Below are 115,343 nucleotides of genomic sequence, written 5' to 3' on the forward strand. Positions count from 1 at the left end.
AAGCTCCTCACGAATGATGTCACTCATAAAACTAAAGGTTTTTGCTTCAATCCCTTTGGTTAATGAAACAACGGCTTGCGCACTGATAAAAGGTTTAATTTGACGTAAAACATCACGAAAAGAATGACTTGGAATTGCGACCAGAATAATATCGCGATCACGCACTGCATCTTCTAGATTTGACTCAGCACGTAAGCCCGTCTCCAATTGAAAATCAGGTAAATAGCGTTTATTTACATGGGTTGCATTAATTTCGGCAGCTATACTTTCATCACGAATCCAAATCATGGTGTCGCAACCATTACGTACTGCTGTATTTGCCATTGCAGTACCAAAACTACCGCCACCCAGTACAGTCACTCGTAATGCTGTTTTCTGACCCAAAACAATAGGTTCAACTAAATCTTTAAATTGTAAATCCGACATTTATTGTTATCCTAAAATGCTTATCCTAATAACCCAATGATTTTTTCAATCTGAAAATATCAATATTTTTTTGACTCAAGCTTGCCAAAAATGAACATATTGTGTTGTTTCAACCTCTGCACGCGAGGCAATCGCTTTTGCCGCTGTGCCAACATAAATAATGCCTGAAATTAAATCTCGCTCAGCTAAACCCAATGCTGATTTTAATAATTTAGATTCAACAACAGCCCCACTCCGCCACATTGTTGCGAAACCTTGTGCCTGCATCGACAATAAAAAGTTTTCAATTGCTGCCCCTGAACTCAGCGTTTGTTCAAAAAAAGGCACTTTAGGGTGGTCTTGGAATTTAGTCACAGCAAGTACTAAAATAGGTGCTCTAAAAGGATGAAGTTTTACTCGTTCAACTTGGGCTGGATCTAATTCACCTAAGTCAGCAATAGATTGTGCCAGTAATGCGCCAAATGCTTCACGTTGTTCAACATCCACTACAATAAATTGTGTTGGCTTTAAACGATGATGATCGGGTGCTGTTAAAGCGGCTTTAAATGCAATATTCAGTTGTTCGTGTGAAGGTGCTGGTTCAACCAAATGACCGACTGATTGACGTTGATGAATATTGTCATGTACTGCTTTGAAATTTAAATCTGACATTGACCTATCTATTATCTAGTTAATTTCACTTGTTTCAAGATTAGCATAATCTAAAATCATTAAGCTATCTCCAACAAAATTTACTTAGCATCTGTCAATAATGCATACAACTTATTGTTAGGTTATCAATGATCATGATTGCTCACAAAAAAAAATGCCTTCAATACCCTGTGGCTTTAAAAATAAAGCCAAATCATCAATAAACTCAAAAAAAACTGCAAAATTTATACATGTTTCTCAATATTTAGCCCACATTCTATGCTCAAATTATAACTAATTTAAAAGCACTATCTTTTTAATTTTTAGTACAGGAATTTGAGAATCAATATGAATAAATTAACAACGATCACTTTACTTGCTAGTTCAGCATTACTCTTCACAGCATGTGCATCAAATCCAACACAAACTTTAGCGATTCAAAAAGCAGATAACCAGTATGAAGTTACTGGCTTAGGTAAAGATCAAATTACGGCAAAAAACAATGCCATTACTGCAGCAAACAAGGCTTGCGGTAAAAAAGGTGCGCCCGTCTTGGTTGATGAAAAAACTGAATACCATGGCAGCTTAAAAGGTGTAGTCGATGAACAAACTGGAAAAATGATCACTGCAGCAGCAGGCGTATTAGGTTCAGTGATGGGCAAAAATTACGGTATTGAAAAAGATACTGACTATCAAACAACTCTGACCTTTAGCTGTAAAGCAAGTTAATCCGTTTAGTCTTCTAAATTAAAAATAGCCATTAAAAAACCCACTTTAAATAAGTGGGTTTTTTACGCACAATCCGATAAAGAAACAAAAAACCTAGCAATAACCTTCTAGTCGAGTTAAAGGCAATTTTTGTCCAATCGCTTTCTCAATAGTCGGTAAATTAAATGCATCATCTTCAGATAAGAAACTAATACTCACACCCTGCGTACCTGCACGACCTGTACGCCCAATACGATGTACATAATCATCTGACTGTTCAGGTAAAGTGAAATTCACCACATGAGATACGCCATCAACATGGATACCACGACCCGCAACATCTGTTGCGATCATAATATTATGTTGACCATTTTTAAATTGATCCAACATTTTCAAACGTTTATCTTGCGCTATTTCACCAGATAGCATCACCACCTTATAACCATCAGCTTTTAAATGGTCATAAAGTTTACGAACTTGATCACGCCGATTGGCAAAGATCATCACTTTTTCAATGGGTTCATCTGCCAAAATTTCACGTAATAATCGATATTTATCTTTCTTTTCGACCACATATACACGTTGTTCCACATCAGCATTGGTTTTCTTTTCAGGCTCAATTTCTACTGTAACTGGCTCACATAACCATTGTTGTGCAAGATTGAGAACATCATAGCTAAATGTTGCCGAGAACATTAACGTTTGACGCTGTTCTTTACGTGGAGAAAAACGCACAATCCGTTTAACTGATGGAATAAAGCCCATATCTAATAAACGGTCAGCTTCATCAATCACTAAAAATTCAATTTGATCTAACCAAACTTCTTTTTGTTCGGTGAAATCGATTAAACGACCCGGGGTTGCTACTAAAATATCGACAAAACCTTGATCCAATTGCTTTCTTTGTTTATCAAAATCTACACCACCAACCAAAGTCACGACATTTAGATTGGTATATTTGACCAAATCTTTTGCGTCATTTTCAATTTGAATTGCCAGTTCACGTGTTGGCGCAAGAATCAATGCACGTGGCTCGCCCCGGAAACGTTGTTCTTGAATTGGGTTTGTGAGCAAATCATTAATAATACTGACTAAAAATGCTGCTGTTTTACCTGTGCCGGTTTGAGCACGACCAATTGCATCATGACCTGCTAAAGTATATTTCAATACTTTTTGCTGAATTGGGGTCATTTCTTTAAACCCTAAAGCATCAATCGCTTGTTTAAGTTGCGGATGTAAATTAAGGGTTTCGAAACCTGATGACATAAATACGAGCTCTAACTGTAGACACTTTTAATTGCGCCCATTATAAACAAAAAACGCCCCAATTTATAAGAAATTGGAGCGCCACTTAAATTTTAAAAATTTAAGATTAGTCTAAAGGCTGAACTTCTTCAGCTTGAAAACCTTTTTGACCTTGCACAACACTGAATTCAACGCGTTGACCGTCACGAAGTGAACGATGACCGTCACCTTGGATAGCACGGAAATGAACGAATACGTCATCACCGCCTGCGCGTTGGATAAAGCCGAAGCCTTTAGTGTCGTTGAACCATTTAACTACGCCTTGTTCACGAGCTGTCATAAGTTAATCCTCAGTTATTAAGAAAAAGAGACCACCCGGTGTTGCAAACAGCAGAGCAAACAAAGTTTTAAAATATTTTCTAATTTCAAAGCTTGTAATCATTCTGTAAAACTATTAACAAAATCCCGGTTACATCCATCTTGTAATAGGGTTTCAAAACAAGAATTGTTTCTGATAAATCCTAAATACGCAACGAGCTTAACATGGGTTTATGACAATTAATAGAATTTTTTTTGATAATTATTTTCGATATCAAGCGTGTTTTTTAAACAGCTTCACGATTATTTTTTATTTGTTGAAGAATTTTCCAATTTTTGTTGGGGTGTTTCAATAAACTTGGTAAAATATGCGTTCCATCACCCTATTGTTACCTTGCCAAAAAATGAATGAAACTTTAGGTCAGACAACTATTGAAATAAATTGTATGGGCAAACCCTGCCCAATGCCTCTATTAATGTTAAAACGTGAACTAAAAAGAGCATTGCCTAATCAAATATTTCTCTTAATGTCCTCTGATCCGCACAGCGAAATTGACATTACTCGTTATTGCGAGATCAATAAGATAACTTGCCAATTGACTAAACGATCAGAGCATGAATTTCATTACTTAATTGAATCTTAATTATTTTCGATTCAAATTATTTTTTGCAAATTTGCATATATTTTTACATTTCGATACCCAAATTTCCTTACTTATGTACAATATTCGAATTAAGATGAATACATTAGCTATACAACGAAATTCCTATAAGGAGAACCCATGAGTGACAGCAGCAATCAGTTGATGCCCCTGTCCTTATCTGCACCAGGTGTTAACTTAGGTGCTTATATCAGCACCGTAAATCAGATTCCAATCTTGACAGCTGAACAAGAAAAAGAGTTAGCTGATCGCTATTTTTACGATCAAGATTTAGATGCTGCGAAAATGTTAGTGATGTCTCACTTACGTTTTGTGGTGCATATTGCGCGCAGTTATGCGGGCTATGGTTTGCCACAAGGTGATTTAATTCAAGAAGGTAATCTCGGTTTAATGAAAGCAGTCAAACGCTTTGACCCGAATATGGGTGTACGTTTGGTGTCTTTTGCTGTGCACTGGATTAAGGCTGAAATTCATGAATATGTGATTCGCAATTGGCGTATTGTCAAAATTGCGACCACCAAAGCGCAACGTAAATTGTTTTTTAATTTACGTAGCCTAAAAAAATCGAGTAAAAAACTCACACTTGAAGAAGCAAAATCGATTGCCAACGACTTAAATGTAACACCTGAACAAGTCTTGGAAATGGAAGGTCGTTTAACTGCTTATGATGCTGCATTTGAAGCTCAAGGCGATGACGATGACGAAGGCTCAACCCATGTTGCACCAGCACTTTATCTTGAAGATAACCGCTATGATCCTGCCCGTTTAGTCGAAGAAGAAGATTACGAAGAACAAAGTACATCAGCTTTGCATAATGCCATGGAACAGTTAGATGATCGCTCACGCAACATCTTACAGCGCCGTTGGTTAGATGATGATAAATCGACCTTGCATGAACTGGCTGCAGAGTACAATGTATCTGCTGAACGTATTCGTCAGTTAGAAAAAAATGCTATGGACAAAATTAAAGTTGCCATGTCATCCAACTAAATCTTCAAAACTGTCTACATACAAGATAAAATTTAAATTTTCAATAAAAGGGCGACATGCCCTTTTATTTTGCCAGATATTTTTGTCAAATCTTTATTCTTAATAGATTTTGCCTTTAATCCCGCTTTGAAATTGTGTTAATGTTATGCGCAAATTAATGCAGATGACTGGCTTATGTGGATTGCAATTTCAGCACTGAATTTAGCGCTTGCAGTAATCTTAGGTGCATTTGGCGCACATGGTTTAAAAGCTCATGCAACTGAAGCTCAGTTGGTATGGTGGCAAACAGCAACCGATTATTTTTTCTACCATGCACTAGGTCTATTGGCATTGGCGATTCTCGGTAAAGTCATTCCACAACTTCCAATCAAAGCTAGCTTCTTACTCATCCAAATCGGTATTTTATTTTTCTGCGGTTCGCTTTATGTCATGGCACTAGGTTTACCACGAGGTTTAGGTGCAATTACACCCATTGGTGGAGCACTCATGATTGCAGGTTGGCTAGTTCTTGCATGGAACGCATTGAAATACGCTAAATAAATTTATTTTGATTTTAGACCTCACAATTTGCGCAATCGAATGGAATGTATATGCAAATTTTCTTAAATGGTGAGCCTCAAGAAACCGCTTGCCAAAATCTTTTACAACTGGTTCAGGAACTTTCACTCGAAGGTAAACGCTTTGCCGTAGAAATGAATGAAATGATCATTTCAAAAAGTAAACTTGAACTTACCCCTATTACTGAAAAAGACCGTATTGAAATCATTCACGCTGTCGGTGGCGGCTAATTTGGAGCTCTCCCATGCTAGATTTTCCTACTGAAAACTCCCCTCTTATTATCGGTTCTCGTACTTTTCAATCACGCCTTCTTGTTGGTACGGGTAAATACAAAGACATGCAAGAAACTGATTTAGCAATTCAAGCCAGTGGCGCTGAAATTGTGACTGTTGCGATTCGCCGAGTAAATATTGGGCAGAATCCAGATCAACCCAACTTACTGTCGATACTTCCTCCTGAAAAATATACCATTTTACCAAACACAGCCGGTTGTTTTGATGCCAATAGCGCAGTACGTACTTGTATGCTTGCACGTGAACTTTTAGATGGTCATAACTTGGTCAAATTGGAAGTATTAGGTGATGAGAAAACCCTTTATCCCAATATAACAGCAACACTTGATGCTGCTCGCACATTGATTGAAGATGGCTTCGAAGTGATGGTGTATACATCAGATGACCCTATTGTCGCCCAAGAACTCGAAAGCATGGGTTGTGTTGCGATTATGCCTTTAGGTAGCTTGATTGGTTCTGGTCTAGGCATTTTAAATCCACATACTATTTCAATTATTAAAGAAAATGCCAAAGTGCCAGTTTTGGTTGATGCTGGTGTAGGTACTGCGAGCGATGCCGCAATTGCAATGGAACTAGGTTGTGATGGTGTACTCATGAATACCGCGATTGCCGCTGCACAGCATCCAGTTTTAATGGCATCAGCAATGAAGAAAGCGGTTGAAGCTGGACGTGAAGCGTATTTGGCGGGTCGTATGCCACGTAAACGTATGGCAAATGCAAGCTCACCTGAAACAGGTTATTTCTTTAAATAATAGTTTGAATTGCCTAAAAGGATTTTCCGAAGTACTTTTAGGCTCAAAATATCTTGATACATTCATTGAGAGAGATCATGACTAAAATAATAAATACCACCCTTCTCCTGATCGCTTATTCATCGCTAAGTTTTGCAAATCAACCTTCCAACTCATTACAAAAATTTATTCCAAATAATTGGGAAATTCTTGCTCAAGCAGAGGGTGATTTGAATCAGGATGGTAGACAGGATATTGCTATCATCATTCAACCCAAAAATAAAAACCAGCACAATCGAAAGCTATTAGTGCTGTTTCGAAAAGATCAACAATTACAACTCAAGCTAAGTCGGCAAATTTCTAACTGGACCTATCGTTCAGAAGAACTCTGTATCGAAGATGCTTTAGATGATTCTACGTTGACGATAGAAAATCAACGCTTAGATGTGTTATTCAATACCATGTCATCTTGTAGCAATACATATGGCTTGATGTATACCTATGGGTTTAAACTGAAGAACAATCAATTCCACCTCATTGGATTTGATGTTTATGATTTAGATAAAATTAGTGGCAAACTAAAAGAAACCAGCCTTAACTTTCTAAGCAACAAAGCCAAAGTAACCACAACTCCAAATATCTTTGCACAAGTTGAAACGCCAGCCAAAATTGTTTGGAAAACACTGAGAACTTCGACAGGCTATACTTTGGAAAATATCCCTTGGGATAGTGAAGAATTTATTCATAACTTTAGCGTTAAATTTATTGGAGAAAAATAATGAAAAACAAAACTGGGTTACTTTTATTTTGTACATTAACAATATGCTCAGCTTTGGTTTGGGCAGACACCAATACCAAAGCTGACTATCAATCATTTGTCCCCAAAAACTGGAAAGTACTGAGTAAAGCACAAGGTGATTTAAATGGTGATCAACAAGCGGATCTTGCTTTAATTATTGAAGATACAGATCCAAAAAATATTGTGACAAATGAGGGATTAGGTAATCCTCAGCTGAATTTAAACAATCGAAAGTTATTAATTTTATTTAAAGGCCCTCAAGGCTATCGTCTTATTGCAAGTAATTCCTTGCTTCCTACTGAGGGAGATCAAGAATCACCCTGTCTTACTGACCCTTTAGGTGAAAGCGATCCACTCAACATCAAAAATGGATTAGTTAAAATTAATTTACATTATTGGCTCAGTTGCGGTTCATGGTCTGTCTATAACAACGCTTTTACTTTTCGTTATCAAAACCAGTCTTTTAAACTAATTGGTTACGATACAGATTACTTCCATCGCGCTTCTGGTGAAACCAGTGCGAAAAGTATCAATTTTCTAACAGGTAAAATTAAAAATACTACGGGAGGTAGTGCGTTTGAAAATCAGGATCAAGCTAAGCAAGTTTCTTGGTCTAAATTAAAGAACAGTTATTCACTTAAACTTGAGCAGATTAATTTTAAAGACTACGGTGAATTTGAATAGAACACTTTTCACATCTACCAACGATTCATAAAGCTGGGGAAGAATGTATGGAAGATACTCTGTATCTTCCATACAAAAGTAATAAGGCCAACACTCCCCCACAAAAGTAAACTAAACTACTTCGCTCCAACTCGGCTGGGTTGACTTTAAGTATTAGATTCAATAATCAAGCTCGACATTTTGATTTATATATTTTTAATCTATCCAGCAATGTATAAATTTTAAAATCCATTGTTTAAAATACGGATTTTAACATCAGCAACATGCTCTTTTACTTCAAGTTGATAAGCTTGCATATGCTCAGTTTGCAAGTGTGCATTGAGAAGCTCAATACTTTCCCACTTTTCAAGCATCACAATCAAATCACAATCCTTGATTTGATAACTTACATCAACATCAGCGTCAACCAATAACTGATAGCCATGACAACCTTGCTCTTGTAATACTGTTGGGGTGATTTTCTTAAATGCTTGGATAATTTTATCTTTGTGTAATCCATTTGGATATGCGCGGATTTCAGCCACAATGGTCAACATTTTAAACTCCTTAAATTTTTAAATGAGATATTCAAAATACCAATTAATTTAAGCAAAAAGCTGCTGCAAATGCTGGCGATATGCTTGTTCATATTGCGCAATTTGCGGTGCTTTAATCACATCATTGACAATAAATGTTTCTAAGCTTTCCATCCCTAAAAATTGATTGGCTTTATGAAAAGGTAAATAAACACCATCTACACCAGCACCATGGAAAAATTGCTCAGGATCATCAAACGCTTGTAAGGGTGCATTCCAAGTTAATGACAACATATATTTTTTCCCCTGAATTAAACCACCTGAACCATATTTCTTGGCAGTATTAGAACGGCTACGACCATCATTGGCATATAAACGGCCATGACCAGTGGTAAAAACATCATCAATATATTTTTTCATGGTCCAAGGTGCACCCATCCACCAACCTGGCATTTGATAGATCACTACATCAGCCCAGAGATATTTCTCCACTTCTTCTTGAGCATCGTAATTTGCATCAGTACGTGTCACCTTTACACTATGCCCCAAATCGGTAAGTACTGCTTTACCCAAGTCAGTCAGAGTATCGTTTAATTCACCCTTTGAATGTGCAAACTGTTTTGCACCATTTACGATTAAGATATTACTCATTGTTTACCTATGTTTTGCCAATACGTTTGATTTATGGCGCAACTATAGAGCTTATTTTTATTGCAAAAAACGTAAAAATAAACAAAACATTATTGACTAAAAATCAACAATAAATATCTAATTCTTTCTACTTCTGCCCATTTCACTTTAATCAATTCAATAAAAAAGCACCCGTAGGTGCTTTGTAGCTCTATTCCACTATACTTAAGGAATTAAACCTTCATCACGCATTGCAATCTGTACAGATTGACGTTCAGCAACTTTATTACGTAATGCCACAATATTGGTAAATGGAGTTAGATCATGATGAATTGAATTCGACCAATTTGTCAGTACAAACAAGTACGCATCAGCAGGACCAAAGCGGTCATTAACCAAATAATCGTATTCAGACTCGGCAAGATAGTCATCTATATATTTCAACATCTTATCTATGGTTGCATAGCCACGTACTTTTTCATCTTCAGTGATTGCTGGATCAAAGAAGACAGCATATTCATCATGCAACTCTGAGTTTAAATAACCCAACCATTCTAAAACTTTAGCACGTCCCAAACCTGATGGTGGGATCAAATCTTGTTTAGGATCGTGTTGTGCAATAAAAGGCAGTACTGCAACATTTTCAGTTAAAAGTAACCCTGGATTGATTTCTAATGCGGGTACATAGCCTTTTGGATTGATTTCGTAATAATCTGCGCCCTTTTCTGTTTTATGCGTTTTTAAATCAACACGTTCTAGATCAAAATCAACATTAATTTCGTTGAGTAAAATATGGGCCGCTAAAGAACATGCACCTGGTGAATAATATAATTTCATATCTAATCCTTGTTATATGACTGTTTAAGTTGTAAATGGCTCAGATCACAATTTCAAGTCGTAAAACATAAAATTGCAAAAAGCATAAATTTATAAAATCAGCTATAACTTGAATATTCAACAAAATGAAGACTTTTTCAAGTCAAAGTTAACTGCTTTTTCACTAAGAGATGTTTTAACATACGCATCTTTAAAGAATGATGAAAGGTTTGTAGTGATTAGTCTAAAAAAAGCGGAATGGTTTTCCAATATTCGTACAGATGTACTTGCTGGAATGGTCGTGGGCTTAGCACTTATTCCTGAATCAATTGCTTTTTCTGCAATAGCAGGTGTAGATCCACAAGTTGGTCTGTATGCATCATTTTGTATTGCAGTGAGCATTGCTTTCTTCGGTGGACGTACTGCAATGATTTCCGCAGCCACAGGCGCGATGGCATTGCTCATGGTTACCCTCGTCAAAGATCACGGTTTACAGTATTTATTTGCCACCACAATTTTGACTGGAATTATTCAGATTCTTGCTGGCTATTTCAAAGTTGCAAAGCTGATGCGTTTTGTTTCACAGTCTGTCGTCTATGGTTTTGTTAATGCATTGGCCATTCTCATCTTTGTGGCACAGATTCCTGAATTACAACGTATGGATCTGACGGCTTATCTATTTGTCGCCTTTGGCTTAGGGTTGGTTTATCTTTTTCCCTATATTCCCAAAATCGGTCAACTCATTCCCTCACCCTTAGTGTGCATTATTGTACTAAGTTTAGTTGCCTTATTTTTGGGTGCGGATATGCGTACAGTTAGTGATTTAGGAAAATTTCCAGACACTTTACCACTATTTCTGATTCCAGACATTCCACTTAACGTGGATACCTTAAAAATTATTTTTCCTTATGCCATCACTTTAGCCACCGTGGGTTTACTCGAAACCATGATGACAACTACAATTGTTAATGAAGTGACGCAAACTGAAGGTGATCGTCATAAAGAATGTCGTGGTCAAGGCATCGCCAATATGGTCAGTGGATTTATGGGAGGGATGGCAGGTTGTGCCATGATTGGGCAATCAATTATCAATGTATCTTCTGGCGCACGAACTCGCCTATCGACCTTGATTGCTGGTGTTTTTTTACTGTGTTTAGTGGTCTTTTTGAAAGAATGGCTGTCTTATATTCCAATGGCTGCACTTGTGGCAATTATGATTATGGTGGCTTTTACTACATTCAACTGGGATTCAGTCAAAAACTTTTCAAAACATCCCAAACAAAGCAATAGCGTGATGCTTGCGGTGGTGGTCATTGTACTAATGACGCATAATTTAGCTTTAGGTGTATTGGTTGGTGTACTTTTATCTGCACTTTTCTTAGTCAATAAATTAGAAAATGCAGTGCGTGTCCAGTCTCATCTATTGAACAGCACGACCCGTAAATATCAAATTTTTGGGCAAATTTTCTTTAGCAGTTCAGACAAATTCTTTCAGTTTTTCGATTTTAATGAATCTATTGATCATGTCATTATCGATTTAACTCATGCCCATATATGGGATATTACCTCTGTCAGTATGCTCAATCAGGCACAGAACAAGTTTCTGCAAAATAACATTCAGGTTGAAATTATAGGGATGAATGAAGCAAGTCGAAGCTTAGTTGATCAATTTAGCGCGGTAAAATAAACATCTTTATTTTTCTTAAGGCAGTGATGCTAAGTGTTTAATACAAGTAAAGAACAATAGCCAAAATGGTAATCGCAATACATTGTATCACTGCCAAATTTCTAAGGAATTTAATCATCGTAAACGACATCCATTATAAAAATAATCCATTATTTATCGAATATAACCGATATTTTGCTTTTAAATTGTGATTTTTATCTACTAAAATTTGAATATTTACTTAACCAGTCTCAATAACCTTATCTCAAAAAGTTAACTTGATCTCAATAAATTGACTTTAGACATCATTTGATACTCATTTAGCGCGTTAAAACTCGATTGTAATAAACTGAATATTCATTTCTAATCACTTTGGGTCTGTTGACAATTCGTCTATGTTTGCGACTACGAATATTTTTAGATGATACTAGGCGCGAAATACGAAATTTAGTCATTCTAAATGATGAGAAACATCGTTTCGCAAGGTAACGACGTAGAGGCAAAAAACACGCTAGTCCCCGCTGCGCCTTGCGCTGCAAACAAAGCAGTGCTTTGTTCTTGCTCAGGGTTGTGGTTAAAATTATCTCAGCCTTCATTATGAAACTTGAAAATAGTCTCGCTATTCTCTTCATGCTTTACGACGTATACGTCTCATGCTCAATTTTAACCTACAACGCAAGCCATTTATGAAATATCAACAGACCCTTATTAAATACTAAAAATACCTATTATCAGGTATAGATAAAGTCATCAATATCTGAAAAACTAAGTCCAATAGACATGGGCGAGTTTTTTACATCATGAACAATGAGTTAAGTTTACCTGTTCCAGTTATCATCGTAGAAGACGAGCCTCTTATACAAAAAAGACTGACTGACATATTAATTAATCTTGGATACTCAATTTCAGATTTACGTTTTGCCCAAAGTTTAGCTCAAGCCAAAGAACAACTCAGTATACATTCAGCTTCATTTGCATTGGTTGATTTAGGCTTGCCTGATGGAAATGGAATTGAGTTTATTGAAATTTTAAAAAACTATGATCCAACCATCATGATTTTAGTGATCTCAGCTTGGAGCACTGAAGATGCCATTCTCAATGCATTAAGTGCAGGTGCAACAGGCTATGTTTTGAAAGAAAGAGATGACTTGGAAGTTTCTCTTTCGATTAAAAGTGTTTTACGTGGTGGGGCCCCTATTGATCCATTTATTGCCCAAAAAATTTTAAAACAACTACATTTTAATGAGAAAAATAATTCAAATAAAACATCGCCCATTCAGAAGGTAATGGATCAGGACAGTGTATTATCCAAAAGAGAATTGGGAATTTTAGAACTAGTTTCTCAAGGCTTAAGCAATAAGGAAATTGCAGATCAACTCAATTTATCCCGTTATACCGTTGAATCTCATATTAAACATATTTATCGGAAACTTGCGGTATGCAACAGAGCCAAAGCCATCGATACAGCACGCAACTTAGGATTACTCGACTAATTCTAAAGTTAATCGGGCTTTTCGGTCTTATCCTAAGTTTGACACAACATTTTGCTTTTGCTGGTGCTCTCTTAACAGCTCAGCCCAATGCAACAGATGCAGTCTGCTATTTTCAAATCCAAAGTATACAAGTTGTCAAAGCGCTTCCAAATCTGGAACAAGTTCCCCAGCGGGGATGGGAAGTAGTCAAACTACCCGATGACTGGGAAACGCGCTGGAAAAACTACACAGGCTCTGCTTGGTATAAAATCAAATGGCAATATCAGTGTGATCAGGAAAATCAACCTGTCGCTTTATTGATTGAACGAATCAATATTGCAGGAGCTGTCTATAGCAATAATGAACTGTTATGGAAAGACAAATCCTTAGTAGAGCCATTGTCTAGAAGTTGGAATATGCCAAGGTATTGGGTACTCCCTGCGACATCTATTCAAAACCATCAAAATGAAATTTTAGTCCGTGTTGTGGGGGTTGCATCACAACATTCAGGTCTAGGAAAAATTAAATTTGGTCAAGCCGAAGATATCGCCAATCAACAGGATCAGTTGGTTTTTGAACGGCGAACTTTATTTTTTATCAATATTATTATTACGTTTGTGGTGGGAACTACAGGTTTTACCATTTGGCTATTTCGACGCCAAGAAAAAGCCTTTGGCTGGTTTGGTTTAACTTCATTTTTATGGGTATTGTTTGCCTATAATATTATTTCGACCATTCCTATTCCTTTTACCGACAGTATCTTAACAGCACGTTTAAATCTGGTATTTTTAGTTGGATATACCTATTGCCTCTGTTTATTTGCTTGGCGTTTTGCCAATCGCCATTATCCGTATTTAGAACGTTTACTTTTATTGACCTCTACAATCGCGATTGTGGCATTGCTGTTGACACCAATCAATTATTTAGAACGTAGCTTGTCCTCTGTCTTTTTCTATTCTGGCATGGTATTTATTTTTAATTGCTTGTTTTTTCAGTGGATTGCTTTTAAACGTAGAAAGATGGACATTCTCCTGCTTGCATTTATTTTCCTCATCTATTTACTTATTATTGTTCATGATTTTTATAGCATGATCCATCATCTGGATCAGACGGTCTATTGGACGCCATTGGCCGCACCAATTACCAGCTTAGCAATCTCGTTTATCTTGGCTTATCGTATTTCACAGAATGTTGGACGTATTGAAAAATTTAATCAGACGCTTGAAGAAACTATTGAAAAAGTCACGTTTGATTTAGAACAATCTTTAGATAAAAAGTACCAACTCGAAATTGATAATATGCGGTTGCAAGAGCGTCTAAACTTGTCCCATGAATTACATGATGGACTGGGTGGTTCAATTGTTCGCTCGATGATTATATTGGATCACAGTGAACATATTGAAAAACAGCAAGTGATCTCTATGTTTAAATTGTTAAGAAATGACTTACGCCAAGTGATTGACTCAGGAAGCAGTGCTGGAGCAAAAATACCAGAAAGCCCAGTGATGTGGGTTGCGCCATTGCGTCATCGTTTTATACAAATTTTCGAAGAAATGGAAATTGAATCAACTTGGATTTTTGCAGAAAAATGGAAACATAAACCTCTTGCATTGGTTTGTTTAACCTTTTCTCGTGTCGCAGAAGAAGCCTTAACCAATATTGTAAAACATAGCCATGCAACTGATGTCGAAGTTTCGTTGGTTGAAGACGAGCGACAACAGCTCGTTTTAACGATTCAAGACAATGGTATTGGCTTTGAAGTAGATCAAGTTCAAGCTGGCTTGCATGTGGGTTTACAGAGTATGCAAGTGCGGGTAAAAAGAATTGGAGGTAGTTTTGAAATCCATTCTCAGCATGGTTTTACCGTGATCCGAGCCATGGTACCGTTGAAAGATAAAACTGAATGATTTAGATGAATGAAATAGTATTTCTACCAATATCATTCACTTCATCTATGAAGAGATTCCATCTTAAATCAGTTGATGAAAATTACTATATTATACAAACTGTTATGTTATACATTTTGAGTTTTATAAAAGCATAAAAAAAGAGAAACTAGACCACTAGTTTCTCTTAAAAGGATATCTGCGTATTAGGATTTCTTTCTAGAACGCGCAAATACTGATGTCGCAGTAAGTAACATCAGTCCAAACAAAGACCACAGTCCCGTACTACCCCCACTACTCTTATGCCCGCCTGTAGCACCACTTGATTCATTTAAATCTAAATCAACAATAACCGGATCGTGATCAGAAGAACGGAAAGCATCTGGCGCATAGAAAGCGGAAATTTGTTCTTCAGTCTTATATTCTTCATTGTAGTCTAATGCTGTTGGTTCATCAGCATTGATATGCCATGCAAAAGTACGTTTAACCATTGGGTATAAGTTTGCATCTGCAATGGCGTGATCTAAATTACCCGCACCACCATTCCCAGTTGCATCACTGGCCACACCAAAGACATAGCTATATGCAGATTTACCTTGCCCTACTTTTTCATCATTTAGCAATATTTTATAGTTGGCTTTTTCAAATGCCAAGATTGGATCTTCTTTGGCATAACTGTTCATATCACCAATCAATAAATAATTTGGCTTTTCAGCTTTGGTTGGGTTGGTTGCAATCCACTGAATCAACTTTTGTACTGCAGTGACACGCGTCGGATTCCAACAGCCTTGACCATCACCTTGGTTTGCTTCTGGTGAGTTTTTATCATCAGGACAACTCCCTTTAGACTTTAAGTGATTTGGTACAACAGTAAATGTTTTCCCACCTAATACCGCTTGGAAGCTTTGTGCCATTGTGACACGGTTTTTTTGTGTAAAATCATCATATACCACAGGATTACCAACAGGTTTTACACGTTTGCTATTATAAATAATCGCAACTGCAATCACATCAGTACCCAACTTATCCATATTTGGTGGGATGACATATTTCCAATCAGCACCCAGAGCTCTAGTTAAGTAATTTACAGCACTTTTTTCTCCATAGCCATTGTTGGCAATTTCCATTAAGCCATAAACATCTGCATCAATGGTTTTAATCGCACTGACTATTTTGGCATGTTGACGATTAAATTCTGTCTCGGTGTTTGCACCACGATCTGGTTTAACACCAATCAGCGGAGAATTGTCATAATTTAAGACGTTAAATGCGGCAACACGAACCTGTTTAGTCTCTTTTGCCAAGACGGTTGAATTCCGCAGATTACTGTCTTTGACAACCTCAGGCAAAGCTTTGTTTTGAATCGGTTGAATACGCCAAGCATTGAAACGGTATTCCAAAATCCCTTCAACATTTTTAAGCTGATAGCCTGTACGTAAAGTGTTTGCCGCATTAAATGTTTGTGGCAACCATGGTGTTCTGTTTTGATTATTATAACCATCATCCAAGATAATCTTAGACAGTAAATTTTGTTTTGCTAAAGCAACCGCTTCATTGGATTTCGCAGGATATAAATTGGTTGGGATATATAAGCGTCCCAAACTTAAAGACAATTGACCATATCGACCATAATCATAATTCTCGCTAACCGTTAGGGTTTGAGGAATTTTCACCAACATGCCTTGATAGCGCTTAGGTGCATTGCCTGTAGCATCGGTTAAACTTGAAAATGGCAGTTGAATCGGAGTAGAACTCACCAAACTTGCGGCTTGATTATTACAAGTTTGAATATTGCTGCTCAGTTGATCAATTTGCAATTGATTTTCATAATTGGTTAAACGCCCTTTCAGAATCACTTCTTCACCCACTTTACCGCCAGTGATTGTGCTTGCAGCAGGGAGATAGACAAAAATCGCATTGCTTAAATTTGCTTTAGCTTTACTGTCAGGAGTTTGAATATAAAAACCTGAAAAACCATTTTGATAGCGATAATCCGCAGTAATTACACCTCGAACCACATATTGTTGGTTTTGTGCCGCAGATTGTAAATCTGCAATTGCAGTATCAGCAGTACTACAACTGATTGCAGTGATTGGCGGTGTCGTTGTACCAGTACCTAAATAGCTACTGAATGCATTACGATCTGACCATTTGCTCCACTCACTGTCCAAATCAAAGGCACTATTTGGATCTACAGCGCTGACATCATTTTTATTTTTTATTCTACTTAGGCTATTTTGATAGCTGGTGATTGTTGTTCCCCAGCCGCCACTTGCTGGTTTCTCCCCAATCCGTCCAAAGCGGTCTACAGGTGTACCTTTATAAACAAGGACCAAGGCATCATCACCATTAAATGACAAACCAGCAACCTGATTCACTTTAGTGCCAAGTTCAGCCTGTAATTCGGTACGACCTATAATAAATTTTGCTTTACTGGCTAAATTTCCCTCTAAGGTGTAAGTTGCTGTTTTACTCGTTGCCCCATTGGTATATTGTTCAATTTGATAATCTGCAAGATTTACAGTGCTGCCATCTGGATTATAAATTTCTAAGCCTTTTCTATTTACTGTACCATCAATGTATTGGCTAAACATCAATTGTGCATAGCTTGGAAATGAACAGCCCAATAGTGCAAGGCTTAAACAAAGTGTATGTAGTTTTAAATTTTGCATAATTTTTAACGTTTGTTGAAATTTAAAGCAGATTAATTTTTATTAATGACAATATCGTGAATTTAAATCATTCTATTTGATCCATTTATAGTTTAGACAAAATATACTACTGGCAAAGTGGACTAAAATTGTTATAAGAACCTTAGAAATACGAGATCTCATGCTGATCATAAAAAAAAGCACCCTTTCGGGTGCAAAGCATGGAACTTTAAAATATATTAAGCCAGCAATTGTATTTGCTGTAATTTAGCTACTTCTTGCTGCTTCAATAAATTACGTTGAATTTTGCCACTAGATGTTTTAGGTAAGCTTTCAACGAACTCAATTTCTCGTGGATAAGAATGCTTAGATAATCGTGAACGTACATATTCTTGTAATTTAGCATTCAATTGCTGACAACCCTTGAATTGAGGCTTGAGCACAATAAAAGCTTTTACGATCTCTGTTCTTTCTGGATCAGGTTTGCCAATGACTGCAGATTCTAAAACTTCGACACATTCCAAAAGTGTACTTTCAACATCAAATGGCCCAACACGATAACCTGAAGTTGTAATGACATCGTCTGCACGACCAATAAAATCCACCCCACCTAATTCATTCAAACGGACCGTATCTCCAGTTAAGTAATAATGACCAACAAAGGATTTACGATTATTCCCACCATAACCTTTAAACCATGTGAGTGGCGATTGAGAGAAGTCAATTGCTAGCGTTCCAATCTCACCTCGTTCAACTTCTTGGTTGTCTTGATTTAACACTGCAAAACGATGACCAGGATTAGCAAAACCTGCTGAGCCGACTTTTATTGCATGTGTTAAAGCATGATGGTTACCTATTACCATACCTAATTCTGTTTGCCCATATTGGTCATAAATATTGACATTTAAGTCATGATTAAACCAATGAATTACTTCAGGAGTTAAAGGTTCACCAGCACTACTAACGGCACGTAAATGATCTTTGATCGAAGTATTAAATTTTTCTTTAAAACCAAAGAACATACGAAATGCTGTAGGTGAACCTGTAAGATTACTGACTTGGTATTTTTGAATAATTTCCAAAGCATGGTCGACACTAAATGCTCGTTCATCCATGATGATACTGTGTCCCAATCCCAATGGGCCCGCTATACCATAGTATAGACCATATGCCCAACCTGGATCCGCGAGGTTCCAAAATGAATCATCTTCACGTAAATCAACAGCGTGACGCATATATTCTTTAAAGGCCAAAATTGCTTTTAATGGCACTGGAACAGATTTTGCCAAACCTGTTGTTCCAGAGGTAAACATCATTAAAAAATTATCTGCAAAACTCATCATGACGGGTGCACATTCAGCTGATTGACTTTCTAGTTCTTGCCAAAAATCTGCATGCTTTGTTGTGGCAAAATCTTGTGGATGAACGGTCAGAATATGCGGAAGTTCAATCCCGTTTAGTTTGGGACGTTGTTCAATGTTGGTGATGATCAGTTGGGTATTGGCCGTTGCTACACGATGCTCAATCGCTTTTGATTCAAAAGCGGTAAATAAGGGCTGATAAATTGCTCCAATACGCCATGTTGCCAATATGGTGATCAATAATTCTGGAGTACGTGGTAACAAACCAGCAATACAATCGCCTGTTTTTAAACCGAGCGATTGTAAATAATTGGCTAATTTTCCTGCTGCTTGTGCCAGTTGTTCAAAGGTCCATTGTGAAGACTCACCGTTTTTGCCTTCCCAGATCAAAGCCACTTTATTTAAACCAACAAAACGCTCGCAGCACTCGATATAGGCATTGATTGACTGTGGGTTGCCAACCAGTTGCTCATTGATTAGTTTTTCATAATCGAATTCTTGATAGGCTTGTTCCAATGTTTTCATGGCAATATCCTTGTATTTTCAGCACAAATCATCTCGATGTGCGGTTCCATATTTTGCTTTCTAGCTTTTCTTTAAAATGTTGAATCATTCAACATGTGTTTCTATGCTTATAGATAATCATGATTAGAATTCACACACAATTTCCAAATACCTCAATTGTATTGCGGTTTTTGAACATCTGTTTTTCCTGTCATGGTGGAAGGCTTTAAAAAAAGACCAGTGCGAAGCTGGTCTTGAGATAGAATTTTGATGCGCTAATCTACAATTGAACTTAATGAATCACCGCTCTTGCGATAACTAAACGTTGAATATCGGAAGCGCCTTCATAAATCTGGCTGACTCGAACATCTCGATAGATTCGCTCAACCGGAAAATCAGCGACATAACCATAACCACCATGAATTTGTATCGCATCTGAACAGACTTTTTCAGCAATTTCAGATGCAAATAACTTCGCCATTGATGCTTCTTTTAGACAAGGTAAACCTGTATCTTTTAAAGTTGCGGCATGGTAAATCAACTGCCGTGCTGCTTCGATTTGAGTGGCCATATCGGCTAAGCGAAATGCTACAGCCTGATGTTGTACCAACTCTACTCCAAAAGCTTTACGCTGATTGGCATATTCAACCGCAGCTTCCAATGCTGCTCGTGCCATTCCCACACATTGAGCGGCAATACCAATGCGACCTGACTCTAAATTCGACAAGGCGATTTTATATCCTTCCCCCTCATTTCCTAATATGTTCTCAGCAGGAATCCGACAATTCTCAAAAACAATTGTTGCAGTATCTGAGCAATGTTGCCCCATTTTGTCTTCAATCCGAGAAAGGATATAACCTTCTGTATTGGTTGGAACGATAAAACAAGAAATCCCTTTCTTCGCTGCGGATTTATCCGTAACTGCAAATACAATCGCCACTTGTGCGTGCTTTCCAGACGTAATGAATTGTTTGGTTCCATTAATTACCCATGAATCGCCATCACGTTCTGCTTTACATAGCAAAGCACCTGCGTCTGAACCCGCCTGTGGTTCGGTTAAACAGAAACAGCCAAGCCATTGACCTGTTGCCAATGGTATTAAGTAGTCTTGTTTTTGTTGGTCTGTCCCATATTTTTGGATTATTCCACAAGGCAAAGAATTTTGTACGCTGACAATGGTTGAAATTGCACCATCTCCTGCGGCAATTTCTTCAATTGCCGTCACCAAGGAAATATAGTCCAAACCTGCGCCACCCCATTGATCAGATACGGTCATGCCTAATGCACCCAGTTCACCTAATTCTTTGAGTTCTTGATGAGGAAATTTTGCAGTTTTATCACGTTCAGCAGCAGTGGATTTAAGTTTATTCTGCGAATAATTCCGCATCATTTCCTGAACCATTTTTTGTTCATCATTGAGAATCATATGAGCATCCCTCTCAGCACTTTTAAATTTTAAATCACTGCAATCATGATCAGCGACCAGTCAAATCTCGTTGTTTGTATAAATTTAGGCTGAAGTCCACCTAACACGATGGTTGAGATCATGTCAGGCAGTATTGATTTTTTAAAAAGTTTGCTATTGCTTGCGTTAAAGCAAATTTAGACATAAGCAGATAGATTAGACCGGATTACTTTGGCTGCATACGGATTGCGCCGTCTAATCGAATTGTTTCACCATTTAAATAGCTATTTTCACAAATATGACCAACAAGCTGTGCAAACTCTTCAGGCTTCGCAAGGCGTTTAGGAAAAGGCACCATATCACCCAGCGCATCTTGAACATTTTGTGGTAATGATTTCAACATTGGGGTTTCCATAATCCCTGGTGCAATGGTCATCACACGGATGGCATGTTGCGCAAGTTCTCTAGCCAAAGGTAATGTCATTGCAACAACAGCACCTTTAGACGCAGCATAAGCGGATTGACCAATTTGGCCATCAAACGCAGCCACTGAAGCAGTGTTAATAATCACACCACGATCTTCTTCACCTACTTGTAACTCATAACGAGAAATGACATCTGCGGCAAAACGCAGCATGTTAAATGTTCCTGCGACATTAATATTCAATACTTTTTGAAATGCATCTAAAGCATGGATGCCATTTTTACCCAGAACTTTGGCGGATGGACCAATCCCTGCACAATTAATTAAGCCATTTAATTGCGCATAATCCTGTTCCACATTTTTAAAGAATTGTTCAACAGCAATTTCATCTGTCACATCAAGTTGAACAAATTTTGATTTTTCACCTAAGCGCTTCTGCATTTCTTCGCCAAGCTGGTGATTCATATCCACCATGATCACTTTCGCACCTTGACTAATCAAATGTGTGGCTGTAGCAGCACCTAATCCAGATGCACCACCAGTCACTACAAAAACTTTTCCTTCAATTTTCATTTTATTTTCCTAGTTCATTGTTTGAATAGAGCAGTTTAAATGATGAATTAAACCCACTTTCGACTTAAGATGCAGAGTAAACATAGTCAAGCTTGAGTACAATTTCCAAAAGTTGCATCTTGTATGATGTATTTGGACAATAGCAATATTTCATAAGATCAACAGCGTCAAATCACAACATAAAAGAATAGGAGAGAATGGATCAATACTCTTATAATCTTAAAATACTTATTTTTCTCTATAACACACATTAATTTTTCCATCGATTTGTTTATAGCACGTCCAATATTTACCAACTAACCGTGTTGTTTGCTTTTTATTTTTCTCACTTAAATAATAGACTTCAGCAACTTTGAGATGATTAAATTGATCACCAAGTCTTACATCACACTCGGTGTTATAACATATTATTGGCTTTTCAATAAAAAACACTTTTTTACTAAAATTAAGTTCTACATATTCAGCATCAGTACCAGTCCCATGGACTATTAGACAAGACTTAACTGTAATACTTTCGTTTACATTCAGGCACTGTCGCTCTTTATTTGTATTTTCAAGTGCAAATACTGTGATTGGCAATACCAGTAATGGCAATAAAAGTGAATATTTCATTTTTATACATTATTTTTGATCATAGATGCATTAAAATAACAAATTATCATTTATTTTCAATGCTAATCAATTGCAACAGCTAGCCCTTTCATTCTTGTAATAAAAGATTGAGCTAAAGCCAAGAAAAAGCATATTATTCATTGACGAATCTAGAATAAAATTTGAGTATATGTTTCTGTATTCATTTTATTTCCACAATAAAATAAATGCATAATTACTTTAATTTTGTTTAAAATTTCATAAATTATCTGGTTTTATTAAAGTATACCTTGTGAATATTCAACAATTCAGTGAAAGCAAAGGCACAATTTCTATTGCATTGGTACATGAAGCCCTGAACAGTGCCCAAGATAAGGGCTATGATATAAAGCAGATTTTGCATGATGCAGAAATACCAATGGAAATATTTCAGGCAGCCAAATCACGTATTGCTGTTTCTGCTTATGCAAAACTTTGGACTAAAATAGCTGACCATATGAATGATGAGTTCTTTGGCATGGACTCGCATCAGATGCGACGTGGTTGTTATAATTTATTGTCTAAAATGGTCATGCAAGCGGATACCCTACAAACTGCGATTGAACAAATTTTGCAATATTTTAATTTTGTCTTGGATGATTTCTCCAGCAAAATGATTGTAGATGAAAATTATGCATACATTGTCATTACAGACAAATTACAAACCAAGCGCATGTTCTGCTATGCCACTTATATCATGTTGGTTCACAGTTTAATCTGTTGGTTAGCAGATCAAAGAATTTTACTCAATCAATTACAATTAAAATGCATGCCTCCTGAAGATGACAACGATTATCGCGTTCGATTCTGTGAAAATATTACTTACCAAGCAGTTGAAAATTATCTGCAATTCGATGCAAACTACTTAAATATTCAAATCAAACGCGACCAAAAATCTTGGTATAGTTTTATTAAAAACACCCCCGAAAATCTACTATTAAGATTTAAGAATCCTTTGGCTTTAAGTTCAATAATTCGCAAGCAATTACTTTCTATTGCTCCTGCTGAATGGTTAGAACTTGGTGAACTATCTGCGCAGCTCAATATTTCAGAAGCCACTATACAACGCCGTTTAAAAAATGAAGGTAGCAGTTACCAACAACTCAAAAATGATATACGGCGGGACATGGCGATTGAACTACTTTGTAAAACCACATATACCTTACAAGACATCAGTGAGCTGTTGAATTTTCAGGATGCCAGCGCATTTCATCGGGCATTTAAAAAATGGACTGGTCTAAGTCCAGGTGCTTATAGAGAACCCAAATAACATCGTTCAATAAAAAAATAGTATTTTAGGAAATTTCTTTTAAATCAAAAACTATAATAAAAAAATATATCAATATAAAGTCAGGCTCTCTGTTTACAGCTCATCTGAATCAGGTTGCAATTTGATCAAAAATGGTATATTTATTACCCAATTTAAAGCAGATTTTCTGCTTATTCCCTGTTGTACCCTCCTCCCCTTTAATCACTTTTAGGTCACTAACATGATTAAGATGATTGATGTACTAGAACAAAATCTAGTTCAAAACTTTATCCATTCCCTTTCTGCTCAAACTGAACATTTAGATGAGCTTATCGAAGGTATTTTAAAAGCTTCAGATCATGACTTTGAACATGCCATGAATGATTTTTTCAAAACCAATGATGCATCAGAAGTCGCACAAGCGCTTGATATTCACCAAGAACGATTAGATGCAATTCAATCAGGCTTAGCAATGAAAAAAGAAAATATTGCTGATACTGCAAAAATTGTTGCGCTCTGTCTGGCACTTGAAACCAATGCATTAGACCAAGTTGAAATTGCAGATAGTCTGGAAGATTATCCAGTTTAATTTACCCCAATCCAAAAATGCCTCGATACCGAGGCATTTTTTTTGTCTAATGACTAAAATTTAATTAGAATATTTTTTTATAACTCATTTCAATAATCATCTATTCAACAAACAAATATGCATATTCCAGAAACATAAATTAATTCAAATGGTTAAACCAATATTTTTTACATTTCATATTTTAAGAAGTCAATATCTGTTTTTCTTTTTTGTGCTTTCACCCTAAAAAATATACATATCTAGCTCTGTGTTTCTCTTTGAGTTTTATGGGGTATATATGAAAGTTTTTAGCAAAAAAATGACACGCTTAGTTTCCACCTTAGCCTTAAGTTTAACCGCAACGTATTCTTTTGCAGCCATCCCAACAACATTGAAATTAGACTATGCCTATTACGCCCCAACAAGTTTAGTGGTTAAAGAACAAAAGCTGTTAGAAAAAGCCTTACCCAAAACCGAGGTCAAATGGGTATTTAGCCAAGGCAGTAACCGTTCACTTGAATATTTAAACAGTGGCAGTATCGATTTCGCCTCGACTGCGGGTTTAGCAGCAGTATTGAGTCGTGCCAATGGCAGTCCGATTAAAACGGTTTATATCCAAAGCCAGCCAGAATGGACTGCATTAGTCGTAGCTAAAAACTCAGCAATCAAATCCTTAAAAGACCTCAAAGGGAAAAAAATTGCTGCAACAAAAGGTACAGATCCATTCTTATTCACTCTTCAAGCACTTGAAACGGTTGGCTTAAATAAACGCGATGTGCAATTGGTACATCTACAACATCCAGATGGAAAAACAGCTTTAGAACGTGGTCAGGTAGATGCTTGGGCTGGTCTTGATCCACTGATGGCGTCTGCACAATTGCAAACAGGTGCAAAACTGCTCTATCGCAATATCGCTTTCAATAGTTACAGTGTGTTAAGTGTAAAAGATCAATTTAGAACCCAAAGCCCAGAAGCAGTTGAGGCTGTAATTAAAGCTTATGAACAAGCACGTAAATGGGCAAAAGCCAATCCAGATAAGCTTGCAGAATTATTAGCACGTGAAGCAAAATTGCCACTTGAAGTGGCGAAGTTGCAATTGAGTCGAACTAATCTAGATCAAAATATTCCAACCGCGAAACATCTTAATGCGCTAAAGAAAGCAGGCACTATTTTGACTGAAGAGGAACTGGTTCGAAAAGGAACTAATGTAAATCAAGTTGTGGATCAACTATTTGACAGCAAATATGCGCAAAAGGTCATTGGCAAGGTTGCTGAGAAGTAATGACAAGGTCTACACATACTCAATCGATGCACAGACAATCAAATGTACATATAGCGCAGGCGGGTTTATACAAACCTGCCTTTAAGGCCAATGTTTTAAAATGGGTCAAAGGAATTACGATTCCGTTGTTGTTCATTTTATTATGTGAGTATTTAGTTCGTTTTGGATGGATTGAGTCTTATCTTCTCCCTGCCCCAAGTAGCTTAGTTAGCTCATTCAAGGAGCTTGCCGCAGGTGATTTATTTACCCATATTTATACCAGCACTTGGCGCGTATTTTTAGGATTTTTTATTGGTAGCTTATTGGGGCTAATTTTTGCACTTGCAGTGGGTTTAAACAAACACATTGAGGAATTTTTAGAACCTACATTTTCAGCAATCAAATCTATTCCAAGCCTTGCTTGGATTCCGTTATTGCTTTTGTGGTTAGGCATTGATGAAGCCTCCAAAATTACTTTAATCGCGATTGGTGCATTCTTTCCCACCTATACCAATAGCGTATCTGCCATACATGGTGTTGATACAAAGTTGTTAGAAGTGGCAAAAGTATACCGTCTGACCTATCTACAAACTATCTTCCAAATTGTTCTGCCTGCTGCATCTCCTGGAATTCTCGTTGGACTAAGAAATAGTTTAAGCCTAGCGTGGATGTTTATGATTGCAGCAGAACTGATTGCAGCTACACAAGGTATCGGTTATCTGCTCAGTGATGGTCGAGAAACCTCTCGGCCCGATATTGTGATTATTGCGATTATCTTGCTGGCTGTCCTCGGTAAAATCACAGACAGTCTAATGAAATTGATTGAAAACTGGTTTTTACGTTGGAGAACTTAAACCATTCAGATACGGCTTTTGATCAGCCGTATTTTTTTAAATTGCTTATTTGCAACTTGCATTTCTGCTTTTCTCTATGAAACACTGTCGCAGTAATATTTAGGTAGACAGTATGATCATTCGAGATAAAAGTAACAGCTTCGCACTTCTCTTTGCTTGGCACGGCACCATTCTTCCCAAAGTCTTACCCGCATTAACCTTTGTTGTGCTGATCTCGACAGTTCTGGTTTACCTATCATCACATCACTATTTTACAATTCCTGCTGTACCAGCAATTGGATTTACCGTGTTCGGCATTATCCTCTCTATTTTCTTAAGTTTCAGGAATACTGCTTGCTATGATCGTTGGTGGGAAGGTCGTAAACTCTGGGGTTCATTGATTGCAACATCACGACACCTTTCTCGTGATACTCATGTTTTAAAAGAAAGCCAGCGTAAAGTTTTAATGTATCGTGTGATGCTTTTTACCTGTTTATTAAGAAATCGCTTACGCAATCAAAACCAATCCATTAATTTTTATAATAATAAAGTCGATTTAGATGAATTGACCTTTAACCAGCTGAAAAATCACCTCAATGCCTCACAATTTGTTTTAGAAGAAATTCAAAAATCTTTAGTTCAATCACTTAAAGCAGGTGAAATTTCTGACATTATCTATCAGGGTTTAAACCAACATATTGTTGCACTTGGTAATATTCAGGCCGGATGTGATCGTATTTTAAGTACCCCCCTGCCTTATTCCTATTCAGTCTTATTACATCGTACAGTATATTGTTTTTGCTTGATTCTACCATTTAGCTTAGAAGCTAGCTTAGGTATTTGGACACCTGTTATCGTCAGTTTAATTGCTTATTTATTTTTAGGTCTAGATGCTTTGAGTGCCCAGCTTGAAGAACCATTTGGCCTACAAGAAAATGATTTACCTTTAGATTCGATTACCCGTATAATTGAAAGAGAAATGCTCAGCTCTTTAGGTGAAGAACTGTTAGAGCCAATTCAATTGGTTAAAAGTAATTTGACTTAAGCTATTTTTCTAAAGCTCAACTTCAAAATATAAAAATACATCGAATTCTTTTAAAGTTTATTGTGCGTTAAAAAAGACTTTGTTGATTGAGCAATCACTGCAACCCAACAAAGTCTTTTTAAAACAACAATCCAATTCTAATTTATCCATTGACCTAAAGTCACACGATCATTTCCACCATAATCTTTAACAGTTCTGACCTGTTTAAAACCAGCACCTTTAAAAATGTTTTGAACTGCTTCAGCTTGATCATAACCATGCTCAAGTACAATCCAGCCTTGTGTTGCCAACCATTTTTTACCTTGCTGAATAATATGCTCAATATCCGCCAAACCATGCTGTTGGGCAACCAAAGCACGTTCAGGCTCAGAAGCGAGATGCTGCATATGTTCATCATCAACATCGATATAGGGTGGATTCGAAACAATCACATCAAAAAATTGACGATTCAAAGCTTTAAACCAACTTCCTAAGAAAAATTTGACCTGCCCTAAGTCATGCTTTTCAGCATTATGTAGAGCAACTTCTAGAGTTGGTTCATAGATATCTGTGGCAATAATAGACCAATTAGGACGCTCACTCGCCAGTGATAATGCAATTGCACCTGTACCTGTACCTAAATCAACCATACGAGTATCTTCAGGCAAATCAAGATTTAAAACTGTTTCAACCAAGACCTCAGTATCTGGACGAGGAACTAAAGTATCTTTGCTAACCGTTAAATCCAAAGTCCAAAATGGTTGTGAGCCAGTCACATAAGCCAATGGTTCACCAGCAGCAATCCGCGCTAAACCGTTAACATATTGCTGTTCTTGCTCAACCGTTAATTCTTGCGTAGATTTAAGTGACAAATCAAATGCATCAATTTTTAAAATATGCTCAAGTAACCAAGCATTTTCTTGACGCTCGTAACTTTCAGCTTCTCCACGTAAGGCCAAAGCCTTTGCAATATTCATTAACCACCATTTTGTTGTGCAAGCATCGCCAACTGATCTGCTTGATATTCGCGATGTAAACTGTCAAGTAGCTCAGTCAAATCACCTTCCATTACTGCATCTAACTTGTATAAAGTTAAATTAATACGGTGATCTGTCATACGACCTTGTGGATAGTTATATGTGCGGATACGTTCCGAACGATCCCCGGAACCCACCAAGTCACGGCGCATTTCAGAAGTTGCTGCATCGGCAGCAGCGCGTTTCGCATTTTCTAAACGTGAAGCCAATAATGCCATCGCTTTTGCTTTGTTTTTATGCTGTGAACGTTCATCCTGACATTCCACAACAGTACCTGTTGGAAGATGGGTAATACGTACAGCAGAATCCGTTTTGTTAATGTGCTGACCACCCGCACCAGAAGCACGGTAAGTATCAATACGTAAATCCGCAGCATTAATCTCTACAGTAGTGTCTACATCAACTTCTGGAAGAATTGCCACAGTACAAGCTGAAGTATGGACGCGGCCTTGTGACTCAGTAGCTGGAACACGTTGAACACGATGCGCTCCACTTTCAAACTTCAAACGACCGTAAACACCTTCACCATTCACTAGACAGATAATTTCTTTATATCCGCCATGTTCGCCTTCATTTTCAGATAAGATTTCAATACGCCAGTTTTGAGTTTCAGCATATTTACTATACATACGGAATAAATCACCCGAGAAAATCGCAGCTTCATCACCACCTGTACCCGCACGGATTTCCAAATATGCTGAGTTGGCATCATTGGGATCTTTAGGAATCATGAGAATATTCAACTCACTTTCGAGTCGTTCAATTAAAGCTTTGTTCTCTTTGATTTCCTCAACAGCCATATCCTTAAAATCTGGATCAGTTAACATAGCTTCTGCGGTTTCAATATCTTCTTCAGCTTGCTTGTACTTTTTCCAGACATCAGTAATTTCGGATAAATCATTATGCTCACGGGACAAATTACGAAAACGCTTATTGTCTGAAATGACTTCAACATCTGCTAATAATGCTTCTAACTCTTCATGTCGATCACAAAGTTGGTCTAATCGTAAACGTAACGATTCTTTCATTTTAAATACATTCTCAATCTAAGCCTCACCAAAAACATCGAGCTTTATAACAGCCCATTTAAAATTGGTAAGAAAATTCTAAAATTGTGCCTAGTTTACCGATTCTGCCATTTAAATGACACATTTATATAAGAACCATCAAAATAAGCAGTAGAATTTATAGCAAGATGATCAACATGATTTTTGATTAGATGTTTGTTTTCTCCATTATTCATGCTATTTGTTGACTAATATGGGTGTTTTAAATTCACTTTTAATAGAAAATATACATTCAGATACCAAACGCTATCAATTTTCAGATTCCTCTCCACATTTTTTGGAAAAATTTTTGTTACATTTGCCACATCGAATATAGATAGAACTGTCCAAATAAGGACATGGAGCAACACATGAAATTTAATACGATCATATTAAGCACTATATTAGCAGTAACTTCAGTATTGACAGTAAGTGCCCATGCTGACAACTCAACACGTATTGCAGCAACTTCTGCTCTAGGTAGTGTCGTTGGTACTGCAGTAGGTAAACAAATTGGTGGTAACACTGGCGCAATGATTGGTTCAGCAGTAGGTGGTGCAGGTGGTGCTGCAGCATCAACCAATAGAAAAGACCGTACTGCGGCTGCAATCGGTGGTGGTTTAGGTGGCGTTGGTGGCTATACCGTCGGTAAAAATATGGGTGGTACCACAGGTGGTTATATTGGTGCTGCTGCTGGTGCGGCGGGTGGTTCGGTTCTCGGAAAAAAAGTTTCTCAAGACCGCCATGCAGATCAACGTAAGTACAATAAAAAGTACTACAAAAAACACCGTCGTCATCACTAATTGATCCGTGAATGATATCAAGCACCTTCGGGTGCTTTTTTATTTTTCATATTACTCTGCTCCGTTTTCTTCAACTTCTTTTTCAAAAAAAATGACCTGCATATTTAAAAATGAGAAGTAAGTCTTTGTATAAAAAAAACTTTAAGTAAAAGTTTATGCGCAAAAACATTATTTTATTCAGAAAATGCAATTATATTTTTAAAGCCTCTAGCTTGAATATCTTCATATAATTTGATTGCAGCTTCTTTTATCTAGCCCTTTCGCCTTTCTTGTTTTAGTAAACGAAATCCTAATTCAACGGTTTGATTACCATTCAATACGCATTTTTCAAAACCATAATATCCAATAATTTGCTAAGTTGCTTTTAAGAAAATCGCCATTTTTGCATAGCCATATTCTTTATAATGTTTCTCAATCTCCCAAAATCGCCCTATGGCAGACTCAGTCGTTAAAACCCCATTTGGAGAAAAAGCCATAAAATCTTCATCCTGAAATAAAGCAGAGATTTCCAATAAATCTTTTTCCATAAATGGTTTTAAAATTAAACGTTCAGTTTCGATCATTTGTCTTTAGCCCGAGCGATTCTTCATATTTATTCACATATCACTATCACGTTTCGTTATAGTCAAACCACCTAATTATTCATACAAATGACTTCTATCAAGTCATTGATCATAAATGAAGCTTATGTTTTTTGTATGAAATCGAGAAGTTTTGGCTATGAATAAGTTTTTGTGTTTTTGAATCATAGATGGTGATCCTACCGTGGGGCGACATGGATGTCGCTGTTGGGCGGGGGTACATGAGCAAAAATAAAGCACTGCTTTGTTTGCAGCGCAAGAGCCCTGTTAAACGGAAGATTTTTGTCATCTTGTATCTTGTTCTTTGTAGTGATTAGCTAGCACTACACGTAAATTGTAGAGTTTGGTTTGTCATCAAAACTTCGAGTTTCCTGAAAAGATTAAATCTACAATTTACACCTAACCACTGACATAAATCTGGACGGTAACTAAGCACTTTGATGCTGCATTCACAAGAAAAGACTGTGGTTTTTTAATATTAATTCAATCAATAATTAGGTGAAGCTATGTTTTATCTTGGCATTGATGTTTCTAAAGCTAAATTCGATTGTTGTTTATTTCTTGATGACTCTAGTGGAAAAATAAAAACTAAATGCTTTTCCAATAGCAATAAAGGATTTCATCAATTGTTATCATGGTTAAATCGTTTTGGTCTTGTTGCTGAAGAAACTAGAGCCTTAATGGAAGCAACATCCGTCTATCATGAAATGTTAGCTCAATTTTTATTTGATTTAAAATTTCAAGTTTGTGTGGCTAACCCAGCCCGTACTCGATATTTTGCTCAAAGTATCTCTAAGCTTAATAAAACTGACAAAATCGATAGTGAAGTATTGGCGCGATTTGCAATGACTGTAGATTTACATTTATGGCAACCCACTCCTGATAATATCCGATTGCTCAATGCTTTATTAGATAGAAGGTCAAGTCTTGCGAACGACTTAAAACGTGAACAAAATCGTTTGGAAAAAGCAAACTCCACTCTAATAGTTGTACCAATTTTAAAGTCTATTAAGACTAATATTAAATCATTAACTCGGCAAATTCAGAATCTAGATACACAAATTCAAAACCATATTGATCAAGATCAAGACCATGAGCTTAAACGTGATCAAAAGCTTCTTGAAAGCATTCCAGCAATTGCTGAGCGTACCAGTTTATTAATGCTTGTTTTTTTACGTGCTCATTCTTTTGAAAAAGCTAGCCAAGCTGCTGCATTTGTGGGTTTAGTTCCCATTCATAGACAATCTGGTAGTTCTGTGCTTGGAAAAAGTCGCTTATCTAAAGCCGGTTCACCTAAAATTCGATCGGGTTTATATATGGCTGCCATTGTTGCAACTCGGTACAATCCTCACATTAAAGAGTTGAGCGAACGGCTCTTAGCGAAAGGGAAAACTAAAATGGTAGCGATTGCTGCTGCTATGCGAAAGTTAATTCATCTTTGCTATGGTGTTCTTAAAAACCAACAACCTTATCAGGCAAATTATAAGGCATGAATCCTTAAATAATTTGCTTGACAGTTAAGACGGTATCTTTTCATATCTGAAAAGTGAGGCAACGCCTACGTAAAGGTATTTAAACTTTGAATGTAAGGTGTGGCATTGCAAGCTTTTTATCATCAAACAATTTATTTTCCATACAATTGATTTAATTAAAAATGCTAATTAAGAGAAATTATATTCTTGTATATAAGTTTTTTAATAGGTTGACTGTATGTTATGGCTATACATTGGTAGAGCTGCATCTCAAAAGATATTTTAATATTAAAATATCATCATGATTATTACGACAACAATATTCCCCTCATAAGATCAACATAAACTAATCATGAATAAATTAATCAGCCAAATATACAATCCACACACAAAACAGAGAAATTGCTTACATTCAAATCCATAATTATTGCTAAATGTTTCGTTATTCTAGCCTCAAGTTAAAGAATTCGAAGAAGCTTCGATCAGGAGTTTAAAATGAAATTACAAGCAATCCTTGGTGCAACTGTAATTGCAGCAACAATGATGACGACTGCACATGCAGGCAACTCAACCAATACAGCATTAACATCTGCACTTGGTGGTGTGGTGGGTGCTGCAATTGGGCAACAAATGGGTGGTTCAACAGGTGCGATGATTGGTTCTGCAATCGGTGGTGGTGTTGGCGCAGGCGCTTCATCAAATAAACGTGACCGTAATGGTGCGATCATCGGTGGCGCTTTAGGTAGTGCTGGTGGTTATACCGTAGGTCGTAATGTGACGGGAACTTCAACTGGTGGCTATATTGGCGCAGGTCTTGGTGCTGCAGGTGGTTCGGCATTAGGTCAAAAAGTCAGTGACGACCGTCGTTATGATGACCGCTATGACAGCCGTTATGGACGTTACAATGATCGTTATGATCGTAGCGGTTATCGTAATGTTGATTATCGCTATAATGACCGTGGATATCGCAAAGACAATGGCAATCATTATGGTCACTACAAAAACAAAAACCGTTGGAATAACTGGAAAAATTAATTTCATTGCAAAATTAATATCCAATTATTTAAATCAAGCACCTTCGGGTGCTTAATTTTTTTGGATAATAAAATCAACATCAAAAGCACTAAATATCGACAATTTTCGATATACATTTGCACACTTATATCGTATTATTTCGATATATATTATTTTCGAGTTTAAAAATGTCGTCTTTAACAGATACCGCATTAAAGAATACGAAGTTCTCTATCCTAGAACTCGCACCTGTTCGAGAAGATCAAACAGTTGAGTTTTCACTTAAGCATGCATTGCAACTTGCCCAGCATGCAGAACAGTTGGGCTTTGATCGCCTTTGGTTAGCTGAACATCATAATATGGACGGTATCGCCAGCTCCGCAACTGCTGTATTGCTGGGTTACATCTTAGCCAATACAAAAAATATTAAAGTGGGCTCGGGAGGGATTATGTTACCCAACCATGCACCTTTAGTGGTTGCTGAACAGTTTGGTACCTTGGCAACACTCTATCCAAATCGTATTGAACTCGGCTTAGGTCGTGCGCCCGGAACAGATCCAACCACCATGCGTGCATTAAGACGTGGTCGTCAAGAAACAGAAGAGCAATTTCCACAAGATGTTTTAGAAATTTTAAGCTATTTCGCCGACGCAGTGCCTCAGCAAAGAATTAAAGCAACACCAGGGCAAGGTACGCATGTGCCTGTGTGGCTTTTAGGATCGAGTCTTTTTAGCGCACAACTGGCGGCTAAATTAGGACTTCCTTATTCATTTGCCTCACATTTTGCACCGAGAATGTTAGGCCAAGCCATTCAGCTCTATCGTGAAAATTTTGAACCATCCGCCTATTTAAATAAACCGTTTGTATCTATGGGGGTTCCTACTGTCGTTGCCCAAACCGATGAGGAAGCAGAGTATCTAGCCACAAGTGTGTATCAACGTATTCTTGCATTACTGACAGGGCAAAGTTTAAAACTGAAACCGCCTGTAGCAACAATGGAAGGCCGGTGGTCTGCATCAGAGAAAATTTCCGTACAAAACTTCTTAGGTATGGCGCAAATTGGCTCACCAGATACAGTGAAAAATGGTCTAAAGCAACTTTTAGAAAAATATCAGGTAGATGAATTTATTTTCACTTGCGATATTTATGATACACAGAAGCGCCTAGACAACTTTAGTTTATTGATGGATTTAAAAAAATAATACAAATCAATCATGTTTTCCTCTTTACCAAAATGAAATGACAAATTTCATTTTGGTTTTTTTTGATTAAACTGTCCTATAGCTTAAATATCCAATTGATTTAAAATACTATTTACTATTTTCCACACTTAAACTTTATTTGAATTAGCTCTCATAAATTGAAAAGATTTGCCATCTCATTTCAAATCAGCATAATAGAACATATAAAAATCAGTAAAATAGTAATAAGGAACAACAATGAACCAATATATCAATAAACCCACCCCTGCTTTTATTGCAGTCAGTTGGGTGGCTTTGCTTGCTGGTGCGGCGGCCTACTGTGTCGGTTTATTCAATGCACAAATTCTATTAAATGAAAAAGGCTATTATTTAATCCTGATCCTTTATGGTCTATTTTCTGCTGTTTCACTGCAAAAAGTTGTTCGGGATAAACTTGAAGGTCAGCAAGTGACAGCAATTTATTATGGACTGTGCTGGGCTTCCGTGGTGATCTGTATTGTTCTGCTCGCATTGGGTTTATGGAATGCGACGATGACACTCAGTGAGAAAGGCTTTTATATCATGGCTTTTTTACTTAGCCTCTTCGGTGCTGTTGCTGTACAAAAGAATATTCGAGACTTGGAATATCTCAGAACTCATTCACAGCCTGAACTGCCTCAGCCCCACCCTGTTCAGCAAGTTGAGGTTAAAGAACTAGAAACACCTGAAGATAAATTTTAATTGTTAAACAATCTATTGCTCCAAATGATAAGGCTTGTCCTTTTATGACAAGTCTTTCTTTTTATCTCAATCACTTAGCTAAATTTTCACTTTCAAAATCAAATCATTACTGCGTTGATATTTTTCATCATTCCACAATGAATATCTTTGCCAATTGATTCACAGAGATATTAAATAAAATGCAATGAAATCCTTATTTTTGATAGATTTGCTATGGCTTCAATTGACTTAGAAAAAATGTTAGATAAAGTCAAAAATACACAATGGACTTTATCCGATATTGATTGGGATGCACCAGGTCGAGAGCTGGTTACAGGCGAACAATGGCCAAAACTTAAAGACTTTATGGCAGATCTGATGTGGATTGAACATGTCGGTGCTCGTGCATTTTCAGCAATGTCAAAAAAAGCTCCAACGGCAACTTTACGTGAAATGTACGCCATCTTCCATGCTGAAGAACAACGCCACGCCAATGCAGAAATGGCGCTTATGAAACGCTGGGGAATGTTAGATGGCGATATCCCTAAACCAAATAAAAATTTACGTTTAATTATTGAATGGCTGGATACCTATGCCGATGAAATGCCTTTTTATATTTTAGGCGCAGTAATTCCCATGCTTGAAGTTGCTTTGGATGGCGCGTTATGCACCTTTTTATTGGATACTGTAGATGATCCAGTTTGCCACCAAGCCTTTGAACTGATTAACGGTGATGAAGCACGGCATTTAGGGGTAGGTTTCAGTGTGATGGAAGCACAAGGGATCAATAAAAGCGTTATTGAGCTTGCCCAAATGGCTGCAAGGGTAATCGACCCACGTTTGATGCTCGGTATTTTGGCTTACTTACCACTGATCAATAAAATGCGTGACAATGTTATTAAGCTCGGGCTTCCCGAAGAAAAATTATATGCAGCAATGAATAAATTTTCGAAAATTGGCGGAAGAACAGTAGAGGGACGCCGTAACCCGTGGTTTCAAATCATTCAATTTCATGGCAAAAATGTAGTAGACCGCAATAAGAAATGGTTCCATATTCCGATTGATGCCATGGTTAGCGTGACTGACAAGATTCCTGAAAAGTCTTTACCTAAAGTTCCAAGTTGGATATATCAATTAACATCTGAACCCACTGCGACCAATTAATATAAAAAGGAAATAATATGCTCGACAGGAAAAAGAGTCAAAATGAAGGTTTTTTTCAAAATCAGCCGGAATTTTTTAAGCATTATAAAGGTAAAATTATTGCATCTACCGAGATTAAACTCATCGATTTTACAGGTTTAAACGTGGCAATTATCGGTGCAAACCAACTTACAGTCACACATCTTAGCCATGTTTTAAACAGTGCTGAATTTGTAAAAGTTTTTCAAATCATACCCTCTTTTATCTTACCGCAAACTGAAAAAGGTGTCCAAAAGCTAATCTCACACCCTTTGATCATCAAAAACCGTCGATTATTTAATCATCGTGTTAAATCAATGTTGGCGATTCGTTATCTAGAATCGCAAGTCCAGGAACAATGGTTAAAACGTCAATTGATGCCGAACTCTGCGTTAAAGAATAAAGTATTTTTAAAATCGGATAGCTACTATACAGCGGTGCAACGTAAAAACTGTAAATTAATCACTTGGCCAGTCGTTAAAATTACTGAGCATGCCGTACAAAGTATGGAAGGAATTGAACATTTAGTGGATGTGATTATTACTACTTACGACTAATAGGTTTAGAAGATTCGAGTTTAAGAGGCTTTTTAGCCTCTTTTATTTTTTAGATTAACTATTATTTGACAACACCACTATAACGATAACCCTGTGGAGTCTTTTGGTAACGTAAATAGTTATTGGTCAATTTTCCTGAAGCATTCACCACTAATATATCTATATTTTTTAAATCTTTTGAGATACGGATAAAATCATCAGCAGAATGTTCCCATCCCTGACAATCATTTTCAATACCAATTGAATCAAGTTTTTGAGTTTTGGTTTCAAAAATGGGTTGCGCGACAAATTTGCCGTTATTCAACACAAAGGAGTGAATCCGATAGCCCCTTGAACAGGTACTATTAATAAATAGACTGGTGACCAAATAAACATCTTGATTTTTAATTTTGACTTGCACAATTTTATCGATAAATCCAACTTGAGATAACTCTTGGGAAGCAAAAGCATTGCTTTGTTTCACTTGAATTAAACTATATGGTTCTCTCATCGTTCCCCCAGCAGAAACGTCCATCGTATAAAATTTGATTTTTCGATCAGGACTGTAATGGATATCCAGCATATTTTTCTCAGTGAGTTTTGCAAACGAATATGCAAAACTAGATGAATCATTTTTTATTTTATTTTCAATTTCACTAGAAATTTTTTCATTGTACTGATCACATTCACCACGCCCTGAACAAGTTTTTTGATAGTATTTTTCAACCAAACCATTTTCAAAGTTGCTCAATGATTCAACATTGGTTTGTTGTGCAAATATACTTTGTACACTTACAAGCATGAAAAATGAACTTATTTTTAATATCTTATTCATATAACAAATCACACTATAAAAAATAATAAACATAAAAGAAAAAGAGCCAAATTTGATTCAGCTCACTACTGTCCTTACATTACAATACACATCAAAAAACATAATAATGGATTATCCAATACGACGTTTAAGCCCAGTCATCTGTAAAACACGTGTTGAAATCTCTTCAATCGACATCTCTGAAACATTTAAATATTTAATCCCTTCAGAAATATAGATTCCCTCGACTGCGCGTAGCTCCATCTGACACTGTGAAAAGCTCGCATAGCGACTATTAGCTTTACGTTCAGAACGAATTGCGACTAAACGTTCAGCATCAATCATCAGGCCAAATAGTTTATTTTTATGCTCCTTCAATACTGCAGGTAAGCGGTTATCGTCCAAATCTTCTTCGGTCAATGGGTAGTTTGCAACCCGAATACCAAACTGTAAAGATAAATAAATTGAAGTGGGTGTTTTACCAGAACGCGATACACCGATCAAAATTAAATCAGCTTTATCATAATGGCGTGTACGTGCGCCATCATCATTATCTAAAGCAAAATGAACAGCATCAATACGTGCTTTATACGACTCAGAATCAGTCACTGCATGTGTTTGTCCGACTAAAGTTGTAGGCGGAGTACCTAAAACGTCGGACAACTTACTGATAAGCCCTTCAAAAACATCAAGATTCACAGCATTTGCAGTATTAATAATATCTCGAACATAAGGATCAACCAAAGTATCGAATACCAAGGGTTGTTGACCATCTTTATCCGCCCTTTTATTGATTTCTTCGACCACATTCATTGCAGCTTCTTCAGAGGTAATATAGGGAATAATATGGATATCAAACTTTACATGAGGAAATTGCGCTAATAATGAATGCCCAAGGGTTTCAGCCGTAATCGCTGTACCATCAGAAATAAAAAATACGCTCCGCTTTATTTGGTTACTTTCTGACATTAAAAATCTCCTCAAACATTTGTCTTAGCGATGTATAATCTTTATAGTAAGCCCATCTTACATGACTATCACTTAGTTGAATCAAAATGCTAAGTTTTTTGTTATAATTTCATGCCAAGATAGTGATTAATACTGCATAAGTGGAGTAACAACTTTGGAAGCACGCGTAATCGGTCTGGAAAAACTAGGTAAACACGACGTTGAGATCGTGGGTGGTAAAAACTCTTCACTTGGGGAAATGATCAGTCATTTAGCAAATGCTGGCGTATCTGTTCCAGGTGGATTTGCAACGACTGCTGATGCATATCGCGAATTCCTAGAGCAAAGTGGCCTAAATGCTAAAATCAATGCAGAACTTGCAGCATTAAATGTAGATGATGTAATCGCACTTGCAGAAACTGGTGCAAAAATCCGTCAATGGATTGTAGAAACTCCACTTACTACAGGTCTAGAGACTGAAGTTCGCGAAGCATTTGCTGCCCTTTCTAATGGTAATCCTGACATTGCTGTTGCGGTACGTTCTTCTGCAACTGCTGAAGACTTACCAGATGCTTCATTTGCGGGTCAACAAGAAACGTTCTTAAACATTCGTGGAATCGACAACGTTCTCATCGCAATTAAAGAAGTTTTTGCTTCACTTTATAATGACCGTGCCATTGCTTACCGTGTACACCAAAATTTTGCACATGATATTGTTGCGCTTTCTGCTGGTATTCAGCGTATGGTTCGCTCTGAAACAGGCGCTGCAGGTGTAATGTTTACACTTGATACAGAATCTGGTTTCCGTGAAGCAGTATTTATTACTGCTTCTTACGGTTTAGGAGAAATGGTTGTACAAGGTGCAGTAAACCCTGACGAATTCTATGTTTCTAAGCCACTTCTAAGAAATGGCAAACATGCCGTCATTCGCCGTAATCTTGGTTCAAAACACCAAAAAATGATTTATGGTGAAGAAGGTGCTGCAGGTAAATCTGTTGTCGTTGTAGATGTTGAAAAAGCAGATCGTCAACAATTTGCTTTAAATGATTTAGAGCTTCAAGAACTTGCTAAACAAGCATTGATCATTGAAGAACATTATCAAGCACCTATGGATATCGAATGGGCAAAAGACGGTGATGATGATCAAATCTATATCGTTCAAGCACGCCCTGAAACGGTAAAAAGCCGTGAGAATGTCGGCACAATGGAACGTTACCTCCTTAAACAGAAAGGTACGGTTCTTTGTGAGGGTCGTTCAATTGGTCAACGTATTGGTTCTGGTAAAGTTCGTATCGTTACTTCGATTAAAGAAATGGATAAAGTACAAGAAGGTGATGTTCTTGTATCAGACATGACTGACCCAGATTGGGAACCAGTGATGAAACGTGCTGCTGCAATTGTAACTAACCGTGGTGGTCGTACTTGTCATGCTGCAATTATTGCACGTGAACTTGGTGTTCCTGCTATCGTAGGTTGTGGTAATGCAACAGAAGTGCTTGTAGATGGTCAGGAAGTCACTGTTTCTTGTGCCGAAGGTGACACAGGCTTTATTTATGAAGGTGCATTGGATTTCGAAATTCAACGTAATTCTATCGAATCTATGCCTAAACTACCGTTCAAAATTATGATGAACGTCGGTAACCCTGACCGTGCATTTGACTTTGCTCAAATTCCAAACGAAGGGATTGGTCTTGCACGTTTAGAATTCATCATCAACCGTATGATTGGTGTACATCCAAAAGCTTTGTTAAACATTGACAGCCTACCACGCGAAACACGTGCAGCAGTTCTAGCACGTACAGCAGGTTATGCATCACCGATTGAATTCTACGTTGAAAAATTGGTTGAAGGTATTTCTACACTTGCAGCCGCATTTGCTGACAAACCTGTAATTGTTCGTATGTCTGACTTTAAGTCAAATGAATACGCAAACTTGATTGGCGGTAAGCTTTACGAGCCTGAAGAAGAAAACCCAATGCTTGGTTTCCGTGGTGCAAGTCGTTATGTATCTGATAACTTCCGTGACTGCTTCGAACTCGAATGTCGTGCATTGAAAAAAGCACGTGATGAAATGGGTTTAACCAACATTCAAATCATGATTCCTTTTGTACGTACAGTATCTGAAGCGAAACGTGTTATTGAATTATTGGCTCAGAATGGTCTTAGACGTGGTGAGAATGGTCTTAAAGTAATCATGATGTGTGAATTACCAACAAACGCATTACTTGCTGAACAGTTCCTTGAACACTTCGATGGATTCTCTATTGGTTCAAATGACTTAACCCAGTTAACACTTGGTTTAGACCGTGACTCTGGTATTGTTTCTCACTTATTTGATGAACGTGATCCAGCAGTTAAAGCATTACTTTCTATGGCAATTCATGCTTGCCGTAAAGCCGGTAAATATGTAGGTATCTGTGGTCAAGGTCCTTCTGATCACCCTGATCTTGCAAAATGGTTAATGGAACAAGGAATTGAATCTGTTTCATTAAACCCAGACTCAGTTTTAGATACTTGGTTCTTCCTTGCTGAAGAAAAGATTAAACAGTCTTAATCTAATCAGTTAAAAAAGACCCTCAAGCAGGGTCTTTTTTATGTACATTTTTTAAAATTTTGAATTAAGCTATATCAAAGATCTAGTTCAAATTTTCTTACTTTCAGCACAGATATCAATCACTCGATACATGATCGTAAGTTAAAGTTTTCTTCACTTAGGTTAAATGTTAGACCCAGTTTTACAATCAACCCTCTTCTACTAGATAAGTTAAATTTTCTTGATATTTTAAGATTTCGTGTAAATTTAATGTTAATACATTCAAAAATCTAGTATACATAGTGGTTTAAAAAAGTAGGTGAATAAAGTTGCGATTGTGTTCATTTTCATCTACCAATTATGTACTTTTAGATTTATTTTGAGAATTGAGTTTTATGCAAATTTACTTGGCGAGAAATAACCAACAAGCAGGTCCGTATTCAATTGAACAACTGAATCAAATGCTTGCAAGCCAGCAAGTGCTTCTAACGGATTTAGCTTGGCATCAAGGATTAACAGAATGGAAAGCGCTTGGTGAACTTACACAAGGTAAACTCGTTTATGAACCTATTGGTTATGTCTCTCCGACATTATCTACTAGTGAACAAATTGATCCTCAACAAAACCCTGCAATCAAAAATATTAAAATTGAAAAAAGTACAAAAAGAATCACTAAAGCAGCCCCAGTAGGCAAACGAATTTCAGCTAAACTTGTAGATTTTGCCCTATTATTTTTACCGCAAATTATGGCTATCGCTTACTTCATGCCAGAAGATGCGGTCAAAGTTGCTTCAGACGGTTTCTCAGTAGAAAACCAAGTTAAAATTGCAGAAATGATTAGCCAAAGTATGCCAGCTTATCTCAATATTGGTTTGATGGTATTTGTACTCATTCTCTTGATCACTCAATGTTTTATGATTACTAAATTTGGGCAATCTATTGGCAAAAAAATATTCAAACTACAGATTGTTGATGTAAATACCAATCAATTACCAGGTTCTTTAAGAGGCTTTTTTGTTCGTTCATTCTTATTTCTCATTCTGTCACAAATTATGAGTATATTGCCGCTTATCGCCATCATTTTCATTGTTGATTTGTTTATGTTTTTCTCTAAAGAGAATTATGCATTGCATGATCGTATTTCTAAAACCAAAGTTATTGATCTTTCAGAATAATTCAAATGGCGGTTATACCGCCATTTTTTAAAGCTAAACATTCAGAAATTAATAATTTATGTTTTTGTTTTCTTTATAATTCCGACTAAAAGTCTCAGGTATTTTTACATCAATATATTCATTCTCTATGTATAGCTAAGTTTGCCGATATGAGGCATAATGCCCTACAACGTAGCGGTGTCAGATCATTGAGAATGTTTTCTATTTAGAAATAATAGTCATTTTCAATCATGCGGCACTTTAATCGCTATCCCATATTTATATAGGGAATGGGACTCTTCACCGAGGTTGTAAAATGAGACAAACGACTTTAGCTGTATTGTCTTTATCTGCGATCACCGCACTCTTAACTGGGTGTGGTGGTGATATAGTACTTCTAAACTCTAAAGGTCCAGTCGCTGAAGGTCAAAGTAGCCTGATGATGACTGCGATTTACTTAATGTTATTGGTCGTAATTCCTTCGATCTTAATGGCATTGTGGTTTGGTTGGAAATATCGCGCGTCAAATAAAGATGCAGACTATAAACCTACATGGGCACACTCTACTGCGATTGAAATTGTAGTATGGGGTATCCCATGTATTATTATTGCTATTCTTGCGTATTTAACATGGTGGGGTTCACACAAATATGACCCTTATAGACCGTTAACAAATACTCAAGGTCAGATGGAAGAACATTTAAAAATTCAAGCAGTCGCTGAACAGTTTAAATGGGTGTTTATCTATCCTGAACAACAAATAGCTACAATTAACGAAGTTCGTTTCCCAGTCAATAAACCAATTGAATTTCAAATCACTTCTAACTTTACAATGAACTCTTTCTTCATTCCTAAGTTAGCAGGTCAGGTTTATGCTATGGCGGGTATGCAAACTAAGTTACATATGCTTGCAGAACACCCAAGTCCAGCAGACGGCTACCGTGGATTCTCAGCGAACTATAGCGGTTACGGCTTTACGCAAATGCGTTTTAGAGCTCATGCTGTTTCAGATGCTGACTTCAACACTTGGGTAGACGCTATTAAAGCAGGTAAAGGTACTTCAATTAATCCTGAAGCGATCCAAAAAACCACGCTTGATGCGACAGAATTTGCTACGCTCAAAGATGGTGATCGTTCTAAACACCAAATTGAAGCAATGCTGAACAATGCGCATACTCCTGAAGAAATTAAAGCTGCACACGAAGCTGAACGTAAAGGTCCATTCCCTACTAAGCCTCATCCTGTGACTTATTATTCTTCAGTTACGCCTGACTTGTTCAAAAGCATCATCAACACTTACATGAGCAACTACCATGGTGCAGACCATGCAGGCGCTGAACATGCAGGTGCTGAACATGCAACTGCTTCTGTAGGGGAATAAGACATGTCTTTGTTATTAGGTAAACTCAATTGGGATGCAATCCCTAAAGAGCCGATTGTACTTGTAACAATGGTCATTATGGCTCTTGGTGCAATTGCAGTTTTCGGTGGTATCACCTATTTCAAAAAATGGGGTTACCTCTGGAATGTATGGTTTAAATCTGTAGACCATAAAAAAATTGGTATTATGTATATTCTTGTGTCTGTTGTGATGCTACTTCGTGGCTTCGCTGATGCAATCATGATGCGTCTTCAACTGTTCCTTGCAAAAGGTGGTGGTGAAGGTTACTTACATCCCGACCATTACGATCAGATCTTCACCGCACATGGTGTAATCATGATCTTCTTCGTAGCAATGGGTCTTGTTGTTGGTATGATGAACATTACTGTACCACTTCAAATTGGTGCACGTGATGTTGCATTCCCATTATTAAACTCTGTGAGCTTCTGGTTATTTGCTGGTGCTGCTGGTTTGATGATGGTTTCTCTAGTATTAGGTGAGTTTGCTGCAACAGGTTGGATGGCATATCCACCTCTTTCTGGCATTCAATATTCTCCTGGTGTTGGTGTTGACTACTATATCTGGGCACTCCAGGTTTCTGGTCTAGGTACGCTTTTAACCGGTGTTAACTTCTTTGTTACCATCATCAAAATGCGTGCACCTGGTATGAAACTTATGGACATGCCGATCTTTACTTGGACTGCACTTTGTACAGCAGTATTGATCATTGCATCGTTCCCAGTATTGACTGCAACAATTGCAATGTTAACACTTGACCGTTACTTCGGTTTCCACTTCTTCACCAATGAGCTTGGCGGTAGCCCAATGCTCTATGTGAACTTGATTTGGACATGGGGTCACCCAGAAGTATATATCTTAGTATTACCTGCTTTTGGTCTTTACTCTGAAATCGTTTCAACGTTCTCTCGTAAAACGTTGTTCGGTTATAAATCTATGGTGTATGCAACGATTGCGATTACAGTACTTGCTTTCGTGGTATGGTTACACCACTTCTTTACCATGGGTGCTGGTGCCAACGTCAACGCGTTCTTCGGTATCATGACCATGATTATTGCGATTCCTACTGGTGTGAAAATCTTCTCATGGTTATTCACTATGTATAAGGGTCGCATTACCTTTACATCACCAATGTACTGGACACTTGGCTTCCTTGTGACTTTCGGTATCGGTGGTTTAACGGGTGTATTGATGGCTGTTCCACCAGCTGACTTCTTAGTACACAACTCGTTATTCTTGATCGCTCACTTCCATAACGTAATTATTGGTGGTGTTGTATTTGGTATGTTCGCGGGTATCACTTTCTACTGGCCAAAAATGTTTGGTTGGAAGTTAAATGAAACTTGGGGTAAAGCATCGTTTTGGTTCTGGTTCTTTGGTTTCTATTTTGCATTCATGCCACTTTATATCCTTGGTTTCATGGGTATGACACGTCGTTTGAATACATATGACAACCCTGAATGGGATCCATACTTAGCAATTGCTTTGTTTGGTGCTGTGCTTGTAGCAATCGGTATTGCTTGTTTCTTAATGCAAGTTATTGTTGGTTTCTTACAACGTCACGACAACATGGACAACACTGGCGATCCATGGGATGGCCGTGTACTTGAATGGTCTACTTCATCCCCTGCTCCGTTCTATAACTTTGCTGAAATTCCAAAAATCAATGGTATTGATACTTTCTGGAATGATAAAGAGAACGGTGTAGCGTATGCACGTCCTGAGAAATATGAAGATATTCATATGCCAACTGATCGTGCTGCTGGTTTTGTTATTGCCTTGTTCATTACAGCAATGGGCTTCGCTTTAATCTGGCATATCTGGTGGTTAGTCGTTGCAACTTTCCTTGGTGCTGTTATCAGCTTCATCGTAAGTTCATTCACTAAAAAAGTGGACTACTACGTACCTGCTGCTGAAGTAGAACGTATCGAAAACGAGCGTTATGCTTTACTTGAAAAACACTTGAAGAAGGACTAAGGATATGGCTGAAGTACTTCATCACGACAACCACGGACACGATGAACATCATCATCACGATGATACAGACATCACCGTCTTTGGTTTCTGGACATACTTGATGAGTGACTTGATTTTATTCGGTACACTCTTCATCGCGTTCGCTGTATTAAGCAGTCATATTCCGCCTGGTACTCCAAGTCCAAAAGAGTTATTTGGCGAGTCTTTAGGTTTCGTACTTGTTGAAACCTTTGCTCTCTTAATTTCTTCTGTGACTTTCGGTTTTGCGGTACTTGCTTCTTACAAGAAAAATGTAAACCAAGTGCTTATGTGGTTAATTATCACTTGGCTCTTTGGTGCAACATTCATCGGTATGGAACTTTATGAATTTAATCATTTAGTTCACGCTGGTCATGGTCCTAGCCACAGTGCGTTTTTGTCTGCGTTCTTTACCCTTGTAGGTACGCACGGTATCCACGTAACATCTGGTTTGGTATGGATGATTGTGTTAATGGTTCAAATCAAGAAAAATGGTTTGACTGTACCAAATACACGTCGTCTTGCTTGCCTAAGTTTGTTCTGGCACTTCCTTGACATCGTTTGGATCTGTGTATTCAGCGTAGTTTATTTACTGGGAGCTTTATAATGAGTCATGATCATAATGCTGCTGGTGCTTCGCACGGAAACATCAAACAATACTCTATCGGCTTCATCCTTTCTGTCGTTTTGACCATCATCCCATTCGGGATGGTGATGAAAGGAATGACTGGTGGTGCAGTTGTTGCAACGATTGCGATCACTGCGATTGCTCAGGTTCTTGTACAATTAGTTTTCTTCTTGCACATGAATTCATCTTCTGAACAACGCTGGAATGTGATTGCATTCATCTATACGATTCTGACGATTGCAGTTCTATTAATTGGTTCTGTATGGATCATGAACTACTTACATTCAAACATGATGCTCTAGGGTGTCATGTTGAAAAAATATCTATTCCTGACTAAGCCAGGAATTCTCTTTGGTAACTTCGTTACCACTTTGGGCGGCTTTTTCTTAGCCGCTCAAGGTTCTGTAGATTTCCTTTTACTTCTCATCACATTACTAGGCACTACGCTTGTCGTTGCCTCTGGCTGTGTGGTGAATAATGTCATTGACCAAGACATTGACCAAAAAATGCAACGTACAATGAATCGTGCGCTTGTCAAAAAAACCATCAGTCCAACAGTTGCTTTAATTTTTTCAGCTGTGCTCGGTTTAATTGGCTTTGCTTTGTTGTGGTTTTTTGTCAACGCCTACGCATTTGGCTTTGCTGTACTCGGCTTTGTTGTGTATGTGATTTTTTATAGTCTTTGGAGTAAACGTACCACCATTCACCAAACTGTGATTGGAAGTATTTCAGGCGCAAGCCCTCCTGTAATTGGATATACTGCTGTTTCCAACGGATTTGATGTTGCTGCTTTGCTGATTTTTTTAGCTTACGCACTTTGGCAAATGCCACATTCTTGGGGAATTGCAATCTACCGATTTGATGATTATAAAAATGCAAATATTCCAATTTTACCTGTAGCTCGTTCAATTTTTCGCACAAAAGTTGAAAGTTTAATATACGTTATTCTGTTTGCTGCAGTTTTAAATGGATTGTATTGTTTTGGCTATACCAACATCTTTTTCCTTATTACCTTTAATGCTTTATGTGCCTATTGGGTATATTTATCGATTATTGGATTTAAAGCTGAAAATGATCAGGTCTGGGCAAAAAAATATTTTTTGTATTCCGTCATTCTAATTACAGCACTCAGTGTGAGCTTTAGTTTTAGTTATGTCTCCCCTGCACCACATTTGCCACTGTTTTAAAAAAAGATAGAGTTCTCTCTATCTTTTTTTTATCTGCGTAAATAAAATTAAAATATTAAAATTTTTATTATAACGATAGGCACTTTATGCTTTTTAAAAATAAAACACTGCAATATGCCTTTCTTGTTGGTTTACCTTTGGTTGTTTATCCAACTTCTAGTTTTGCGGGCGCTGCAGAAGAAGTCGCATCACCAACTTTTGACCTAAACAACAATCAATATCGTATATTAAACCTCCCCATACTCTATCCAGCCAATGACAATAGAACCAACATGATGCTACTGCTAAGTGACAAAGGTTTAGCAAGTATCAAAGCATTTGAAGTTGATAAAATGAGTTTATGGGATACTTCTAGTGGCATAGTTCCTTTTTACCCTACTGACTTAACTCAAGCATCTGAAAATAAGATTCCAAATAAACGTGCTTTTTACGATGCAAATGATCACGTCTATGATGAACGCTGTATAACACTAAAATCTGGTGCTGAAGTTTTTCTTCAACAGGTTTCAAATCACAAGAAACTATCTCAAGACGAAAAAAGCAGCTTGTTAGAACAACGAAATCAGATCAAAAATTGTCAACAAAGTATTCCACTGATTCAAGTCAATTCACAATGGACACAGCCCGCTCAACAGTATGCTTCTTATTTAAATGGGATTATTTTATTTTACAAAGCTAACTATTCCTCAGCAACTAAAATATTTACAGCCTTAAGCCAAGTTGATGACCCTTGGTTAAAAGAAACAGCTCAATACATGCTCATCCGCACATCATTAAATGAGCTGTATAGCCAGTCATTAGGAAGTTACGGTGATTTAGATACTCTGAAAGTTGATCAAGCACTTCTTAAAACTTTTTTCAATCGCATTACTGATTATTTTAAACTTTACCCTAAAGGCCAATACGTAGCCAGTGCCAGAGGATTTTTACGCCGAGGCTACTGGATTGCTAATCAACAAGATGCTCTAGTCAAAGAGATGATTTGGCAGATGGATCACCCAAAATCAGATTATTACAATCTCGATATGTCCACATTGGCAGCCGAAATAGATCGCAAGGTATTTGGTTTAGAAAACTTCAACGCAAAAACACTCAACGATCCTTTCTTTTTAGCTATCTATGATCTGATGCATATGCGTCAAAGTGATTCTAAGCAGTACCAGCCAATTAGTTGGTCCGAGTTAAATGCACAAAAAACTGTATTTAAGGAACAACCTGAGCTGTTCCGTTATTTACAAGCTGTTCATTTATATTTTATTCAGAAAAAACCACAAGATGCGTTAAATTATTTACCGAAACAAAAAACCAATTCTATTCAAAATTATTTAGAACTCAGCCAATATACGCTTAAAGGGGTCATTCTTGAAAAAATTAGTGATAAAAATCTGGTTGAACAATATTGGAACCATTTACTCGCAATTTCTGCTAATCCTTATCAAAAAACTTTGGCAGAAGTCGCCCTAGCGATTCACTATAAAAACACCAATAACCAAAATGCCTTTTTAGGAAATCATTCAAAAATCAAACAAGCAACCTTACAGAAAGCATTCATTACTCAAATTGCCGATGTCAAAGCTTTGCAAAGTATCATTATTGCCAAAGACAGTTCAGTTGATAAAAAGAATCTGGCTTTATATACATTACTAGATAAAAGCTTAATGACTCAAAACTATGCGGTATTCAATAAAGCCTTTACCACATGGTTACCTCAAGATGCCTCAGAATACAAAGCATATAACAGCAAAATTAACGCTTATAAGTCAGAACCCCACTTCGAAGTTTTTGTTTGGAATGGTCATGAAATTACACCAACGCTCAAATGCCCTAAATTAAGCACCTTAACAGCTGGTTTAGAAAAAAATCCAAAAAATTTAACTTATCGTTTATGCCTAGGCGAATATATGCGTAATCAAGGCACTGCTTTAGAAATTTTTTATGGTGACTATTACTATGGTCCAAGTTTTAACCAGCCGAAAAATGCCTTTACAGGTGAAACTTTTAGTCGTGGTGAAGTCTATAAAGAAATTATTAAATCAAATTCTAAAAGTGAATTACAAGCTTATGCACTTTATCGCGCTGTTATGTGTTATTCGCCGAGTAGTATAAATGTCTGTGGTGGAAAAGACGCCACAAAATCCACACGTAAACAATGGTACACACAAATTAAACGTGACTATCCAAATACCACATGGGCAAAATCTTTAAAATATTATTGGTAGCTTATTCATGCTTAAACAGTTTTTCTCGGGTCTACTGACAATCCAATGTTGTTTAGGATTAATGGCATGTCAACCGAGTCAATCAGCGGTAACCTCCGATCAGGTCAATGCAAATGACTATGATGCCTTTTGGATTTGGGGAAATATCAAGTCTACGCCTTATTTAAGTAATGCAAAGGAAATCTATATTTTACAAGGTGAAGTTAGGCTAGAGAAAGGTTCCAACCATTCTATCTTGATCCAACAAGGCATTTCTGTGGTTAAAATTCCACATCAGAAAGTATGGTTGGTTTTTCGAAATCATCATTTAAATTGGCAAAGCACTGAAATAGAAAATATTTTACAACGCGTCCTACAATGGGAAAGCGCAGGCAATCACATTCAAGGTATTCAAATTGACTTTGATGTACCAACTAAAAATTTAAAAGCGTATGGCTTATTTCTACAACAGCTTAGAAAGCAGTTACCACAACATTATCAACTTAGCATCACCAGTTTGATGGATTGGGGCAATCTTCGCGATCCAGATACACTTAGGCTATTTAGAGAAAATATTGATGAAATGGTGATTCAAACCTATCAAGGCTCTACCACTATTCCAAATTATCAGGCTTATTTGACTAAGGCTTCAACATTGAAACTGCCTTATAAAATTGGTTTGGTACAACATGGTAAATGGGATCACCAACTTAGATTTGATACTGACCCAAATTTTAATGGCTTTGTGGTATTTTTATTACGACAAAATAATCGTGAATTAATCCAATAAATATGTGATGGCATCTACATCAATCAAAATCGAATATTTGCACAATAAATAAATTCATGCTTTTATTTTAGTAATTTAACTTCTAATTGACTAACCAAATTAACTTCCAAAAAAAACTGAATCATGCTCAAACCGAGCAAATAACTCATCCATTTTTCCCGCATATTTCATATCAAGTTGATGCCATAATTTTTTCGGAAGTGGAATAAATTCTAATGTGTCGGAACCATCAGAAGCTTTGCAGAAACGGATTTCATACTCAGGTTGTAAAATTTCATTGAGTGCCCGTAGTGTGGTATCACGATCAGCACCTTTTCCTTGATAAGGAATCAACAATGATTTTTCACCATAATGAATTGTGATACTAAAACCTTGTTGATTATCAGTATCTTCAAGTTCAGCAGACAATTGTCCAGTTTCTAAAATGTTTTCACAATAGCCAATAATTGCATCATCCTCTTCTCTCCAATCCACCACCATGACAATATCATAACGACCATCAAAAACATCAAAGTAGAAATTTTGCGTAGGGTTTTCAATATAAGATTCAATGGTTTCAAGTTTTTCAGCGCTGTAGTTTGTCATTTTAGCTATCCATACTTTTATTCATTTTCAATCTAAATAGGTACAAGATGAAATTCAATCTCGCATCTGTAAAATTTTAGTGGTTATTCCAATAAATATTTGAATATTAAATTGTGTTTGTGCGCAAACTTTCCTATAATAAGCCCTCGCAATTTTTGCGGCACAATCTATTGGCTTTTAAACTGTTGTTTAAAGCTTATGCTGATTGTGACTCCTTGCTTCAATCTTTTTAAGGTTGGGGCTGTATAAACCGTAAGGAGCTGACAATGCGTCACTACGAAATCGTAATTCTGGTACACCCAGACCAAAGCGATCAAGTTGTGGGAATGGTAGAACGCTACATTTCTCACATCAAAGATGCTGAAGGTCAAATTCACCGTCTTGAAGATTGGGGCCGCCGCCAATTGGCTTACCCAATTAACAAAATCCATAAAGCGCACTACATTTTAATGAATCTTGAATGTAATCAAACTACGCTTAATGAATTAGAAGAATTGTTCCGTTATAACGATGCAATCCTTCGTAACGTGATTATCCGTCGTGAAAACGCAATCACTGAAGAATCTTTACTCGCTAAGAGTGCTGAAGAAAAACGTGCGCGTAAAGCTCAACGTGAAGAAGCACAACAAGCTCAAGATTCTGTTGAAGCATAAGGAGAACATCAATGGCACGTTTTTACCGTCGTCGCAAGTTCTGCCGCTTTACAGCTGAGAACGTTACGTACATCGACTACAAAGATATCGACACTTTAAAACAGTACATCACTGAAAACGGCAAGATTGTTCCTAGCCGTATTACAGGTACTAAAGCTCGTTACCAACGTCAATTAGCGCTTGCTATTAAACAAGCTCGCTACTTAGCGTTGATTCCTTACACTGACAATCATAAGTGAGGTTGAGCCGTGGATATTATTTTATTACAACGCATTAAAAACCTTGGTAAATTAGGCGATAAAGTTTCAGTTAAAGCTGGTTACGGCCGTAACTACCTTATCCCTCAAGGTAAAGCAGTTGCAGCGACTGAAGCGAATACTGCTGCTTTTGAAGCTCGTCGTGCAGAACTTGAGAAAGGTGAAGCTGAAGTTTTAGCTGCTGCTCAAGCACGTGCTGACCAATTGAACGAAGTAAACATCGTTATCACCGCGAAAGCTGGTGATGAAGGTAAATTATTCGGTTCAATCGGTACTCGTGATATCGCTGACGCGTTAACAAATGCTGGTCTTGTTGTTGACCGTGCTGAAGTTCGTTTACCGAACGGTGCACTTCGTCACACTGGCGAATTTAACATCGCAATCCAATTGCATCATGATGTTACTGCTGAAGTTCTCGTTACAATCGTATCTGAGTAATTTCTTGCAGAAAAAAAGAGCATACTTTTGTATGCTCTTTTTTTATCTTTAAATTTTACCTCGGATCAGCTGAAATTGTTTCTAGTTGATTCATGCCCCTACTTATCGGTATTACTGTTAGATACTTTTAGTATTTTGCATTAAGATAAGTGAGTACTTCAGTACACACGTACATTACGTAAATAATGTTTTTGCACGATTTAAAAATCAAGGTTTTATATGTCTCAGGCAACTGCCACAGCTCAACAGAATCCCTTCAGCACTGATGCAAAAAATAAAGATAATGCACAGTTAAAAGAGTTTCGTACGCCTCCTCATAACTTGGCAATTGAACAAGCTGTACTGGCTGCATTGATGACGGTTGCTGAGTCTTTTGAACAAGTTAGTGACGCTTTGAATGAAACTGATTTTTATGCAACACGTCACAAATATATCTTCCGTGCAATTGAAAAACTGGCACAAGAAAATTCTCCGTATGATGCAGTTTTAGTTAACGATTGGCTGATTAAGCAAAACTTGCTTGATGCAATTGGCGGTGAAGAGTATTTAATGCAGTTAATGTCAGATTCGCCTTCGAGTTTCTATAACTTAGAAACCTATGCCGGGAAAATCAAAGAATTTTCAACCTTAAGAAGCATGATTAAAGTAGGCAATGAAATCCTGCAAAATGCTTATGACACCAAAGGTCGTGAAGTGAGTGAAATTCTTGATCTTGCTGAAACCAATATTTTCTCTATTGCAGAACAACATAATAACAATGCCAAAGCACAAGGGCCAAAAGCCATTACCTCAGTTGTAGCAGACGTTTTTGATAAGTTAAATGAACTTTCTCAAATGGAAGGTAATATCACTGGTTTAACCACAGGTTTTATGGAGTTAGACAATAAAACCTCTGGTATGCAAGCTGGTGATATGATCATTGTTGCTGCACGTCCGTCGATGGGTAAAACAACCTTTGCCATGAACCTTGTAGAAAGTGTGTTATTTAACTGTGATCTGCCAGCACTGGTTTTCTCTATGGAGATGCCAGCAGACTCTATCGCCATGCGTCTCATTTCAGCATACGGTAAAGTCCATCAAGGGCATTTACGTTCAGGTAAACTTGATGGCGATGAATGGTCTAAAGTCACAGGAACCATTTTACAGCTACAAGAAAAACACCTTTATATTGATGATTCATCTGCACTGCCACCAACGGAACTTCGAGCACGTGCACGACGTATTGCCAAACAACATGGTGGCAAGCTGGGTTGTATCATGATCGATTATCTACAATTGATGAAAGTGCCAGGCATGGGTGATAACCGTGTCGGTGAGATTGGTGAAATTTCACGAAGCTTAAAAGCCCTTGCCAAGGAAATGATGTGCCCTGTTATTGCACTATCACAGCTTAACCGTTCTCTGGAAAACCGTCCAAATAAACGTCCGGTAATGTCCGACTTACGTGAATCAGGTGCAATCGAGCAGGATGCCGATTTAATTATGTTTATTTACCGTGATGAAGTTTATAACAAAGAGTCGAAAGAAGCAGGCACTGCTGAAATTATCATTGGTAAACAACGTAATGGCCCGATCGGGACTGTGCGTTTAGCCTTTGAAGGTCAATACACGCGCTTTAGTAATCTATCGCCTGAGTATTATGCGCAATATCAAGATGAAGAATAATATTAATCAATAGAATTAGCATCATTTAACACTGCTGTAGAGATGAGATTTTAATCTTCAAATCTTCGAACTTAAAGTCTCTCTCAACGTTTCAATATTCTTAGTCCATTCATCATAATCATCTGAATCTTGCCAAAGCTCATCCAATTCAGAGTTTTCACTGGTCAATAATAATAATGCAGTCAATGCTTTTGGAATAAGTGCATAATTGACATTGTTTTTATTCTGTTCAAGCCATTTTTCTACAGGTTCAGGATAATATTCATTTTCTTCAATTCCTTCACCAAATGATTTAGCTAAAACATCTGCCGCAGCATGTGCAATACAACCAATATCGGCATCGATAAACTCTTCGGTTGCCATATCAATCATTTCATCGAAGGCTTGTTCAATGACAACATGTCCATCATACTCTTTAAACTCATAGGCCCAATCACTTGCAGTATCATTTCCAAATGGTTCATGTGACCATGTTCCCATACACCCTCCGAAATAAATCCTTAAATTTAAATATAAAATGTACGATTTTATTTAAAAAAGAAAGAGCTATATCTTTACAAATTATGTGCAAAGCACTTAGCAAAAATTTTATCGATACAAAATCAATAAACCATTCAAAACACAAATGTTTATGTTTATTTAAAACTGATAGGACTACAATATTTAGCGTTTTAAAGCTGCACTTTTTTTAAAATTAGGCTTTTATCTCTATTTATGCGATTTAGCATTATTCAATCTTTGCCATTCCTCAGGAGTAACTAGGGTGCGTCAAGCAACAGTTTATATTGACAGTGAAGCACTGCAATATAATTTAAACCGAGTCAAACAACTTGCACCAAGCGCTAAAATTGTCAGTATGGTTAAAGCCAATGCATATGGACATGGCGTCAAGGACTGTTTAGCCGCCTTAAATGCGACTGATGCCTTTGGTGTCGCCAGCCTTGCTGAAGCCTTAGAGATTCGAGCATTAGGCTATCAACAACCGATTACTCTCATCGAAGGTATTTTCAGTGCAGATGAAATGATCACTGCCGTTGAAAACAATGTTGAAGTCGTTGTACATCATCAGCCACAATTGGCTTGGTTGCGTGCACATAAAAAACAATATATCGACAAAGGTTTAAAAGTTTGGGTAAAACTCAATAGCGGTATGAACCGATTGGGTTTTAAGTTTGCTGAAATTATTGAAGTGATTCAATCACTCAAAGCAGAAGGTTTTACCTGTGTGCTGACTATGCATTTTGCCAATGCAGATGCGGATCATCACCCGTTAAATGAACAACAGAAAGATCAATTATTACAGGTAAAAGCTGCTTGTGAACCGATCTTAGCTTCATGCTGCAATTCTGCTGCTATTTTTAAATGGCCTGAACTGAATTTTGATTTTGTACGTCCAGGTATCATGCTTTACGGCGCGTCTCCCTTTGCAGATCGAAGCATTGCTGAATTAGACATCAAACCTGTCATGAGCTTTACCGCTGAAATCATTGCACTCAATCATATTAAAGCAGATGAATCTGTAGGCTATGGCTCTACATTTGTTGCCAAAAGTGATATGGATATTGCCATTGTTTCGATAGGCTATGGAGATGGTTATCCGCGTGCTTTTCCTCGACAAAATTATGTCAGCATCAATGGGCAAATGACAGCAATCATTGGCCGTGTAGCAATGGATATGATCGCAATTGATGTCACTGGCTTAGACGCACCGCTAGGAACAGTCGTTGAACTGTGGGGCAAAGATCGTTTGGTTGATGATGTGGCTGCTGCCAATGGTACGATTGGTTATGAGTTACTCTGTCGTATGAGTGCTCGCCCTATCCGTAAAAAACTTTAAGCACTGATTTTCTATTCAAAATAAAAATCCAAGCCATCGCTTGGATTTTTTTGAATCGATTTTATGACTTTATACAAACTCTTCTGGCTGCTCAATCTCATAGAGTAATTTGAGCAATGTCGGAATATCCTGCTCATCTAAATTCAATGGGCGAAAGTATTTATAACCCTTACTCTCAAAGTATTGTTGAATTTTGCCATTTCGTCTAACGTATTTCATAGACCATTGTGAAAAATGCCCCTGCTTAACGTGACCCGCTCTAAATAACTTAATTTGATGATGTCTTGGATCTTTATACAATTTTTCAAGCACGTGTAAGATAATCATTTCATCGCCTTCTAGGCATTGAAAAAAGTGTTCATCCGCAAAATATAAGACGCCTTGAATTTGATGAAGTATATTAAAATCTCTCGCTTCACCTAAAATATCTCTTAAATCATTGAGTATTTGATGAGGTGGTGATGTCGTTTTACTTGCATAGCATAATTGAAAAGTCATGTAATTCTTCTATTTTTTAACTTTCATTATTTATAAACAATTATTTACGAATATACAAGTCTTAACTTTTATAATTAAAGTGCTTATCGACTTTTCTATATTTATATTTGCAATATCTCTATACAGTAATTCATCTATTATTTTAAAAATTTATTCAATATGCATCCATCATTAAAAACACACAAAATATTTTCAGCTTATTCTATTTATCCAGTGAAAATATTAAAACAGAAACTTATGAAATTAATTTTTTATGATCTACTTATTATTTCTACAGTTAAAAAAGCGAGATTACACCCGCTTTGAATCACATCATAAAATTATTCAAAATAATCATGGGTCGGTTTGGGTAAATCTTGCAAACCTTTCTTTAACATTTCAGACCATTGTTTACTGATGTGCTGAAAATAAGGATCACTGTCTGTAATACGCTTACCTTTTGGCACCTCTAGACTGTCTTTAAGATAAATCATCGCATCTAATGGCATACCAACCGATACATTTGAACGTAAAGTCGAATCAAATGAGATTAAACTACAACGTAGAGCTTCATCTAAGGGCATATCATAGCTCAACGCACGATCTAAAATTGGTTTACCATATTTACTTTCCCCAATTTGGAAATAAGGCGTATCACTGGTTGCAGAAATAAAATTACCTTGCGGATAAATATTATAAAGCTGTATTTCCTCGCCACGGATCTGACCACCAACCAATAAACTACAATAATAGTTACTTTGCTCTTGAGTATCCTCAGTAACATCAGCAATAACTTTACGCAGAGTTTGTCCGACTAAACCTGCAACCTCAAACATTGTGTTCACACTATACAAGTTGGGTTCTTGCTTGAGTGCCAAATGATTTTCTAAATGTCCAATTACTGCTTGTGTTGTTGCAAGATTGCCTGAAGTTTGAATACATATAAACCGTTCACCTTTTACCCCAAACGTATAAAGTTTTCGATATACAGAAATGTGATCAACTCCAGCATTGGTTCGCGTATCACTAATAAATACTAAACCTTGTTTGAGTCTTAAAGCACAGCAATACGTCATGGAACTACCTATACAACTAAAATTTGAGAGTAATCAGATTCTGCAATTATTCACACTATTTACCACTGCCACCATTAACATGCAAGTACTTGAACAATAGAGTACATGGTTTCAGTTCCACCTTGCTCTCTCACCCCTCGGACTGGTGCAACATCCCAATAGTCCCTTCCAATTGCCACATAGACGTGTGATTCTGGTCGAAACAATTGATTACTGACATCAATAACATGCCATTTGCCCTCTAAAAACACTTCAGTCCATGCATGACTCGCCAAATGCGATTGATTATTTACATATAAATAACCAGAGACATAGCGAGCTGGTACCCCCAAGGCTTTCGCCATCGCAATTAAGACGTGACTATGATCTTGACATACTCCTTGTTGTGCTGAAAAAGACTCCATTGCAGTGTGGGTTACTGTCGTACTTGCACTGATATAAGGCATATGTTGCAACAAAGCTTCTGCTAATTTTTGGAAATCTATCCATCGCTTATGCGTTATATAGTGTTCTGCAAAAGCTATCATTTCAGTATTGCACAATGTTGCAGAGGTTGGTTGTAAAAAAACCACAGGTGATACTTTATCTTCTATGCCAAATTGATTATCTACATTAATGTCAACAATCCCTTGGGCCATAATGGACATTTGTTGATAAGGTTCAATTTGTGAACTGGTCAACCAAACATTATCAAAGGCGTCTTTTTTGATTTGTTTTTCACCGGGGACGCTGACATGCCAACCTGTCACTTGTTGATGAAAATTAGACTGTGGCGTCATCTTGATATACTGAATACTATTTTTTGCCCATTCAGAATACTGATAATGGGTTTGGTGATTAATCATTAACTTCATAAGCGATCCAATTCAAATAACGAGTCAATATGATCACTAAAATGATAATAATTCATTCGGTCAGGTTGATTTTTTAGCTCTTGCCAAACCTCAGGCAAACTACACATACCATGCTGGTCTAAACGATCAATTAAATGGTTTAATTGTGTCAAGGTGACTGATTTATCTTGATTAAAGCGTAATTGACGATCAAATTGTTCCATCTTTTGCCCTAAACTAAAAAATAGAAATAACAATTCATCATCTTCTGCCTCTAAAACATCATTACATTCTTCACAAACATCACAAATGAAACCTGCATTTTGCTCTGCTTGTTGTAATAACTGATTTAATTCAGCAAAAGACTGTGCTGATATCACTCCACGTAAATCATGAATATTATTTTTGGCACATAAAAAATACTGATGAAATGATGCAGGTTGCTCATTGTCTAAAATCAATTCATTTAAAGAACTTGCATCAAATGCAGGTAAACAAAAAGCATGCGCATAGTCTAAAGCCAATTCATTGGTTTTAAATGGGAATTGACTACATAAATATTGAATACGGGTTAAATAGCGTCCTAACCAAAATATATTCTGTGCATTAGTACTGAGTAAAATCATGTTTGCTCTCCTTTGGCTGGGATTGGTATGAAGGTGGGGTTATATTGAATATTCATCAATTACCCATGTATCCTTGATTCCACCACCTTGTGATGAGTTGACGACCAGTGAGCCTTGTTGCATCGCAACACGAGTCAAGCCACCTGGAACAATTTCTATGCGTTCTGGTGAGCTGAGAATAAATGGTCGTAAATCAATATGACGTTCTGCAATTCCTTGGGAAGTTAGTGTTGGTGCAACAGATAAATTTAAGGTGGGTTGAGCGATATACGCTGAGGGTGAAGCCATTAGCTTCATTTTAAATAAATCAATTTCTTGTTCAGTTGCTTTAGGACCGATGAGCATCCCATAACCACCTGAACCTTGAGCCTCTTTTACCACCAATTGATCCAAATTTGCCAAAACATAATCCAAAGCTTCAACTTCACGACATTGATAAGTAGGTACATTGGACAAAATTGGCTTTTCATTTAAATAATAGGCAATCATTTGATCCACATATGGATAAATCGACTTATCATCTGCAACACCTGTACCAGGAGCATTAGCAATCACCACATTTCCACTTAAATAAGCAGACATTAACCCTGCCACACCTAAAGTACTATCAGGCCTGAAGCTTAATGGGTCTAAAAAACCATCATCCAAACGTCTATAAATTACATCAACCTGCTGACGACCACGGATGGTTTTCACATAAACCTTGTCGTTTTCAACAAAAAGGTCACGCGATGTCACCAATGGAACACCCATTTCCCTTGCTAAAAATGAATGTTCATAATATGCACTGTTATAACGCCCGGGGGTTAAAACCACGATGATTGGGCAATCTACCTTTGAGTTTTCAGCCAAAATCTCACGCAACAATTGCGGATATTGCCCAATATCAGCAACATGTTGATTACATAATTCAGGCATGAGTTTTTCGCTCATCTTACGGCTTTCAAGCATATATGACACACCTGAAGGCGTACGTAGATTATCTTCTAGGACAAAAAATTCACCTTTGCAATCCCGTACAATATCGATTCCACTGATTTGACTGTAAATATTTCCATTCAAACGATGATTCATCATCACTGGTTGATAAGCTTCATGCGATAGTACTTGTACTGCTGGAATTAAGCCTTCTTTTAAAATATTTTGTTGATTATAGATATCAGCTAAAAATAAATTTAACGCTTGAATACGCTGCGCACAGCCTGCTGCAATTTTATTCCACTGTTGTTTGGCAATCACACGCGGAATTAAGTCAAATGGTATGGTGCGATCAATTCCCGATGTTTCACCATAAACCGCAAAAGTAATTCCTTGATATAAAAAATGCGCTTTAGCTGTTTCATTGAGTTTTTCAAGTTGGTAAATACTGTGTTGAGATAACCAATCTTCAATTTTTTCAGCAGTTTCAGGAGAAAGAACGTGATCGTCTGTCATTTCATTAAAAAAAACCGAATTCATCTGTTTAAGTAAATGATGTGAGGCTTGTTGTGCATCGATATTTAGATGAATGGCCTGTTGAATATTTCCTATCTGTTGTTGATTCGTCATTTCATTTTTTACTTCTGCCTCAGCAACTGGCAAAGCGAAGCGATCTGCATAATTCTCATTGCTTGAATTTGTATCCATGTTTTCTTTTAGCATACAAACCTCTTTTTATCTTATCTAATGGCTTCTTTAATAATGCAATATCGATGCCAAAATATTATTAAATCGCCGTATTCAGTATTCTTCGCTGTACAATTAAATCTTTTTGGCTCAATTTTATTAATTCATTGTTTGCCATAGCACTCAATGTGAGTTTTGATCGAACTTGTTTCAAAATTTTTTAGCTAATATTTTCAACACCTAAGCAACTACTCACAGGATATAACTTGCAGAATCAGTTTTAATTTTCTATTGTGTAGCTGATTTATTTCCCTTAAACATTCACGATTCCATTGATACCAAACCATGTCTGCACAAGAAAAAGAAACCTCCAATAGCCTCTATCGCCAGTGGCAAATCCTGTCCCGACTCTCTACAGGGAAGTGGATGGGTACACGTGAATTACAAGAAGTTTTAGAACGTGAAGGGATCGAAATCAGCTTACGTACGATTCAGCGTGATCTAAATCAGATTGCTCAACGCTTTCCTATCGAGAGTAACAAAACAGTACCACAAGGCTGGCGTTGGCGTTCAGATGCCCCGATCCAAAGTCTGCCGCATATGACCAGCTCGCAAGCAGTCACGTTTATGATGGTTGAAGAACATTTAAAACACCTGCTACCTCCAAGTTTAATTGATGAAATGAACCCTTGGTTCGATTTGGCACGGCGTAGTCTTTCTACGCAGAACAATGTTCGACAATGGATTAACCGAGTTCGAATTGTGCCTGCAAGCCAACCAGTGATCCCACCTTTGGTGGAAAGACATGCACAGCAAGCCATTTATGAAGGACTGCTACAAGATAAACAAATTGAATGTGTCTACCGCGCACGTGGTTATCAAGGTGAAGAGAAAACTTATATTCTGAATCCTTTAGGTTTGGTTCAAAAAGGTGCAATTATTTATTTGATTTGTACGCGTCATGACAAGACAGAAGTTCAGACCTTTGCATTACATCGCTTTAGATCTGCAACTGTTTTAGATTTACGTGCTTTACACCCTGTCAAATTCGATATCGATGAATATATCGATTCTGGTGCGCTAGGCTTTAGAGTCGACTTTTCTCGGCCAACTAAAAATGTTGAATTAAAATTAGTCATGCACGAAGATGATGCACAGTACTTCACGGAAAGCCAACTCAGTAAAGAACAAAAAGTGGAACAACTGAACGAAGAACTGTATCAAGTCAGTGCTGTGGTTCCTTTTACCTCACAACTGGTATGGTGGTTAAGAAGTTTTGGTAAAAAGATAGTCCGAATTGAGCCTGTTGAAGTGTTCAATGCTGTACATGAAATTGAATAATCTAACAACTTCACCTAAGCCAATATAATTAAAATAAAAAGAGCCTTTCGGCTCTTTGATTTATTGTTTTGATTGTTATTTTTAAATTTTATTGTTTTTGCGCAGATATTAAACCCATGTCACATTTTTACATGTCCACAAGACATGGGATTTATTGGAGTATGTTAAACATCACATGTTACAGCACGCAAGTTCAGCACTATTGTAGCGGATTGATTTCATTGTCATGGCGTTCACCTCTTGTTTGAATGTAAGTTGACTATAGCGATGATTTTGCAAACTGAAAAATAATTAAAACAGCTTTGTTTTTCATCAATTCTGTTTAGGATTTATTTTTATAAAGTTAGATTGGATCTGTGTATTTAAAATATGCCTTTAAAGATAAATCACAAATTGTGCCCTAACGAAGATAAGCTCGAGACAATAAAAAACCCGCATATAGCGGGTTTTTTACAATTCACCACCTTAAGCTGATTTTCTCGCTTGGTTATTTTTACGAATTGTAATCATCACCAATTGAACAGCAGCAGGTGTTACACCTGGAATACGGCTGGCTTGTGCCAATGTTTCAGGTAATACATTTTTCAATTTCATCGTGATTTCACGAGAAAGCCCTGAAACGATATCATAATCAAAATCAGCAGGAATTTTGGTATCTTCCAAACGCTTCATTTGTGCAACATCTTCTTGCTGACGGTTAATATAACCTTCGTATTTCACAGCAATTTCAATCTGCTCACCTACAAATGCAGATACTTCAGAAGCAGTTAATTCAGCAATTTGTGAAAAGTTGATGTTTGGACGTTTAAGTAAATCGATCGCAGAACATTCTTTAGAAAGATCAGCGCCGGTCAACTCAACGAATCTTTTCCCCATTGGATTGTTTGGTGCAGCCCAAAGGTGTTGTAAACGACCTGTTTCTTTTTCAACTGCTTCCATTTTTTCACAATAAGAAGCCCAACGCTCATCATCAACCAAGCCCATTTCACGGCCAATTGCTGTTAAACGTTGATCAGCATTATCTTCACGAAGCATCAAACGATATTCCGCACGAGAAGTAAACATACGATACGGTTCTTTGGTCCCTAAGGTAATCAAGTCATCAACAAGAACACCCATATACGCTTCATCACGTTTAGGCGTCCATTGCTCTTGATCCCATGCACGACGTGCAGCATTTAAGCCCGCCAATAAACCTTGTGCACCAGCTTCTTCATAACCTGTTGTACCGTTAATTTGACCTGCAAAATACAAGTTATTAATCGATTTGGTTTCAAGTGAGAATTTCAAAGACTGTGGATTGAAATAATCATATTCGATCGCATAGCCAGGACGAAGAATGTGTGCATTCTCCATACCCCGGATTGAGCGCACCAACTCAAACTGCACATCAAATGGTAAAGATGTTGAAATACCATTTGGATAAAGCTCGTGAGTATCCAGCCCTTCTGGCTCAAGGAATACCTGATGCGAATCTTTATCCGCAAATTTATGAATTTTATCTTCAATCGATGGGCAATAACGTGGACCTACACCTTCAATCACGCCTGTATACATTGGCGAACGATCTAAACCACCCCGAATAATCTCATGAGTACGCGCATTGGTATGTGTGATATAGCAATTTACTTGCTCTGGATGCATCGAAGCATCCCCCATAAATGACATGGTCGGTGATGGGAAATCACCCGGTTGCGGAATCATTACAGAAAAATCGACAGAACGCGCATCAATACGTGGTGGAGTCCCTGTTTTTAAACGACCTACTGGTAGATTTAATTCACGTAAACGAGCCGCTAAGGAAATTGATGGCGGATCGCCAGCTCGACCACCTGACGAATTATTTAGACCAACATGAATCACGCCACCTAAGAATGTGCCTGTGGTTAACACCACAGTTTTCGCATCAAAGCGAATACCCATCTGGGTCACTACACCTTTAACTGTATCACCTTCAACAATTAAGTCATCTGCAGATTGTTGAAAAATATCTAAATTCGCTTGATTTTCCAGTGTATGACGAATCGCAGCTTTATAGCGGATACGGTCAGCTTGTGCACGGGTTGCACGTACAGCTGCGCCTTTACGCGAGTTCAAAATACGAAATTGAATACCGCCCTTATCCGCCGCCAATGCCATTGCACCGCCTAAAGCATCAATTTCACGGACAAGGTGAGATTTACCAATACCACCAATGGCTGGGTTACAGCTCATCTGCCCTAAAGTCTCAATGTTATGAGTCAAAAGCAGAGTCTGTCGACCCATACGCGCTGCAGCGAGTGCCGCTTCCGTACCTGCGTGACCGCCACCGATAACAATGACATCGTAAACTTTAGGATAATGCATAGTGATTAATGAGAGATAAAAGAATGACAGAAAATTATAGCAAATTTTTACTTCTAGTTTTAGGCAGTTTTACAAATATTATTCCCCTCAATCATGCATATGAACGATTAAACATCTCTTATACATAGGCAACATAAATTGACACTTCGTTTCATGACTGCCCTACAAATAGAATTTAACTTATCAAAAACTCACGATACGATAGATATTACACGGACAAATTATTTTTTTCGAGACTTTATATATAAGGAATATCATGATGAAAAATACCATGTCTAAAGTAATTACAGCATCTTTACTCAGTTGTGTTGCATTTAGTTTTGCCCATGCTGCTGATGAAAACACCAGCAAAGCTGAAGTGAAAAAGCAAATTCAGGTATGTGCCAAGAAAAAACAAGGAGACTGGGTGACCTATGCCAATAAAGGGGTAACTTTTAATGGTACTTGTGAACCAAATGAAAATGGTAAATTACAATTTAGCTTCCCTGCACCTGCAGGTGGCAACCCGACTGCCGCTGCAGCAGCGCCTGAACCGGCCATTGAAAACCGCCCAGCTGTAGAACAATCTGCTCCAGCGAGTGCAGATGTACCAGCAACAAATGAGGCATCTCAAGCTGAACAACCAGCAATGGAGCAACCTAGTCAAGCTGCTCCGAGCGAAGATCCGATCCAAGCTCAATGATATCTTTTGAGCATAAATACATGTTTTTATAAATAGCATGTGTAAAAAAGGTGATCCATTTAAAAATGGGTCACCTTTTTTTATTTCGAGTACACAGACTTTCTTGATATAACAACCATATGCTTTACATCTGCTACGAAAGAATTGTTATTGGGTATATGAACAGATATTCATAACTTATTTTTCTAAGAAGATTTCCGAGTCATAGAATTTATTTTTCAATTTCACACCTTTCGATTACACTCAAATTGAGTACGGAATATTCACATATTTAATTAATGTAAAACAACAAAAAGGATCACACTATGGATTCAGGGATTATTACCATAATGCTTCCCCTCGCCCTCGCCATCATTATGATTGGACTTGGTTTAGAGCTTACACCAAAAGATTTTGCGCGAGTTTCTAAACACCCTAAAGCCGTATTGATTGCGTTGTTCTGTCAGCTAGTGCTTTTGGTCGGTATTGCTTTTATTATTTGTAAAGTACTTGCACTCCCACCTTTGCTTGCCGTTGGTTTAATGTTACTTGCTGCTTCACCAGGAGGTAGTACTGCCAATCTATTTAGTTATTTGTTTAAAGGTGATATTGCGCTCAATATTACCTTAACTGCAATTAACTCGGTCATTGCTGCCTTTACCTTGCCTTTAATCGTAAACTTTTCTATACAATACTTTATGAATGATGGTCAACAAATCACCATGCAATTCAGTAAAATACTGCAAGTTTTTGCAATAATTTTAATTCCTGTGTGTATTGGCATGCTCATTCGAAATTATGCGCCACACTTTACTGAAAAATTAAGTAAACCTTTGCGAATTTTCTCAGTGGTTTTTTTAATTCTCATTATTATTGGAGCAATCACCAAAGAACGTACGCATATCATGGAGTACCTGACGCAGGTTGGTCTAGCCACGGTGATTTTCTGTATTTGTAGTCTAGTTATTGGTTACTTTGTGCCAAGATTACTGGGTATTAATAGCGCCCAAGCACGTGCATGCGCATTTGAGATCGGAATTCATAATAGTACCTTAGCTATGACTATTGCTTTGACTGTAATCGCAAATTCTACTGTTGCAATGCCTGCCGCGGTTTACTCAATCTTTATGTATATTTTCGCTGCTATTTTTGGTGCGTTAATTTCAAGACATGCAGCAACTGAAACTGAACCTGCGATATAAAGCCATCATGTGCTTCAACTAAAATGGATGCTTAAGCATCCATTTTTTATTTTGCTACTGAATGTAAGCGTAACTTCTAAGTTTGGGCTACAATACTGCCTTTAAGAAAACGATTTAGGTCTTTGCCGTGAAGTGGTTACAAATTCATATTACTGTAGAACAAGCTCAAGTTGATTTTACTGAAACCTTGTTAAGTTCTTTAGGCGCAGTCAGCGTGACATTAGATGATGCTGAAAACCAAGACTTGCTTGAACCACTCCCTGGCGAAACTCCGCTATGGAATAAAGTGATTGTTACTGGAATCTACGCGCAAGAAGAAGGCGAAGACATTGATGTAACAGCACTAGAAACATTTATTCGCACCCAACTCCCAACTGAACCGATGCGCAGTGAATTTCTTGAAGACCAAGTATGGGAACGTTCTTGGATGGATTACTATGAACCAATTCAAATTGGTGAAAAGTATTGGATCGTACCTGAATGGATAGAACCACCAGAAGCGGATGCAGTCAATATTAAACTTGACCCAGGCTTAGCATTTGGTACGGGTAACCATGCATCTACTTTCCTTTGTCTACAATGGTTAGGCAAAACCGATGTTAAAGATAAAGTCGTGATTGATTATGGTTGTGGTTCAGGCATCCTAGGTGTTGCAGCACTGCTTTTAGGTGCAAAGAAAGTCTATGCAACAGATATCGACCCACAAGCTGTCTTGGCGACCAAGCAAAATGCTGAGCTGAATGGTGTTCTTGAAAATCTTTATGTTGGATTACCTGAAGAGTTCAATGCAGAATTTAAAAACCAACAGGCCGATATTTTAGTTGCAAATATTCTTGCAGGCCCTCTTATGTCACTTGCTGAAGAATTCTCAACTTTGATTAAATCTGAGGGAGAGTTCGCACTTGCCGGCGTAATTGAAGAGCAAGTTACTGATGTTTCTAGTATTTATTCTGAATTTTTTGATATAGTAGAAGTCGAGAAACGTGAAGAAACCTGGTGCAGAATTTCTGGGTCACGTAAGGCTGTTTAATCTATGAAAATATAAGTATTTATGACTGAAAAACAAACCCGATGCCCAAATTGTGCTTCAATTTATAAAGTATCAGTTACGCAACTCACCGTTGCGCAGGGTATGGTTTGTTGTCCAAAATGTTCACATAATTTTAATGCATTAATTCATCTACAAAACAGCCAGCCTACTCAACCAAGGGGCAATCCTGATACGCCAGTGCAGAATGAGGTACAAAACCTCATGACGACGAAACGTCAAATAGAAACCAATGTCTTAGATATTTTTAATCGTAAAATTGAAAACTCCAATATTGATTTAAGAACTTATTTAAATAATTTGAATTATTTTAACAATGAACCAGTCAACAACATTCCCAGCTTAAATCTATCACAAGGTTTAAATAACCACGGGCAACATTTGATCAAAACAAAAAGTAAGTTTTACTATCTGGCGTGGAGCATGATTAATCTTGCCCTACTCAGCATTTTATTATTTCAAATCCTTTGGTTTAATCCAAACTTAACTGATCGTTATCCGTTTTTGAATACTGTCTTTACTCAAACCTGTGCCATCTTACAGTGTGATACTGTTGATCAACGCTATAAACAAATTGTGATTAGTCACCTTAAAGTTAAAGCACTTGATAGACAGGAGACTCAATTTTCAGGTCAACTCAATAACCAATATTCTAAAAGCTTAGAATTACCCCTAATAAGAGTAACTTTAAAAACTCAAAATAAGGTCATAGCTACGCATGTGATTACACCTGAGCAATATCTGATTGAAAGTTTAGTTGGAATTAAGCGTATTCCTCAAAATAGCCCATATCCTTTTAAATTTGTTGTTACAGAGCCAAGAAAAAGTTTTGATCAGTACCAATTAGACATTATTCACCCTTAAAATTAAAAAAAATTATAAAAAAATGAAAAAAAATGTAGTTTTCTTGCTCATTTTTTCTTAGACAATGGTATCATACGCGCCACGAAAGCTTTGTCCTGCAAACTCCTCGCATTTTTTCAAAAAAAATACTGTTTTGTTATGTGCTTTATATCCAATATCGCGCAAGTAGAACATTTTTTTGTTTAAAAGAGTGTTGTAACAAATATTAATCTATTGTTACGCTTATTTTTCACTCAACTCGACGATTTGTGGCAAGCTAATTGTTCTTGTTTTAGAGCCAACCGTTTTAGGATCTAAAACGGAGCTCAGATTTTTTTAGACCACATTTATATATTACTTTACCCAAGTAATATTTTGATTTTCGGATTAACTCGCATGAATAGCAAATCTCCTATTTTTACTGCACAATCTGACGTCGCTCTTCGTATTCACGTAGATCGCGCAGTTCGTCACTATTTTGCACAATTGCAAGGTGAGCAACCATCACAAGTGTACGACATGGTGCTAGCAGAAATGGAGAAACCTCTTTTATCTGTTGTCTTAGAATACACACGCGGGAATCAGACTCGCGCTGCTGAGATTCTCGGACTGAACCGTGGCACTTTACGCAAAAAGTTAAAAGCTCACGGTTTAATGAGTGAATAAATGATAAAATGCTCACGGCTTGCGTGGGCATTTTTTTTACCTATATTTTGCCTACCTGTTCAATCTCTAGACTTAAAAACTGTTGACGAAGATCATGACTATTAAACGCGCTTTAATCTCTGTTTCTGATAAAACCGGGATCGTTGAATTTGCCCAGAACCTTGTTGCTCTTGGGGTGGAAATTTTATCTACTGGCGGTACATATAAGTTGCTTAAAGACAACAATGTGGCTGTAGTTGAAGTTTCAGAGCACACAGGCTTCCCAGAAATGATGGATGGTCGTGTAAAAACACTGCATCCTAAAATTCATGGAGGCATTTTGGCTCGTCGTGGTCTAGACGAAGCTGTCATGGCTGAACACAACATCGATGCAATCGATCTTGTTGTCGTAAACCTTTATCCTTTTGCTGCTACTGTTGCTAAACCAGACTGCTCGCTTGCAGATGCAATTGAAAATATTGACATTGGTGGCCCAACAATGGTTCGTGCAGCTGCGAAGAACCATGCTTCTGTGGGGATCATCGTAAATGCGACTGATTATAAAACTGTAATTGCAGAACTTAAAGCGGATGGTGCTTTATCTTATGCGACTCGTTTCGATTTAGCGGTTAAAGCATTTGAACATACTGCCCAGTATGACGGCATGATTGCTTCTTACCTCGGTGCACGTGTTGGTAAAGAAGAAGGTCAAGCTGACAAATTTGCCCGTACTTTCAATACCCAGTTAAATAAAGTACAAGATCTTCGTTATGGTGAAAATCCACATCAATCCGCTGCTTTCTATGTAGAATCGACTGCAACTGAAGCATCGGTTTCAACTGCTAAGCAGTTACAAGGTAAAGAACTTTCTTATAACAATATCGCGGATACAGATGCAGCACTTGAATGTGTCAAATCATTTGCAAAACCAGCGTGTGTCATCGTTAAACATGCAAATCCATGTGGTGTTGCAGTATCGTTAGATGGTCTTAAGGCTGCATACGATCTTGCTTATGCAACTGATCCAGAATCAGCATTTGGTGGCATCATTGCATTTAACCGTGAGTTAGATGTTGCTACAGCTCAAGCAATTGTTGACCGTCAATTTGTTGAAGTGATTATTGCACCAAGTATTGCCGATGGTGTACTTGAAGTGACTGGCGCAAAGAAAAACGTTCGTGTACTGGTATGTGGCGAACTTCCTAAAATTGATGAACGTGCTTCACAATACGATTATAAACGTGTCAATGGCGGTTTATTGGTTCAAGACCAAGACCTCGGTATGATCACCAAAGATGATCTTAAAGTAGTAACTAAGCGTGCTCCTACTGAAGCAGAAATTGATGATTTAATCTTTGCTTGGAAAGTTGCCAAATACGTTAAATCCAATGCTATTGTTTATGCTAAAGGCCGTCAAACCATTGGTGTCGGTGCTGGCCAAATGAGCCGTGTAAACTCTGCACGTATCGCAGCGATCAAAGCTGAACATGCAGGTTTAGTGGTTGAAGGTGCTGTTATGGCATCTGATGCATTCTTCCCATTCCGTGATGGCATTGATAATGCTGCAAAAGCAGGTATCAAATGTATTATCCAACCGGGTGGTTCAATGCGTGATGAAGAAACAATTGCAGCAGCAGATGAAGCTGGTATTGCAATGGTCTTCACGGGTATGCGTCATTTCCGTCACTAATTCACCATAAATCATTATTTAAAAATCCCCCTAAGTCCCTCTTTCATAAGAGGGACTTGTCACGAACTACAGGACTCTTTAAATTCGTGATACCCCATCCTGTATAAAGGGAGGTTGGGAGGGATTAAAAAAGGATACATAAGATGAACATATTAGTTTTGGGTAGTGGTGGTCGTGAACATGCATTGGCATGGAAAATTGCGCAAGACGATCAAGTCACTAAAGTTTTTGTTGCACCAGGAAATGCGGGTACAGCAACTGAACATAAATGTGAAAATGTTGCTTTAGATATTCTCAACAACCCTGCCATTATCGACTTTGCAAAAAATAATGCCGTTGATCTCATTATTGTTGGTCCTGAAGCACCGCTTGTAAATGGGGTAGTTGATGCAGGACGAGCAGCTGGCCTTAAAATTTGGGGGCCAACCCAATTTGCAGCACAACTTGAAGGCTCTAAAGCTTTCGCCAAACACTTTTTAAAACGTCATCACATTCCTACAGCATTCTATGATGTATTCACCGAAGTGGAAACAGCCAAAGCATTCGTAGAAAAAAATGGCGCACCAATTGTAATTAAGGCAGACGGCCTTGCTGCGGGTAAAGGCGTCATTGTAGCGATGACCAATCAAGAAGCGTTTGATGCAATTGATGACATGCTTGCAGGCAATAAATTTGGTGATGCAGGTTCGCGTGTTGTTATTGAAGAATTCCTTGATGGTGAGGAAGCATCTTTCATATGTATGATTGATGGTGACAACATCCTTCCTATGGCAACTTCACAAGACCATAAACGTATTTTTGAAGCTGACCAAGGTCCAAATACGGGTGGTATGGGTGCATATTCCCCTGCCCCTGTAGTGACTGCAGATGTTTTTGACAGAGTCATGAAAGAAGTTATGCGTCCAACCGTAGATGGTATGAAAGCTGATGGTCATACTTACACTGGTTTCTTGTATGCTGGCTTGATGATTGATGAGCAAGGGCAACCTCGTGTCATTGAGTTTAACTGCCGCTTTGGTGACCCTGAAACTCAACCGATCATGATGCGCTTAAAATCTTCTTTGGTTGATTTAGTAGAAGCTGGTATTGCAGGTAACTTACCCGCTGAAGCTGAATGGGATGAGCGTAAAACTGTTGGTATTGTGCTTGCATCTAAAGGCTATCCTGAAACTTCGAGCAAAGATGACGTGATTTTGGGTTTAGATACCCAAATGACAGATGCTAAAGTTTTCCATGCAGGTACAGCAAATAATGCCAATGGTGATGTAGTGACTGCTGGCGGTCGTGTACTTTGCGTTACAGCGTTAGGCAACACAATTGGTGAAGCGCAAGCAAAAGCCTTGGAACTTTGCCAAAGAGTGACTTTTGATGGTGTCCAATACCGCAAAGATATTGGTTACCGTGCGATTGCTCGTGAAAATGCTTAAACTCGATTGATTTGTAAAACCCGCTTAGGCGGGTTTTTTATTTGGTAAATCTCCAACGACAAACAGATCAAAAATTTACGTTTAAATAAAGATTATAAAACTCATATCTTCGTACATACATATTAGGTTTTTTCAGGTACAGCTTTTAGATGAATCACGTTGAGATAAGTTTAATTTTACTGAGTCTGCAAAAATACAAGAATAATTCCTGAAATTATATTCTTGTACAGATGAAGTATTATCTAATTCAATTGAAATATCTGACTGTATAAACCCTTCTCCAACCTCTTTTTTAAATTCATTCAAATCTGAGCAAAAAAGGTACTCTTTAGTGTTTTTATCAACCTGCAAATTTCCACTCACAACATCACCCAAAGAATTCCGAACCTCCAGAAATAACCAATTTATATGATTTGCTTTCTCCACTACTCTATTCTTTACAGCACATATTTTTTTGTTCACTATCTTATATTCAAAGTTATCTTCATATTTTTTCTTACAACCATTTAGCAAGAGTAATACAATAGATAAAAATAATGCTGTTTTTTTCATTTTATCTCACTATAAAATATAAATTAGAAGCTATAGTCATTGGATTATCTAATAGAGTCCCCTTGAGCTTAAAGTCTTTAGGATTATTCATTATTGGTAGCATTAAGTCCTGAATATATTGCCTCCAAAATGGATTAGAATATTTTCTCCAATATGAACTAAAATTAGCCTCATTAAAACCTGATAGAATTCTAAAATAGTCAGAAACGATAGTTGCTTGTTGCTCAAAATTAAAATCATTAAATTTTGAGCCATATTTTAATTGATATGAATATGCATCATAAATACTATCAGGAATCAGCCTATCTAAAGGTTGTAAAATGATACCTCTTTTACTCAGATTAAGCCCTTTTTGGTATTGCCACACATGTGTCATTTCATGAATAAACGTCATTCTTGATACTATTGTTAAATCACGGCCATTACCAACATTTGTATTACCTTTAAACTTTGGATTAGAAAAATCAGACTGGTATACATCCGAACCCGTTAAATTATCAGGGTAATGAGGACTTCCATATGGTGTAACAGGAACATCCTGTTTGGGTAAAATTGCACTATTAATAACTTTGACATTTTTATAGTTGATTGAGTCACGAAAGATCTTTTGACATATTGCTATCTCACCTGATGTTAAAGACCGATAATTTTTAGACTTATCTTCTCTAATAATTATTTTAGAGTCTGCAATTGTATTTGTTATAAGATTATCTGTGATAAATCTAATTACTGACTTACCTGAAGGTATTTCAGGCATATTAGGTAATTTAAATCCAGGAACTTCGGGCAAATGTAAATCAGGGACAATTTTAAAATCCATACTCTATTCCCCGCAAAAACAAGATTCAGTCCAACTACTATTGACGATTAAATCAACAGAAATAATTTTTACAGCACCATTTGTTTTCAACCTTTTTGTATTACCTTTATCATCAGTAATACCTTTACAAGTTGAGCCATCATCAAAAGTAACTAAATATTCAAGATTGGCATAAGGCTCACCATTTATATCTTGCAATTGTAACTGTTCATCATAAGTATTTTTCTGATATTCAATAAAATTATTTTTCATTAAAGGTGCTGTCACTGCATTACTCATTTCAACACTAGCCCCATTACTCATAACAGCAAGATCTGAAATTTTTAAATATTTTGAACCGCAAGTTGAACTATCACCATCAGCTACAGCACTCTTACCACTAACAATCACAAAACCTTGATTAGAAGCAATAGCCTTAGATTGAACTTTACATTTTGGACAAAAGTGTGTCATACCATCTAGATGCACTGCTTTACCTTCCACAAGAAAAGAAACATCACCTAAAATTATGACTCCGCCATGATCAGTCTTACAACCAACTGTAATTAATGCTTTCATTATTATTTTCTAATTTAATCTTGATTAAAGAATGTTCGATTTAAACATAACAATTTAAAAAAATGAATAGTTTTTATTACAAAAAATCTAATAAAAACAATAAATAAAATGAAAAATCAATAAATTAAATCAACCACAACCAATAAATCAACTTTGCCTTTTATTCAAAAATCCTCTTAGTCAATTCTTCTTTCCACTATCTCAAAACAACTAAACAGTATGAGTTCAGCAAAAAACGCTTGTAATTGTAAAGTATCAGTCGCCTTTACGATTATTCATAGAAAAGCTTAATCCAACTTAATTTATAATAAAGATGTTGTAAAAATTTAGTTTGAATCATAAGAACTCTCAACCTCATCAACACCACCAATGATCATTTGAAGCCAATCTAATAATTGAGGAAATTCCCGATATCCATCACTGGCTAGAAAATGTCCAGCATTGGGAATAATCTCATATGGAAACTCCAGTTTTTCTGCCAACGAGATACTTAAATCAGTTGGAACATATTGATCATTACTCGATATAAACATTTTTCGATTTAATATTTTATTTTTAAAAGAAAAATCCTTATTCGTTTCAGTGATATATGAATCTAGTTGAGGTAGTACTACCAATTTATTCGAAAATCCCGATACACAGACAACACCACCTATCTGTTGAAAATCCAATTCAGACAGGAAATCAAGCAGCGTAATACCCCCCAAACTATGCGCAACAAAAAATGTATGTTGATCAATTTGAGCAATATTATTTTTTAAGGTTTGCTTCCACTGTAAAAGCTTTGGATTGTTAGAGTTCGGCAATGCGATCTTTACAACTCTAGTATTTTCATCTTGTAAATTTTCCTCAAGATAATCAAACCAATGATCATCCACCTTTGCACCATAGCCATGAATAATATAAACATTATTTTGAGCATATGCAGCATTTAGAAATAACAAACTGCTTAAAAAAAAGATGATTAATTTCATTTATTGATCTCTTTGATGTACATAAGATCTTCATGCTAAAGTATGACAGTAGTGTCAATGTCAATAACTGTTTGAATAAAATCCCCCTATTTCGCCTAACAATTTGAAATAACGCTTATCAGAGCACTGCTATAGATGCAGATCTAAGATTATTTTACTTATTTAAAAAAAAGATAATAAATCCTAAAAAATTTATATATTATGAATAAGTATAAAATTTAATCATTTATCGTTTAGCATTCAACAAAAGCATTTGTTTTCTTTATTAAATTAATAAAAACATTGATATTCATGCAACGACATCACCACCCAATGTCAACACGCAGCCACTATGTATAATTTTCATTTATTGATATGATAAACAAATCTTTAGAGTTTGTTTTAAACAATTAAAATTCTTTTAAAACAGGCTGCTAATCCTCAAATGTAAAGAATATAGATAGCGCAATCAGACAAGTACGTCACCGCATTATTTATTTTCAAAATGTTAAAAATTCGATTTAAATGATCGAGAATGCAAAGGACAAAATTCTACTGCATTTGCTACTTAGGACTTATTCATGAAAAAGCTGTTTGGCGTTTTACTTAGCGCGTCTGTGCTCACTCTTTCTGCTTGTGGAAAACAAGAAGCTCCAAAAAATGATGCTGCCCAAGCAGATGCAGGTAAAGAACAAGTCGTTACCATGGCTTCTACAGGTTCAGATGCAGATATTTGGCGCTATATCGCAACATTACCAGAAACAAAACAAGCTGGAATTAAATTAGAAGTTAAAAACTTCACTGACTATGTTGCAATGAATACAGCTGTGGCAAACAAAGAAGTCGATATCAATGCATTCCAATCTTATGCATATCTTGTTGCTTTCAATCAATCAAACAAAGAAAAAATTGCACCAATCTCTACAACATATTTAGAGCCAATGGGTATTTATTCTAGTAAAGTTAAAAAAGTTGAAGAATTTGCCAATGGTGCAACTATTGCTATTCCAAATGATGGCGCAAATGAATCGCGCGCATTGTTACTTTTACAATCTGCTGGTCTCATCAAATTAAAAGATGGTTTTGATTTAGTCAAAGGTACACCTGCTGATATTACTGAAAATGCAAAGAAAATTGTCATCAAACCAATTCAAATGGCGACTGCGGTACGTGCTAAAGATGAAGTTGATGCAATTGTTTTAGGCAATACTTTAGCAATGGAAGGTGGTTTAAACGTGCTTAAAGATTCAGTTTATTATGAGCCAGTTGACCAAACAACCAAAATGAATGTCAACGTACTTGCTGTTGCAGATGCACGTAAAGACGATGCCCTCTTGAAAAAAGTGGGTGAGTTATATCATGTTCCTGCTGTAGGTAAATATGTTCAAGAACACTTCGGTGGAACTAAAGTTGATGTGAATAAACCTGTAAGCTATCTTACAGAATCAAAATAGTTTTATAATGGATCAGGTCAATTGACCATTCTTTTATGAAAGGTCTATAGGCCCTCATAAAACAGGCAAAGTGAATTTGCCTGTTTTTTCTTTTTGCTATAGTTTTTGACGATATGATTGAATTTAAAAACATTTCAAAACACTATGAATTGAAAGGTCAAACCATACGTGCACTGGATCAGATTAATCTTGAGATTCCAGCGGGCAGTATTTTTGGCATTATCGGCTATAGTGGTGCAGGTAAAAGTACCTTAATCCGTTTGATTAACTTGCTTGAGCGTCCTAACCAAGGACAAGTCATCATTAATCAAAAAGACTTTACGGCACTTGATGCACGTGCATTACGTCAAGAACGTGCAAATATAGGCATGATTTTTCAGCATTTCAATTTGCTACAAACCAAAACTGTAGCTGACAATATTGAAATGCCGTTAAAATTGCTTGGTGTCAGTAAAGACCAACGTGAAAAACGTTTAAATGAGTTACTTGAGTTCATTGATCTAAAGCATAAAAAAGATGCTTTTCCAGACGAACTCTCGGGAGGACAAAAGCAACGTGTCGGTATCGCACGCGCCTTGGCCAACCACCCCAAAATTTTACTTTGTGATGAAGCAACCTCTGCACTTGATCCACAAACCACGAAATCTGTTCTCGCTTTGCTTAAAAAGATTAATCAAGAGCAAGGGATTACCATTGTCATGGTTACGCATGAAATGGATGTGATCGAATCTGTTTGTGATTTTGTTGCCGTCATGGAACAAGGCAAAGTGATTGAAACAGGTTCTACCTTAGAAATTTTTAGTCAACCGCAACACCCCACGACTAAAAACTTTATTCAAACCGTTTTACAGCAACAACTCCCTGTTAATATCTTAAACAATCTCGAAAATCAAAATCATAAAAGTATTTATAGTCTGCAATTTTTGGGTACTTCAGCGCAAGAAACTGTGGTACAAGCAGCAATTAAGCAATTTGATGTCAGCTTAAATATTTTATTTGCCAATATGACTGAAATTAATGGTTCAGTGATCGGTCAAATGTTTATACAACTTTTGGGAGATACCGAAAGCATTCGCCAAACCATAAATTTCTTTGAAAAAAATGGGGTCAAGGTGGAACAGTCAGGAGTTAGACTATGAGAGAACTCATTGTACAATGGCTCACTACGCTCACAGCACCATTTTGGAAAAGCTCTTTAAGCATTGACCAGTTTGTTACAGCGATGCAAGAAACCATCCAAATGGTCATTTTTGCAATGCTGTTTGGTACCATTTGGGGCTTTGTTCAAGCAATTACCTTGCTGGTTACTCGCCCTAATGGCATTTTACCCAATCGCGCTGTTTATCAGATTTTAAATCCTATCGTCAATGCGCTACGTTCCCTACCCTTCATTATCCTGTTGATTGCGGTTTTCCCACTCACCAAAGCGATCGTGGGTACAACTATTGGTACTTGGGCAGCGATTGTACCGTTGACCATTTATGTTGGTCCTTATATTGGTCGTCTTGTAGAAACATCATTGCTTGAAGTGAATGAAGGGATTATTGAGTCTGCACAAGCAATGGGTGCATCGCCTTGGCAGATTATTTTTAAATTTATTATCCCTGAATCTCGTAGCTCACTCATCCTGAGCCTTACCACAGCAACCATTAGCTTGATTGGTGCAACAGCGATGGCGGGTGCTGTAGGCGCTGGTGGTATTGGTGATTTAGCAATTTCTTATGGTTATCAACGTTTCGATCAAAGTGTGGTTTATCTCACTGTGATTGTCTTATTGATCCTTGTACAAATTGTACAGAGTCTTGGAAATTGGTTATCTAAGCTTCGATAATCTTTGCATCTCATTTTCAATTCTTCTTACTTCTAAAATCATACCCTCCTTGTTGAGGGTATTTTTTATTTCTTGAGTTAGCTACAGATATAAATACTTATAAAATTTATAGATCCTTTTTAATTCTACTCATTTGATCATCTGCTCCTTATCAATCCTTCAGAACTAATTAAGTTATAGAAAACTTAAGAAATATTTGAAATGAATAATTTTACTCAAACAATCGCCTCACTACTCCTTATGCTACCTATTTGTAGTTTTGCGCAAGCTTCAGACGATTACACCACCACAGTAAAAGTCAATGGTGTAGAGCTCAATCAAGCGCTAAGTGCAACGCAAATTGAAAAATTGCTCGGAAACACCTCTCAAAAAACTATAAAAGCATTTTCTGAATGTAGTGGGAACTATGAATATTCAAGCTCTACTGCATCAGGGAAAAAACTGATGTTTGAAATTTATAGTGAAGACAATCCACAGATTAAGTCTAACTCCTTCTATAAAACCAAAAATAATTTTCAACAACTTGGCACAACCAAAGGACGAGTTTGGCTTTCTTGGACAAATGCACCAGCAATCACAGATACAATCCTGATTAACAATAAACCCATCACTAATCTATATAGCATCAATCAATTTAAAAAAGACTTCCCAAACAGCGCCAAAACTGGCACCAGTGTTTTAATTTTAACGGCATCGGAAGCCAAAGAGTTTTTAAAAAATCCTGCTGAGTTTGAAGCGGGCTATCTCGCCTACGTCAATTTTATTTTTAAAAATGGCAAACTAAGCAAATTAGAAATCAACCAAGGGATGGCCTGTTAAGTTTTATTGAGAATAGCATATTGATCTATATGCTATTCTCTAAAAGAATAACCTACCATATGACTTGTTTGTTTAAGCAAATAACATGTCGCACTATCGAATTACATATGTTTTCACATAAAAAAGACTGTAATCAGCTTTCTAACTTGTCTATAGCCTGATTTTGCTATTAAATTTGTGTCAGCATATTCATGGAATTAAACGATGCAATTTAAAATTCACGTCATAGATGTAAAAAATCAATTACAAAACTATATTTGGCTGATCGAAGAAAGTCAAAGCCATGATATCGTTGCAATTGATCCCACTGAAGCATCACTCGTTGAAAATTATTGCCTTGAACATCAGCTGAATTTAAAACAAATTTGGCTCACACACTGGCATAAAGACCATATTGGTGGTGTTCCAGAATTGATCGCAGACCATAATATTCCTGTTTATGGGCCGCGCGCTGAACTGAGTCACATTCCTTTTATTACCTACCCACTACAACACGATGATCAATTTGAATTTCATGGATTAAACATCGACATTATCGCAGTACCAGGTCATACCCTAGGACATGTCGTTTATTTTATTGATGAATTAGACAGTGTTTTCTGTGGTGATACCCTTTTTGCTATGGGTTGTGGACGTATGTTTGAAGGAACTGCTGAACAATTTTATCACTCTCTCAATCGACTCGCCGCTTTACCACCAAGAACCAAAGTTTACTGTACACATGAATATACCCTTTCTAATGCACAATTTGCTTTGCATATCGAACCAGAGAACCGAGCAATACAACAACGTGCCGAAGAGATCCAACTGCTTCGTGAACATGGGCAAATCACATTGCCCAGTACCATTGAACTTGAGCTTGAAACCAATCCTTTTTTACGTGTCGAAAGTGCTGAAGAATTTGCGCGTATTCGCGCATTGAAAGATAATTTTTAAGCAATCACGATTATTGTCCTCACAATGTTAAAACTGCGCCAACCTAAGCCTCTGTTTTTAAAAGCCTCTCAGCGGGCGGTACTGATATTACATGCATATACCAGTACCGTTCAAGATATGAGGGCCTTGGCAAAATTTCTGCATCAAAATGGCTACACTTGCTATGCACCTAGCTACGCTGGACATGGTTTAACGATTGATGAGTTTCTCACTTACACTACAGAGGATTGGTGGCGAGATACACATAATGCTTATCAATTCTTAGAAAATCAGGGTTATAAGCATATTGCTATCATTGGGGTATCTTTAGGCGCAATTTTATCATTAAAACTCACTGAGTACTTTCCGATTGATGCTTGTATTAGCATGTCTGCACCACAGGATCGAAATGTAAATGATCTCTTTAAGCGATTAAAACACTATGCAGAATATCTTCATCAATTTCAGAATAGCGATTTAGAACTAGACATAAAAAGCTTAGAAAATAAAGCAACAATACAACTACACCAATTGCATCAGTTTATTGCCGTAACCATAAGCAATGTTTCTTTAATTCGCGCGCCTATTTTTTTATTGTATGGTGAATTAGATGATGTACATTATCAATCCAGTGCACAAATTATTTATAATCATGTCAATTCCACAGAAAAACAGATTAAAAGCTATCCCAAGACAGGACACCTCATGACCTTAGGCAAAGATCAGGCTGAATTATTTAGTGATATTTTAGATTTTTTACAACAACATCATCCTGTTCGACTGCAATAATCTATTCTTCTGTTAAATTTACTTACATTTATTCAAACTAAAAATGAGAAAATTTCTGCTTTTAAAAATAGATATCTTTGCATCAAAATATTACAAGGACAATTTCCACACTATTTTAACAATTTGTTTTATTTAACTATTTTATAATAAATTCACATTTTATTCATATTTATAGCAAAAAAATACGCAATGATACAAAAGCCTCATTTCTCAAATTGCTCAAATATTGATATAAAAAATAACTTTCATCAAGTTTCCCCTTTAAAAATTTAATGATCACCCCTATTAAATTTATAGGCAGGAATTAAGGAGATCTTCTGTGAAAAAGGTTGTAAAGGCAAAGAATTTAATCGCTTTTCGTATTTGGTTAGAAAAATTAGGCTATTCAGTAAAAAATTTAGCTGATGGAAAAGGATTTACTTTCAGCTTTAAAAAAGAATATGGTTTAGTCACTTGTGATTTATCAGGTAATAACTTAGCGATACAGCTCGGTGAAGAGTTTGAGGATCACTTAAAGGCTTAGTAAGTGTGTAAATGAAGTTTCTCTTTAAAAAGACCTAAACGATTTCGTTTAGGTCTTTTTTTGATCTGGATAAAATTAAATTCCCAAACCTATGACTAAGATAAGATACAGCATCATCAGAATAAAAATTTAGCCATAAAAAAAGCATGATTTTCATCATGCTTTTTTAAATTTGGTGGGGACGGAGAGACTCGAACTCTCACACCTTGCGGCGCTGGAACCTAAATCCAGTGCGTCTACCAATTTCGCCACGTCCCCGAATAAAAACTAACGTTTTAGTCTTTTTAAATAACTTGGCAGAGGATCAAGGACTCGAACCTTGACGAACGGTTTTGGAGACCGTCATGCTACCATTACACCAATCCTCTATAACACTTCATTTTGCTTTAGTACCGCAAAATGAATTGCTTGGTGGGGACGGAGAGACTCGAACTCTCACACCTTGCGGCGCTGGAACCTAAATCCAGTGCGTCTACCAATTTCGCCACGTCCCCAATGGCTGTGTATATTATAGAGATCGTTTTATTATGACAAGCCCTTTTTTCGAAAAAGACACTCGTTTGTTTAAATAAAAAACAAATGTTGCAAATACTGCTTTTTGTTTAAACAATTTGGCTTAATACTTGTTTTATTTGATAAATATTTGAACAACGTTGCCCTGTTTTTTTCATTAACATTGCTGTTAAAACCATTTCAAAAATTTTAAATCGCTCTGGTAACACCACATTTAACTCCTGACAATGCAAAAATGCCCAATCTTGATAGCTTTTTGCAGATAGCCGCTGTTGTGTCAACCACTCCAACCAAACGATTCCCAACGCATAAATATCGGATTGAAATGATTTTGCTTGCGCATGAAACAATTCTGGTGCCATATACCTTGGTGTTGCTGTATGTGTCTCAATACTTGTTAGATTTGCGTCTTGAGCTATTTTTACAGCCTGTTCAAAGTCAATCAAATAACTTTTTCCACCCTTAACCCGAAAGTGCTCAACTTTGATATCGCCATGCAGATAACCATAGTCATGCAGATGTTCAAGCACATCTAAGCTGAGTATCAATCGTATACCAATTTCAGCCAAGCTAAGTAAATCAGGTGCATCCTGAAAAAGCTTTGGGACATCTTCCACCCATAAAGCTTGATCAATGACCTCTTCTTCAATTTTAAATTGCTGAAATGGATCAAATATTGAAAAGTTTAATATTACAGGCTGAGATTCTGTCTCCAATGCATTCAATTTGCTATAGCAGTTTAGCTCATTGAAAAAGTGCTGTTGATAACAGCGATTCGAATTTTTGAGCTGCAATTTCAACCAAAACCATTGCTGTCCCTGTTGAATTTGATAAACACGGCGACCAAATTTTTGACTTTGGATTGAATTATATGCAACTGGAAGAATTCTGCTTTGGCTCATACTTCGATCAATTGTTCTGCTGGTATATCTTTCGTCATAGGATGATTCAAAACTTCTAGACAATGTTGGATTGTTTTACCAATACGTGCATGTGTTTCTATACTTGAAATTTTTGGCCAAGTTGCACGCTCACCTTCTCGTTGCAACAGCTTAAATAGATATGGGCGTGGGTTCTGTAACATATAGCTATAATGGCGTAGACTATACTCCCCAATAATATTGACATCACCATAGTAGCGCTGGTCAATAATACCGTAACCGTGATCGAGTAAACGACGCATAGATGGCACTCTTCCCATACGACCTCGAGCAAAATCCATGATCCCCATTGCAGCCATGCGTCCTTGACTACGTACGATACGTTCAGGCCAACTCAGTAAATCTCTACGGTAACGTTCTTCATCATTTTGCATAAACGGTACAATATGTGGATTAACCTGACTGGCAATGGTGTAATTCAAATTATAAAGACGTGACATGCGCTCTTGAGGGAAATCATTTCGTACGCTGCCATCCACCCAACGGGTATTGGCCAAATAAGGAGTATGTACACCATCGTAACGTTTACTAATTAAACGCACAGGTGGAAATAAAACAGGTACAGCACAGGATGCCAATACTGCACTCCAGACCAACAAATCTGGTGAGGTATATTTATTCATGATGCGTACATCTTCTTGAGAAACATCATAAGGTGCAACGGTGACATTAATATCTAATCCTGATTTTTCAAAAGCCTCATGAAAAGTCACATCGCCTAAATTTTCAACCAAGAATTTTTTAAGATATCGGACATCTGCAAAACCACCATTGCCTTTGATTAATTCTTTTACACTACGAAAGTGAAAAGCTTCGCTATAAAATTGGTCACCACTGAGTAAGTTTGGAATTTCACCTGGTTCATTTACCCCCAACATCGCAGTCATAATTGCGCCAGCACTCGAACCTGAAAGTACTTTGGGCATCAAGTCTTGTTCCATCAATGCTTTACAAACGCCACTATGAAATAAACCCAATGTAGCCCCACCTGAAAACATCAATGCAGGTTGACCATAGGCCTTTTCACAGTTTTCAAAAAACTTCCTTTTACTTTCATGACATAAAGTTTGGCAACCATCTGAAGCGATGAATGCCAAACTATTACTCACTTCCTCAATATAATCTTCAATTATTTTTTTTGTCCCAACATAGGTATGCGCAAATAACATCGGGTGCCCAATATTGGCAACATCATGACTAAATCCCTCTCTAAGGATATACATCAAGTCTTGGGTTCGATTTTGCATTCGGTAACGGCGTAATAAATTTAATCGATGGGAAATAATTTCAGCATCAAAATATGGTGAGGTATTATCTAGCTTCCACTCCTGTGCCCCCGTTTCTTCATCCAGTTTTAACGCTATAGATTTCCACTCTTCATAGTTTTCTGCATGTTTCAGTTTTCTTTTTAGTTTTTTAATACGATAAGCCTGATGCGGATTTAAATCTTGAGTAAGTTCTAATAACATTTCTAATATTCCTTTGATTTTTAATCCGACACTTTTAAATACCTGTCGATAAACTATGCTGAAAAATAACCAGATAATCAATTACCATAAGTCATTTAATTCTTGCTTTAGATTCCAATTATCGCCTATTGAGATTAGCTCAATAAAATTACTGTGCTAATATCAACCACACAATGTAATTTCTGAAAATAGCGAACGGATATGGCAACTTTCGACTTACCTGACAATATCATCCAAAAATTATCCACTGTTCTGGATCAGTTACATCAAGTCCTTCCTGAAAAGAAACAAGATACTGACTTTGAAGCAGTGGCTTTTAGGTGGCACGATAAACAACTCAAAGCGATTTATAACCCGAAAGCAATGCATTTGGATGATCTTAAAGGGATTGAACGGCAGAAAGCTAAAATTTTACAAAATACTGAACAATTTCTACACGGCTTACCTGCCAACGACATTTTACTGACTGGCTCACGCGGCACAGGAAAATCATCCATAGTTCGCTCTTTACTTACTCAGTATGCAGAACAAGGCTTACGTTTAATTGAAATTGAACGAGATGATTTGTCTGACTTGCCAGAAATTCAAAAAATTATTAAAGATCGACCAGAAAAGTTCATCGTTTATTGTGATGACTTGGCATTTAATGCTGAAGATGAAAATTACCGTAGTTTAAAAAGCGTTTTAGATGGCTCGCTACAATCTGGTTCAAGTAATTTTGTGATTTACGCAACCAGTAACCGTCGTCATTTATTGCCCGAATTTATGCATGAAAACACGCCTGTAACCAAAGTCGATGTGCCGCAATATAAAGAGTTGCATCCGCAAGAAGCCATCGAAGAAAAGATTTCATTATCAGATCGTTTCGGTATGTGGTTGTCTTTTTATCCAATGGATCAAAATCTTTATTTAGAAATTGTGGAACATTATTTGGCAAAAGCAGCAATGCCCTTTACTGAGGATGTTCGTGCGGAGGCTTTAAGATGGTGTCAGGCACGTGGTCAACGTTCAGGTCGTGCAGCATATCAATTCTCTAAACATTGGATTGGTTCAGAACGTTTAAAGGCATTATAAGCCCAACTTTTTTAGATATACAAAGCTCTAACTGAATAATAGTCAGGGCTTTAAATTATTCATCAAATAAATCGGTTCAATATACATGACCAAGCTAAGCGAATAGCAGACTCTCCAATAAAAGATCATATTTTTATTGGCTTAGTCATCCTAAACTTATTTATCGCACATTAAAGTGTCCCTGCGTGTTGGTCTCATCTGAACACAATCGCACGGACGAACACTGCTACTTTATTTAATCCATATGATTCAAATAAAGCTTAATTTCTTTATTCCCATGCAAAACCGCCTGCCAACATATAACTCAAACTGACTGCTGGTTAATCATGCAACTAAAAGCCAAAATTAAAAAATTCAGTATATTTAAATATATTTCAATAACTTAAATGCAAATCAATAATTCATCCAGAACATTTTATTTCAGCACATCACAGTTTAAGCGTGATAAAATAGCCGGCAGTTTCATATAGGATAGGTCTATGCAGTTTGTTCATCTTGGTATTCATACCGAATTCTCTATTACAGAATCGATCGTACGTATACCTGATCTGATTAAAGCTGCCGCATCTGATGAAATGCCTGCTTTAGCCATTACAGACCTATCCAATCTGCATGCAGCAGTTAAGTTTTACAACAAATCGCTGGGGAAAGGGATTAAACCTATTTTCGGCAGTGTAATTCGATTAAACGATGCCAACCATAAAGCAACTTTACTGGCGATGACCAATAAGGGATGGCGTGGGCTGACTGAAATTGTCTCTCGTGGCTTTATTGAAGGACAACAACTGTCGATTCCATGTGTACAAAAAGAGTGGGTGCTTGAACAGTCTCAAGACATCATTGTACTTTTGGGTCTACATAGTGATGTCGGAGAAATGCTTTGTGCAGCTTATCCTGAAAAAGCCGAACCGCTGTTAGAACAATGGATCGAAAAATTTGGCAATCGTGTTTATTTAGCATTGACGCGAACAGGTCGCCCATTAGAAGAAAGCTTCAATGAAGAAGCAGTTAAACTTGCTGCAAAATACAATATTGGTGTTGTGGCACATAATGATGTGCATTTTGTTAGACCAGAAGATTATGAAGCACATGAAGCACGCGTTTGTATCGCAGATGGATATGTTCTAGGTGATAATAAACGCCCTAAGCACTACAGCCCTGAGCAATATTTTAAAACCTCTGCTGAAATGATTAAGTTATTCGCAGATATTCCAAGTGCGATAGAAAACACCTTACAAATTGCAAAGCGTTGTACAGTTTCACTCCGTTTAGGATTCCATGATCTACCAGATTATCCAATTCCGGAAGGTCATACCATCCATTCTTACTTTGAGCATCTTTCTGAAATTGGTTTAGAAGAACGCTTAGACTTCCTTTATCCTGTTGAAACACGTGATGAAGATTGGGCTGAAATTCGTAAGCCTTATGATGAACGTCTGGCCTATGAGCTTGGCATTATCAATAAAATGGATTTCCCCGGTTACTTCCTCATCGTTATGGACTTCATTCAATGGTCTAAAAATAATGGTGTTCCTGTAGGCCCTGGTCGTGGTTCAGGTGCAGGCTCACTGGTCGCTTATAGTTTAAAAATTACCGACTTAGACCCGCTGCGTTATGACCTACTCTTCGAGCGTTTCTTAAACCCAGAACGTGTATCCATGCCCGACTTTGATATCGATTTCTGTATCGCTGGGCGTGATAAGGTCATCGATTATGTGGCACGCCATTATGGTCGTGATGCGGTTTCTCAGATTGCAACCTTCGGTACCATGGCTGCTAAAGGTGCGATTCGAGATGTAGCAAGGGTTTTAGGTAAATCTTACGGTTTAGCAGATCGTATTTCTAAAATGATTCCGACTAAACCTTTAGGCCTCACCTTAGAAGAATCTATTGAGGCTGAACCACAACTTAAAGATATCGTTACCAATCCATCCAACCCAGATTATGACGATGCTGCTGAAATCTGGGAAATGGCGCTCAAGCTTGAAGGCATTACCCGTAATACAGGTAAACACGCAGGTGGTGTGGTCATCGCACCAACCAAAATCACCGATTATTCGGCAATTTTGTGTGAAGCTGATGGCACAGGACGGGTTGCCCAATTCGATAAAGATGATGTAGAAGCTGCGGGCTTAGTAAAATTCGACTTCTTGGGCTTACGTAACCTTACTGTAATTGAAGATGCGATTCAAAATATCAATAAGCGTATTCAATCTGATAAGCCGTTAAATATTTCAAACATTCCCTTAGACGATCCTAAATCCTATGCAGTATTTGCTGACGCAAATACCACCGCGGTATTCCAGTTTGAATCCGTGGGCATGAAAAAAATGCTTAAAGAAGCACGCCCAAGTAAATTTGAAGAAATTATTGCCTTCGTATCCTTATATCGACCGGGTCCAATGGACCTTATCCCCGACTTTATCCATCGTATGCATGGTGGTGAGTTTGAATACTTACATCCGCTGTTAGAAAGTGTACTCGAACCCACTTATGGGATCATGGTATATCAGGAACAGGTGATGCAAGCCGCACAGTTCTGTGCTGGCTATACACTGGGTGGTGCAGATTTACTTCGTCGTGCGATGGGTAAAAAGAAAGTCGAGGAAATGGTCAAGCAACGTGCCACCTTTATTGAAGGTGCTGCGAAAAAAGATATTGATGAAGGTACAGCCAACCATATATTTGACTATATGGAAAAATTCGCAGGCTATGGTTTTAACAAATCACATGCCGCCGCTTATGCTTTAGTTGCCTATCAAACGGCTTGGTTAAAAGCACATTACCCTTCTGAATTTATGGCTGCGGTCATGTCTTCGGAAATGCAAAACACTGATAACATTGTGTTTTTAATTGATGACTGTCGAATCAACAATTTAGTGGTATTACCGCCATCGGTAAATATGTCGTTCTACCAATTCTATGCCAGTGATGTAAACACCATTATTTATGGTTTAGGAGCAATTAAAGGTGTCGGAGAACAGGCCATGCAATCCGTGATTGACTCACGTGAGCAAGATGGTCCTTTTAAAGATTTATTTGATTTCTGTCACCGTGTAGATTTGAAGAAAATCAATAAAAGAACACTTGAAGCATTGATTCGCGCTGGCGCACTGGACTGTTTAGGAATTGAACGCTCAAGTTTAATGGCTCAACTTCCTGAAGCTGTCCAAGCAGCTGAACAAGCACGTTCAAATCGTGAAACGGGTATCATGGACTTATTCGGTGAAGTTGAAGAGGTTCAACGTAAGCCTGCTAAACCTGTAAAGCCTTGGTCAGATGAAGTGCGTCTAAAAGGCGAAAAAGATACATTGGGTTTATATCTAACAGGTCATCCAATTGATGTCTATCGTGCAGAATTAAAATCCTTTATTCCAAATAAAATTAATGAATTAACCCCAACTCGCCGTGGTGTAACTACTGTTTTCGCAGGTTTAGTGGTCGATATTGCCAATTTCCCAAATCGGATGATGATTACCCTTGATGACGGCACAGCACGTATCGAAGTCTCTGCAAATCATGAACGCTTCCAACGCTTTAAAGACATTATTCAAAATGAAAAAGTGGTTGTGATTGAAGGTGAAATTTATGAACGTGAAGGTTTTGACCGTCCTATGGGACGTTTGACCAAAGCATTCACTCTCAATGAAATTCGACAAAAGCGTGCCAATAGCATTGCCATAACACTGAATACTGAAGTGATGACTAAAACTTTAGCCTCGGATATTCAAAAGATCTTACTGCCCTTCTGTAATGTCGATATGTGCCAACATATCCCAATGCAGATCCAGTTAGATTACGACTATGCCACAGCTGAGTTACATTTAGGTCAACAATGGAAAGTTGCCCCATTGGATGAGTTACTTTCGAAATTACGTGATTACTTCGGTAAAGAATCTATTCATATTGAATACCAAGTCAAATCTAAAGCGGCAAAAGCCGTTGATCATCGTGGACTTGTCCAACCGACTCAAGTTGCACCGCCACCAGAAAATATGAGTATGGATGATGCAATGGATGACTATATGGCAGATGCAGGCCAATTCTCTTAACCTCCCTATTTGAATTTAAAGCTTAATATTTTGGAATATTCATGGATATTTTCGACAATGCTGTGATTTCACAGCATTTAAGTCATGTACGTATTGTCATGGTCAATACCACACTTCCTGCCAATATTGGAAGTGCTTTACGTGCGATGAAAACAATGGGCTTAACTAAACTTGTGCTTGTTGCGCCTAAAACCTACCCTCACCCAGATATAGATGCGTTGGCAGCTGGTGCAGCAGATCTGATCGAGCAAATAGAAATTGTCGACAGCTTAGAAAATGCCATTAAAGATTGCCATATTGTATTTGGAACCAGTGCGCGTAGTCGCACCATTCCGTGGCCTTTGCTTGATGCACGCCCTGCGGCTCAAAAATCAATGCAAGCGGTTATTCAACACCAGCAAGAAATCGCTATTGTCTTCGGTCGTGAAGATCGTGGTTTAACCAATGAAGAGCTTGCACTGGCAAACTTTCACGTTACAGTCCCAGTAAATAGTGATTATGGCGTGTTAAATGTCGCTCAAGCAATTCAAGTGCTGTGCTATGAAATGCGTATGGCAACGTTAGAACTGGCTGATAAGAAACTGGATACTGAAGCGATGATGCGTGTAACAGATTCAGAAGATATGCACTGGGATGAACCTTTGGTCACACACGAACAAATGGAACAGTTTTATCCGCATATTGAAAAAATGTTGGCTGAAATCGAGTTTTTAGACCCTAAAAACCCACGTTTACTGCCTTTACGCTTGCGTCGATTATTTGGGCGTATACAATTAGATAAGATGGAATATCATTTATTAAGAGGCATTTTTAGTCGAGTTCAAGCCTTAAATAATGGTACATGGAAAAAGTCAAAAGATGAGGATCAAAACTAATGCTAAAACAGCTTAAAGAAGATATCCAAGCTGTATTTGCGCGAGATCCTGCTGCGCGTAATACATTTGAAGTTTTAACCACATATCCTGGGATACATGCATTAATCATGCATCGTGTTGCCCATGAATTATGGGAAAAAGATTGTAAAACTTCAGCGCGTATTTTGTCTTCTTTTAGTCGTTTTGCAACAGGTATTGAGATTCATCCTGGCGCTAAAATAGGTAAACGCTTTTTTATCGATCATGGCATGGGTGTGGTAATTGGTGAGACAGCAGAAATTGGTGATGATGTCACCCTGTATCATGGAGTGACTTTAGGTGGCACAACATGGAATAAAGGTAAACGTCATCCTACTTTAGCTGACGGTGTTGTGGTGGGCGCAGGTGCAAAAATCCTAGGCCCTTTTGTGGTGGGTAAAAATGCTAAAGTAGGTTCAAATGCTGTGGTGACAAAAGCTGTACCGGATGGCGTCACGGCTGTAGGTAATCCTGCTCGCTTTATTAGCAAAGATAAAGAAATCATCTCAACACCTGAACCAAGTTGTCCAGAAGAAATGAGCAGTGTTATTGAAAATACAGAATTTCAAGCCTATGCAGCTGTACCAGAACAATCCGATCCTATGCTTGATGGTATGCGTGTTCTATTAGATCGCTTAGAACAAAATGAAAAGCGCCTCAATATTTTGTGCCAGCGTTTATCAATTTTAGACCCAACGTTCAATTTACAACACAATATTGAGCAGCCTTTGAGTGAAGATGAAATCAAAATCATTGAAGAAGTTAGACGTGAATGTGAGGCGCAAAACCATTCATCGAAAGCATAAGGCTGCTTGGGGTCTGTTGACAATTCGTCTACGTTTGCGACTACGTGTGTTTTTTAGGCGATACTAGGCGCGAAATATGAAATTTAGTCATTCTAAATGATGAGAAACATTGTTTCGCAAACTAACGAAGTAGCGGCAAAAAACACGCTAGTCCCCCGCTGTGCCTTGCGCTGCAAACAAAGCAGTACTTTGTTCTTGCTCAGGGTAGTGGCTAAAATTATCTCAGCCTTCGTTATGAAACTCGAAAACAGTCTCGCTATTCTCTTTGTTTCATCCCCTGCCTGCTCAATTTTAACCTACAACGCAAGCCATTTATGAAATGTCAACAGACCCAACTACTTTACAAAATGAAGTGTCAATAGACTGTAATGTATAATTTTTAATAATACGAACCAAATCAAGTTGCATGTTCAGACGTCTTTTCATAGACTGATGCCCATGCACGTTTTTTAATATAAATTAATGGAAGAAACACATGACGATTAAGCCTTTGGCATATGCATTACTCGCAGCTTCAGTACTTACGGCGTGTTCAACAACACCCATCAAGCAACAAAACAAAGTAGATGTAAACGAGCCTTTTATTTACACTGAGCCTGAATTGTCTCCTCCGTTCTATGCACTAAACCCTTTCGATTACTCTCAACCACCTGTTTTTGAGTTGGAGTTAAAAAAAGCATCGGCTCAACCTGTAAACAAACTTGAAGTTACTGATCCAGCAAATCCAAACCAAAAAATCATTTTAGATACCAATAAACTAATTGTACCTACAGTGAATAGCTCGCAACGTGCTATGAAGTATGCAGTACTTGCGGAAAACAATGAAATTGACATCACTGCTATTGATGATTTCTTGCAAATGGTTGAAGGTAAAGCACGCCATTACCCACCACAATTTAGTGACCGTAAAGAGCGTAAAGGCTTTGAGGGTAAGTTAAAAGAAGTCTCTACTCAGCTTGACCAATTAGCCGCTGCACCAAATGCTTCTTTTGATATTTTGATTCGTGCATTTAAAGCAAGTATTTTGGGCCGTAACCTTGACCTTGGTTCATCTTATACAACTAAATCACTAGAATATGCTCAACGTATCCTTAAAATCAACAAAGATGATGCTGAAGCAAACTTGTGGTTTGGTTTCTCTTTATCAGAGGGTGGCGGTCAAAAAGAAGCCATCCCATATTTAGATAAAGCTATCAAACAAGGTGTTCAAGAAGCCTATTTATCTTCTGCAAATAACTTTATTGGTATGGAGCAAAAGAAAAATGCAATCCAAACCTTGAAAAATTATAAAGTGAAATACCCAGAAGAAGCTGAAGTTGCAGATCGTTTAATTGAAGAAATTGAAAAACAAGGTCGTTACAACGTTTGGCAGGTATTAAAAAATCCAGCACAGGCAAAATAAATTTATAAAATATAAAAAATAGACTGAACATTCAGTCTATTTTTTTTGTTTATCAATTGAATAAAACTCACGTATGATTCAGACAAAGATTGATCTAGTTAATGATTATGCAATACTCAAAAAACAATATTTTGCTTTGTGCTCTGGCAATTTGTCCATTGATTTTATCCGGATGCCAAGTTGTCAGTGTAAAAAATCAAAAGGTTAATGTAACTATTGCCAATGAACGTGACAGCATTTTGACACGTTCAAAAATGAGTGAAGCCAGCTTAAATGTTTTGTCAATGACTGGACGAGAAGCCAAATCATGTACAGATGAACCCGAAAAATGTGTGGCAGATTTAGCTGAAATCCCACAGATTCAAGATGAACAACTACTTTCGACCGCAAGTGAAATTTACTTAACCAAAGCAATCAATCTGGGCGACTCATCAGATTGTAAAGTCAGTCTTTTTTCTAAACATCAATCCACTGACAAGCAACAATCCTCCCAAAAAAACTATGAGCAATGTTTAGATCAGCAGATGGTGATGTTAGATAATAGCATCCGCTATAGTTATGCCTATTTATTTAAAACTGAACGCCAACCCCAAGACCGTATTTTTAATAACCGACAAGTTCAGATACGTGACTTTTATAATCAAGCATTAGCTAAACTGATTTCGACATATGCCCTAAGAAATAAAAACCAAAAAGTAGCAAAACAAATTAAAGTTGGCAAAAGCACTTATCGTATTAATTTTAATGGCTATCCTGCACTGGCTCAGATTGAACTTGAGGATCTTGTTTCGAGCTATAACTTAAACTTCTCAGGGTTACGCTCAATCAACCGTAGAGACGGTTTCGGTGCAGAATTTGTTGCAATTTTACCCAACACCACAGCACCTGAAGAAAACAAATATATTGTAAATCCATTTGATTATAAATACAAAAATGGCATGAATCCCAACATTCATCAACCACGTTATTTATCGGTCAGTATTGTAGCACAACCTGAAAATTCAAAGGAATCACTACAAAACATCTTACATAACCCAAATTTTCAACTGAATGTTTATGATCCTTATAGCATTGAAAATTTAAAAATTGGTGGCAAACAATACCCGCTTGCGGCAAACTTTTCAGCGCCCTATGGTCTATGGCTGGCTCAAAATAATTTAGGTATTGCGGCTTATCTGAGCTTAATTGATCGCGATCAAAGCCTGACTATGCCTCATTTGTATATGCTTGAACCATACAACCCAAATAAAAAAGTGATTGTTTTGGTACATGGTCTCGCCAGTAGCCCGGAAGCTTGGATTCGCTTAACTAATGATATTATGGGCGACAATGTATTACGTGAGCACTATCAAGTTTGGCAGGTCTTTTATTCCACTAATATGCCGATCTTAGAAAGCCGTTTTCAGATCAATGCCATCATTAATCAAGGTTTTGCTTCAATTAATCAAAATTCTGCTTCTGCTAAAGATGCTGTGTTGATTGGGCATAGTATGGGCGGGATTATTGCGCGCTTACTCGTCAGTGATGCCAATCTGACACAACCAGCCTTAAAGATGTTGAACAATCGTAAATTTGATAAATTTAAAGATGATCCAATGTTCAAATCTCGTTTGACTATTCAATCTATACCTAATTTTGATCGTGCTATTTTTATTTCAGCACCACATCGTGGCACTGCATTTGCTGATCGCTGGTTCACTTTAGCTGCTCGTCGAATTATTAAGTTGCCAGGTGCATTCTTGGGGGCTTTAGCTGACTCTATTGATGATCGTGATTTAAATGCAAAAAACTTTTTAAAAGATGTTGGGCATGGACTGATTCAAAATGGTCCAAGTGACTTAAGCCATAGCTCAAATTTCACCAAATTGACTGAAAACGTTATGCCGAAGAAAGACATGATCTATCACTCAATTATGGGCAATATCACCAATAGTACAGATCCTAACGTAATGACCGATGGAATCGTTCCATATACTAGTTCACATTTAGACGGTGCAGTATCTGAGAAAATTATCAAAGGTGGTCATTCGATCCAAGAGACACCTGAAGCGGTATTGGAACTTAGACGGATTTTAAGATTACATTTGACTGAACTTGGACTTTATAAACCATAAACTCAGCTTCTAAAGAAATAAAAATGCCAGTCAATCTTAAATTGGCTGGCATGGAGTTATTGGTTTTATAAAAATTTATCCGAATCAGTGAATAACGCACTTATGAATCAGTGGTTCCGGCAAATAGTGCAATCACATCTGCTTCGGTTAATTTTTTTGTCTCATTGTTAAATGCATAAAATTCGGGCTTATTGTCTATAAAAATTTCCATATTAAATTTTAGTTCTTGAAGCTGTTGATCCAGAGCAAATGCATTGATATTGCAATAGCTTCGGTCTTTGGTCCGCCAAAACAAATTCGTTCCACAACAATTGCAGAACCCACGTTCGCCCCATTCAGAAGAATTATAAATACTTAAGTGATCATCTTGAGTAAACTGTAAACTGCCCTGTTCGACATCAATCGTCATAATTACACCGCTCGTTTGTCTTCTGCAAATTGAACAATGACACGCATGAACATCATGATTTTTTAATTCAACCGTAAAAGTTGTTGCCCCACAAACACATTGCCCTTTCATAATGATTTCCTTGTTTTATAAATTTTCCACAAAGATACTACGATGATGTAGTGAAATTATAGTGAAACAGATATTTTTTATCATATCCATGTTTTTTAATTGAAAAGCGAAATGATTCACTCTAAATTAGTCAATACAACAATTTAAATATAATATTTGGAAAAGTATGCGTTATAAAATTATAGATGTTTATCAGCTCCAAAATATTCAACGGTATATTGCAAAGTGCCTAAAGACACAATCACCTCAATTCATTGTGATTGAAACTGATCAGACCTTATGTAAAGAGCTCGATATTATTGATGTCGACTTACAAGCATCGATTGCCACGTGGGCAACGGGTGAAAGAATTGATTTAAAAATCATTCATCAATCCAACCATATTGAAAAATTCTACGATTTTGAACATTAAAAAGATCAACTCAATCGTTCAAATTCAATAAAAAGTTTGACAGTAAATCCCCCAACATCATATTTTACTTTAAGTTCTCTTTTATAACCCTATATAAAGGATAAATATATGAAACACCCAAAAGAAATGACAGGGCTTGAATTTCTACAAGCAATGGTTGCTGGACAAATTCCTAGAGCATCGATTAGTGAAACCATCCCAATGGATTTACATGAAATTTCGCATGGTCATGCAAGTTTTAAAGTCAAAGCGGACCAACGTCATTTAAATCCTTTAGGCGGCGTACATGGCGGTTTTGCAGCAACAGTTTTAGACTCAGCAACAGGTTGTGCAGTACATACCACCCTAGAAGCAGGCGTAGGTTATGGCACCATCGATTTAAATGTAAAAATGTGCCGCCCTGTACCTCAAAATAAGCAATTATTTGCTATTGGACAGTTGATTAATTTAAGTAAAAGTCTTGCCATTTCTGAAGGGAAATTGGTCGATGAAGATGGCAAATTATATGCACATGCAACAGCGACCTGTATGATTATTCGTACATAATTGACTGCTTAGAGTGCTATTTATATTGAATAGCACTTATTCAGCATTAGCCTTCGGTTCATCAACATACATCTTACCCATCTTCAACTGTTTTAGGCTCTCATCCCATTCCAAATTACGCTTACAATTGATTGCTTCTGCACGGCTAATTTCTGCCATGTTTTGCCCACAATATCCCCCACCAACTTCGACTTGAACGATAGCTTTGGCTTGATTATTGATAATCTGATAAGAAAATACCGCACTGTTAAAAATTTCTTGTATGGTTTTATGATCTTTAGATTGGTAGATCACCAGCTGATCTCCCCCATGCCCTCTAAATACACCATCTTCAACACACCGAATTGAGTCAGGTTCATAAATATATTCTGGCTGATCATCCCCAATTAAATCCACAACCGTAACAACATCTTTCATATCAACCGCTACAGCTTGCTTACAATGTTTCTGTGCATCTTTTACCTGCTGTATAAGCTCATCAGGATAACTTAACGTTTTAGATTTTCGCTCTATTTTTGCTTCAGTAACAGTCGTAGGAATTTCGACTTCAATCTCACTGCTTGCCTTTCCTGTATCAACTTTTGCACTCTCAACTTTGTCATTATCTGCTGCAATCGCAACTTTTTTCGTAGACTCTACTTGAGCTGCATTCTGAGAATTTTGCTGAGAGCAAGCACTTAAGAAAACAAGTCCTGATAAACTCAAAATATTAATGATGTTCAAAATATTTTCCTAAATATAAATAGGGTTTGATGTAAAATTTTATGTAAGGTTTAATAATGGAGTAAGTACTTAATGATATGAGATTTAACTATAAAAATGAAATCAACAAATCTATAAAAAACCGAATAATAACGATTTCTATGCTGATCTAGATTCACCTTTAAAATTTTGACAAATTTACTTTCGCATTTTGCTCAAAATGATTTCTAAAATATTCAGTCTGATATAAAGGTTGCATTTGATAAAAATGCTGTAAAACTTCTGCTCTTTTGACTTTATAGATTTCAGTATCAACCCATGCATATTCTTGTTGAATTTGCTGTTCATATTCTGCAAAACGTTCAGGGGGGCTAGCCAAAATTGCCAAATCGATATCAAGTAAATAATTTAAATCATGTTGATTAGACGGCTGATGTTCTTGTGTTGCAATGATCCATTGAGAAACTTTTTTTAAGACCGATTGCGTTAAAATATCCGTACAATGCTTTTGCATTAAGTAAGCACTTTGTTGTTCATTATCTTTTGCTTGTGGATTATAAACGGCATCATGAAACCAAATTGCCAGCTCAACAGCAATAGGATCATTCAATTGCGCTTTTACTTGATGAAATAACTCAAGGCATTCAACAATATGTTGAACCGTATGATAATGACGTTGTGGCTCAGTATAAGCAGCAACAAGCAACTGCTGTAAAAAAATACACTGCTCTTTTTCGATTGCTATCTGATTCCCAAATTCAGCCCAATACTGATTAAATGGTTTGAGGTAATTTTCTGTTTTAGCTATGATCATATTTATAGAACATCTAAGACTTTATATATTAATACAACACTTTTGGCTGTTATCCCATGATCAATAAATCAAAATTTTTAGCCCCTTCTCATTTAGACAAATTTGCTTGTTATAAACACGCTGACTATTTTCAAGATCTCATTGATATTGAATGGCGAGGTCAAATACAGTCCTCCACACAAAATAAAAGATTTAAAATCAAATATTATGGAGATATTTTTGAAGAATATCAGCTCATTTGTGGGACAGACTTTGCACCAGAACTCATCTACGCGGTAGATGTAGAAAGCAATGAAGAAATTTTACTTTTTGATGGTACGCAACATGGCTATGATCCCATGTTCTGCGATGAGTTTACACATAAACAAATCACCGAAAGACCGTTAATCCATTTTTATAAAGATCAGGACAATCAGGATCAATTCGAGATCATTTTTAGTGTCTATCACAATATAGATTATGATGAAGAACTAGATGATTTTCTCAATCAAGACGGTGAAATTGAGCTTATTTCGGGGGAAATAATTTCTGTTGAGAGATTAAAATTAGATGGCTTTGATTTTGTTCAAATCAAAGCGGTAAATTCGCTTGGTCATGAATACATTATTTTTGAAAAAGAGCTGGCTTAAAACAAGCCAACTCTCTTTCAATACATTAAACGCTTTAAAAACTCAAGCAACTTGCTCATCACGCTTAAATACCAGTTCACCTTTCAATGAACTCTCGGCGTCAAAATAATAACCATCGGTATTAAAGGATTTAAGATCTTCCATTTTTTTCAATTGATTTTGAATGATGTATCGAGCCATTAAGCCACGCGCTTTTTTAGCATAGAAGCTGATCACCTTATATTTACCATTCTTTTGGTCTAAGAATACTGGTTTAATAATATCAGCCTGAATTTTTGCTTCCTTGACCGATTTATAGTATTCATCAGAAGCAATATTGACCAATAACGTTGAGCCGCTTTGTTGCAAATCCTGATTGATCAAATCGGTAATTCGATCCCCCCAAAATTCATAAAGATTATGACCACGGGTATTGGCAAGTTTTATTCCCATTTCCAAACGATACGGCATCATTAAATCAAGAGGACGTAATAAGCCATATAGGCCAGATAAGCTGCGTAAATGATCTTGCGCAAAATTGAGATCGTCTTGCGACAAACTATATGCATCCAGACCTGTATAAACATCGCCTTTAAATGCAAAAATTGCTTGTCGCGCGTTGGCAAAACTAAAGTCAGCATTCCAGTCACGAAAACGCTCCGCATTGAGATTGGCAATTTTTTCACTGACACTCATCAAACTGGCAATATCTGAAGCGGAGAGTTTACGACTTAGGTCTATAAGCTGTTGAGATTGATCCAGCAGTCTTGGTAGAGTGTGCGTATCGGTCGGGAGTGCTGACTGGTAATCGAGCGTCTTAGCAGGGGAAATTAAGGCGAGCATGGTCTTCCTGATCAAAAAATAACTAATCAAACTATAACAGTCGGGATATTTTAATTCCAATTCATGTTTTCTGTGAACAGAATCGGTAAACTATCGCACTTCCCTGCTTATGATCGTTTAAATTATGTCCGAACAACTGTTCATTCAAGGTTCGGTTGGCAAAATTGAAGTTTTTGTTGACTATCCTGTGGGCGAAGTAAAAGGTTTTGCTGTCGTTTGTCATCCTCACCCACTGCAAGGTGGTACACCTCAACATAAAGTTCCTGCTTTACTTGCACAAATCCTCTCTGAACAGGGTTGTGTGGTCTATCGCCCAAGTTTTCGTGGTTCTGGACAAAGCGATGGAATCCATGACGAAGGCTTTGCTGAAACTGAAGATATTCTAGAGGTCATTAGATACGTTAGACAATTACACAAAAGTCTACCTTTCTACGTTGGCGGTTTTAGTTTTGGTGCACATGTAATGGCAAAAGCCTATCATGCGCTACCTGATGAAATTAAACCGCAACAAGTGATCTTATGTGGTTTACCAACATCCACTGTAGATGGTCTGCGTCATTATGTTACCCCAGCCATTAAAGGCGATATCCTGTTTGTACATGGTGAAGCAGATCCGACGACTAAACTCTCTGATTTGCTTGAATGGGCAAAACCTCAGCGCCATTTAATTACAGTATTGCCAGGCGCAAACCATTTCTTTACAGGTTATTTAAAGCAGTTAAGAATCGCAATTTCGCGTTTTCTTCTTGTGCCATAAATCTGAATTTAAAAAAGAATTCTAGGATAAATAAGGTGAATGAGTCACTTTATTTATCCGTTCACATCATCCCAACTCAAACCAAATTTCGCCAAATACTTTTTCACGCGATCACTGTCGTTGGTGGTTTGTCTTTGCTCGCGAGATACAGAAAATAAACGCCGTCCAGCATCGGCCATGGATTTCGATTTTTGGCAAACCTCAATCACCCCCTGCAATTGAATACGATCAAACTCATCAATCTGCGCCACTTGTTCAGCACTTAAAATTTTCATCAGTGACGATTGGGTTAAAGCCTCTTTATTTTCAGCAATATTCCAAATTTGTTGTAGTCGGCCAATCTCAGCATTTACTTCATGTAAACCAATACGCTCACCATTGGCTAAAGTCGCCATACGTGTCACGCTTGCAGTTAAATCACGAAAATTCCCTTGCCAACTGGCGTCTAAAGATTGCGCAAATTTTAAATATTTTTCTAAGGCGTCGGTATGAAAACGCAACTGCCGTTGATGCGCAACAGCAAAACGTTGTAATTCAAAGGTGATATTCGGTTCAATATCTTCTACGCGATCTTTTAAGCTCGGTAAAAAGAAGGTCCATGTATTTAAGCGAGCCCATAGATCTTCACGGAACCGCCCTGCACGGACTTCCTCACGTAAATCTCGATTGGTTCCTGCAATCAACTGAAAGTCAGCCTGAACCTCTTTATCACTTCCTACAGGAAAGAATGACTTATCCTCCAAGGCCTTGAGCAACATGGCTTGCTCATCCAACCCTAGCTCGCCGATTTCATCGAGGAATAAAATGCCATTATCCGCACTTTTCAAATAACCCGTACGTGCTGCAATAGCGCCTGTAAATGCACCTTTACTATGACCAAATAATGTCGACATCGCACTATCACCAACCAGTGTTGCGCAGTTCACATCAATAAAGCGTCCTGAAAAATGAAATTTTTCCTTTTTCAATTGATAAATTTGCTTGGCTAAATGCGACTTACCAACCCCTGTTGCACCCATAATCAAAATTGGCGCACTTGAGCGTGTTGCAACCAATTCCACTTCTTGAATCATTTGATTAAAGTTTTGGTTCTTCGTGGCAATATTGGCTTTTAACTGCTGCCAATTTTCAGATTGTTCATGTTCAAACCGCTGGGTTAATGCCGCATATCGAGATAAATCTAAATCTATAATCCGATATTCACCCTCGGGTTGTTGTTTACCTGTAGGTGCACTTTGAATGAGTTTGGCTGGTAAATAATGCGCATCAACCAGTAAATACCAACATATTTGCGCAACATGAGTACCTGTGGTGATATGTAATAAATAATGATTGTTCTCAGTATCAAAAGAATATGATTTTACAAAGTCATATAATGCACCATACATATCTGAAAAATCCCAAGGATCACGGATACACACCTTATGGCCAGTAATCTGGGTTTGCGGTGAGATTTCTAACGCATCTTGCCGCAAATGATCAATTAAGCTGACATTACGGCGATCATGTAACAAAACCAGCTCATCAATCACTAAATCTTCATGCATCAACAAACTTATGGTGGGACGCCAGCGTTGCCAGCGATCAAGTTTTTTCCCTTGATCTAAAGTAGAACCCACAAAACCAATCACGACTGTTTTTTTAAATTTTTGCATATTTCTATAAATCTATAAAATTTTATATATCTTGCTTAAAGCATAGTTTTATTTTGTCAAAAATCAAATACTGTTTATACCGTCATTTTTAATATTTTAAAAATCTCAGTTTCTCTTTTGAATATAATGCGACTATACTATTGATGTACAAAGCTTTTACTCACTTCTCCCATCACCGTCTGATTCGACACTTTTTGATGGAATCCACCCTGCTTTGTTGTAAAAACAATCATAGAAAACATTTTAAATATTCAATAGGTTTTAATTCCTCATGTTACAGTTTACATTCTTAGGGACATCCTCTGGTGTGCCCACATTAACACGCAATGTGTCAGGTTTAGCGATTCATTATTGCAAAAGCAAAGACTGGATATTGGTTGATGCAGGCGAAGGTACACAGCATCGTATTCAACAAGCAAAACTCTCTTTACAACATTTAAAAGCCATTTGCATTACGCATGTACACGGCGATCATTGTTATGGCTTGATGGGTTTACTGGCAAGTGCTGGTATGAATGCACGTAAAGATCCAATCACGCTAATTGCACCCAAAGAAATTCAGCAATGGTTAGAAGTTACCTGTCATTTCACTGAACTTTTTCTGCCTTATCCAATACATTTTATCGATGTAAATACTTTGACGAATCCCTTTCAATTGGATGAGCATATTTCCATTAACGTTCATCACTTACACCACCGTGTGACAAGTTATGCTTATGGCTTTAAAGCGACACAAACTCAGCGCAAACTCAATATTGACGTTTTAAATCAACTCAAAATTCCAAAAGGTAAACTATGGGGTGATCTACAACAAGGTCAAAATATTGAGTGGAATGGGCAGTCCATCTTAAGTCAAGAGGTTCTCATTCAAAACACTCAAAGTGTTTATGCCATTGTCGGTGGAGATAACGATCAGCCAGAATTACTATCGAACGCTTGTCAGGATGCAGCACTGCTGATTCATGAAACAACCTATACTCAATCGATATTAGACAAAGTAGGCGCAGGCCCAATGCACAGTTCTGCGAAAATGGTCGCTGAGTTTGCAGAATCGATTCAGCTATCCAATTTAATTGCAACGCATCTCAGTGCCCGTTACCACGATGCACAAGGTGTGCAAAGCATTGGTAATGAAATTACCCAGTACTATCATGGCAATTTTTACATTGCTGATGATTTTGATCAGTATGAACTAAATATGCATGGCGAATTAACACAGTTTCGCACTGGGTAACCCAGGGAAAAGTAATTGTCCCAACTTCAATTTAACGCTATGCAATATTATTGAATCATAGATGGTCGTTCTATCGTGTGGAGATATGGATATCGCCCATTGTGTAGGAACGCTGGGACAGGATCTATCCCTCGCCCAACATGAGCAAAACAAAGCTCAGCTTTGTTTGCAGCGCAAGGTTTGGCCTCATCTTCAAAAGGTGTGGCAGTGTAAGCTTTTTATATTCAAATAGTTTATTCCGCCATGCAATTAATTTAATTAAAAATATGAATTAAAAAAAACATCTTTTTGTGCCTGAGTTTTTAATAGGTTGACTATATCCCAACTAACTTTGCTTTTAGCTGGAGTTAGTGTCCTTTTTTATTTGCACAACATTAGGCTCATTGATTTTTATTTTAAAAATAGAAATAAAGATAAAAATCTATAAATAAAGATATTTTATTTTATACCTTTTAAATTTAAAAACAAATAACCACTGAACTTTTAAATTTTTAAACTTATAAAATCAGTCACTTAAGGATAATATTTCATTCCAAAAACAAAAATTGGCACACTCTCTGCAATATCCATCTCAAGAAATTAAAAAATCACTTGAGGATGCTGTCATGGCGAACAAGACAATTTTTGCCTCTAAACAACAGGCAAAACCAAAAACCATTGAATACAACGAAGCTGGTGGTCGCGCATATAAATTAAAATCTCGTGCCGCATTAGCGCAGCTTGCTGCAACAGGTACACTGAATCAGACCTTTTATCAAAATGCACAAGTGCAACTTGATAATATTCTAAACCTAGCGCTTGAAGTAGAGCCTGAATTTGTGGCTAAAACTGCAATTTATGCACGCCAAAAGGCACATATGAAAGATACACCTGTAGTGTTATTGGCTTTACTTTCTGAACTTGATGCAGAATTATTTAAGCAAGTTTTTCCTTTGATTATTGATAATGGAAAACAGTTGAGAAATTTTGTTCAAATCATGCGCTCTGGAATGATTGGTCGTAAGTCATTAGGTTCATTACCGAAACGTATGGTCAATAAATGGATTCTTTCAGCATCGGATCAACAATTGATTGCGGCCAATATTGGAAACAGCCCTTCACTTGCCGATGTGTTAAAAATGACTCATCCAAAACCAAAGACAGTTCAACACGATGCTTTTTTTGCCTATGTCTTAGGAAAAGAATACCAACTTGTCCAATTACCGACTCAAGTGCAGGCATTGGAAGAGTTTCGATTGGGAACAGCAACACAAGTACCTAAAGTACCGATGCAGCTTCTAACCAATTTAAATTTGAATGCGAAACAATGGGCCGAAATTGCAAAAAATGGTTCTTGGCAAATGCTACGTATGAACTTAAATACCTTCTTACGCCATGATGTTTTTAAAATCAAAGGAATGACAAAAATCATTGCCGATAAATTGATGGATGAGCAAGCCATAGCCAAAAGTCGAGTATTTCCATATCAATTGATGATGGCTTGGTCAGCACTTGCAGAGGATATGCCACATGAAATTGCCAATGCGCTAAAGTTTGCTATGCAGCGTGCCATCGCCAATGTACCGAAACTTGAAGGAAATGTGGTGATTGCGATTGATGTTTCCGGTTCGATGTCAAGTTCTGTGACAGGTTATCGTCAGGGTGCAACCTCTCAGTTACGTTGCGTAGATGCTGCTGCATTATTTGCTAGTGCATTTAAATATGTAAATCCAAATATTCGTTTGATGCCGTTTGATACTGAAGTTCGTCAATTATCCAATTTCAGCAAAGTACAGGAATATTTAAAACGAAAACATTTTGGAAAACAGCAAAATTCAGAAATTGATATTTTTGCTTTGGCTAAAAAGTTTGCCAGCATGTGTGGTGGAGGAACTGATTGCTCTAAGCCTTTGGAACTGTTAGTGAAAGAAAATGCCAAAGTTGATATGGTAATTTTCTTCTCTGATAATGAATCATGGGCAGATCAAGTTCCAAGATCACACCGAAAAACTGGGATGATGCATTATTGGAAACAGCTAAAACAGCATAACCCAGATGCAAAACTGGTGTGTGTTGATCTGCAACCCTATACCACTACGCAAATGCCTGAACATAGCGATGTGATGAATGTCGGTGGGTTTTCCGATACGGTATTTCAACTGATTGAAAGTTTTGCCAAAAATGAAATGCATGCAGATCATTGGGTAAACGAAATTGAAAAAATAGATATTACACAAACTCAGCTTTATGCAAGTTGAATGTATAAACAAATTTGATCGAGTCTCTTCAAGTGTTTACATTTAACAATGTCCACACTTGATAAGACTGGGTTAGATAAAAAGCACAAATGCCATAGGAACTACATTTCAAGATTATGCTGTTTCTATATTTAATTGTTGTGCTAAGTAAGAAATTGCCAAATGCAGATAGAACTACATTACTTTGAATAATTGATGTTTTATCGACACCTTTGTTGGCAAAATACATCGCATAAAATGCGTTAAGGACTACATCTTTAATGCGTAGGTCGGTGGTTCAAATCCACCCTTTTCACGCTTTTGCAAGTTTGAAAAGTAGCTCAGTTGGATAGAGCAACGAAACGTCTTTAACATTTTGTTTATGCAAAGCAGTAAAAGAATCAAATGCTTCAAGGACTACATCTTAAAATTGACGTCATCGGTGGTTCGAATCCACCCCATCATTTCGATGATGGTCGCCAAGCGGTAAGGCACGAACGTCTTTGAAAAACTTGTTGATTCACTTGTAGGGCAGTATATGAAAATATACTGGGGTCATCAGTCCATCAAATACTCATAGGACTACATTAGAATTCACAGATCAGAGGTTAGATTCCTCTGCTGTATATACATACAGTCGCTTAAAGCAAAAGCGGTGAATTGTTTGTCTTATAATCAAATTTGTTGATGGGCTTTGACCTATGTTTAAACGATCAAATGCCTGTTGGATTACATCACGATCTCACGCACAGTATTTCGGGTACTGCACATATCCAACACCAACTTTTTTGATCTTGTATAAGCAATAATGAAAGTAGATCAAATGCTTTGAGGACTACATTACGCGTTTGTCGGTGCTTCGATACCACCCTGTATAACAAGATACAGTAGCTCAGTTGGTAGAGCCACGACTGTCTTCAGCCTTTTGTTGATGTACTCTCATTATAATAAATAGATTTACACGATAAGCAGTCACGAATATAAATTGGATTACATGGTAACGCCTTAGTGCAGGGTTTAAACCCTCCTATCGTGTTCACTCACAATATCCAATCTTAACGTTTGTGGCTGCTTTTCTTTTTAAACTTATCATGTTTAAAAGCGATGCTTGTGAATCAACAAAAAATTTGCTAGCTTGGAGTCTCAACTTAAAACCAAAGACAGGTGTCAGTCTGTAAAACGCAAATCATGTCTATACAAGTTATTGTTGACGATAACAATCTTGATCTTGCTTTAGAGAAACTAAGAGTCAAAAAGTACTATTTAGAAACTAACCACTGGTATAAGAAATGCCAGAACTATCATGAAAAACCGCCAAGTAAAAGTCGTAAAAAAAGCGAACTGAAACTTTTACATGGGCATAGTCAAATCCTAGAAGATGATCCTCTCGCACTGAGGTTAAAAATCCATATCGAAGAACATTATCAACCAACTGATGATAATACGATATGGGATATGAACAAAAATTAAGATTCACAAATTTCATCAAATCTAGTTTGGGAGAAGAAATTCTCCCAAACTAGATTTCATACTATAATCTGTAACATGATAAATATCCTGAATAATAACAATGCGTACTTGGTTTGCTTTCCTCTTATTTCCTTTAGTAATTTTTATATTCTTATTTTTCTTCTACGTCATTTTTTTGCTTTCACTCACTTTGGGTTGCGGTTTCCAGCAAGAAGATATCCCAACCTGCTCAAAAATTTATTATTTTTCAATTATATCAACATTCCCAATAGCTATTTGGCTCGGCTATTTTACAACTAAATTTGCACCACATTGCGGAAGATATTTCCTTAGTAGTATTTATAGCCTAATATTTTCAATCACTTTATTTGCCTATTTACAAGGCTCTAAAGTAAGCCTCATCTTTTCAATCGGTTTTAGCCTCCTTTTCTTATTATGTTTAGCAATTGGTTGTTTTATATTTTATTTAAAATATAAAAATAGATAAATTACTATCTAAAATAATATTTAAATTAGCATAGTTTTTTTTTAAAATATACATTTTAAATAAAATTTAAATTTATCTATTTATTATAAATCAATATCTTATAAAATAAAATCAATTGAAAAACAAAGTTGGCACACTCTCTGCAATATATAGAGCATACATCATGAGATGTATATAAATATCACCTGCCTGCATCCGCTTGGCAGGCAGGTTTTGAAAAGGATCAAAGCAATGACGATGTTAGTCGCAGAACAAATCGAAAAACAAACTTCCTTAGCACAGGAACGTACTTATAACGTAATTCAGGATGCTAAAGGTGTTCCTATAAAAATGTGGACCAAAGGTGTCCCTGTTGATGAGAAATCGAAAGACCAATTATTAAAAACAGCACAAATGCCTTTTATTTATAAATGGATGGCAGTAATGCCAGATGTACATGTAGGAATCGGAGCAACGATTGGAAGTGTAATTCCAACCAAAGGCGCAATCATCCCTGCTGCGGTCGGTGTAGATATTGGCTGTGGAATGATGGCCGCACGTACTTCGCTAAGCGCATCAGATTTACCAGATAACTTATACGCACTGCGTACCGAACTTGAACGTTTAATTCCACATGGTATGACCAAAGATCGTGGTCGTCGTGACCGAGGTTCATGGGATACACCTACTGCACGTGTTGATCAGGCTTGGGCTGAGTTGGTGACTGATTTTGAATATATCTGCGCCAAGCATCCCCGTTTAAAAAATACCAACAACCATAAACAGTTAGGTACTTTGGGAACAGGAAACCATTTTGTTGAAGTCTGTTTAGATGAGCATCAACAAGTATGGATTATGTTGCACTCAGGTTCTCGTGGTGTTGGAAATGCGATTGGTAACCACTTTATTGAGCTTGCACGTAAAGATATGCAAAAGCATTTTATTAACCTGCCTGATAAAGATTTAGCTTATTTAGTGGAAGGGACTGAACACTTTGATGATTATTGGTTTGCGGTGGGTTGGGCACAACGATTTGCCATGAAAAACCGTGAGTTAATGATGGAAGCAGCGGTTCAAGCTTTACGAATCATCATCAATAAACCATTTAATGCCAAAGTTGAAGCCGTTAATTGCCACCATAATTATGTGGATAAAGAAGAACACTTTGGTCAGGAAGTACTGGTAACACGTAAAGGTGCTGTACGTGCCCGTTTGGGTGAGTATGGAATTATTCCGGGTTCAATGGGTGCCAAGTCTTTTATTGTCAAAGGTAAGGGGAATCAGGAGTCTTTCTGTTCATGTTCGCATGGTGCTGGTCGTGTACATAGCCGTACTGCAGCGAAAAAGTTGTTTACTGTGGAAGATCAGATTGAACAAACCAAAGGTGTAGAATGCCGTAAAGATGCAGCCGTGATTGATGAGATTCCATCTGCGTATAAGCCAATTGAAGATGTGATGAAAGCACAAAGTGATTTGGTGGAAGTGGTTTATACCTTAAGTCAGGTTGTTTGTGTAAAGGGATAATATAGTGATAACCAACATCTCCAATCCGAGCATAACTGAAATTCGATCATGGGCATTTTCGGATACATATCTGCCTACGACTGAATGGGATTTATACTTGGTCTGGAAAGATGAATTATTACTTTTTCTGGAACTCGCAGTAGACCACAAATGCAATAAGCAGAATTATTTTAAGTATCTGCTTTACTATATGGTTGCTTATCAATTTAAAAGATTAAGTGATCCCTTTAAAAAAACTTTGGTTTTACAACGGTATTTGAGTGAGTCCAAACAGATAAAGCATGGAGATATTTGTATCTGGAAAAATGAGATTATAGCCTTACAACGAAATATTCACTCTTTTTCATATGATGTATGGATTGAAAAAGGACTTATATATCATAAAGCTTTTTGTCTTTCACAAATTCCTCCTAATTGAATGTGAGTAATGCCAATGGATCGCTCTAAACAAATTAAGATCAGTCATTACGATCTTTTGGCTAATCAAGCAATCCATCTTGAATTACCACAAGAGCCATACATTGTTGTGCTAGCAATACATAACAACAATGTAACTAATGATTGGCGCAATCAATGCAGTGATTGGATTGTAAAATCTAAACAATGCTATTGGGCTTTAGCTTGGAGCGATGAATGTTCAATTTGGGATGATGCATTGGATTATTCTTATTTAGAATTTTGTAATTATGATCTACCTAAAGACGATGATTATAATTTCATGACCACTTGGCATGAAAATCAAACTTTAGAAGACGTTATAGAATTTGCCGAATCAATCCCAGTTGATACACTACCCCAGCAAACTTTATATGAAATCGTTGTGTTAAATATTTATTGACTATTAAAAGCGATAAGGAAAATAAAATGAAACTTGCAGAAGCACTCTTATTACGAAGCGATCAACAAAAGAAACTCGCTTCATTGAAACAACGTATCAATGCGAACGTATTGGTACAAGACGGTGATGAGCCATCCGAGGATCCAAATGAGTTATTAAAGCAAGTATTTGCATTAACTCAAGAATCCCAAAAACTTGTTTATGCCATTCATCAAACCAATGCTTTGGCAAAATTAACAGATGGTCGTTCATTATTGGCTTTACTTACTCAACGTGATGAGCTTGTGGAGCGCCATAAAATTTTAACGTCTGCCATCAGCAACACACAACGTGAGCCTGACCGCTATAGCACACGTGAAATCAAATGGCATAAGGTCATTCCAGTATCATCCTTGCAAAAACAATCCGATGATATCAGTGCCAAATTACGCGACTTGAATGTATTGATACAAGCCACCAATTGGCAAGTTGATTTACTTGACGTTTAAAGCCATCATTTAAAAGCTTTGATAGGGCTTTACCCTATCAGATCTCGAAATATATTGGGCGAGTACAAGATCTAAGGCTGTATAGATTGAAATAAAAGTCAGCATCATTTTTGGGTAATGACAGCGAAGCGGATTTAGAGCGGAAACACACCAATCAAATCCATCACCTATCATCACTTAAACCTTTGTGAATCAGAGTGACTATTCACACAGCATTACCACGTACTGACAATATATTTCACCTTTTCTCAAGTGATTCGTCATTTGAGAAAACCCGAACATACTGGGCGAGTGCAAGATCCCCTACCTCCACAACACAGGATTGAAAATAAGGTGTAGTGGCTTGATGAGCGAGCGGGTTAGCTTAAAACTTTAAGCACAAATCAACCCATCACTACGTACAAGGCAAACCTTTGTGAAAGCAAAGTTACAATGCACTGAGCATCACCATGCACTGACAGTATGTTCACCCCTTTTTGGAATTTTTAATGAATTACCCTTGTTCTTGTTGTCATCATTACACGAGAGATCAACCTTCGGGTAATTTTGACTTTGAGATTTGTCCAGTTTGTTTTTGGGAAGATGATCCTGTACAAAATATTCATCCAAATTCAAAAAGTGGTGCAAATGCAATCTCATTAGCAGAAGCACAAGATAATTATCAACAATATGGTGTAAGTGAATTACGGTTTTTAAAACATGTTCGAAAACCGAATGATTTAGAAAGAAATGATGAAGAACAAAATGAACACATTAGTAAAAAATAAAGCCATCCAAATTGATGGCTCACAAGGCGAAGGTGGAGGGCAAATTTTAAGAACTGCCCTTTCACTGTCTATGTTAACGGGTATTCCATTTGAGCTTGTGAATATTCGAGCAGGGCGTAAAAAGCCGGGCTTAATGCGACAGCATTTAGTCTGTGTACAAGCATCACAACGCATCAGTAATGCCATTGTGGAAGGTGCTGAACTACATTCACAAAAATTATATTTTCAGCCCCAACAAGTTCAGGCGGGTAAATATGATTTTCATATTGGTTCAGCCGGTAGCACAGTATTGGTTTTACAAACACTACTGCCTGCACTGATGATGCAAAATGAAATCAGTCACATCAGTATCCACGGCGGAACACATAATCCAATGGCACCGACTGCAGATTTCATAGAGTCTTGTTTTCTACCTGCTCTTCATAAACTTGGAATAAAGGTTGATTTTGAATGTGAACGTGCTGGTTTCTTTCCAATTGGTGCGGGTCAAATCAATATTACTACTTATCCTTGGATAGATAAGCTTGAATATTCAGTATTAGATAAAGGCAAATTACTGGAAATACGTGGCTATGCCGCTGCCTTAAATATTCAACAGAATATTGCGGATCGTGAACTGGAAGTATTGCATAATAAATTGAGTTTAAGCCAACGTAATAGACTAAACTTTCAAGGGATTAGCCAAGGGAATACAGCTTTTGTGGTGTTAGATTACCAACACCATCAACAAGTATTTTCTGCGTTAGGTGAAATGAAGAAAAGTGCAGAAAAAGTAGCGCATGATTTAGCCAAAGAAGTTAAATCCTTTTTAGCTTGTGATGCTGTGGCTGACGAATATCTAGCAGACCAACTTTTATTGCCTTTAGCTTTAGGTAAAGGCGGTGCGTTTACTGCTCAAGTTGTCAGTGAACACACCACAACACAAGCTGAAATGATTCAAAAATTCTTAGATTGTGAAATTCACTTTGAAGCAATCAATGATATTTTTAAGGTGAGTGTCATCACATAAGCTTCAGCTATGCTAAATCCAGTTTACAAGCTCATCAATTGCTTATCTTTATGTGCCAATTCATTTTAAATTTCATACTTATTGGCACATTATGTAAATAAATGACCCAACTATTCATTATATAATCAACGCCTTAAATAAGTATGATTTTTAAAGTAGAAAATACCCACTTAAGGAATAAGGGAAATGATGAGAGTTTTATTGGGGACAGCATGTATCGCATTTTTAACATCGACAGCTTTTGCAGAAGATATCGTGGGAACTTGGCGTTATATCGATGACAAAACTGGTGAAGCAAAGGGACTGGTTAAAATTGAAAAACAAAGTAACGGTACCTATGCGGGTACAGCATTAAAAGCAACACCACGCCCAGGCTACACCCCAAAAGAATTTTGCACCAATTGCCCTGCACCTTATACCAACAAGCCAATTATTGGCTTACAGGTAATCTCTGGGCTAAAGACAGATGATCATGTGAGTTATACTGATGGGAAAATTATTGACCCAGTTTCAGGTAAAATCTATCGATTAAAAGGTAAAGTCAGCCCAAATGGCAAGAAACTATTTCTTCGTGGATATTTAGGTATTTCAGCGGTAGGTCGTAGCCAAACATGGTTACGTGTCGAGTAATAGCATAATTTAATTCATAATAGACATGACAGTTTTATCTCAATCAAACTGTCATTTCTAAACATCTATTTTTTAAATGATTTTTAAATCAGTTATTCACAGCAAGTTGATATAAAAAAGCTAAATGTGTGGCTGCATCACCTTTATCTAAATTGAGATCACTAGCACGCCCACCTAATCTCAGTGCAGGAAGATAACAATACATTTGATTATCAACTAATTTACCATATTGAGTTTGTGCCTTTGCTAAGGCTGATTTTTCTAAAAATTGCTCAATGATCTCATCATCACAAATCCAGTCATTAAAAAATCTGTTAATGACCAAGCTGTTACCCCAATTTCCGAGTTGTGTGGATCAATAAAGGATATATCTTCATCGCCATCTTCGCTTAATAAGCGATAATAAAACACCAAACCAAATGCTGAAATAGCAATGGGTAACCGAGTCATATCAGGTTGATCTTTCATTAACCATGACCAAAGCACATCTTGATAAAGCTCAGGGTTAATGATCTGTAACAAACCGTTACCATAGAAGCCAAAACCATGATTTTGCCAAAGCTCTAAGAGCGCTTCAGGTAAATACGCTTGATATTTTTTACAGTTTCAGGGCTTACTGTGTTTCCCGCCTGATCTACTGAAAATTTATCGATAAATGCTTGTAATTGCATAGCTATCCCCTAGGCTCTGCTTATACTTTCCATTCAAATCCACTAAACGCATCATCTTCTTTTAACGTATTTTCTACAGCATTTGCCAATTGTTTAATCATACTCTGGGTTGCTATCTTCTTAAACCACGCTTGTTCTTCATCAGCATGGGCTGAAATTTCACAAGTTAATAATCCTTGATCATTTAAATGACAATTAACCCCCAAACCAATTGGATGATTTTCTACGCTGACAGCAAGGTCTTCATCGGAGTGTGTTGTTTCCGCTTTAAAGCCATATTGAGACAATTGTTTTAACAACAAAGTCGTCACGTATTCCTGAGTGACATAACATACATTTTCACCATGATTGTGACTGTTACTATGATTCTCACAGTTTGCTGTAAATTGTAATGTTCTCATTGCTTCATCCAAAAGGCTTTATAGTTGTATGGTTTTAGAATAAGCAATATAAACAAAACAGCCAAGCATTTGCTTGGCTGTTTTTAATTAATTATACAAATATTAGACAAGGACTGATTTATTCCGTGACTTCAATCTGAAGCCCCGCCTGATTGGTGAGTTCAGTAAATGTGGGGAAACTTGTTGCTACTGTTTCAGTGCCAATAATCTTAATCTCGCCAGAGTTACGTAAACCCGCCATCGAAAAACTCATTGCAATACGATGGTCATGGTGCGATTCAATTTCACCGCCAGAGAAAATAGCAGACCAGTCGCCCGATTTACCTTTTCCTTCAATGATGATGCCATCATCAGTTGGCGTACAATCAATCCCCATGGTTTTTAAACCATCTGCCATCACTTGGATACGATCAGACTCTTTAACCCGTAATTCGGCAGCACCTGTTAACACCGTTTTCCCTTCAGCACATGCAGCAGCAATAAACAAAGATGGAAACTCATCAATTGCCAACGGTACTTGATCTTCAGGCATATGAATGCCTTTCAGTGTACGGGTACCACGGATACGTATATCAGCAATCGGCTCACCGCCTGCAATTCGTTCATTTTCAACAGTTAAGTCTGCACCCATTTGCTTAAGGATTTCGATTACACCTGTACGAGTTGGATTAATCCCAACAGCTTCAAGGGTAATATCTGAACCTTCAGTAATGGCAGCACCCACCATAAAAAATGCAGCAGAAGAAATATCAGAAGGCACTTGAATCTCTGTCCCAACCAACTTGCCACCACCTTGGAGTGAAATACGGTTACCTTCCGTTTTCACAGCATAACCAAAAGCACGTAACATACGCTCAGTATGGTCACGGGTTGGTTCAGGTTCAGTCACAGAGGTTTCTCCCTCTGCCCATAGACCTGCCAATAAAATTCCAGATTTGACTTGCGCAGATGCCATTGGCAAATCGTAATGAATCCCTTTCAGTGCTTGAGCGCCAGTGATAGAAACAGGCGGAGTACCACGTTCACCCGTGGTTTGAATTTGCGCACCCATTTCACGTAAAGGTTTTGCAATACGCTCCATTGGACGCTTAGACAAAGACGCATCACCCGTCATCACAGAGTCAAACTGTTGTGCTGAAAGCATGCCTGAAAGCAAACGCATCGATGTACCAGAATTACCCATGTACAGTGCCGTTTTGGGTGCTTTTAAACCATGAATACCCACACCATGTATGATCACTTCACCATTTTTAGGGCCTTCAATACTGACACCCATATCACGAAATGCTTGAAGTGTTGCTAAAGCATCTTCACCTTCTAGGAAACCTGTAACATGGGTTGTACCTTCAGCGATTGCACCAAACATGATGGAACGATGTGACACTGACTTGTCACCCGGCACGGTAAATTTACCTTTAAATGTCTTCTCACCCGGCAAAATGGTAAATTGTTGTGTCACCTTATTTTTCTCCATCAAAGGTTTATTGGCGAGCATATGATTGAAATGCTGTCGTGCCGCTTGTGCATGTCCTAGCAATCCCATCAGGGCTTGTGAATTCTCATCTTCAATCAGTTGACGTAATGTCGCAAGTTGCGTTTCAAAACCATCAACTGCTTTCAATATGGCTGTTTTATTGGCAAAAAATATATCATGCCACATCTGCGGATCACTGGCAGCAATACGTGAGAAGTCACGAAAACCTCCAGCGGCATAACGGAAAATATCTAGGTTATCTTCACGATTTGCAAGCTGTTCGACCAGATTAAATGCCATCAGATGCGGTAAATGACTGGTATGTGCCAACACTTCATCATGTTTGTCCACATCCATACAAATGACTTCAGCTTTTGCAGCCTGCCAAAGCTGAATCAGTTTTTCAACTGCCCAATCAGCACTAGTCGGCAACGGCGTTAGGATCACTTTATGATTTACAAACAAGTCAACTTTACCGGCATGGACACCTGTATGTTCTGCGCCAGCAATTGGATGACCAGGTACAAAACCTACAGGAAGATTTTCACCATAAACAGCATGTGCCGCAGCCACCACATTCCCTTTGGTACTTCCGACATCGGTAATGATGGCATTTTCAGAAACATAAGCTTGAATCGTTTCAAGTACTTTCTGTGTCGCGCGAACGGGTAAAGCCAGAACGATTAAATCTGCATCTTTTACAGCGTCTACAGGATCACTAAAACCCGCAGAAATAATTCCTAAAGCTTTTGCATCTTCCAATGTTTTTTTTGAGCGTGTTGATGCAACAACATTTTCAGCAAGATGTTCCGCTGCAATCACACGGGCTAGACTT

At 37.3% G+C, this 115,343-nt stretch carries 110 protein-coding genes, 3 tRNA genes and 1 pseudogene (2 of these 114 only partly in view); 71 read left to right on the forward strand and 43 right to left on the reverse strand.

All coding sequences use genetic code 11. The features are described from left to right. Positions 1–426: the 5' end (the start) of an NAD(P)H-dependent glycerol-3-phosphate dehydrogenase gene (locus AC4CUY_RS12415; RefSeq protein WP_336954256.1), read on the reverse strand. Its footprint begins 648 nt before the window's first position; 426 of the gene's 1,074 nt are visible here — the first part of the coding sequence; it begins with the start codon at positions 424–426; its stop codon lies off the left edge, out of view. A gap of 75 nt (positions 427–501) precedes the next feature. Next, on the reverse strand, positions 502–1,077 hold the full coding sequence (locus tag AC4CUY_RS12420) for a nitroreductase family protein (RefSeq protein ID WP_336954258.1): 576 nt from the start codon (positions 1,075–1,077) through the stop codon (positions 502–504). Between the two features lie 327 nt (positions 1,078–1,404). Here AC4CUY_RS12420 and AC4CUY_RS12425 point away from each other — a divergent pair, with 327 nt between their 5' ends. Then, complete coding sequence (locus tag AC4CUY_RS12425) at positions 1,405–1,785, forward strand: hypothetical protein (RefSeq protein WP_004719430.1); 381 nt, start codon at positions 1,405–1,407, stop codon at positions 1,783–1,785. A gap of 93 nt (positions 1,786–1,878) precedes the next feature. Here the strand turns inward: AC4CUY_RS12425 and rhlB are convergent, their stop codons facing one another. Continuing rightward, on the reverse strand, positions 1,879–3,030 hold the full coding sequence (gene rhlB, locus AC4CUY_RS12430; RefSeq protein ID WP_336954259.1) for an ATP-dependent RNA helicase RhlB: 1,152 nt from the start codon (positions 3,028–3,030) through the stop codon (positions 1,879–1,881). Positions 3,031–3,136: 106 nt separating this feature from the next. Further along, complete coding sequence (locus AC4CUY_RS12435; RefSeq protein WP_004822370.1) at positions 3,137–3,349, reverse strand: cold-shock protein; 213 nt, start codon at positions 3,347–3,349, stop codon at positions 3,137–3,139. Positions 3,350–3,731: 382 nt separating this feature from the next. Here AC4CUY_RS12435 and AC4CUY_RS12440 point away from each other — a divergent pair, with 382 nt between their 5' ends. The 7 genes from AC4CUY_RS12440 (at position 3,732) to AC4CUY_RS12470 (ending at position 8,044) form a co-directional block, all read left to right on the forward strand. Next, positions 3,732–3,971 (forward strand): sulfurtransferase TusA family protein, encoded by a 240-nt coding sequence (locus AC4CUY_RS12440; RefSeq protein WP_336954291.1) that lies wholly within the window; start codon positions 3,732–3,734, stop codon positions 3,969–3,971. 138 nt (positions 3,972–4,109) lie between these two features. Further along, positions 4,110–4,979, forward strand: coding sequence for an RNA polymerase sigma factor RpoH (gene rpoH, locus AC4CUY_RS12445; protein WP_336954260.1), 870 nt, complete (start codon positions 4,110–4,112; stop codon positions 4,977–4,979). Positions 4,980–5,153: 174 nt separating this feature from the next. After that, positions 5,154–5,519 carry a DUF423 domain-containing protein gene (locus AC4CUY_RS12450; protein WP_336954261.1) on the forward strand — a complete coding sequence of 122 codons (366 nt, stop codon included), beginning with the start codon at positions 5,154–5,156 and terminating at the stop codon, positions 5,517–5,519. Between the two features lie 50 nt (positions 5,520–5,569). After that, positions 5,570–5,767 (forward strand): sulfur carrier protein ThiS, encoded by a 198-nt coding sequence (gene thiS, locus AC4CUY_RS12455; protein WP_336954262.1) that lies wholly within the window; start codon positions 5,570–5,572, stop codon positions 5,765–5,767. A gap of 14 nt (positions 5,768–5,781) precedes the next feature. Further along, the gene (locus AC4CUY_RS12460; protein WP_336954263.1) at positions 5,782–6,582 is read left to right on the forward strand and encodes a thiazole synthase; all 801 of its coding nucleotides are present in this window, start codon (positions 5,782–5,784) and stop codon (positions 6,580–6,582) included. Between the two features lie 77 nt (positions 6,583–6,659). Next, the gene (locus AC4CUY_RS12465) at positions 6,660–7,340 is read left to right on the forward strand and encodes a hypothetical protein (protein WP_336954264.1); all 681 of its coding nucleotides are present in this window, start codon (positions 6,660–6,662) and stop codon (positions 7,338–7,340) included. Beyond that, on the forward strand, positions 7,340–8,044 hold the full coding sequence (locus AC4CUY_RS12470; protein ID WP_490774196.1) for a hypothetical protein: 705 nt from the start codon (positions 7,340–7,342) through the stop codon (positions 8,042–8,044). The genes AC4CUY_RS12465 and AC4CUY_RS12470 overlap by 1 nt, the downstream gene beginning before the upstream one ends. Before the next feature lie 221 nt (positions 8,045–8,265). Here the strand turns inward: AC4CUY_RS12470 and AC4CUY_RS12475 are convergent, their stop codons facing one another. From AC4CUY_RS12475 to AC4CUY_RS12485, 3 genes are all read right to left on the reverse strand, one after another. Further along, positions 8,266–8,580, reverse strand: a complete 315-nt coding sequence (locus tag AC4CUY_RS12475; RefSeq protein ID WP_419820284.1) for a putative quinol monooxygenase — start codon at positions 8,578–8,580, stop codon at positions 8,266–8,268. A 48-nt stretch (positions 8,581–8,628) separates the two neighbouring features. Then, on the reverse strand, positions 8,629–9,210 hold the full coding sequence (locus AC4CUY_RS12480) for an NAD(P)H-dependent oxidoreductase (protein ID WP_336954267.1): 582 nt from the start codon (positions 9,208–9,210) through the stop codon (positions 8,629–8,631). Positions 9,211–9,414: 204 nt separating this feature from the next. Then, a complete protein-coding gene (locus tag AC4CUY_RS12485; RefSeq protein ID WP_004719407.1) occupies positions 9,415–10,026 on the reverse strand; it encodes a glutathione binding-like protein in 612 nt (203 codons plus the stop codon). Positions 10,027–10,240: 214 nt separating this feature from the next. Between AC4CUY_RS12485 and AC4CUY_RS12490 the strand changes: the two genes are divergently transcribed. The 3 genes from AC4CUY_RS12490 to AC4CUY_RS12500 all read left to right on the forward strand — a co-directional run bounded on the left by AC4CUY_RS12490 (position 10,241) and on the right by AC4CUY_RS12500 (position 15,050). Continuing rightward, entirely contained in the window at positions 10,241–11,692 is a 1,452-nt protein-coding gene (locus AC4CUY_RS12490; protein ID WP_419327780.1) for a SulP family inorganic anion transporter, read from the forward strand. A gap of 779 nt (positions 11,693–12,471) precedes the next feature. After that, complete coding sequence (locus AC4CUY_RS12495; RefSeq protein ID WP_336954270.1) at positions 12,472–13,164, forward strand: LuxR C-terminal-related transcriptional regulator; 693 nt, start codon at positions 12,472–12,474, stop codon at positions 13,162–13,164. Then, positions 13,110–15,050: a sensor histidine kinase gene (locus AC4CUY_RS12500; RefSeq protein WP_490774197.1), complete on the forward strand. Its 1,941-nt coding sequence runs from the start codon at positions 13,110–13,112 to the stop codon at positions 15,048–15,050. Before AC4CUY_RS12495 ends, AC4CUY_RS12500 begins: the two co-directional genes overlap by 55 nt. Positions 15,051–15,235: 185 nt before the next feature. Here AC4CUY_RS12500 and AC4CUY_RS12505 read toward each other — a convergent pair whose 3' ends face one another. The 5 genes from AC4CUY_RS12505 to AC4CUY_RS12525 form a co-directional block, all read right to left on the reverse strand. After that, on the reverse strand, positions 15,236–17,701 hold the full coding sequence (locus AC4CUY_RS12505) for an ExeM/NucH family extracellular endonuclease (RefSeq protein ID WP_490774198.1): 2,466 nt from the start codon (positions 17,699–17,701) through the stop codon (positions 15,236–15,238). A gap of 218 nt (positions 17,702–17,919) precedes the next feature. Beyond that, a complete protein-coding gene (locus tag AC4CUY_RS12510) occupies positions 17,920–19,566 on the reverse strand; it encodes an AMP-binding protein (protein ID WP_490774199.1) in 1,647 nt (548 codons plus the stop codon). Between the two features lie 271 nt (positions 19,567–19,837). After that, on the reverse strand, positions 19,838–20,971 hold the full coding sequence (locus AC4CUY_RS12515) for an acyl-CoA dehydrogenase family protein (RefSeq protein WP_490774200.1): 1,134 nt from the start codon (positions 20,969–20,971) through the stop codon (positions 19,838–19,840). A 205-nt stretch (positions 20,972–21,176) separates the two neighbouring features. After that, positions 21,177–21,947 carry a 3-hydroxyacyl-CoA dehydrogenase gene (locus AC4CUY_RS12520; RefSeq protein ID WP_490774201.1) on the reverse strand — a complete coding sequence of 257 codons (771 nt, stop codon included), beginning with the start codon at positions 21,945–21,947 and terminating at the stop codon, positions 21,177–21,179. A 228-nt stretch (positions 21,948–22,175) separates the two neighbouring features. After that, complete coding sequence (locus AC4CUY_RS12525; RefSeq protein ID WP_490774202.1) at positions 22,176–22,559, reverse strand: hypothetical protein; 384 nt, start codon at positions 22,557–22,559, stop codon at positions 22,176–22,178. 271 nt (positions 22,560–22,830) lie between these two features. On the opposite strand from AC4CUY_RS12525, the gene AC4CUY_RS12530 reads away from it, so the two are divergent. The 5 genes from AC4CUY_RS12530 (at position 22,831) to AC4CUY_RS12550 (ending at position 27,533) form a co-directional block, all read left to right on the forward strand. Beyond that, the gene (locus AC4CUY_RS12530) at positions 22,831–23,847 is read left to right on the forward strand and encodes an AraC family transcriptional regulator (protein WP_490774203.1); all 1,017 of its coding nucleotides are present in this window, start codon (positions 22,831–22,833) and stop codon (positions 23,845–23,847) included. A gap of 220 nt (positions 23,848–24,067) precedes the next feature. Further along, a complete protein-coding gene (locus tag AC4CUY_RS12535; RefSeq protein WP_336954281.1) occupies positions 24,068–24,415 on the forward strand; it encodes a hypothetical protein in 348 nt (115 codons plus the stop codon). 277 nt (positions 24,416–24,692) lie between these two features. After that, positions 24,693–25,676 (forward strand): aliphatic sulfonate ABC transporter substrate-binding protein, encoded by a 984-nt coding sequence (locus AC4CUY_RS12540; protein ID WP_336954282.1) that lies wholly within the window; start codon positions 24,693–24,695, stop codon positions 25,674–25,676. Further along, positions 25,676–26,509 carry an ABC transporter permease gene (locus AC4CUY_RS12545; RefSeq protein WP_419327773.1) on the forward strand — a complete coding sequence of 278 codons (834 nt, stop codon included), beginning with the start codon at positions 25,676–25,678 and terminating at the stop codon, positions 26,507–26,509. Before AC4CUY_RS12540 ends, AC4CUY_RS12545 begins: the two co-directional genes overlap by 1 nt. Positions 26,510–26,621: 112 nt before the next feature. Further along, positions 26,622–27,533, forward strand: coding sequence for a bestrophin family protein (locus AC4CUY_RS12550; protein WP_490774204.1), 912 nt, complete (start codon positions 26,622–26,624; stop codon positions 27,531–27,533). 137 nt (positions 27,534–27,670) lie between these two features. Here AC4CUY_RS12550 and prmC read toward each other — a convergent pair whose 3' ends face one another. Together prmC and prfA are read right to left on the reverse strand one after the other, a co-directional pair. Next, a complete protein-coding gene (gene prmC, locus AC4CUY_RS12555) occupies positions 27,671–28,489 on the reverse strand; it encodes a peptide chain release factor N(5)-glutamine methyltransferase (RefSeq protein WP_336954285.1) in 819 nt (272 codons plus the stop codon). Then, positions 28,489–29,577 (reverse strand): peptide chain release factor 1, encoded by a 1,089-nt coding sequence (gene prfA / locus AC4CUY_RS12560; protein WP_336954286.1) that lies wholly within the window; start codon positions 29,575–29,577, stop codon positions 28,489–28,491. The genes prmC and prfA overlap by 1 nt, the downstream gene beginning before the upstream one ends. A gap of 389 nt (positions 29,578–29,966) precedes the next feature. Between prfA and AC4CUY_RS12565 the strand changes: the two genes are divergently transcribed. Next, positions 29,967–30,398 (forward strand): YMGG-like glycine zipper-containing protein, encoded by a 432-nt coding sequence (locus AC4CUY_RS12565; protein ID WP_336954287.1) that lies wholly within the window; start codon positions 29,967–29,969, stop codon positions 30,396–30,398. A 353-nt stretch (positions 30,399–30,751) separates the two neighbouring features. On the opposite strand, the gene AC4CUY_RS12570 is transcribed toward AC4CUY_RS12565, so the two are convergent. Further along, positions 30,752–30,961 carry a GNAT family N-acetyltransferase gene (locus AC4CUY_RS12570; protein ID WP_419327772.1) on the reverse strand — a complete coding sequence of 70 codons (210 nt, stop codon included), beginning with the start codon at positions 30,959–30,961 and terminating at the stop codon, positions 30,752–30,754. 524 nt (positions 30,962–31,485) lie between these two features. Here AC4CUY_RS12570 and AC4CUY_RS12575 point away from each other — a divergent pair. The 6 genes from AC4CUY_RS12575 to AC4CUY_RS12600 all read left to right on the forward strand — a co-directional run bounded on the left by AC4CUY_RS12575 (position 31,486) and on the right by AC4CUY_RS12600 (position 37,105). Further along, positions 31,486–32,472: an IS110 family RNA-guided transposase gene (locus AC4CUY_RS12575; RefSeq protein WP_490773548.1), complete on the forward strand. Its 987-nt coding sequence runs from the start codon at positions 31,486–31,488 to the stop codon at positions 32,470–32,472. A gap of 474 nt (positions 32,473–32,946) precedes the next feature. Beyond that, a complete protein-coding gene (locus tag AC4CUY_RS12580; protein ID WP_056512651.1) occupies positions 32,947–33,486 on the forward strand; it encodes a glycine zipper domain-containing protein in 540 nt (179 codons plus the stop codon). A 167-nt stretch (positions 33,487–33,653) separates the two neighbouring features. Further along, a complete protein-coding gene (locus tag AC4CUY_RS12585) occupies positions 33,654–34,667 on the forward strand; it encodes an LLM class flavin-dependent oxidoreductase (protein ID WP_490774205.1) in 1,014 nt (337 codons plus the stop codon). 237 nt (positions 34,668–34,904) lie between these two features. Then, positions 34,905–35,387, forward strand: coding sequence for an inner membrane protein YiaA (gene yiaA, locus AC4CUY_RS12590; RefSeq protein WP_336954477.1), 483 nt, complete (start codon positions 34,905–34,907; stop codon positions 35,385–35,387). A 213-nt stretch (positions 35,388–35,600) separates the two neighbouring features. After that, positions 35,601–36,530 (forward strand): ferritin-like domain-containing protein, encoded by a 930-nt coding sequence (locus AC4CUY_RS12595; protein ID WP_490774206.1) that lies wholly within the window; start codon positions 35,601–35,603, stop codon positions 36,528–36,530. A 17-nt stretch (positions 36,531–36,547) separates the two neighbouring features. After that, positions 36,548–37,105: a flavoprotein gene (locus tag AC4CUY_RS12600; RefSeq protein ID WP_490774207.1), complete on the forward strand. Its 558-nt coding sequence runs from the start codon at positions 36,548–36,550 to the stop codon at positions 37,103–37,105. Positions 37,106–37,166: 61 nt separating this feature from the next. Here the strand turns inward: AC4CUY_RS12600 and AC4CUY_RS12605 are convergent, their stop codons facing one another. Continuing rightward, entirely contained in the window at positions 37,167–37,886 is a 720-nt protein-coding gene (locus AC4CUY_RS12605) for a hypothetical protein (RefSeq protein WP_336954472.1), read from the reverse strand. A 144-nt stretch (positions 37,887–38,030) separates the two neighbouring features. Next, positions 38,031–38,867 (reverse strand): posphoenolpyruvate synthetase regulatory kinase/phosphorylase PpsR, encoded by an 837-nt coding sequence (ppsR, locus tag AC4CUY_RS12610; protein ID WP_004719361.1) that lies wholly within the window; start codon positions 38,865–38,867, stop codon positions 38,031–38,033. 154 nt (positions 38,868–39,021) lie between these two features. Here ppsR and ppsA point away from each other — a divergent pair, with 154 nt between their 5' ends. From ppsA to AC4CUY_RS12655, 9 genes are all read left to right on the forward strand, one after another. Next, a complete protein-coding gene (ppsA, locus tag AC4CUY_RS12615) occupies positions 39,022–41,400 on the forward strand; it encodes a phosphoenolpyruvate synthase (protein WP_056512635.1) in 2,379 nt (792 codons plus the stop codon). Positions 41,401–41,774: 374 nt separating this feature from the next. Continuing rightward, complete coding sequence (locus AC4CUY_RS12620; RefSeq protein WP_336954470.1) at positions 41,775–42,554, forward strand: RDD family protein; 780 nt, start codon at positions 41,775–41,777, stop codon at positions 42,552–42,554. A 295-nt stretch (positions 42,555–42,849) separates the two neighbouring features. Further along, positions 42,850–43,914, forward strand: a complete 1,065-nt coding sequence (gene cyoA, locus AC4CUY_RS12625) for a ubiquinol oxidase subunit II (protein ID WP_336954469.1) — start codon at positions 42,850–42,852, stop codon at positions 43,912–43,914. A 3-nt stretch (positions 43,915–43,917) separates the two neighbouring features. After that, the gene (gene cyoB / locus AC4CUY_RS12630; RefSeq protein ID WP_004719352.1) at positions 43,918–45,909 is read left to right on the forward strand and encodes a cytochrome o ubiquinol oxidase subunit I; all 1,992 of its coding nucleotides are present in this window, start codon (positions 43,918–43,920) and stop codon (positions 45,907–45,909) included. Between the two features lie 4 nt (positions 45,910–45,913). Continuing rightward, positions 45,914–46,534: a cytochrome o ubiquinol oxidase subunit III gene (gene cyoC / locus AC4CUY_RS12635; protein ID WP_056512630.1), complete on the forward strand. Its 621-nt coding sequence runs from the start codon at positions 45,914–45,916 to the stop codon at positions 46,532–46,534. Next, positions 46,531–46,857 (forward strand): cytochrome o ubiquinol oxidase subunit IV, encoded by a 327-nt coding sequence (gene cyoD / locus AC4CUY_RS12640; protein WP_171066910.1) that lies wholly within the window; start codon positions 46,531–46,533, stop codon positions 46,855–46,857. Before cyoC ends, cyoD begins: the two co-directional genes overlap by 4 nt. Positions 46,858–46,863: 6 nt before the next feature. Further along, positions 46,864–47,742, forward strand: coding sequence for a heme o synthase (cyoE, locus tag AC4CUY_RS12645; RefSeq protein WP_004719345.1), 879 nt, complete (start codon positions 46,864–46,866; stop codon positions 47,740–47,742). 86 nt (positions 47,743–47,828) lie between these two features. Beyond that, the gene (locus AC4CUY_RS12650; RefSeq protein WP_490774208.1) at positions 47,829–49,961 is read left to right on the forward strand and encodes a PA5441 family protein; all 2,133 of its coding nucleotides are present in this window, start codon (positions 47,829–47,831) and stop codon (positions 49,959–49,961) included. A gap of 7 nt (positions 49,962–49,968) precedes the next feature. Then, positions 49,969–50,730: a DUF3142 domain-containing protein gene (locus tag AC4CUY_RS12655; protein WP_490774209.1), complete on the forward strand. Its 762-nt coding sequence runs from the start codon at positions 49,969–49,971 to the stop codon at positions 50,728–50,730. A gap of 99 nt (positions 50,731–50,829) precedes the next feature. On the opposite strand, the gene AC4CUY_RS12660 is transcribed toward AC4CUY_RS12655, so the two are convergent. After that, positions 50,830–51,315, reverse strand: coding sequence for a hypothetical protein (locus AC4CUY_RS12660; protein ID WP_419359558.1), 486 nt, complete (start codon positions 51,313–51,315; stop codon positions 50,830–50,832). Positions 51,316–51,581: 266 nt separating this feature from the next. On the opposite strand from AC4CUY_RS12660, the gene rpsF reads away from it, so the two are divergent. From rpsF to dnaB, 4 genes are all read left to right on the forward strand, one after another. Beyond that, the gene (rpsF, locus tag AC4CUY_RS12665; RefSeq protein ID WP_336954464.1) at positions 51,582–51,968 is read left to right on the forward strand and encodes a 30S ribosomal protein S6; all 387 of its coding nucleotides are present in this window, start codon (positions 51,582–51,584) and stop codon (positions 51,966–51,968) included. A gap of 11 nt (positions 51,969–51,979) precedes the next feature. Further along, positions 51,980–52,207 carry a 30S ribosomal protein S18 gene (rpsR, locus tag AC4CUY_RS12670; protein ID WP_004719336.1) on the forward strand — a complete coding sequence of 76 codons (228 nt, stop codon included), beginning with the start codon at positions 51,980–51,982 and terminating at the stop codon, positions 52,205–52,207. Positions 52,208–52,216: 9 nt separating this feature from the next. After that, a complete protein-coding gene (gene rplI, locus AC4CUY_RS12675; RefSeq protein ID WP_004719333.1) occupies positions 52,217–52,663 on the forward strand; it encodes a 50S ribosomal protein L9 in 447 nt (148 codons plus the stop codon). Between the two features lie 219 nt (positions 52,664–52,882). Beyond that, the gene (gene dnaB, locus AC4CUY_RS12680) at positions 52,883–54,328 is read left to right on the forward strand and encodes a replicative DNA helicase (RefSeq protein ID WP_336954462.1); all 1,446 of its coding nucleotides are present in this window, start codon (positions 52,883–52,885) and stop codon (positions 54,326–54,328) included. A 57-nt stretch (positions 54,329–54,385) separates the two neighbouring features. On the opposite strand, the gene AC4CUY_RS12685 is transcribed toward dnaB, so the two are convergent. Next, entirely contained in the window at positions 54,386–54,808 is a 423-nt protein-coding gene (locus AC4CUY_RS12685; RefSeq protein ID WP_490774210.1) for a DUF4259 domain-containing protein, read from the reverse strand. Between the two features lie 283 nt (positions 54,809–55,091). Between AC4CUY_RS12685 and alr the strand changes: the two genes are divergently transcribed. Then, positions 55,092–56,165, forward strand: a complete 1,074-nt coding sequence (alr, locus tag AC4CUY_RS12690) for an alanine racemase (protein WP_336954459.1) — start codon at positions 55,092–55,094, stop codon at positions 56,163–56,165. A 69-nt stretch (positions 56,166–56,234) separates the two neighbouring features. Here alr and AC4CUY_RS12695 read toward each other — a convergent pair whose 3' ends face one another. From AC4CUY_RS12695 to AC4CUY_RS12715, 5 genes are all read right to left on the reverse strand, one after another. After that, positions 56,235–56,663 carry a BLUF domain-containing protein gene (locus tag AC4CUY_RS12695; protein ID WP_419359552.1) on the reverse strand — a complete coding sequence of 143 codons (429 nt, stop codon included), beginning with the start codon at positions 56,661–56,663 and terminating at the stop codon, positions 56,235–56,237. 320 nt (positions 56,664–56,983) lie between these two features. Further along, complete coding sequence (locus tag AC4CUY_RS12700) at positions 56,984–57,718, reverse strand: proteasome-type protease (protein WP_336954457.1); 735 nt, start codon at positions 57,716–57,718, stop codon at positions 56,984–56,986. Between the two features lie 74 nt (positions 57,719–57,792). After that, on the reverse strand, positions 57,793–58,572 hold the full coding sequence (locus AC4CUY_RS12705; protein ID WP_483770890.1) for a transglutaminase family protein: 780 nt from the start codon (positions 58,570–58,572) through the stop codon (positions 57,793–57,795). Further along, positions 58,569–59,177, reverse strand: a complete 609-nt coding sequence (locus AC4CUY_RS12710) for an alpha-E domain-containing protein (RefSeq protein WP_336954455.1) — start codon at positions 59,175–59,177, stop codon at positions 58,569–58,571. The genes AC4CUY_RS12705 and AC4CUY_RS12710 overlap by 4 nt, the downstream gene beginning before the upstream one ends. A gap of 39 nt (positions 59,178–59,216) precedes the next feature. After that, positions 59,217–60,818, reverse strand: coding sequence for a circularly permuted type 2 ATP-grasp protein (locus tag AC4CUY_RS12715; RefSeq protein ID WP_483770889.1), 1,602 nt, complete (start codon positions 60,816–60,818; stop codon positions 59,217–59,219). Positions 60,819–61,127: 309 nt separating this feature from the next. On the opposite strand from AC4CUY_RS12715, the gene AC4CUY_RS12720 reads away from it, so the two are divergent. After that, positions 61,128–62,123 (forward strand): helix-turn-helix transcriptional regulator, encoded by a 996-nt coding sequence (locus tag AC4CUY_RS12720; RefSeq protein ID WP_336954453.1) that lies wholly within the window; start codon positions 61,128–61,130, stop codon positions 62,121–62,123. A gap of 465 nt (positions 62,124–62,588) precedes the next feature. Here AC4CUY_RS12720 and mnmG read toward each other — a convergent pair whose 3' ends face one another. After that, complete coding sequence (gene mnmG / locus AC4CUY_RS12725) at positions 62,589–64,469, reverse strand: tRNA uridine-5-carboxymethylaminomethyl(34) synthesis enzyme MnmG (protein ID WP_336954452.1); 1,881 nt, start codon at positions 64,467–64,469, stop codon at positions 62,589–62,591. 259 nt (positions 64,470–64,728) lie between these two features. On the opposite strand from mnmG, the gene AC4CUY_RS12730 reads away from it, so the two are divergent. The 7 genes from AC4CUY_RS12730 to purD all read left to right on the forward strand — a co-directional run bounded on the left by AC4CUY_RS12730 (position 64,729) and on the right by purD (position 71,985). After that, a complete protein-coding gene (locus tag AC4CUY_RS12730) occupies positions 64,729–65,151 on the forward strand; it encodes a hypothetical protein (RefSeq protein ID WP_336954482.1) in 423 nt (140 codons plus the stop codon). A gap of 305 nt (positions 65,152–65,456) precedes the next feature. Beyond that, entirely contained in the window at positions 65,457–66,332 is an 876-nt protein-coding gene (locus AC4CUY_RS12735; RefSeq protein ID WP_336954451.1) for a bile acid:sodium symporter family protein, read from the forward strand. A 127-nt stretch (positions 66,333–66,459) separates the two neighbouring features. After that, positions 66,460–67,362, forward strand: coding sequence for a 50S ribosomal protein L11 methyltransferase (gene prmA, locus AC4CUY_RS12740; RefSeq protein WP_336954450.1), 903 nt, complete (start codon positions 66,460–66,462; stop codon positions 67,360–67,362). Positions 67,363–67,383: 21 nt separating this feature from the next. Next, positions 67,384–68,244 carry a zinc-ribbon and DUF3426 domain-containing protein gene (locus AC4CUY_RS12745; RefSeq protein WP_336954448.1) on the forward strand — a complete coding sequence of 287 codons (861 nt, stop codon included), beginning with the start codon at positions 67,384–67,386 and terminating at the stop codon, positions 68,242–68,244. Positions 68,245–68,619: 375 nt separating this feature from the next. Next, on the forward strand, positions 68,620–68,889 hold the full coding sequence (gene fis / locus AC4CUY_RS12750; RefSeq protein ID WP_001086304.1) for a DNA-binding transcriptional regulator Fis: 270 nt from the start codon (positions 68,620–68,622) through the stop codon (positions 68,887–68,889). 94 nt (positions 68,890–68,983) lie between these two features. Beyond that, on the forward strand, positions 68,984–70,558 hold the full coding sequence (gene purH / locus AC4CUY_RS12755) for a bifunctional phosphoribosylaminoimidazolecarboxamide formyltransferase/IMP cyclohydrolase (protein WP_419327760.1): 1,575 nt from the start codon (positions 68,984–68,986) through the stop codon (positions 70,556–70,558). A 143-nt stretch (positions 70,559–70,701) separates the two neighbouring features. Further along, positions 70,702–71,985, forward strand: a complete 1,284-nt coding sequence (gene purD / locus AC4CUY_RS12760; protein ID WP_336954445.1) for a phosphoribosylamine--glycine ligase — start codon at positions 70,702–70,704, stop codon at positions 71,983–71,985. A 132-nt stretch (positions 71,986–72,117) separates the two neighbouring features. On the opposite strand, the gene AC4CUY_RS12765 is transcribed toward purD, so the two are convergent. The 4 genes from AC4CUY_RS12765 to AC4CUY_RS12780 all read right to left on the reverse strand — a co-directional run bounded on the left by AC4CUY_RS12765 (position 72,118) and on the right by AC4CUY_RS12780 (position 74,889). Further along, complete coding sequence (locus AC4CUY_RS12765; protein WP_419327759.1) at positions 72,118–72,537, reverse strand: hypothetical protein; 420 nt, start codon at positions 72,535–72,537, stop codon at positions 72,118–72,120. A 1-nt stretch (position 72,538) separates the two neighbouring features. Beyond that, a complete protein-coding gene (locus tag AC4CUY_RS12770; protein ID WP_483770884.1) occupies positions 72,539–73,357 on the reverse strand; it encodes a hypothetical protein in 819 nt (272 codons plus the stop codon). A 3-nt stretch (positions 73,358–73,360) separates the two neighbouring features. Then, entirely contained in the window at positions 73,361–73,915 is a 555-nt protein-coding gene (locus tag AC4CUY_RS12775; RefSeq protein ID WP_490774211.1) for a PAAR domain-containing protein, read from the reverse strand. A 326-nt stretch (positions 73,916–74,241) separates the two neighbouring features. After that, complete coding sequence (locus tag AC4CUY_RS12780) at positions 74,242–74,889, reverse strand: RBBP9/YdeN family alpha/beta hydrolase (RefSeq protein WP_490774212.1); 648 nt, start codon at positions 74,887–74,889, stop codon at positions 74,242–74,244. A 560-nt stretch (positions 74,890–75,449) separates the two neighbouring features. On the opposite strand from AC4CUY_RS12780, the gene AC4CUY_RS12785 reads away from it, so the two are divergent. From AC4CUY_RS12785 to AC4CUY_RS12815, 7 genes are all read left to right on the forward strand, one after another. After that, complete coding sequence (locus AC4CUY_RS12785; RefSeq protein ID WP_056511959.1) at positions 75,450–76,322, forward strand: MetQ/NlpA family ABC transporter substrate-binding protein; 873 nt, start codon at positions 75,450–75,452, stop codon at positions 76,320–76,322. A gap of 113 nt (positions 76,323–76,435) precedes the next feature. Further along, positions 76,436–77,461, forward strand: a complete 1,026-nt coding sequence (locus AC4CUY_RS12790) for a methionine ABC transporter ATP-binding protein (protein ID WP_336954443.1) — start codon at positions 76,436–76,438, stop codon at positions 77,459–77,461. After that, positions 77,458–78,153 (forward strand): methionine ABC transporter permease, encoded by a 696-nt coding sequence (locus tag AC4CUY_RS12795; protein ID WP_004719300.1) that lies wholly within the window; start codon positions 77,458–77,460, stop codon positions 78,151–78,153. The genes AC4CUY_RS12790 and AC4CUY_RS12795 overlap by 4 nt, the downstream gene beginning before the upstream one ends. 201 nt (positions 78,154–78,354) lie before the next feature. Further along, positions 78,355–78,972 carry a hypothetical protein gene (locus tag AC4CUY_RS12800; RefSeq protein WP_490774213.1) on the forward strand — a complete coding sequence of 206 codons (618 nt, stop codon included), beginning with the start codon at positions 78,355–78,357 and terminating at the stop codon, positions 78,970–78,972. Positions 78,973–79,176: 204 nt separating this feature from the next. Then, positions 79,177–79,908 carry a hydroxyacylglutathione hydrolase gene (gloB, locus tag AC4CUY_RS12805; protein WP_336954441.1) on the forward strand — a complete coding sequence of 244 codons (732 nt, stop codon included), beginning with the start codon at positions 79,177–79,179 and terminating at the stop codon, positions 79,906–79,908. Positions 79,909–79,932: 24 nt separating this feature from the next. Beyond that, positions 79,933–80,676: an alpha/beta hydrolase gene (locus AC4CUY_RS12810; protein ID WP_336954440.1), complete on the forward strand. Its 744-nt coding sequence runs from the start codon at positions 79,933–79,935 to the stop codon at positions 80,674–80,676. Positions 80,677–80,995: 319 nt separating this feature from the next. Next, complete coding sequence (locus AC4CUY_RS12815) at positions 80,996–81,199, forward strand: hypothetical protein (protein WP_336954439.1); 204 nt, start codon at positions 80,996–80,998, stop codon at positions 81,197–81,199. A 173-nt stretch (positions 81,200–81,372) separates the two neighbouring features. Here the strand turns inward: AC4CUY_RS12815 and AC4CUY_RS12820 are convergent. The 5 genes from AC4CUY_RS12820 to AC4CUY_RS12840 form a co-directional block, all read right to left on the reverse strand. Beyond that, positions 81,373–81,457, reverse strand: a tRNA-Leu gene (locus tag AC4CUY_RS12820). Positions 81,458–81,493: 36 nt separating this feature from the next. After that, positions 81,494–81,567: transfer RNA gene (locus AC4CUY_RS12825), tRNA-Trp, on the reverse strand. A gap of 41 nt (positions 81,568–81,608) precedes the next feature. Continuing rightward, positions 81,609–81,693: transfer RNA gene (locus AC4CUY_RS12830), tRNA-Leu, on the reverse strand. 108 nt (positions 81,694–81,801) lie between these two features. Continuing rightward, positions 81,802–82,614, reverse strand: a complete 813-nt coding sequence (locus tag AC4CUY_RS12835) for a protein kinase domain-containing protein (protein WP_336954437.1) — start codon at positions 82,612–82,614, stop codon at positions 81,802–81,804. After that, positions 82,611–84,122 (reverse strand): DUF3336 domain-containing protein, encoded by a 1,512-nt coding sequence (locus tag AC4CUY_RS12840; protein ID WP_336954436.1) that lies wholly within the window; start codon positions 84,120–84,122, stop codon positions 82,611–82,613. Before AC4CUY_RS12840 ends, AC4CUY_RS12835 begins: the two co-directional genes overlap by 4 nt. A 201-nt stretch (positions 84,123–84,323) precedes the next feature. Here AC4CUY_RS12840 and AC4CUY_RS12845 point away from each other — a divergent pair, with 201 nt between their 5' ends. The 6 genes from AC4CUY_RS12845 (at position 84,324) to AC4CUY_RS12870 (ending at position 94,463) form a co-directional block, all read left to right on the forward strand. After that, on the forward strand, positions 84,324–85,196 hold the full coding sequence (locus tag AC4CUY_RS12845) for an ATP-binding protein (RefSeq protein WP_419327751.1): 873 nt from the start codon (positions 84,324–84,326) through the stop codon (positions 85,194–85,196). A 479-nt stretch (positions 85,197–85,675) separates the two neighbouring features. Further along, positions 85,676–89,248: a DNA polymerase III subunit alpha gene (gene dnaE, locus AC4CUY_RS12850; protein ID WP_419820265.1), complete on the forward strand. Its 3,573-nt coding sequence runs from the start codon at positions 85,676–85,678 to the stop codon at positions 89,246–89,248. Between the two features lie 41 nt (positions 89,249–89,289). Continuing rightward, complete coding sequence (locus tag AC4CUY_RS12855) at positions 89,290–90,123, forward strand: RNA methyltransferase (protein ID WP_336954433.1); 834 nt, start codon at positions 89,290–89,292, stop codon at positions 90,121–90,123. Next, positions 90,123–90,947, forward strand: coding sequence for a serine O-acetyltransferase (gene cysE, locus AC4CUY_RS12860; protein WP_336954431.1), 825 nt, complete (start codon positions 90,123–90,125; stop codon positions 90,945–90,947). The genes AC4CUY_RS12855 and cysE overlap by 1 nt, the downstream gene beginning before the upstream one ends. A 475-nt stretch (positions 90,948–91,422) precedes the next feature. Then, positions 91,423–92,349 (forward strand): ABUW_2363 family tetratricopeptide repeat lipoprotein, encoded by a 927-nt coding sequence (locus tag AC4CUY_RS12865; protein ID WP_336954430.1) that lies wholly within the window; start codon positions 91,423–91,425, stop codon positions 92,347–92,349. A 101-nt stretch (positions 92,350–92,450) separates the two neighbouring features. Then, complete coding sequence (locus AC4CUY_RS12870) at positions 92,451–94,463, forward strand: lipase family alpha/beta hydrolase (protein WP_336954429.1); 2,013 nt, start codon at positions 92,451–92,453, stop codon at positions 94,461–94,463. A 100-nt stretch (positions 94,464–94,563) separates the two neighbouring features. Here the strand turns inward: AC4CUY_RS12870 and AC4CUY_RS12875 are convergent, their stop codons facing one another. Continuing rightward, positions 94,564–94,983 carry a GFA family protein gene (locus AC4CUY_RS12875; RefSeq protein WP_490774214.1) on the reverse strand — a complete coding sequence of 140 codons (420 nt, stop codon included), beginning with the start codon at positions 94,981–94,983 and terminating at the stop codon, positions 94,564–94,566. Between the two features lie 166 nt (positions 94,984–95,149). Here AC4CUY_RS12875 and AC4CUY_RS12880 point away from each other — a divergent pair, with 166 nt between their 5' ends. After that, positions 95,150–95,395 (forward strand): hypothetical protein, encoded by a 246-nt coding sequence (locus AC4CUY_RS12880; RefSeq protein WP_336954427.1) that lies wholly within the window; start codon positions 95,150–95,152, stop codon positions 95,393–95,395. Between the two features lie 108 nt (positions 95,396–95,503). Next, complete coding sequence (locus tag AC4CUY_RS12885) at positions 95,504–95,941, forward strand: PaaI family thioesterase (protein ID WP_004719280.1); 438 nt, start codon at positions 95,504–95,506, stop codon at positions 95,939–95,941. A gap of 36 nt (positions 95,942–95,977) precedes the next feature. On the opposite strand, the gene AC4CUY_RS12890 is transcribed toward AC4CUY_RS12885, so the two are convergent. Together AC4CUY_RS12890 and AC4CUY_RS12895 are read right to left on the reverse strand one after the other, a co-directional pair. Then, on the reverse strand, positions 95,978–96,664 hold the full coding sequence (locus AC4CUY_RS12890; protein ID WP_490774215.1) for a hypothetical protein: 687 nt from the start codon (positions 96,662–96,664) through the stop codon (positions 95,978–95,980). A 160-nt stretch (positions 96,665–96,824) separates the two neighbouring features. Then, positions 96,825–97,457 carry an HD domain-containing protein gene (locus AC4CUY_RS12895; protein WP_419820262.1) on the reverse strand — a complete coding sequence of 211 codons (633 nt, stop codon included), beginning with the start codon at positions 97,455–97,457 and terminating at the stop codon, positions 96,825–96,827. Positions 97,458–97,513: 56 nt separating this feature from the next. On the opposite strand from AC4CUY_RS12895, the gene AC4CUY_RS12900 reads away from it, so the two are divergent. Continuing rightward, positions 97,514–98,086 (forward strand): hypothetical protein, encoded by a 573-nt coding sequence (locus AC4CUY_RS12900; RefSeq protein ID WP_056511990.1) that lies wholly within the window; start codon positions 97,514–97,516, stop codon positions 98,084–98,086. A 42-nt stretch (positions 98,087–98,128) separates the two neighbouring features. Here AC4CUY_RS12900 and yaaA read toward each other — a convergent pair whose 3' ends face one another. Then, positions 98,129–98,908 (reverse strand): peroxide stress protein YaaA, encoded by a 780-nt coding sequence (gene yaaA / locus AC4CUY_RS12905; protein WP_336954424.1) that lies wholly within the window; start codon positions 98,906–98,908, stop codon positions 98,129–98,131. A 124-nt stretch (positions 98,909–99,032) separates the two neighbouring features. Between yaaA and AC4CUY_RS12910 the strand changes: the two genes are divergently transcribed. Beyond that, complete coding sequence (locus AC4CUY_RS12910; protein ID WP_336954423.1) at positions 99,033–99,665, forward strand: alpha/beta hydrolase; 633 nt, start codon at positions 99,033–99,035, stop codon at positions 99,663–99,665. A 53-nt stretch (positions 99,666–99,718) separates the two neighbouring features. On the opposite strand, the gene rtcR is transcribed toward AC4CUY_RS12910, so the two are convergent. Next, on the reverse strand, positions 99,719–101,320 hold the full coding sequence (rtcR, locus tag AC4CUY_RS12915) for an RNA repair transcriptional activator RtcR (RefSeq protein ID WP_419327744.1): 1,602 nt from the start codon (positions 101,318–101,320) through the stop codon (positions 99,719–99,721). 271 nt (positions 101,321–101,591) lie between these two features. On the opposite strand from rtcR, the gene AC4CUY_RS12920 reads away from it, so the two are divergent. From AC4CUY_RS12920 to AC4CUY_RS12960, 9 genes are all read left to right on the forward strand, one after another. Then, positions 101,592–102,554 carry a ribonuclease Z gene (locus AC4CUY_RS12920; RefSeq protein ID WP_490774216.1) on the forward strand — a complete coding sequence of 321 codons (963 nt, stop codon included), beginning with the start codon at positions 101,592–101,594 and terminating at the stop codon, positions 102,552–102,554. Positions 102,555–103,159: 605 nt separating this feature from the next. Beyond that, positions 103,160–104,791 carry a TROVE domain-containing protein gene (locus AC4CUY_RS12925; RefSeq protein WP_419327742.1) on the forward strand — a complete coding sequence of 544 codons (1,632 nt, stop codon included), beginning with the start codon at positions 103,160–103,162 and terminating at the stop codon, positions 104,789–104,791. A 1,167-nt stretch (positions 104,792–105,958) separates the two neighbouring features. After that, positions 105,959–106,240, forward strand: coding sequence for a hypothetical protein (locus tag AC4CUY_RS12930; protein ID WP_224963817.1), 282 nt, complete (start codon positions 105,959–105,961; stop codon positions 106,238–106,240). Between the two features lie 724 nt (positions 106,241–106,964). Then, a complete protein-coding gene (locus AC4CUY_RS12935; RefSeq protein ID WP_490774667.1) occupies positions 106,965–108,230 on the forward strand; it encodes an RtcB family protein in 1,266 nt (421 codons plus the stop codon). Positions 108,231–108,663: 433 nt separating this feature from the next. Then, complete coding sequence (locus AC4CUY_RS12940; protein ID WP_490774217.1) at positions 108,664–109,068, forward strand: DUF7684 family protein; 405 nt, start codon at positions 108,664–108,666, stop codon at positions 109,066–109,068. A 26-nt stretch (positions 109,069–109,094) separates the two neighbouring features. Beyond that, positions 109,095–109,556 carry a DIP1984 family protein gene (locus AC4CUY_RS12945; protein ID WP_004822548.1) on the forward strand — a complete coding sequence of 154 codons (462 nt, stop codon included), beginning with the start codon at positions 109,095–109,097 and terminating at the stop codon, positions 109,554–109,556. 488 nt (positions 109,557–110,044) lie between these two features. Then, the gene (locus tag AC4CUY_RS12950) at positions 110,045–110,323 is read left to right on the forward strand and encodes a CPCC family cysteine-rich protein (RefSeq protein WP_051671060.1); all 279 of its coding nucleotides are present in this window, start codon (positions 110,045–110,047) and stop codon (positions 110,321–110,323) included. Continuing rightward, positions 110,301–111,332 carry an RNA 3'-terminal phosphate cyclase gene (gene rtcA / locus AC4CUY_RS12955; protein WP_335955376.1) on the forward strand — a complete coding sequence of 344 codons (1,032 nt, stop codon included), beginning with the start codon at positions 110,301–110,303 and terminating at the stop codon, positions 111,330–111,332. The genes AC4CUY_RS12950 and rtcA overlap by 23 nt, the downstream gene beginning before the upstream one ends. 186 nt (positions 111,333–111,518) lie before the next feature. Then, complete coding sequence (locus AC4CUY_RS12960; RefSeq protein WP_105713769.1) at positions 111,519–111,962, forward strand: DUF2147 domain-containing protein; 444 nt, start codon at positions 111,519–111,521, stop codon at positions 111,960–111,962. Between the two features lie 88 nt (positions 111,963–112,050). Here the strand turns inward: AC4CUY_RS12960 and AC4CUY_RS12965 are convergent, their stop codons facing one another. From AC4CUY_RS12965 to AC4CUY_RS12980, 4 genes and pseudogenes are all read right to left on the reverse strand, one after another. After that, positions 112,051–112,287, reverse strand: coding sequence for a T6SS immunity protein Tdi1 domain-containing protein (locus AC4CUY_RS12965; protein WP_419359519.1), 237 nt, complete (start codon positions 112,285–112,287; stop codon positions 112,051–112,053). Further along, positions 112,224–112,502: pseudogene (locus AC4CUY_RS12970) on the reverse strand (hypothetical protein); the annotation flags it as partial. The gene AC4CUY_RS12965 and the pseudogene AC4CUY_RS12970, both read right to left, overlap by 64 nt. A 151-nt stretch (positions 112,503–112,653) precedes the next feature. Continuing rightward, the gene (locus AC4CUY_RS12975) at positions 112,654–113,034 is read right to left on the reverse strand and encodes a hypothetical protein (protein ID WP_004719243.1); all 381 of its coding nucleotides are present in this window, start codon (positions 113,032–113,034) and stop codon (positions 112,654–112,656) included. A gap of 118 nt (positions 113,035–113,152) precedes the next feature. After that, positions 113,153–115,343 carry the 3' portion of a bifunctional prephenate dehydrogenase/3-phosphoshikimate 1-carboxyvinyltransferase gene (locus AC4CUY_RS12980; RefSeq protein WP_336954411.1) on the reverse strand. 56 nt of this gene lie beyond the right edge of the window, so only the last 2,191 of its 2,247 coding nucleotides appear in the window; the start codon falls outside the window, past its right edge; it ends in the stop codon at positions 113,153–113,155.

The sequence above is a fragment of the Acinetobacter sp. 778_lipA genome, assembly GCF_058242985.1.

Bases quoted from the DNA above. Each gene is read 5' to 3' on its own strand.
- yiaA (WP_336954477.1), top strand. From the start codon at position 34,905: ATGAACCAATATATCAATAAACCCACCCCTGCTTTTATTGCAGTCAGT.
- AC4CUY_RS12600 (WP_490774207.1), top strand. From the start codon at position 36,548: ATGCTCGACAGGAAAAAGAGTCAAAATGAAGGTTTTTTTCAAAATCAG.
- AC4CUY_RS12940 (WP_490774217.1), top strand. From the start codon at position 108,664: ATGGATCGCTCTAAACAAATTAAGATCAGTCATTACGATCTTTTGGCT.
- AC4CUY_RS12720 (WP_336954453.1), top strand. From the start codon at position 61,128: ATGTCTGCACAAGAAAAAGAAACCTCCAATAGCCTCTATCGCCAGTGG.
- AC4CUY_RS12505 (WP_490774198.1), bottom strand. From the start codon at position 17,701: ATGCAAAATTTAAAACTACATACACTTTGTTTAAGCCTTGCACTATTG.
- AC4CUY_RS12715 (WP_483770889.1), bottom strand. From the start codon at position 60,818: ATGCTAAAAGAAAACATGGATACAAATTCAAGCAATGAGAATTATGCA.
- AC4CUY_RS12685 (WP_490774210.1), bottom strand. From the start codon at position 54,808: ATGGGAACATGGTCACATGAACCATTTGGAAATGATACTGCAAGTGAT.
- AC4CUY_RS12895 (WP_419820262.1), bottom strand. From the start codon at position 97,457: ATGATCATAGCTAAAACAGAAAATTACCTCAAACCATTTAATCAGTAT.
- AC4CUY_RS12885 (WP_004719280.1), top strand. From the start codon at position 95,504: ATGAAACACCCAAAAGAAATGACAGGGCTTGAATTTCTACAAGCAATG.
- dnaB (WP_336954462.1), top strand. From the start codon at position 52,883: ATGTCTCAGGCAACTGCCACAGCTCAACAGAATCCCTTCAGCACTGAT.
- AC4CUY_RS12485 (WP_004719407.1), bottom strand. From the start codon at position 10,026: ATGAAATTATATTATTCACCAGGTGCATGTTCTTTAGCGGCCCATATT.
- AC4CUY_RS12420 (WP_336954258.1), bottom strand. From the start codon at position 1,077: ATGTCAGATTTAAATTTCAAAGCAGTACATGACAATATTCATCAACGT.
- purH (WP_419327760.1), top strand. From the start codon at position 68,984: ATGACTATTAAACGCGCTTTAATCTCTGTTTCTGATAAAACCGGGATC.
- AC4CUY_RS12435 (WP_004822370.1), bottom strand. From the start codon at position 3,349: ATGACAGCTCGTGAACAAGGCGTAGTTAAATGGTTCAACGACACTAAA.
- AC4CUY_RS12875 (WP_490774214.1), bottom strand. From the start codon at position 94,983: ATGAAAGGGCAATGTGTTTGTGGGGCAACAACTTTTACGGTTGAATTA.
- rpsF (WP_336954464.1), top strand. From the start codon at position 51,582: ATGCGTCACTACGAAATCGTAATTCTGGTACACCCAGACCAAAGCGAT.
- thiS (WP_336954262.1), top strand. From the start codon at position 5,570: ATGCAAATTTTCTTAAATGGTGAGCCTCAAGAAACCGCTTGCCAAAAT.
- AC4CUY_RS12605 (WP_336954472.1), bottom strand. From the start codon at position 37,886: ATGCTTGTAAGTGTACAAAGTATATTTGCACAACAAACCAATGTTGAA.
- AC4CUY_RS12450 (WP_336954261.1), top strand. From the start codon at position 5,154: ATGTGGATTGCAATTTCAGCACTGAATTTAGCGCTTGCAGTAATCTTA.
- AC4CUY_RS12595 (WP_490774206.1), top strand. From the start codon at position 35,601: ATGGCTTCAATTGACTTAGAAAAAATGTTAGATAAAGTCAAAAATACA.
- dnaE (WP_419820265.1), top strand. From the start codon at position 85,676: ATGCAGTTTGTTCATCTTGGTATTCATACCGAATTCTCTATTACAGAA.
- cysE (WP_336954431.1), top strand. From the start codon at position 90,123: ATGCTAAAACAGCTTAAAGAAGATATCCAAGCTGTATTTGCGCGAGAT.
- AC4CUY_RS12525 (WP_490774202.1), bottom strand. From the start codon at position 22,559: ATGAAATATTCACTTTTATTGCCATTACTGGTATTGCCAATCACAGTA.
- AC4CUY_RS12480 (WP_336954267.1), bottom strand. From the start codon at position 9,210: ATGAGTAATATCTTAATCGTAAATGGTGCAAAACAGTTTGCACATTCA.
- prmC (WP_336954285.1), bottom strand. From the start codon at position 28,489: ATGAATATTGCAAAGGCTTTGGCCTTACGTGGAGAAGCTGAAAGTTAC.
- AC4CUY_RS12865 (WP_336954430.1), top strand. From the start codon at position 91,423: ATGACGATTAAGCCTTTGGCATATGCATTACTCGCAGCTTCAGTACTT.
- AC4CUY_RS12775 (WP_490774211.1), bottom strand. From the start codon at position 73,915: ATGAAAGCATTAATTACAGTTGGTTGTAAGACTGATCATGGCGGAGTC.
- rhlB (WP_336954259.1), bottom strand. From the start codon at position 3,030: ATGTCATCAGGTTTCGAAACCCTTAATTTACATCCGCAACTTAAACAA.
- AC4CUY_RS12790 (WP_336954443.1), top strand. From the start codon at position 76,436: ATGATTGAATTTAAAAACATTTCAAAACACTATGAATTGAAAGGTCAA.
- AC4CUY_RS12835 (WP_336954437.1), bottom strand. From the start codon at position 82,614: ATGAGCCAAAGCAGAATTCTTCCAGTTGCATATAATTCAATCCAAAGT.
- AC4CUY_RS12960 (WP_105713769.1), top strand. From the start codon at position 111,519: ATGATGAGAGTTTTATTGGGGACAGCATGTATCGCATTTTTAACATCG.
- AC4CUY_RS12935 (WP_490774667.1), top strand. From the start codon at position 106,965: ATGTTAGTCGCAGAACAAATCGAAAAACAAACTTCCTTAGCACAGGAA.
- AC4CUY_RS12545 (WP_419327773.1), top strand. From the start codon at position 25,676: ATGACAAGGTCTACACATACTCAATCGATGCACAGACAATCAAATGTA.
- AC4CUY_RS12510 (WP_490774199.1), bottom strand. From the start codon at position 19,566: ATGAAAACATTGGAACAAGCCTATCAAGAATTCGATTATGAAAAACTA.
- cyoA (WP_336954469.1), top strand. From the start codon at position 42,850: ATGAGACAAACGACTTTAGCTGTATTGTCTTTATCTGCGATCACCGCA.
- AC4CUY_RS12900 (WP_056511990.1), top strand. From the start codon at position 97,514: ATGATCAATAAATCAAAATTTTTAGCCCCTTCTCATTTAGACAAATTT.
- AC4CUY_RS12660 (WP_419359558.1), bottom strand. From the start codon at position 51,315: ATGACAAACTACAGCGCTGAAAAACTTGAAACCATTGAATCTTATATT.
- AC4CUY_RS12800 (WP_490774213.1), top strand. From the start codon at position 78,355: ATGAATAATTTTACTCAAACAATCGCCTCACTACTCCTTATGCTACCT.
- rpoH (WP_336954260.1), top strand. From the start codon at position 4,110: ATGAGTGACAGCAGCAATCAGTTGATGCCCCTGTCCTTATCTGCACCA.
- rtcA (WP_335955376.1), top strand. From the start codon at position 110,301: ATGAACACATTAGTAAAAAATAAAGCCATCCAAATTGATGGCTCACAA.
- AC4CUY_RS12650 (WP_490774208.1), top strand. From the start codon at position 47,829: ATGCTTTTTAAAAATAAAACACTGCAATATGCCTTTCTTGTTGGTTTA.
- AC4CUY_RS12550 (WP_490774204.1), top strand. From the start codon at position 26,622: ATGATCATTCGAGATAAAAGTAACAGCTTCGCACTTCTCTTTGCTTGG.
- AC4CUY_RS12440 (WP_336954291.1), top strand. From the start codon at position 3,732: ATGAATGAAACTTTAGGTCAGACAACTATTGAAATAAATTGTATGGGC.
- fis (WP_001086304.1), top strand. From the start codon at position 68,620: ATGAATAGCAAATCTCCTATTTTTACTGCACAATCTGACGTCGCTCTT.
- AC4CUY_RS12870 (WP_336954429.1), top strand. From the start codon at position 92,451: ATGATTATGCAATACTCAAAAAACAATATTTTGCTTTGTGCTCTGGCA.
- rtcR (WP_419327744.1), bottom strand. From the start codon at position 101,320: ATGCAAAAATTTAAAAAAACAGTCGTGATTGGTTTTGTGGGTTCTACT.
- AC4CUY_RS12695 (WP_419359552.1), bottom strand. From the start codon at position 56,663: ATGACTTTTCAATTATGCTATGCAAGTAAAACGACATCACCACCTCAT.
- AC4CUY_RS12585 (WP_490774205.1), top strand. From the start codon at position 33,654: ATGTCGTCTTTAACAGATACCGCATTAAAGAATACGAAGTTCTCTATC.
- rpsR (WP_004719336.1), top strand. From the start codon at position 51,980: ATGGCACGTTTTTACCGTCGTCGCAAGTTCTGCCGCTTTACAGCTGAG.
- AC4CUY_RS12460 (WP_336954263.1), top strand. From the start codon at position 5,782: ATGCTAGATTTTCCTACTGAAAACTCCCCTCTTATTATCGGTTCTCGT.
- AC4CUY_RS12570 (WP_419327772.1), bottom strand. From the start codon at position 30,961: ATGATCGAAACTGAACGTTTAATTTTAAAACCATTTATGGAAAAAGAT.
- AC4CUY_RS12950 (WP_051671060.1), top strand. From the start codon at position 110,045: ATGAATTACCCTTGTTCTTGTTGTCATCATTACACGAGAGATCAACCT.
- gloB (WP_336954441.1), top strand. From the start codon at position 79,177: ATGCAATTTAAAATTCACGTCATAGATGTAAAAAATCAATTACAAAAC.
- AC4CUY_RS12770 (WP_483770884.1), bottom strand. From the start codon at position 73,357: ATGGATTTTAAAATTGTCCCTGATTTACATTTGCCCGAAGTTCCTGGA.
- AC4CUY_RS12945 (WP_004822548.1), top strand. From the start codon at position 109,095: ATGAAACTTGCAGAAGCACTCTTATTACGAAGCGATCAACAAAAGAAA.
- AC4CUY_RS12910 (WP_336954423.1), top strand. From the start codon at position 99,033: ATGTCCGAACAACTGTTCATTCAAGGTTCGGTTGGCAAAATTGAAGTT.
- AC4CUY_RS12780 (WP_490774212.1), bottom strand. From the start codon at position 74,889: ATGAAATTAATCATCTTTTTTTTAAGCAGTTTGTTATTTCTAAATGCT.
- AC4CUY_RS12855 (WP_336954433.1), top strand. From the start codon at position 89,290: ATGGATATTTTCGACAATGCTGTGATTTCACAGCATTTAAGTCATGTA.
- AC4CUY_RS12565 (WP_336954287.1), top strand. From the start codon at position 29,967: ATGAAATTTAATACGATCATATTAAGCACTATATTAGCAGTAACTTCA.
- AC4CUY_RS12975 (WP_004719243.1), bottom strand. From the start codon at position 113,034: ATGAGAACATTACAATTTACAGCAAACTGTGAGAATCATAGTAACAGT.
- AC4CUY_RS12880 (WP_336954427.1), top strand. From the start codon at position 95,150: ATGCGTTATAAAATTATAGATGTTTATCAGCTCCAAAATATTCAACGG.
- AC4CUY_RS12465 (WP_336954264.1), top strand. From the start codon at position 6,660: ATGACTAAAATAATAAATACCACCCTTCTCCTGATCGCTTATTCATCG.
- AC4CUY_RS12795 (WP_004719300.1), top strand. From the start codon at position 77,458: ATGAGAGAACTCATTGTACAATGGCTCACTACGCTCACAGCACCATTT.
- AC4CUY_RS12495 (WP_336954270.1), top strand. From the start codon at position 12,472: ATGAACAATGAGTTAAGTTTACCTGTTCCAGTTATCATCGTAGAAGAC.
- AC4CUY_RS12710 (WP_336954455.1), bottom strand. From the start codon at position 59,177: ATGATTTTACTCAGTACTAATGCACAGAATATATTTTGGTTAGGACGC.
- AC4CUY_RS12580 (WP_056512651.1), top strand. From the start codon at position 32,947: ATGAAATTACAAGCAATCCTTGGTGCAACTGTAATTGCAGCAACAATG.
- AC4CUY_RS12700 (WP_336954457.1), bottom strand. From the start codon at position 57,718: ATGACGTATTGCTGTGCTTTAAGACTCAAACAAGGTTTAGTATTTATT.
- AC4CUY_RS12745 (WP_336954448.1), top strand. From the start codon at position 67,384: ATGACTGAAAAACAAACCCGATGCCCAAATTGTGCTTCAATTTATAAA.
- prfA (WP_336954286.1), bottom strand. From the start codon at position 29,577: ATGAAAGAATCGTTACGTTTACGATTAGACCAACTTTGTGATCGACAT.
- AC4CUY_RS12920 (WP_490774216.1), top strand. From the start codon at position 101,592: ATGTTACAGTTTACATTCTTAGGGACATCCTCTGGTGTGCCCACATTA.
- AC4CUY_RS12515 (WP_490774200.1), bottom strand. From the start codon at position 20,971: ATGATTCTCAATGATGAACAAAAAATGGTTCAGGAAATGATGCGGAAT.
- ppsR (WP_004719361.1), bottom strand. From the start codon at position 38,867: ATGTCAGAAAGTAACCAAATAAAGCGGAGCGTATTTTTTATTTCTGAT.
- cyoE (WP_004719345.1), top strand. From the start codon at position 46,864: ATGTTGAAAAAATATCTATTCCTGACTAAGCCAGGAATTCTCTTTGGT.
- cyoC (WP_056512630.1), top strand. From the start codon at position 45,914: ATGGCTGAAGTACTTCATCACGACAACCACGGACACGATGAACATCAT.
- AC4CUY_RS12655 (WP_490774209.1), top strand. From the start codon at position 49,969: ATGCTTAAACAGTTTTTCTCGGGTCTACTGACAATCCAATGTTGTTTA.
- AC4CUY_RS12925 (WP_419327742.1), top strand. From the start codon at position 103,160: ATGGCGAACAAGACAATTTTTGCCTCTAAACAACAGGCAAAACCAAAA.
- AC4CUY_RS12785 (WP_056511959.1), top strand. From the start codon at position 75,450: ATGAAAAAGCTGTTTGGCGTTTTACTTAGCGCGTCTGTGCTCACTCTT.
- AC4CUY_RS12620 (WP_336954470.1), top strand. From the start codon at position 41,775: ATGCAAATTTACTTGGCGAGAAATAACCAACAAGCAGGTCCGTATTCA.
- purD (WP_336954445.1), top strand. From the start codon at position 70,702: ATGAACATATTAGTTTTGGGTAGTGGTGGTCGTGAACATGCATTGGCA.
- AC4CUY_RS12475 (WP_419820284.1), bottom strand. From the start codon at position 8,580: ATGTTGACCATTGTGGCTGAAATCCGCGCATATCCAAATGGATTACAC.
- AC4CUY_RS12500 (WP_490774197.1), top strand. From the start codon at position 13,110: ATGCAACAGAGCCAAAGCCATCGATACAGCACGCAACTTAGGATTACT.
- AC4CUY_RS12705 (WP_483770890.1), bottom strand. From the start codon at position 58,572: ATGAAGTTAATGATTAATCACCAAACCCATTATCAGTATTCTGAATGG.
- AC4CUY_RS12540 (WP_336954282.1), top strand. From the start codon at position 24,693: ATGAAAGTTTTTAGCAAAAAAATGACACGCTTAGTTTCCACCTTAGCC.
- AC4CUY_RS12845 (WP_419327751.1), top strand. From the start codon at position 84,324: ATGGCAACTTTCGACTTACCTGACAATATCATCCAAAAATTATCCACT.
- AC4CUY_RS12425 (WP_004719430.1), top strand. From the start codon at position 1,405: ATGAATAAATTAACAACGATCACTTTACTTGCTAGTTCAGCATTACTC.
- AC4CUY_RS12470 (WP_490774196.1), top strand. From the start codon at position 7,340: ATGAAAAACAAAACTGGGTTACTTTTATTTTGTACATTAACAATATGC.
- AC4CUY_RS12765 (WP_419327759.1), bottom strand. From the start codon at position 72,537: ATGAAAAAAACAGCATTATTTTTATCTATTGTATTACTCTTGCTAAAT.
- AC4CUY_RS12535 (WP_336954281.1), top strand. From the start codon at position 24,068: ATGATTAAGATGATTGATGTACTAGAACAAAATCTAGTTCAAAACTTT.
- AC4CUY_RS12730 (WP_336954482.1), top strand. From the start codon at position 64,729: ATGAAAAATACCATGTCTAAAGTAATTACAGCATCTTTACTCAGTTGT.
- AC4CUY_RS12810 (WP_336954440.1), top strand. From the start codon at position 79,933: ATGTTAAAACTGCGCCAACCTAAGCCTCTGTTTTTAAAAGCCTCTCAG.
- yaaA (WP_336954424.1), bottom strand. From the start codon at position 98,908: ATGCTCGCCTTAATTTCCCCTGCTAAGACGCTCGATTACCAGTCAGCA.
- AC4CUY_RS12520 (WP_490774201.1), bottom strand. From the start codon at position 21,947: ATGAAAATTGAAGGAAAAGTTTTTGTAGTGACTGGTGGTGCATCTGGA.
- AC4CUY_RS12930 (WP_224963817.1), top strand. From the start codon at position 105,959: ATGTCTATACAAGTTATTGTTGACGATAACAATCTTGATCTTGCTTTA.
- AC4CUY_RS12575 (WP_490773548.1), top strand. From the start codon at position 31,486: ATGTTTTATCTTGGCATTGATGTTTCTAAAGCTAAATTCGATTGTTGT.
- AC4CUY_RS12735 (WP_336954451.1), top strand. From the start codon at position 65,457: ATGGATTCAGGGATTATTACCATAATGCTTCCCCTCGCCCTCGCCATC.
- mnmG (WP_336954452.1), bottom strand. From the start codon at position 64,469: ATGCATTATCCTAAAGTTTACGATGTCATTGTTATCGGTGGCGGTCAC.
- cyoB (WP_004719352.1), top strand. From the start codon at position 43,918: ATGTCTTTGTTATTAGGTAAACTCAATTGGGATGCAATCCCTAAAGAG.
- AC4CUY_RS12840 (WP_336954436.1), bottom strand. From the start codon at position 84,122: ATGTTATTAGAACTTACTCAAGATTTAAATCCGCATCAGGCTTATCGT.